Origin of the sequence: Microbacterium sp. NPDC059771, from assembly GCF_042732495.1 — a bacterium.
Taxonomy (GTDB): domain Bacteria; phylum Actinomycetota; class Actinomycetes; order Actinomycetales; family Microbacteriaceae; genus Microbacterium; species Microbacterium sufflavum.
On record NZ_JBHWHK010000001.1, the window covers coordinates 56,484 to 167,154 of the forward strand.

110 protein-coding genes and 1 tRNA gene (1 of these 111 running past the window's edge) are annotated in these 110,671 nt (G+C 70.7%); 38 read left to right on the forward strand and 73 right to left on the reverse strand.

The window, feature by feature from the left end; translation table 11 throughout:
* Positions 1-106 precede the first annotated feature (106 nt).
* From ACFV3I_RS00250 to ACFV3I_RS00260, 3 genes are all read left to right on the forward strand, one after another.
* Positions 107-238: a hypothetical protein gene (locus ACFV3I_RS00250; RefSeq protein ID WP_378822136.1), complete on the forward strand. Its 132-nt coding sequence runs from the start codon at positions 107-109 to the stop codon at positions 236-238.
* 173 nt (positions 239-411) lie between these two features.
* Complete coding sequence (locus ACFV3I_RS00255; protein WP_378822137.1) at positions 412-1,128, forward strand: hypothetical protein; 717 nt, start codon at positions 412-414, stop codon at positions 1,126-1,128.
* A gap of 311 nt (positions 1,129-1,439) precedes the next feature.
* Positions 1,440-1,670 (forward strand): hypothetical protein, encoded by a 231-nt coding sequence (locus ACFV3I_RS00260; RefSeq protein ID WP_247637919.1) that lies wholly within the window; start codon positions 1,440-1,442, stop codon positions 1,668-1,670.
* Positions 1,671-1,730: 60 nt separating this feature from the next.
* Here the strand turns inward: ACFV3I_RS00260 and ACFV3I_RS00265 are convergent, their stop codons facing one another.
* Genes ACFV3I_RS00265 through ACFV3I_RS00275 form a run of 3 tightly spaced genes read right to left on the reverse strand, consistent with a single transcriptional unit; the run spans position 1,731 to position 4,999 of the window.
* Positions 1,731-3,095 carry an extracellular solute-binding protein gene (locus tag ACFV3I_RS00265; RefSeq protein ID WP_378822138.1) on the reverse strand — a complete coding sequence of 455 codons (1,365 nt, stop codon included), beginning with the start codon at positions 3,093-3,095 and terminating at the stop codon, positions 1,731-1,733.
* 30 nt (positions 3,096-3,125) lie between these two features.
* Positions 3,126-4,079, reverse strand: a complete 954-nt coding sequence (locus tag ACFV3I_RS00270; RefSeq protein WP_136028698.1) for a carbohydrate ABC transporter permease — start codon at positions 4,077-4,079, stop codon at positions 3,126-3,128.
* Entirely contained in the window at positions 4,079-4,999 is a 921-nt protein-coding gene (locus tag ACFV3I_RS00275; RefSeq protein ID WP_136028699.1) for a carbohydrate ABC transporter permease, read from the reverse strand. The genes ACFV3I_RS00270 and ACFV3I_RS00275 overlap by 1 nt, the downstream gene beginning before the upstream one ends.
* Positions 5,000-5,293: 294 nt before the next feature.
* Here ACFV3I_RS00275 and ACFV3I_RS00280 point away from each other — a divergent pair, with 294 nt between their 5' ends.
* The 4 genes from ACFV3I_RS00280 to ACFV3I_RS00295 are packed head-to-tail and all read left to right on the forward strand — an operon-like array spanning position 5,294 to position 9,146.
* Positions 5,294-6,451 carry a GAF domain-containing SpoIIE family protein phosphatase gene (locus tag ACFV3I_RS00280; protein WP_206252375.1) on the forward strand — a complete coding sequence of 386 codons (1,158 nt, stop codon included), beginning with the start codon at positions 5,294-5,296 and terminating at the stop codon, positions 6,449-6,451.
* Positions 6,448-8,412: a glycosyltransferase family 2 protein gene (locus ACFV3I_RS00285; protein ID WP_378822139.1), complete on the forward strand. Its 1,965-nt coding sequence runs from the start codon at positions 6,448-6,450 to the stop codon at positions 8,410-8,412. The genes ACFV3I_RS00280 and ACFV3I_RS00285 overlap by 4 nt, the downstream gene beginning before the upstream one ends.
* Positions 8,396-8,728: an STAS domain-containing protein gene (locus ACFV3I_RS00290; protein ID WP_025102664.1), complete on the forward strand. Its 333-nt coding sequence runs from the start codon at positions 8,396-8,398 to the stop codon at positions 8,726-8,728. The genes ACFV3I_RS00285 and ACFV3I_RS00290 overlap by 17 nt, the downstream gene beginning before the upstream one ends.
* Positions 8,718-9,146 carry an ATP-binding protein gene (locus ACFV3I_RS00295; protein WP_136028702.1) on the forward strand — a complete coding sequence of 143 codons (429 nt, stop codon included), beginning with the start codon at positions 8,718-8,720 and terminating at the stop codon, positions 9,144-9,146. Before ACFV3I_RS00290 ends, ACFV3I_RS00295 begins: the two co-directional genes overlap by 11 nt.
* 4 nt (positions 9,147-9,150) lie before the next feature.
* Here ACFV3I_RS00295 and ACFV3I_RS00300 read toward each other — a convergent pair whose 3' ends face one another.
* From ACFV3I_RS00300 to ACFV3I_RS00325, 6 genes are all read right to left on the reverse strand, one after another.
* Entirely contained in the window at positions 9,151-9,591 is a 441-nt protein-coding gene (locus tag ACFV3I_RS00300) for a DoxX family protein (protein WP_206252367.1), read from the reverse strand.
* A gap of 111 nt (positions 9,592-9,702) precedes the next feature.
* Positions 9,703-10,116: a heat shock protein transcriptional repressor HspR gene (locus tag ACFV3I_RS00305; RefSeq protein WP_136028704.1), complete on the reverse strand. Its 414-nt coding sequence runs from the start codon at positions 10,114-10,116 to the stop codon at positions 9,703-9,705.
* Between the two features lie 34 nt (positions 10,117-10,150).
* A complete protein-coding gene (locus ACFV3I_RS00310) occupies positions 10,151-11,134 on the reverse strand; it encodes a DnaJ C-terminal domain-containing protein (RefSeq protein ID WP_136028705.1) in 984 nt (327 codons plus the stop codon).
* A 7-nt stretch (positions 11,135-11,141) separates the two neighbouring features.
* The gene (locus ACFV3I_RS00315; RefSeq protein WP_136028706.1) at positions 11,142-11,798 is read right to left on the reverse strand and encodes a nucleotide exchange factor GrpE; all 657 of its coding nucleotides are present in this window, start codon (positions 11,796-11,798) and stop codon (positions 11,142-11,144) included.
* 2 nt (positions 11,799-11,800) lie between these two features.
* Complete coding sequence (gene dnaK, locus ACFV3I_RS00320) at positions 11,801-13,666, reverse strand: molecular chaperone DnaK (protein WP_378822140.1); 1,866 nt, start codon at positions 13,664-13,666, stop codon at positions 11,801-11,803.
* 215 nt (positions 13,667-13,881) lie between these two features.
* The gene (locus ACFV3I_RS00325; protein ID WP_136044707.1) at positions 13,882-14,343 is read right to left on the reverse strand and encodes a DUF3817 domain-containing protein; all 462 of its coding nucleotides are present in this window, start codon (positions 14,341-14,343) and stop codon (positions 13,882-13,884) included.
* A gap of 106 nt (positions 14,344-14,449) precedes the next feature.
* Here ACFV3I_RS00325 and ACFV3I_RS00330 point away from each other — a divergent pair, with 106 nt between their 5' ends.
* On the forward strand, positions 14,450-15,367 hold the full coding sequence (locus ACFV3I_RS00330; RefSeq protein ID WP_378822141.1) for a helix-turn-helix domain-containing protein: 918 nt from the start codon (positions 14,450-14,452) through the stop codon (positions 15,365-15,367).
* A gap of 182 nt (positions 15,368-15,549) precedes the next feature.
* Here the strand turns inward: ACFV3I_RS00330 and ACFV3I_RS00335 are convergent, their stop codons facing one another.
* Positions 15,550-16,746 (reverse strand): MFS transporter, encoded by a 1,197-nt coding sequence (locus tag ACFV3I_RS00335; RefSeq protein WP_378822142.1) that lies wholly within the window; start codon positions 16,744-16,746, stop codon positions 15,550-15,552.
* Positions 16,747-16,997: 251 nt separating this feature from the next.
* Here ACFV3I_RS00335 and ACFV3I_RS00340 point away from each other — a divergent pair, with 251 nt between their 5' ends.
* Entirely contained in the window at positions 16,998-17,870 is an 873-nt protein-coding gene (locus ACFV3I_RS00340; protein WP_378822143.1) for a serine protein kinase RIO, read from the forward strand.
* Positions 17,871-17,879: 9 nt separating this feature from the next.
* Here the strand turns inward: ACFV3I_RS00340 and speB are convergent, their stop codons facing one another.
* The 4 genes from speB to ACFV3I_RS00360 are packed head-to-tail and all read right to left on the reverse strand — an operon-like array spanning position 17,880 to position 23,572.
* The gene (speB, locus tag ACFV3I_RS00345; RefSeq protein WP_136028715.1) at positions 17,880-18,827 is read right to left on the reverse strand and encodes an agmatinase; all 948 of its coding nucleotides are present in this window, start codon (positions 18,825-18,827) and stop codon (positions 17,880-17,882) included.
* 33 nt (positions 18,828-18,860) lie between these two features.
* Positions 18,861-20,477 (reverse strand): thiamine pyrophosphate-binding protein, encoded by a 1,617-nt coding sequence (locus ACFV3I_RS00350; RefSeq protein WP_378822144.1) that lies wholly within the window; start codon positions 20,475-20,477, stop codon positions 18,861-18,863.
* Between the two features lie 14 nt (positions 20,478-20,491).
* On the reverse strand, positions 20,492-22,180 hold the full coding sequence (locus ACFV3I_RS00355; RefSeq protein WP_136028717.1) for an amidohydrolase: 1,689 nt from the start codon (positions 22,178-22,180) through the stop codon (positions 20,492-20,494).
* Between the two features lie 48 nt (positions 22,181-22,228).
* Positions 22,229-23,572 (reverse strand): MFS transporter, encoded by a 1,344-nt coding sequence (locus tag ACFV3I_RS00360; RefSeq protein WP_136028718.1) that lies wholly within the window; start codon positions 23,570-23,572, stop codon positions 22,229-22,231.
* Between the two features lie 219 nt (positions 23,573-23,791).
* Here ACFV3I_RS00360 and ACFV3I_RS00365 point away from each other — a divergent pair, with 219 nt between their 5' ends.
* Positions 23,792-24,688, forward strand: coding sequence for an Lrp/AsnC family transcriptional regulator (locus tag ACFV3I_RS00365; RefSeq protein WP_136028719.1), 897 nt, complete (start codon positions 23,792-23,794; stop codon positions 24,686-24,688).
* A 54-nt stretch (positions 24,689-24,742) separates the two neighbouring features.
* On the opposite strand, the gene ACFV3I_RS00370 is transcribed toward ACFV3I_RS00365, so the two are convergent.
* On the reverse strand, positions 24,743-25,318 hold the full coding sequence (locus ACFV3I_RS00370) for an ATP-dependent endonuclease (RefSeq protein WP_136036427.1): 576 nt from the start codon (positions 25,316-25,318) through the stop codon (positions 24,743-24,745).
* A 108-nt stretch (positions 25,319-25,426) separates the two neighbouring features.
* On the opposite strand from ACFV3I_RS00370, the gene ACFV3I_RS00375 reads away from it, so the two are divergent.
* From ACFV3I_RS00375 to ACFV3I_RS00385, 3 genes are all read left to right on the forward strand, one after another.
* Positions 25,427-25,936: a DUF3253 domain-containing protein gene (locus tag ACFV3I_RS00375; RefSeq protein ID WP_378822145.1), complete on the forward strand. Its 510-nt coding sequence runs from the start codon at positions 25,427-25,429 to the stop codon at positions 25,934-25,936.
* An 87-nt stretch (positions 25,937-26,023) separates the two neighbouring features.
* Positions 26,024-27,430 carry an MFS transporter gene (locus ACFV3I_RS00380; RefSeq protein ID WP_136044335.1) on the forward strand — a complete coding sequence of 469 codons (1,407 nt, stop codon included), beginning with the start codon at positions 26,024-26,026 and terminating at the stop codon, positions 27,428-27,430.
* Between the two features lie 39 nt (positions 27,431-27,469).
* Positions 27,470-28,387 (forward strand): cation diffusion facilitator family transporter, encoded by a 918-nt coding sequence (locus tag ACFV3I_RS00385; RefSeq protein ID WP_136028733.1) that lies wholly within the window; start codon positions 27,470-27,472, stop codon positions 28,385-28,387.
* A gap of 96 nt (positions 28,388-28,483) precedes the next feature.
* On the opposite strand, the gene ACFV3I_RS00390 is transcribed toward ACFV3I_RS00385, so the two are convergent.
* Complete coding sequence (locus ACFV3I_RS00390) at positions 28,484-29,065, reverse strand: MarR family winged helix-turn-helix transcriptional regulator (RefSeq protein ID WP_378822146.1); 582 nt, start codon at positions 29,063-29,065, stop codon at positions 28,484-28,486.
* Positions 29,066-29,207: 142 nt separating this feature from the next.
* Between ACFV3I_RS00390 and ACFV3I_RS00395 the strand changes: the two genes are divergently transcribed.
* Complete coding sequence (locus ACFV3I_RS00395) at positions 29,208-29,879, forward strand: hypothetical protein (RefSeq protein ID WP_378822147.1); 672 nt, start codon at positions 29,208-29,210, stop codon at positions 29,877-29,879.
* Between the two features lie 58 nt (positions 29,880-29,937).
* On the opposite strand, the gene ACFV3I_RS00400 is transcribed toward ACFV3I_RS00395, so the two are convergent.
* On the reverse strand, positions 29,938-30,591 hold the full coding sequence (locus ACFV3I_RS00400; RefSeq protein ID WP_136036424.1) for a TetR family transcriptional regulator C-terminal domain-containing protein: 654 nt from the start codon (positions 30,589-30,591) through the stop codon (positions 29,938-29,940).
* A 73-nt stretch (positions 30,592-30,664) separates the two neighbouring features.
* Here ACFV3I_RS00400 and ACFV3I_RS00405 point away from each other — a divergent pair, with 73 nt between their 5' ends.
* Entirely contained in the window at positions 30,665-31,726 is a 1,062-nt protein-coding gene (locus ACFV3I_RS00405; RefSeq protein ID WP_378822148.1) for an alpha/beta fold hydrolase, read from the forward strand.
* Positions 31,727-31,819: 93 nt separating this feature from the next.
* On the opposite strand, the gene ACFV3I_RS00410 is transcribed toward ACFV3I_RS00405, so the two are convergent.
* The 3 genes from ACFV3I_RS00410 to ACFV3I_RS00420 are packed head-to-tail and all read right to left on the reverse strand — an operon-like array spanning position 31,820 to position 34,401.
* Positions 31,820-32,386: a hypothetical protein gene (locus tag ACFV3I_RS00410; RefSeq protein WP_247637933.1), complete on the reverse strand. Its 567-nt coding sequence runs from the start codon at positions 32,384-32,386 to the stop codon at positions 31,820-31,822.
* A gap of 1 nt (position 32,387) precedes the next feature.
* On the reverse strand, positions 32,388-32,993 hold the full coding sequence (gene dcd, locus ACFV3I_RS00415) for a dCTP deaminase (RefSeq protein ID WP_136028727.1): 606 nt from the start codon (positions 32,991-32,993) through the stop codon (positions 32,388-32,390).
* 55 nt (positions 32,994-33,048) lie between these two features.
* Positions 33,049-34,401 carry an MFS transporter gene (locus ACFV3I_RS00420; protein ID WP_247637934.1) on the reverse strand — a complete coding sequence of 451 codons (1,353 nt, stop codon included), beginning with the start codon at positions 34,399-34,401 and terminating at the stop codon, positions 33,049-33,051.
* Positions 34,402-34,486: 85 nt separating this feature from the next.
* On the opposite strand from ACFV3I_RS00420, the gene ACFV3I_RS00425 reads away from it, so the two are divergent.
* The 4 genes from ACFV3I_RS00425 to ACFV3I_RS00440 all read left to right on the forward strand — a co-directional run bounded on the left by ACFV3I_RS00425 (position 34,487) and on the right by ACFV3I_RS00440 (position 37,045).
* Positions 34,487-34,864 carry a helix-turn-helix domain-containing protein gene (locus ACFV3I_RS00425; RefSeq protein ID WP_136037273.1) on the forward strand — a complete coding sequence of 126 codons (378 nt, stop codon included), beginning with the start codon at positions 34,487-34,489 and terminating at the stop codon, positions 34,862-34,864.
* A gap of 72 nt (positions 34,865-34,936) precedes the next feature.
* Positions 34,937-35,010, forward strand: a tRNA-Gly gene (locus ACFV3I_RS00430).
* Between the two features lie 402 nt (positions 35,011-35,412).
* A complete protein-coding gene (locus ACFV3I_RS00435) occupies positions 35,413-36,606 on the forward strand; it encodes a M23 family metallopeptidase (RefSeq protein WP_378802971.1) in 1,194 nt (397 codons plus the stop codon).
* A gap of 46 nt (positions 36,607-36,652) precedes the next feature.
* On the forward strand, positions 36,653-37,045 hold the full coding sequence (locus ACFV3I_RS00440) for a hypothetical protein (RefSeq protein WP_136036557.1): 393 nt from the start codon (positions 36,653-36,655) through the stop codon (positions 37,043-37,045).
* A gap of 12 nt (positions 37,046-37,057) precedes the next feature.
* Here the strand turns inward: ACFV3I_RS00440 and ACFV3I_RS00445 are convergent, their stop codons facing one another.
* The 7 genes from ACFV3I_RS00445 to ACFV3I_RS00475 form a co-directional block, all read right to left on the reverse strand.
* The gene (locus ACFV3I_RS00445) at positions 37,058-37,687 is read right to left on the reverse strand and encodes a DUF1684 domain-containing protein (RefSeq protein WP_378802972.1); all 630 of its coding nucleotides are present in this window, start codon (positions 37,685-37,687) and stop codon (positions 37,058-37,060) included.
* Between the two features lie 33 nt (positions 37,688-37,720).
* A complete protein-coding gene (locus tag ACFV3I_RS00450) occupies positions 37,721-38,605 on the reverse strand; it encodes an AraC family transcriptional regulator (RefSeq protein ID WP_378802973.1) in 885 nt (294 codons plus the stop codon).
* Positions 38,606-38,650: 45 nt separating this feature from the next.
* Positions 38,651-39,817, reverse strand: coding sequence for a Gfo/Idh/MocA family protein (locus tag ACFV3I_RS00455; protein WP_247637938.1), 1,167 nt, complete (start codon positions 39,815-39,817; stop codon positions 38,651-38,653).
* Positions 39,814-40,650, reverse strand: a complete 837-nt coding sequence (locus ACFV3I_RS00460) for a carbohydrate ABC transporter permease (protein WP_136036554.1) — start codon at positions 40,648-40,650, stop codon at positions 39,814-39,816. Before ACFV3I_RS00460 ends, ACFV3I_RS00455 begins: the two co-directional genes overlap by 4 nt.
* Positions 40,650-41,537, reverse strand: coding sequence for a carbohydrate ABC transporter permease (locus ACFV3I_RS00465; RefSeq protein ID WP_136036553.1), 888 nt, complete (start codon positions 41,535-41,537; stop codon positions 40,650-40,652). Before ACFV3I_RS00465 ends, ACFV3I_RS00460 begins: the two co-directional genes overlap by 1 nt.
* Before the next feature lie 55 nt (positions 41,538-41,592).
* Positions 41,593-42,972 carry an ABC transporter substrate-binding protein gene (locus ACFV3I_RS00470; RefSeq protein ID WP_378802974.1) on the reverse strand — a complete coding sequence of 460 codons (1,380 nt, stop codon included), beginning with the start codon at positions 42,970-42,972 and terminating at the stop codon, positions 41,593-41,595.
* Between the two features lie 203 nt (positions 42,973-43,175).
* Positions 43,176-43,988, reverse strand: a complete 813-nt coding sequence (locus tag ACFV3I_RS00475; RefSeq protein WP_378822150.1) for an NAD(P)H-binding protein — start codon at positions 43,986-43,988, stop codon at positions 43,176-43,178.
* Positions 43,989-44,041: 53 nt separating this feature from the next.
* On the opposite strand from ACFV3I_RS00475, the gene ACFV3I_RS00480 reads away from it, so the two are divergent.
* The 3 genes from ACFV3I_RS00480 (at position 44,042) to ACFV3I_RS00490 (ending at position 47,556) form a co-directional block, all read left to right on the forward strand.
* Positions 44,042-45,079 (forward strand): FUSC family protein, encoded by a 1,038-nt coding sequence (locus ACFV3I_RS00480; protein WP_378802976.1) that lies wholly within the window; start codon positions 44,042-44,044, stop codon positions 45,077-45,079.
* 276 nt (positions 45,080-45,355) lie between these two features.
* A complete protein-coding gene (locus tag ACFV3I_RS00485) occupies positions 45,356-46,810 on the forward strand; it encodes an NAD-dependent succinate-semialdehyde dehydrogenase (protein ID WP_136028768.1) in 1,455 nt (484 codons plus the stop codon).
* Positions 46,807-47,556: a FadR/GntR family transcriptional regulator gene (locus ACFV3I_RS00490; RefSeq protein WP_378802977.1), complete on the forward strand. Its 750-nt coding sequence runs from the start codon at positions 46,807-46,809 to the stop codon at positions 47,554-47,556. Before ACFV3I_RS00485 ends, ACFV3I_RS00490 begins: the two co-directional genes overlap by 4 nt.
* Before the next feature lie 31 nt (positions 47,557-47,587).
* Here the strand turns inward: ACFV3I_RS00490 and ACFV3I_RS00495 are convergent, their stop codons facing one another.
* From ACFV3I_RS00495 to ACFV3I_RS00530, 8 genes are all read right to left on the reverse strand, one after another.
* A complete protein-coding gene (locus ACFV3I_RS00495) occupies positions 47,588-48,604 on the reverse strand; it encodes a DUF2804 domain-containing protein (RefSeq protein WP_378802978.1) in 1,017 nt (338 codons plus the stop codon).
* A 4-nt stretch (positions 48,605-48,608) separates the two neighbouring features.
* Positions 48,609-49,514, reverse strand: coding sequence for a carbohydrate ABC transporter permease (locus ACFV3I_RS00500; protein ID WP_205828201.1), 906 nt, complete (start codon positions 49,512-49,514; stop codon positions 48,609-48,611).
* Complete coding sequence (locus ACFV3I_RS00505; RefSeq protein WP_205828202.1) at positions 49,511-50,395, reverse strand: carbohydrate ABC transporter permease; 885 nt, start codon at positions 50,393-50,395, stop codon at positions 49,511-49,513. The genes ACFV3I_RS00500 and ACFV3I_RS00505 overlap by 4 nt, the downstream gene beginning before the upstream one ends.
* Before the next feature lie 40 nt (positions 50,396-50,435).
* Positions 50,436-51,809, reverse strand: a complete 1,374-nt coding sequence (locus ACFV3I_RS00510; protein ID WP_378822151.1) for an ABC transporter substrate-binding protein — start codon at positions 51,807-51,809, stop codon at positions 50,436-50,438.
* 98 nt (positions 51,810-51,907) lie between these two features.
* Positions 51,908-52,879 carry a sugar-binding transcriptional regulator gene (locus ACFV3I_RS00515; RefSeq protein WP_136028773.1) on the reverse strand — a complete coding sequence of 324 codons (972 nt, stop codon included), beginning with the start codon at positions 52,877-52,879 and terminating at the stop codon, positions 51,908-51,910.
* A gap of 8 nt (positions 52,880-52,887) precedes the next feature.
* Positions 52,888-54,060, reverse strand: a complete 1,173-nt coding sequence (locus ACFV3I_RS00520) for an acyl-CoA dehydrogenase family protein (RefSeq protein WP_378802980.1) — start codon at positions 54,058-54,060, stop codon at positions 52,888-52,890.
* Positions 54,057-55,229 carry a CaiB/BaiF CoA transferase family protein gene (locus ACFV3I_RS00525; protein ID WP_378802981.1) on the reverse strand — a complete coding sequence of 391 codons (1,173 nt, stop codon included), beginning with the start codon at positions 55,227-55,229 and terminating at the stop codon, positions 54,057-54,059. Before ACFV3I_RS00525 ends, ACFV3I_RS00520 begins: the two co-directional genes overlap by 4 nt.
* On the reverse strand, positions 55,226-55,693 hold the full coding sequence (locus ACFV3I_RS00530; RefSeq protein ID WP_378802982.1) for a MaoC family dehydratase: 468 nt from the start codon (positions 55,691-55,693) through the stop codon (positions 55,226-55,228). The genes ACFV3I_RS00525 and ACFV3I_RS00530 overlap by 4 nt, the downstream gene beginning before the upstream one ends.
* Before the next feature lie 118 nt (positions 55,694-55,811).
* On the opposite strand from ACFV3I_RS00530, the gene ACFV3I_RS00535 reads away from it, so the two are divergent.
* From ACFV3I_RS00535 to ACFV3I_RS00545, 3 genes are read left to right on the forward strand one after another with little or no spacing between them, the layout of a single operon-like run.
* Positions 55,812-57,011, forward strand: a complete 1,200-nt coding sequence (locus ACFV3I_RS00535) for an acyl-CoA dehydrogenase family protein (RefSeq protein WP_136028777.1) — start codon at positions 55,812-55,814, stop codon at positions 57,009-57,011.
* A 54-nt stretch (positions 57,012-57,065) separates the two neighbouring features.
* On the forward strand, positions 57,066-57,839 hold the full coding sequence (locus ACFV3I_RS00540) for an SDR family oxidoreductase (protein ID WP_136028778.1): 774 nt from the start codon (positions 57,066-57,068) through the stop codon (positions 57,837-57,839).
* Positions 57,836-59,020 (forward strand): thiolase family protein, encoded by a 1,185-nt coding sequence (locus ACFV3I_RS00545; protein WP_378802983.1) that lies wholly within the window; start codon positions 57,836-57,838, stop codon positions 59,018-59,020. Before ACFV3I_RS00540 ends, ACFV3I_RS00545 begins: the two co-directional genes overlap by 4 nt.
* An 11-nt stretch (positions 59,021-59,031) precedes the next feature.
* Here the strand turns inward: ACFV3I_RS00545 and ACFV3I_RS00550 are convergent, their stop codons facing one another.
* From ACFV3I_RS00550 to ACFV3I_RS00560, 3 genes are read right to left on the reverse strand one after another with little or no spacing between them, the layout of a single operon-like run.
* Positions 59,032-60,042: a DUF2804 domain-containing protein gene (locus ACFV3I_RS00550; RefSeq protein WP_378822152.1), complete on the reverse strand. Its 1,011-nt coding sequence runs from the start codon at positions 60,040-60,042 to the stop codon at positions 59,032-59,034.
* Positions 60,039-61,802 carry a glycoside hydrolase family 2 protein gene (locus ACFV3I_RS00555; RefSeq protein ID WP_240744489.1) on the reverse strand — a complete coding sequence of 588 codons (1,764 nt, stop codon included), beginning with the start codon at positions 61,800-61,802 and terminating at the stop codon, positions 60,039-60,041. The genes ACFV3I_RS00550 and ACFV3I_RS00555 overlap by 4 nt, the downstream gene beginning before the upstream one ends.
* A complete protein-coding gene (locus ACFV3I_RS00560; RefSeq protein ID WP_378822153.1) occupies positions 61,799-63,121 on the reverse strand; it encodes an MFS transporter in 1,323 nt (440 codons plus the stop codon). Before ACFV3I_RS00560 ends, ACFV3I_RS00555 begins: the two co-directional genes overlap by 4 nt.
* Before the next feature lie 112 nt (positions 63,122-63,233).
* Here ACFV3I_RS00560 and ACFV3I_RS00565 point away from each other — a divergent pair, with 112 nt between their 5' ends.
* Positions 63,234-64,226, forward strand: a complete 993-nt coding sequence (locus ACFV3I_RS00565) for a LacI family DNA-binding transcriptional regulator (protein ID WP_378822154.1) — start codon at positions 63,234-63,236, stop codon at positions 64,224-64,226.
* A gap of 52 nt (positions 64,227-64,278) precedes the next feature.
* Here the strand turns inward: ACFV3I_RS00565 and ACFV3I_RS00570 are convergent, their stop codons facing one another.
* Both ACFV3I_RS00570 and ACFV3I_RS00575 read right to left on the reverse strand, forming a co-directional pair.
* Positions 64,279-65,598 (reverse strand): hypothetical protein, encoded by a 1,320-nt coding sequence (locus tag ACFV3I_RS00570; RefSeq protein WP_136045031.1) that lies wholly within the window; start codon positions 65,596-65,598, stop codon positions 64,279-64,281.
* A gap of 203 nt (positions 65,599-65,801) precedes the next feature.
* Positions 65,802-66,452, reverse strand: coding sequence for an MIP/aquaporin family protein (locus ACFV3I_RS00575; protein ID WP_136037148.1), 651 nt, complete (start codon positions 66,450-66,452; stop codon positions 65,802-65,804).
* 255 nt (positions 66,453-66,707) lie between these two features.
* On the opposite strand from ACFV3I_RS00575, the gene ACFV3I_RS00580 reads away from it, so the two are divergent.
* A complete protein-coding gene (locus ACFV3I_RS00580) occupies positions 66,708-68,063 on the forward strand; it encodes an APC family permease (RefSeq protein ID WP_378822155.1) in 1,356 nt (451 codons plus the stop codon).
* Entirely contained in the window at positions 68,050-68,271 is a 222-nt protein-coding gene (locus ACFV3I_RS00585) for a multidrug transporter (protein ID WP_136029719.1), read from the forward strand. Before ACFV3I_RS00580 ends, ACFV3I_RS00585 begins: the two co-directional genes overlap by 14 nt.
* Positions 68,272-68,333: 62 nt before the next feature.
* On the opposite strand, the gene ACFV3I_RS00590 is transcribed toward ACFV3I_RS00585, so the two are convergent.
* The 8 genes from ACFV3I_RS00590 to ACFV3I_RS00625 all read right to left on the reverse strand — a co-directional run bounded on the left by ACFV3I_RS00590 (position 68,334) and on the right by ACFV3I_RS00625 (position 76,577).
* Positions 68,334-69,104, reverse strand: coding sequence for an SDR family NAD(P)-dependent oxidoreductase (locus ACFV3I_RS00590; RefSeq protein WP_136037150.1), 771 nt, complete (start codon positions 69,102-69,104; stop codon positions 68,334-68,336).
* Positions 69,101-69,715, reverse strand: coding sequence for a nucleoside/nucleotide kinase family protein (locus ACFV3I_RS00595; RefSeq protein ID WP_378822156.1), 615 nt, complete (start codon positions 69,713-69,715; stop codon positions 69,101-69,103). Before ACFV3I_RS00595 ends, ACFV3I_RS00590 begins: the two co-directional genes overlap by 4 nt.
* Before the next feature lie 76 nt (positions 69,716-69,791).
* On the reverse strand, positions 69,792-70,802 hold the full coding sequence (locus tag ACFV3I_RS00600; RefSeq protein ID WP_136029715.1) for a sugar ABC transporter substrate-binding protein: 1,011 nt from the start codon (positions 70,800-70,802) through the stop codon (positions 69,792-69,794).
* A 47-nt stretch (positions 70,803-70,849) separates the two neighbouring features.
* Positions 70,850-71,893 (reverse strand): ABC transporter permease, encoded by a 1,044-nt coding sequence (locus tag ACFV3I_RS00605; RefSeq protein ID WP_240744513.1) that lies wholly within the window; start codon positions 71,891-71,893, stop codon positions 70,850-70,852.
* Positions 71,890-73,389, reverse strand: coding sequence for a sugar ABC transporter ATP-binding protein (locus ACFV3I_RS00610; protein ID WP_136029713.1), 1,500 nt, complete (start codon positions 73,387-73,389; stop codon positions 71,890-71,892). The genes ACFV3I_RS00605 and ACFV3I_RS00610 overlap by 4 nt, the downstream gene beginning before the upstream one ends.
* Positions 73,386-74,441 (reverse strand): NAD(P)-dependent alcohol dehydrogenase, encoded by a 1,056-nt coding sequence (locus ACFV3I_RS00615; protein ID WP_378822157.1) that lies wholly within the window; start codon positions 74,439-74,441, stop codon positions 73,386-73,388. Before ACFV3I_RS00615 ends, ACFV3I_RS00610 begins: the two co-directional genes overlap by 4 nt.
* Positions 74,434-75,927 carry a xylulokinase gene (gene xylB, locus ACFV3I_RS00620; RefSeq protein ID WP_366628149.1) on the reverse strand — a complete coding sequence of 498 codons (1,494 nt, stop codon included), beginning with the start codon at positions 75,925-75,927 and terminating at the stop codon, positions 74,434-74,436. Before xylB ends, ACFV3I_RS00615 begins: the two co-directional genes overlap by 8 nt.
* Positions 75,924-76,577, reverse strand: coding sequence for an SIS domain-containing protein (locus tag ACFV3I_RS00625; RefSeq protein WP_378822158.1), 654 nt, complete (start codon positions 76,575-76,577; stop codon positions 75,924-75,926). The genes xylB and ACFV3I_RS00625 overlap by 4 nt, the downstream gene beginning before the upstream one ends.
* A 136-nt stretch (positions 76,578-76,713) precedes the next feature.
* Between ACFV3I_RS00625 and ACFV3I_RS00630 the strand changes: the two genes are divergently transcribed.
* Together ACFV3I_RS00630 and ACFV3I_RS00635 are read left to right on the forward strand one after the other, a co-directional pair.
* Positions 76,714-77,664, forward strand: a complete 951-nt coding sequence (locus ACFV3I_RS00630; RefSeq protein WP_168387142.1) for a sugar-binding transcriptional regulator — start codon at positions 76,714-76,716, stop codon at positions 77,662-77,664.
* Complete coding sequence (locus ACFV3I_RS00635) at positions 77,664-78,284, forward strand: hypothetical protein (RefSeq protein WP_378822159.1); 621 nt, start codon at positions 77,664-77,666, stop codon at positions 78,282-78,284. Before ACFV3I_RS00630 ends, ACFV3I_RS00635 begins: the two co-directional genes overlap by 1 nt.
* A 10-nt stretch (positions 78,285-78,294) precedes the next feature.
* Here ACFV3I_RS00635 and ACFV3I_RS00640 read toward each other — a convergent pair whose 3' ends face one another.
* From ACFV3I_RS00640 to ACFV3I_RS00650, 3 genes are read right to left on the reverse strand one after another with little or no spacing between them, the layout of a single operon-like run.
* Entirely contained in the window at positions 78,295-79,605 is a 1,311-nt protein-coding gene (locus ACFV3I_RS00640; protein WP_366628153.1) for an FGGY family carbohydrate kinase, read from the reverse strand.
* A gap of 20 nt (positions 79,606-79,625) precedes the next feature.
* The gene (gene corA / locus ACFV3I_RS00645) at positions 79,626-80,642 is read right to left on the reverse strand and encodes a magnesium/cobalt transporter CorA (protein ID WP_136044266.1); all 1,017 of its coding nucleotides are present in this window, start codon (positions 80,640-80,642) and stop codon (positions 79,626-79,628) included.
* Between the two features lie 26 nt (positions 80,643-80,668).
* A complete protein-coding gene (locus tag ACFV3I_RS00650; protein ID WP_136029698.1) occupies positions 80,669-81,952 on the reverse strand; it encodes a serine hydrolase in 1,284 nt (427 codons plus the stop codon).
* A 99-nt stretch (positions 81,953-82,051) separates the two neighbouring features.
* On the opposite strand from ACFV3I_RS00650, the gene ACFV3I_RS00655 reads away from it, so the two are divergent.
* Positions 82,052-82,366 carry a DUF2470 domain-containing protein gene (locus tag ACFV3I_RS00655; RefSeq protein ID WP_136044268.1) on the forward strand — a complete coding sequence of 105 codons (315 nt, stop codon included), beginning with the start codon at positions 82,052-82,054 and terminating at the stop codon, positions 82,364-82,366.
* 54 nt (positions 82,367-82,420) lie between these two features.
* Positions 82,421-83,068, forward strand: coding sequence for a heme oxygenase (biliverdin-producing) (locus tag ACFV3I_RS00660; protein WP_240744512.1), 648 nt, complete (start codon positions 82,421-82,423; stop codon positions 83,066-83,068).
* A gap of 56 nt (positions 83,069-83,124) precedes the next feature.
* Here the strand turns inward: ACFV3I_RS00660 and ACFV3I_RS00665 are convergent, their stop codons facing one another.
* Positions 83,125-84,510, reverse strand: a complete 1,386-nt coding sequence (locus ACFV3I_RS00665; RefSeq protein ID WP_136036976.1) for an ATP-dependent RecD-like DNA helicase — start codon at positions 84,508-84,510, stop codon at positions 83,125-83,127.
* A gap of 115 nt (positions 84,511-84,625) precedes the next feature.
* On the opposite strand from ACFV3I_RS00665, the gene ACFV3I_RS00670 reads away from it, so the two are divergent.
* Positions 84,626-85,699 carry a hypothetical protein gene (locus ACFV3I_RS00670; protein ID WP_136044270.1) on the forward strand — a complete coding sequence of 358 codons (1,074 nt, stop codon included), beginning with the start codon at positions 84,626-84,628 and terminating at the stop codon, positions 85,697-85,699.
* A gap of 9 nt (positions 85,700-85,708) precedes the next feature.
* On the opposite strand, the gene ACFV3I_RS00675 is transcribed toward ACFV3I_RS00670, so the two are convergent.
* The 10 genes from ACFV3I_RS00675 to ACFV3I_RS00720 all read right to left on the reverse strand — a co-directional run bounded on the left by ACFV3I_RS00675 (position 85,709) and on the right by ACFV3I_RS00720 (position 94,187).
* A complete protein-coding gene (locus ACFV3I_RS00675) occupies positions 85,709-87,733 on the reverse strand; it encodes a cytochrome c oxidase assembly protein (RefSeq protein WP_378822160.1) in 2,025 nt (674 codons plus the stop codon).
* An 82-nt stretch (positions 87,734-87,815) separates the two neighbouring features.
* Positions 87,816-88,103, reverse strand: coding sequence for an HU family DNA-binding protein (locus tag ACFV3I_RS00680; protein ID WP_017203554.1), 288 nt, complete (start codon positions 88,101-88,103; stop codon positions 87,816-87,818).
* 393 nt (positions 88,104-88,496) lie between these two features.
* Positions 88,497-88,802 carry a 30S ribosomal protein S14 gene (gene rpsN, locus ACFV3I_RS00685; RefSeq protein ID WP_017829734.1) on the reverse strand — a complete coding sequence of 102 codons (306 nt, stop codon included), beginning with the start codon at positions 88,800-88,802 and terminating at the stop codon, positions 88,497-88,499.
* Between the two features lie 3 nt (positions 88,803-88,805).
* Positions 88,806-88,976, reverse strand: a complete 171-nt coding sequence (gene rpmG, locus ACFV3I_RS00690) for a 50S ribosomal protein L33 (protein ID WP_378822161.1) — start codon at positions 88,974-88,976, stop codon at positions 88,806-88,808.
* Positions 88,976-89,212, reverse strand: coding sequence for a 50S ribosomal protein L28 (gene rpmB, locus ACFV3I_RS00695; protein WP_025102729.1), 237 nt, complete (start codon positions 89,210-89,212; stop codon positions 88,976-88,978). The genes rpmG and rpmB overlap by 1 nt, the downstream gene beginning before the upstream one ends.
* Before the next feature lie 140 nt (positions 89,213-89,352).
* Positions 89,353-90,060, reverse strand: a complete 708-nt coding sequence (locus ACFV3I_RS00700) for a DNA-3-methyladenine glycosylase (RefSeq protein WP_378823186.1) — start codon at positions 90,058-90,060, stop codon at positions 89,353-89,355.
* 16 nt (positions 90,061-90,076) lie between these two features.
* On the reverse strand, positions 90,077-91,945 hold the full coding sequence (locus ACFV3I_RS00705; RefSeq protein ID WP_378822162.1) for a hypothetical protein: 1,869 nt from the start codon (positions 91,943-91,945) through the stop codon (positions 90,077-90,079).
* Positions 91,935-92,741 (reverse strand): TIGR03943 family putative permease subunit, encoded by an 807-nt coding sequence (locus ACFV3I_RS00710; RefSeq protein WP_136032086.1) that lies wholly within the window; start codon positions 92,739-92,741, stop codon positions 91,935-91,937. Before ACFV3I_RS00710 ends, ACFV3I_RS00705 begins: the two co-directional genes overlap by 11 nt.
* Positions 92,734-93,774, reverse strand: coding sequence for a permease (locus tag ACFV3I_RS00715; RefSeq protein ID WP_136032084.1), 1,041 nt, complete (start codon positions 93,772-93,774; stop codon positions 92,734-92,736). Before ACFV3I_RS00715 ends, ACFV3I_RS00710 begins: the two co-directional genes overlap by 8 nt.
* Complete coding sequence (locus tag ACFV3I_RS00720) at positions 93,771-94,187, reverse strand: Fur family transcriptional regulator (RefSeq protein WP_136032082.1); 417 nt, start codon at positions 94,185-94,187, stop codon at positions 93,771-93,773. The genes ACFV3I_RS00715 and ACFV3I_RS00720 overlap by 4 nt, the downstream gene beginning before the upstream one ends.
* 187 nt (positions 94,188-94,374) lie before the next feature.
* Here ACFV3I_RS00720 and ACFV3I_RS00725 point away from each other — a divergent pair, with 187 nt between their 5' ends.
* Entirely contained in the window at positions 94,375-94,611 is a 237-nt protein-coding gene (locus ACFV3I_RS00725; protein ID WP_378822163.1) for a hypothetical protein, read from the forward strand.
* 58 nt (positions 94,612-94,669) lie between these two features.
* Here ACFV3I_RS00725 and ACFV3I_RS00730 read toward each other — a convergent pair whose 3' ends face one another.
* From ACFV3I_RS00730 to ACFV3I_RS00760, 7 genes are all read right to left on the reverse strand, one after another.
* The gene (locus tag ACFV3I_RS00730; protein ID WP_205828273.1) at positions 94,670-95,548 is read right to left on the reverse strand and encodes a metal ABC transporter permease; all 879 of its coding nucleotides are present in this window, start codon (positions 95,546-95,548) and stop codon (positions 94,670-94,672) included.
* A complete protein-coding gene (locus tag ACFV3I_RS00735; protein ID WP_136032075.1) occupies positions 95,545-96,378 on the reverse strand; it encodes a metal ABC transporter ATP-binding protein in 834 nt (277 codons plus the stop codon). Before ACFV3I_RS00735 ends, ACFV3I_RS00730 begins: the two co-directional genes overlap by 4 nt.
* Positions 96,375-97,385 carry a metal ABC transporter solute-binding protein, Zn/Mn family gene (locus ACFV3I_RS00740; protein ID WP_378802997.1) on the reverse strand — a complete coding sequence of 337 codons (1,011 nt, stop codon included), beginning with the start codon at positions 97,383-97,385 and terminating at the stop codon, positions 96,375-96,377. Before ACFV3I_RS00740 ends, ACFV3I_RS00735 begins: the two co-directional genes overlap by 4 nt.
* A 106-nt stretch (positions 97,386-97,491) precedes the next feature.
* A complete protein-coding gene (locus ACFV3I_RS00745) occupies positions 97,492-99,183 on the reverse strand; it encodes a glycoside hydrolase family 13 protein (protein WP_247637950.1) in 1,692 nt (563 codons plus the stop codon).
* A 39-nt stretch (positions 99,184-99,222) separates the two neighbouring features.
* On the reverse strand, positions 99,223-100,101 hold the full coding sequence (locus ACFV3I_RS00750; protein ID WP_136036820.1) for a carbohydrate ABC transporter permease: 879 nt from the start codon (positions 100,099-100,101) through the stop codon (positions 99,223-99,225).
* On the reverse strand, positions 100,101-101,039 hold the full coding sequence (locus tag ACFV3I_RS00755) for a carbohydrate ABC transporter permease (protein WP_205814395.1): 939 nt from the start codon (positions 101,037-101,039) through the stop codon (positions 100,101-100,103). The genes ACFV3I_RS00750 and ACFV3I_RS00755 overlap by 1 nt, the downstream gene beginning before the upstream one ends.
* On the reverse strand, positions 101,036-102,361 hold the full coding sequence (locus ACFV3I_RS00760) for an ABC transporter substrate-binding protein (RefSeq protein ID WP_372490555.1): 1,326 nt from the start codon (positions 102,359-102,361) through the stop codon (positions 101,036-101,038). The genes ACFV3I_RS00755 and ACFV3I_RS00760 overlap by 4 nt, the downstream gene beginning before the upstream one ends.
* A 100-nt stretch (positions 102,362-102,461) precedes the next feature.
* Between ACFV3I_RS00760 and ACFV3I_RS00765 the strand changes: the two genes are divergently transcribed.
* A complete protein-coding gene (locus ACFV3I_RS00765; protein WP_247637951.1) occupies positions 102,462-103,682 on the forward strand; it encodes an ROK family protein in 1,221 nt (406 codons plus the stop codon).
* A 16-nt stretch (positions 103,683-103,698) separates the two neighbouring features.
* On the opposite strand, the gene ACFV3I_RS00770 is transcribed toward ACFV3I_RS00765, so the two are convergent.
* Positions 103,699-104,784 carry a serine hydrolase gene (locus tag ACFV3I_RS00770; RefSeq protein WP_247637952.1) on the reverse strand — a complete coding sequence of 362 codons (1,086 nt, stop codon included), beginning with the start codon at positions 104,782-104,784 and terminating at the stop codon, positions 103,699-103,701.
* A 164-nt stretch (positions 104,785-104,948) separates the two neighbouring features.
* Between ACFV3I_RS00770 and ACFV3I_RS00775 the strand changes: the two genes are divergently transcribed.
* The 3 genes from ACFV3I_RS00775 to ACFV3I_RS00785 are packed head-to-tail and all read left to right on the forward strand — an operon-like array spanning position 104,949 to position 106,799.
* Complete coding sequence (locus ACFV3I_RS00775; RefSeq protein WP_247637953.1) at positions 104,949-105,965, forward strand: NADP-dependent oxidoreductase; 1,017 nt, start codon at positions 104,949-104,951, stop codon at positions 105,963-105,965.
* A gap of 9 nt (positions 105,966-105,974) precedes the next feature.
* The gene (locus tag ACFV3I_RS00780; RefSeq protein WP_247637954.1) at positions 105,975-106,304 is read left to right on the forward strand and encodes an NIPSNAP family protein; all 330 of its coding nucleotides are present in this window, start codon (positions 105,975-105,977) and stop codon (positions 106,302-106,304) included.
* Between the two features lie 30 nt (positions 106,305-106,334).
* Positions 106,335-106,799, forward strand: coding sequence for a MarR family winged helix-turn-helix transcriptional regulator (locus ACFV3I_RS00785; protein ID WP_247637955.1), 465 nt, complete (start codon positions 106,335-106,337; stop codon positions 106,797-106,799).
* Between the two features lie 453 nt (positions 106,800-107,252).
* Here ACFV3I_RS00785 and ACFV3I_RS00790 read toward each other — a convergent pair whose 3' ends face one another.
* The 3 genes from ACFV3I_RS00790 to ACFV3I_RS00800 all read right to left on the reverse strand — a co-directional run.
* Positions 107,253-108,491, reverse strand: coding sequence for a PASTA domain-containing protein (locus ACFV3I_RS00790; protein ID WP_247637956.1), 1,239 nt, complete (start codon positions 108,489-108,491; stop codon positions 107,253-107,255).
* A 75-nt stretch (positions 108,492-108,566) separates the two neighbouring features.
* A complete protein-coding gene (locus ACFV3I_RS00795; protein ID WP_247637957.1) occupies positions 108,567-109,466 on the reverse strand; it encodes a hypothetical protein in 900 nt (299 codons plus the stop codon).
* Positions 109,467-110,666: 1,200 nt separating this feature from the next.
* Positions 110,667-110,671 carry the 3' end of a dihydrolipoamide acetyltransferase family protein gene (locus ACFV3I_RS00800; RefSeq protein WP_136032052.1) on the reverse strand. The gene runs 1,348 nt beyond the window's last position, so 5 of the gene's 1,353 nt are visible here — the last part of the coding sequence; the start codon falls outside the window, past its right edge; it ends in the stop codon at positions 110,667-110,669.

A 110,671-nucleotide genomic window follows, 5' to 3' on the forward strand; every position in this document is an offset into this window, starting at 1 on the left:
ACTCGGATCGAGATCGTCGCCGACGACAGCGAACGGCCGGCCTTCGTCTCGGCACAGGAACTGGTCGAGGCATCGGATCAGATGCTCTCTCGACTACGCGCGGAAAGTGGAGGGACGGCACCCGGGCCTCCTCACCAACCGCCGCTACCGCGACCTGCTCTCGTTCGACCCGGAGTATCCGACGCGAGCGACAGAGGCGAACCACCGCGCCGCCGGCGGACAGGACTCCTCGTCGTGATGCCGCTCGATCCTGTCGCGCGAGTGCGGCCGGGCTGGCTCGGTGAGCGAGAGTACGAGGCGCCCACGGGCCGGGCGGGGCGGGCAGGTCGACTCGCGGTCGCCAGCGTGTTCACGCTGGCTCTCCCCGCTCTCGCTCTGGTCGGGCCGATGCCGCTGCACGCACCCCTTCCCGTGACCGTGCTGCTGCTCGGGAGCATGGTGCTGACCGTGTGGCTGTGGGTGCGACTGCCTTTCACCGGGGTGATTCCGACGGAGCGGTCCGTCGTTGTTCGGTCCTGGTTCTCACGACGAGAGTACGACCGGGCGAGCATTCTTCGGTTTCGTCACGTCGAGTACAGCGGACTGTTCTTCTACCTGGCGTGGCCGAGCGACACCGGGTGGTTGGCGAGCGGCATGGTCGAGGTAGAGCTTCGTAACGGAACCCGAATACCGTTGCGCGCGACCGTCTGCGGGATCGCTGATGCCCGGCGAATCGCGGAGGCCCTCAATCGATGGGTGGGAGCGGGTGTCGGCGACGGCCGCGGCCCCCGCCGCCGCCGGGATTATGGCGCGCGTGGAGAGTCACCCTCGACGAGGTCTCAGTCCTGGCCCTGGGCAGGGACGATGACGTCGACCGGTGGAGCGAGAACGCGGCAGATGGATGGTGACACGGTGGCGGAAAAGCACTCCATCGGCTCGTGGGTGATCGCGTTCTTCCGAGAGGGAGTTCAGACCGGGCTCTTCTTCTGGTACATCGTCGGGTCCCTTCTCGCCGTGTTCGTCGTTCCGGGGGATCGTGCCTCCGCGTTGATCGCTGTCTTCGTCGTCGGGCTGCTGATGGCTATCGTCGTTGTCAGCCGTCTCCGTCGACGGTTGAGGACGAAGAACGAGGATGCGGGAGATCGGTAAGAATCCATGCGCACGCTCGGGTGGTTCCTCTTCCTCACGATTCGCGGGGTTCTGCTGTGGATCCTCGTCCCCTTCGCAGCCCTCTCGTGGCTGTGCGTCCACTCGTGGCTTCAGAGAGCCACACTTTGGCAATCGATCTGCTGGTACGAGACGAACGTCAATCTCGTCATCGCTCGAGGACTCCTTCGCCCCTTCCTTGGTTCCGACGTCCGCAGCGGGAGATTCGCTCCCCTTTCGCAGATGGCCACGCTTCCTCCGCACAAGATCCATTTGCTACTCACGGCAACATAGGTGAAAGGACTCACCGTCGAATGATCCTCGGCGTTGTTATCGGGCTCGTGATCGTGACGGTCGGAGCCGCCCTCCTTCTGGCCAGGCACGCATTCTTGCGGTTCGCCCTGCGGTGGTTCCGACGGTTCTACGGTCAGCCCGTGGCCGACACGTTCGAGCATCGCGGAGAGAAGGGGATCATCGTTGGCGGCGCCGGATTCATCGTGTTCGGGATCGTGCAGATCGTCGTCACCGTTGTCGGGCACTCCTAGCGATCACCGACACAACCGTGGGTGGGGGCGAAGCCGCCCCCACCCACGCCCCTCCGGGGTTCAGCCCGCCGTGGCGTTCTCGTAGGCGCGCATCGCGGCGTCCTGCGCATCCTTCAACGCGTCCTCGGGAGACTTGTCGCCGAGCAGCGCCGCGGTGATGGCGTTGTTCAGCTCGTTCTGGATCTCCTGCCCCGCGGGCGACGAGCCGAACGACTTCCCGTAGTCGACCACGTCGTAGAACGTGGAGATCACCTGGTCGAAGCCCGCGTTGCCGCTCTCGGTCACGAACTTCTCGCGGATGGCCTGGTCGGCCGAGGGCGAGCCGGTGAACAGCCCGGTATTGATGCCGCCCTCCTCCCCGATGGTCTTCGCCCGCGCGTCGCCCGCCGCCATCCACGCGTCGTCCGAGGTGAGGTTCACCATCCACGCGCACGCTGCCGCGGGGTTCTTCGCCCCGACGGGGATCACGAACGCCGTGCCGGACGCGACCGAGAACGGCTCCCCGTCGCTGTTGAGGAACGGCACCGCCTCCAACTGGATCTGGTCGGCGTAGGGGCTGAGCACGTTGGGGTACCACTGGGCGTTCACCTGCGAGCCGACCTGCTGCGCCACGAACTGGTTCTGGTCGCCGAACGCGTCGAACGAGTCGGTGAAGCTCTTCACCGCCGCGAAGCCGCCCTGCGCGTCGGTGATCTGCTTGAGCATCTCGATGCCCGCGACGTTGCTCGGGTCGTCCAGGGTGGGGGCGCCGTCGGCGTCGTTGAGCTGACCGCCCATGCCGAGGATCCACAGCCCCGCCTGGCCGGTGGCGACCGGGTCGAAGCCGAGCCGCGACGGCACGCCGCCCGACTCCTGGTACATCTTCGCGATCGCTCCGAGCAGCACGTCGGGCTGCGAGGTGTCGATCTCCTCCGCGGTCACCCCGGCCTCGTCGAGCACGGCCTTGTTCAGCAGGATCGCCGGCGGCTGGTAGAACTGCGGCACCGCCCACACCGCATCCTCGTAGGTCACGTCGTCGACCACGAACGGGTACCAGTGGTCGCGCGGCGTCACGTCCTGCGCGGCGAAGCACTCGTCGAGCGGCATGATGAGGTCTTGCGCGGCGTAGGTCGTGACGTAACGGCGGTCCATCTGCACCACGTCGGGCACGTCACCGCTCGCGATGCGGGTGGTGAACTTCTGCGCGTCGAAGGCCGTCGCGTCGAGGTCGACCTTCACGTCGCTCAACTGCTCGGCCGCATAGTCCATGCGCGAGGTGCCGACGTCGTCGGCGTTCTCGAACCCCCACGCCTTCAGCGTGCCGCTCGGCTCCGCACCGAAGTCGGCGTCGGCGGCCTGGTCTCCCCCTCCTCCCCCGCCGCAGCCGGCGAGGACGAGGACGGATGCGGCGGTGACCGCGGTGATTCCCCACATGCGTGTGCGCATGACTGCTCCTTTTCGATCGGTGGTGCGTTGTCAGCCCTTGCGCCCCTGGGTGGCGACGCCCTCGATGAAGGAGCGCTGCCCGAAGGCGAAGAGGATGAGCATGGGCAGCGTCACCAGCAGCGACGCGACCATGACGTACTGGTAGTCGCCGTGGCCTCCCGCTGTGGGGCTGTACTTGGTCATGGCGTAGGCGATGCCGAGCGGGGCGGTGAACTGGTCGACCGACCCGGCGTTGAGGTAGATGAGCGCGGCCTGCAGGTTGTTCCAGCTGGCCTGGAACTCGAACAGGAACACGATCACGAACGACGGGATCGACAGCGGCATCGCGATCCGCCAGAACAGGCCCCACGCACTCGCCCCGTCGAGCCGCGCCGCCTCGAACAGCTCCCGCGGCAGCCCGAGGAAGAACTGCCGTTGCAGGAAGATGTAGAACGCCGACCCGAACAGGTTCATGCCCCACAGCGGCACCCACGTGCCCAGCAGCCCGGTCTCCTTCCAGATCAGGTAGATCGGGATCATGGTCACCGCGCCGGGCAACATCATGGTCGCGAGCACAAGGCCGAACAGCAGGCCGCGGCCGGGGAAGCGGAAGTACGCGAAGCCGAACGCCACGATCGAGCTGGAGATCGCCACGGTCCCCGCGGCCAGCAGGGCGATGGCGATGCTGTTGCCCATCCAGCTCAGCAGCGGCAGCTGGTTCCACACCTCGACGTAGTTCTCCGGCACGAACGTCTTCGGGATGAGGGCGTTGTCGAACACCTCGCCGCGCGGCTTGAGGCTCGCCGCGATCAGCCACACGAACGGGTAGAGAAACAGCAGCCCGAACAGCACGAGGATCACGTTCAGCACGATCCGGCCGGCGAGGCTCTTCGGCTGGTGGAGCCGGCGGCGCCAGCGCCCGCGCGTGGGGACCGTGGTGGTGAACGTTCCGGGGCTCTTCTCCCGCTCGACCTCGACGGGTTCCGGGCGCAGTGTCTGCGACATCAGCGGTCTCCCTCGTAGTAGACGAAGCGGTTGCCGACCTTCACCTGGATCAGGGTGATCAGCATGATGATCACGAACAGCAGCCACGCCATCGCCGCCGCGAATCCGAAGTTGAACTGCCGGAACGCCTGCTGGAACAGGTAGATGGCGTAGAACAGCGACGCCTCCGGCGAGGAGTTGCTCTGGTCGCGCCAGAACAGCAGGTACGCCTGGTCGAAGATCTGGAACGCGGCGATCGACAGCACGATCACGTTGAAGAACATCGCCCCGGAGATCATCGGCAGGGTGATCGAGAAGAACTTGCGGACGGGCCCCGCGCCGTCGAGCGACGCCACCTCATACAGCTCGACGGGCACGTTCTTCAGCGCCGCGAGGAAGATCACCATCGTCCCCGCGACCGTCCACAGCGTCATCATCACGATGCTCGGCTTCACCCACGCCGGGTCGACGAGCCACTGCGGCCCCTCGATGCCGAACAGCCGGAGGAACTGGTTCACCGCGCCGGAGTTGCCGTTGAGCAGCAGGAAGAACACCGCCGCCGTCGCGACCGCCGGGGTCATCTTCGGCAGGTAGTACAGCACCCGGAAGAACCCGGCGCCCCGGCCGACCCGGTTGAGCAGCATCGCCAGCACCAGCGCGAACACGATCTCCAGCGGCACGGCCATCACCACGTAGAAGAGGGTGTTCGCGAGCGAGACCCCCACCCGCGGGTCGTCGAACAGGTTGGCGTAGTTGTCGATGCCGATCGGGCGGGCGGTGTTCGTGGCCAGGTTGTAGCTGCTGAACGAGATGTAGAGGCTGTAGATCATCGCGCCGGCCGTGAACACCAGGAACCCGATGATCCAGGGCGAGATGAACAGGTACCCCGCGAGGGCCTCGCGGCGGTTGTAGCGATCGCGCGTGCGTGGCGTCCGTGCCATCCACCCGCTCCTTCCCTGCGATGATCCGGCGTGCGGGGGCACGCCGGAGAGACCGTGGTGCCCGGCTGCCGGGCACGCGCGATGCCGGATCGGGGCCGCCCGTGCTGCGCGACGGGGGGAGGTGCAGTCGGCGGTCCGAGCCTTGAATCGGACAGTAGGACCGGAGAAGCGTTTCGCCACGGGGCTTGCGCAGAACCGTTTCCTGTGGTTCACCTGGACGCGCCTTCGACGGCCGCACCACGCCACCGATATTCCGCCTAGGATGACCGGAAGTGACCGTAGGAGGGGCGGGCGATGTTCGACGAGCGACGGCGCCAGGCAGCGCTCGAGGAACTGGGGATCCTTGACACACCACCGGACGAGCGAGTGGACCGGGTGGCGCGACTGGCGAAAGAAATGTTCGGGGTACCGATGGTCAGCGTCTCGCTGATCGACCGGGACAGGCAATGGCGCAAGGCGCAGATCGGCCTCGGGGGGAACGAGGCCCCGCGCGAGGACTCGTTCTGCGACTACACCGTGTCGCAGGATCGAACGGTGGTGGTGGAAGACGCGAGCGCCACCGACCTGTTCGCCGAGAACCCGTTCGTCACGGGCGACCCGCACCTGCGGTTCTACGCCGGGCACCCGCTGCACGCCCCGGGCGGAGAGCCCATCGGCACCCTGTGCGTGCTCGACACCGAGCCGCACGTGCTCACCGACTCGCAGCAGGATCTGCTCCGCGACCTCGCGTTCTGGGTGCAGACCGAGCTCGCGCAGGACGCCGACATCGACCACGCCGCGGTCGTGCAGCAGGCGTTGCGGCCCCGCGTACTGCCCGAGGTCGAGGGCTACACGATCGCGGCCGGCGCGGCCCCGCGGGGCATGCTCGCCGGCGACTACTTCGACTTCTCGCGGCACGGCGACGCCCTGCGCGTGACCCTGGCCGATGCGATGGGCAAGGGCACCGGGCCCGCGCTCGTGGCGGCCACGGTGCGCGCATCGCTGCGCACGGCCCCGGAGCGTCCGCTCACCACGGCCGTCGCCGACGTCGACCGGCTCCTGGAGGACGACCTCGCCGACACCTCGATGTTCGTCACCGCGGTGGTCGCCGAGCTGCAGCCCTCGACCGGGGAGCTGCAGGTGATCGATGCGGGCCACAGTCTCGCGTTCGTGATCCGCGCCGACCGCTCCTGGACCCCGCTGCGCTCCACCAACCTGCCGCTGGGCATGGGCATGGGCGTCGCCGACCCGCGGGAGCCGCTCACGACGACGCTGGAGGCGGGCGACACCTTCATCTGCTGCAGCGACGGCCTGCTCGACGTGCTCGACGAGGACGACCCCTTCGCACACGTCGACCGCGTGCTCGCCGCACTCGGCCCCGACGGCGCGGTGCAGGAGGCGCTGCGGCTGGCGAACTCGGACGAGCGCGCCACCGACGACATCACCGTCGTGGTGGTGCGGAGGGACTCGTGACCGCCCGGTTCGCGACCATCCGCATCCTCGCGCTGCTGTCGGTGCTGCTCGGCGTCAACTACGTCGCCTGGCGCTGGCTGGAGTCGGTGAACTGGTCGGCGTGGTGGATCGCCGTGCCGCTCGTGATCGCCGAGACCTACAGCCTCATCGACACGTTCCTGTTCTGCCTGACGATGTGGCGCGCCAAGGAGCGCCCGGCCCCGGTGTCGCCGCCGCAGGGCACGGTCGACGTGTTCATCACCACGTACGACGAGCCGATCGAGCTCGTCATGACCACCGCGCGGGCGGCGAAGCGCATCGCCTACCCGCACACGACGTGGATCCTCGACGACGGGGCGCGCCCCGAGCTCGAAGCCGAGGCCCGCGCCGCCGGTGTCGCCTACCTCACCCGCTCGGAGGACTGGACGGGAAAGCCCCGGCACGCGAAGGCCGGCAACCTCAACAGCGCCCTGTTCCAGACCGACGGCGAGTTCCTGCTCATCCTCGACGCCGACCAGGTGCCCGACCCGCTGATCCTGCACCGCGCGCTCGGCTACTTCGCCGACGACCCCGAGGTTGCGCTCGTGCAGACGCCGCAGTGGTTCGTGAACGTCGACGAGGCCGACCCGCTCGGCAGTCAGGCACCGCTGTTCTACGGCCCCATCCAGCAGGGCAAGGACGGCTGGAACGCCGCGTTCTTCTGCGGCTCCAACGCCGTGCTGCGACGTGAGGCGCTCATGCAGCTCGGCATCGTCGGCTACGTGCGCGAGGTGACGGAGTCGGCCGCGAAGGCGCTCAAGACCTCCGAGACCCTGATCGCGAAGGAGGCGGAGGCCGCGACCGACCCCGCCCTGGCGACCGAGCTCGGGGCGCTGCGCATCGCGATCTCGCGCGGCCGGAAAGACCTCGCCGCCGGGGAATCGGTCGCCGAGGTGGCGGCACGCGTCGGCGACGCCGTCGACAACGCCTCCCGCATCCTGGTCGCGCACGACCTGGACGGCATCCGCGCCGACCTGGCCGAGATCGGCGCGCTGCCGATGCAGCACGACGCCGAGCTCGGACTCGTCGTGGTCGACGAGGCCGGGCTCGACGCCCTGGCGGCGTCGGACCTGTCGCCCATCACCGCGGTGGAGGCCGTGCGCGGACTGCTTGACACGCTGCGGCTCGACCGCGGCGACGAGGCGCAGCCGATCCTCCCGCTCGCCACGATCTCGGTCACGGAAGACATGGCGACCGCGATGCAGCTGCACGCCCTCGGCTGGCGCAGCGTCTACCACCACGAGATCCTGGCCCACGGGCTCGCCCCGGAAGACCTGCGCACCATGCTCACGCAGCGCCTGCGGTGGGCACAGGGCACGTTGCAGGTGATGCTGCGCGACAACCCGCTCGCCAAGCGCGGCCTCTCGGTCGGGCAGCGGCTGATGTACTTCGCCACGATGTGGAGCTACCTGTCGGGCTTCGCGGCGATCGTCTACCTCGCCGCGCCCGTGATCTACCTGGTGTTCGGGGTGCTCCCGGTGACCGCGTGGTCGGTGGACTTCTTCGCGCGGTTCCTGCCGTACTTCCTCATCAACCAGGCGCTGTTCCTCGTGGTCGCGAAGGGCGTGAAGACCTGGCGCGGCCAGCAGTATTCGCTCGCCCTGTTCCCGGTGTGGATCCGTGCCTGCTGGACGGCCTTCGCGAACGTCGTGCTCGGCCGGCCGCTGTCGTTCGCCGTCACCCGCAAGGACGGCCGTGACCCGCGCGGCGTGCCGTGGGGCGAGATCTGGCCGCAGCTCACCGCCATGATCGTGCTCGCCGTCGCGCTCGTGATCGGGGTGGTGCGGGTGTTCCTCGGAACGGCCGACGGCACGGGCACCCTCGTCAACACCGCCTGGGTGCTGTACGACCTCGTCGTGCTCAGCGTCATCATCCAGGCCGCCCGGTACCGCGGTCCCGCCGCGGCCATCCTCGAGAAGGAGTCGAATGAACGTCAGCACTGATACCAGGGACGGCTACGCCGTCGTCGCCATCACGGGGCGCCTCACCGCGTCTGGCGCACCCCTGCTGCGCAACGCCGTGAGCGACCTCGTCGCCGCGGGGCAGCCGCGCATCGCGATCGACCTCAGCGGCACCGAGTTCGTCGACTCCTCGGGCCTCGGCGCCCTCGTCGGCGGGCTCAAGAGCGCCCGCGTGGCCGGGGGCGACCTGCGGATCGCGGCCGTGCCGGAGGCCGTGCGCACGGTGCTCCACCTGACCAACCTGGATCGCGTGCTGCGCGACTACCCGACGCCGGAATCGGCGTTCGATGGCCGCTGAGGTCCGGGCGTTCCACGTCGACGGGCCCGCCGGGCTCGCCCTGGTCGACAGCGCGCTCGACGCGCTCGACCGGCTCTGGGCCGACGGTCCGGAGATCCCCGCCGAGGACCAGGTGCTGTTCGCGCTGGCCGTCAGCGAAGTGACCACCAACATCGCGCAGCACAACGAGCGCACCGACGTGGTGTTCAGCGTCGACGTGCGTGTCTCGGCGGACGAGCTGCGCGCCTACATCCGCGACACCGCGCCGCCCGCCCCGATCGACTGGGACACCGTGTCCATGCCGGGCGAGGACAGCGAGAGCGGGCGCGGCCTGGCGCTGTCGCAGGCCGCGCTCGACGAGTTCCGGCACGTGCCGGGCGACGCCGGAAACACGTGGGTGCTGGTGCGGCGGGTCGGCGTCGACCGGGGCGAGGGCTGAGCGGTCAGGCGAGCCAGGCGGGAGCTCGGCCCCGCAGCACGGCCCCGTCGATCGAGAAGCGCCCGGCACCGGTGAGCGCGAGGGCCAGAGCGGCCGCGCCCAGCACGGCCACGAACTCGTAGCCGCCCTCGCCCACCCAGAGACCGGCGGGCAGGTGCACGAGCACGAGCGCGACCAGCATGTCGATCGCGAGCACCACGCCGACCGGGCGGGTGAACAGCCCGAGCATCAGCAGGATGCCGCCGATCAGCTCGACGAAGGCGACCACGGGCGCGGCGATCTCCGCGAACGGCACACCCATGCCCGCGAAGCTGCCGATGGTTCCGGGGATCGTGTACTCGAAGATCTTCTGGGCGCCGTGGGCGGTGAAGATCGCACCGGTGACGACCCGGAGGATCAGGAGTCCCAGCGAGGGGGCGGGGCGGTGGGCAGTGGTGTTCGTCATGAGGAGTTCTTCCGTCGTGGCAGGACACCCGCGCGCGGCGCGGACCAGGGGGTTCCCTGCCCCCACGCTAGGAAGAGCGGCTTTCCATCCCCTGAACGTGTCGGGCGCAGGTCACGCCGAGCCGCGCGGGTGCCACAGCACCAGCTCGGTCGAGCGACGCAGCCGTCGTCCACCGGGCATCGGGACCACGCCGGACGAGCCGGCCGCGAACACCCGCACGCCCGGGCGGTTCTCCCGCTCGGCGCGCAGCGCGGCCTCGAGCGCGACGACGCGCCCGCGCAGCATCCGGTTCTCGTCCTCCAGGTCGAGGAGCTTGGCGATCGCGGGCAGGCTCATCCCCTCGGAGGAGAGCTGCGCGACCTCCCGCAGCTGCTCGATGTTCCGCGACGAATACCGCCGGGAGCCGCCCGGCGTGCGGCCGGGCACCACGAGCCCGATGCGGTCGTACTGGCGGAGGGTCTGCGGGTGCAGGCCCGACAGCTCGGCGGCCGCGGCGATCGCGAAGACGGGGGTGTCGGCGTCCATCACGCACTCCACCCCCGTCCCTCGGCGTTCGCACTCATCGGCGGGCCTTCGCCATCAACTCCGCCCGCGGGTTCTCCTGCGGCTCCAGCTGCTGGAACTTCTCCAGCGCCTCGCGCGCGGCGTCGTCGAGGTGCGTCGGCACCGCGACCTGGAGCTCGGCGAGCAGGTCGCCCGTGCCCTTGGAGGTCGCGACACCGCGGCCCTTGACGCGCAGCACGCGCCCGGACGGAGTGCCAGGGGCGACGCGCAGCTTGACCACGTCACCGCCGAGCGTCGGCACCTCGATGGTGGCACCGAGCGTGGCCTCGGTGAACGTGACCGGCACGACCACGCGGAGGTTGAGGCCGTCGCGCGTGAACACGGGGTGCGGTCGCACCGTGATCTGCACCACGATGTCACCGCTCTCTCCGCCGTCCGGCGACGGACGACCCCGGCCGCGCAGCCGGATCTTCTGCCCGTCGGCGACGCCCGCGGGGATCTTCACCTTGAACGGCTTGCCGTCCTCACCCTGCAGCGTGATGGTCTCACCCTGCACGGCGGTGGTGAAGTCGAGCGTGGTGCGGGCGGTCACGTCGGCGCCGCGCTGCGGTCCGCCGAAGCCGCGGAACCCGCCGCTCGGCTGACCGAACCGGCCGCCGCCGAAGCCGCTGCCCTGCCCCTGGTTGAACATCGCGAAGATGTCCTCGAAGTCGGCGCTCTGGCCTCGCCCCTGCTGTCCGAACCGGCTGAAGACGTCTTCGAACCCGCCCGCCCCGGAGCCGCTGGCCGTGAAGCGGGCGCCCGAGCCCATGGCGCGGATCTCGTCGTACTCCTTGCGCTGCTCGGGGTCGGAGAGCACCGAGTAGGCCTCGCTGATCTCCTTGAACTTGGCCTCGGCCTTCGCATCGCCCTGATTGGAGTCGGGGTGATACTTGCGCGCGAGCTTGCGGTACGTCTTCTTGAGGTCAGCGTCGCTGACGTCCTTCGTGACCCCGAGGGTCTTGTAGAAGTCCTTGTCGAACCAATCCTGGCTGGCCATCGATCACCTACTCCGCAGGGACGGCGACGACGACCTTCGCGGGACGCAGCTCGACGTCGCCCAGGCGGTACCCCACCTCGACGACCTCGAGCACCGTGGCCTTCTCGACGCCGGGGGTCGGCTGCTGGAAGATGGCCTCGTGGCGCTGCGGGTCGAATTCCTCGCCCTTGTCGCCGTAGGCCACGACTCCGAGACGCTCCACCACGGCGCGCACCTTGTCGGCGATCACGGCGAAGGGGGTGCCCTCCACCAGGTCGCCGTGCTGTTCGGCGCGGCCCAGGTCGTCGAGCACGGGGATGAGGCCCTTGGCGGCCTCGCCCTTGGCGCGCTCGATCTCGATCTGGCGCTGTTCCTCGGTGCGGCGGCGGTAGTTGGCGTACTCGGCCTGCAGGCGCTTGAGGTCGTTCAGCAGCGTCGACTCGAGGTCGGCGAGCACGGCGTCTTCCGCCGCGGCCTCGCCGGTCTGCGTCGCGCCCAGGATGTCGTCCACCGTCAGGTCGTCGGGGGCGCCGTCGACCGGCGTCTCGTCCGACCCCTCGGCGGCCTGCGCCTCGCGGGAGTCCGGGTTCTGCGGCGCGGGGCCGGACGCCTGAGCGTCCGACCCCTCGCTGCGACCTTCGGCGGACTCAGGATTCTGGTTCTCGTCGAAGTTCTTGTCGGTCATGGTTACTTCTTCTCGTCCTCGTCGTCGACGACCTCGGCGTCGATGACGTCTTCCTCGGAGGAGGGGGCGTCACCGGCCGGGGCCTCGCCGTCAGCCGAAGCGCCGGCGGCGGCATCCGCCTGCGAGGAGGCGTAGATCGCCTCGCCGAGCTTGGACTGCGACTGGTTGAGCTTCTCGAACGCGGTCTTCACGGCCTCGTCGTCGTCGCCGGCCAGGGCCGTCTTGAGGGCATCGACATCGCCCTTGACCTCGGTCTTGACGTCGTCGGGGAGCTTGTCCTCGTTCTCGGAGATCAGCTTCTCGATCGAGTACGCCAGGGTCTCGGCCTGGTTGCGGGTCTCGGCGGCCTCACGGCGCGCCTTGTCCTCGGCGGCGTGCTCCTCGGCCTCGCGCACCATGCGCTCGATGTCTTCCTTCGACAGCGACGAGCCGCCGGAGATGACGATCGACTTCTCGGTGCCGGTGCCCTTGTCCTTCGCGGACACGTGCACGATGCCGTTGGCGTCGATGTCGAACGTGACCTCGATCTGCGGGATGCCGCGCGGAGCCGGGGCGATACCGGTGAGCTCGAACGTGCCGAGCGGCTTGTTGTCGCGCGTGAAGTCGCGCTCGCCCTGGAAGACCTGGATCGCCACGGACGGCTGGTTGTCGTCGGCCGTGGTGAAGGTCTCGCTGCGCTTGGTCGGGATGGCCGTGTTGCGCTCGATGAGCTTGGTCATCATGCCGCCCTTGGTCTCGATGCCGAGGGAGAGCGGGGTGACGTCGATGAGCAGGACGTCCTTGCGCTCGCCCTTCAGCACACCGGCCTGCAGAGCCGCACCGACGGCCACGACCTCGTCGGGGTTCACGCCCTTGTTGGCCTCCTTGCCGGTCTCGCGCTTGACGAGCTCGGCGACGGCGGGCATGCGGGTCGATCCACCCACGAGCACGATGTGGTCGATGTCGGACACCTTGATGCCGGCCTCGCGGATCACGTCCTCGAACGGCTTCTTGGTGCGGTCGAGCAGGTCCTTCGTGAGGTCCTCGAACTTCGCGCGGGTGATGGTCTCGCTCAGCGACACCGGGCCGGACTCGGTCAGCGACAGGTACGGCAGGTTGATGCTGGTCGAGGTGGAGCTGGAGAGCTCCTTCTTGGCCTGCTCCGCGGCCTCCTTGAGGCGCTGCAGCGCGATCTTGTCGCCCGAGACGTCGACGCCCGTGGTCTCCTTGAACTGCTTGATCAGGTAGTCGACGAGGCGCTGGTCCCAGTCGTCTCCGCCGAGGCGGTTGTCACCGGCGGTGGCGCGCACCTGGATGGTGGAGAAGTCGTCGTCCTTGCCCACCTCAAGCAGGGAGACGTCGAAGGTTCCGCCACCGAGGTCGAAGACGAGGATGAGCTCGTCTTCCTTGCCCTTGTCGAGGCCGTAGGCGAGGGCCGCCGCGGTCGGCTCGTTGATGATGCGGAGCACGTTGAGGCCCGCGATCTCACCGGCCTCCTTGGTGGCCTGGCGCTCGGCGTCGTTGAAGTACGCGGGGACGGTGATGACCGCGTCGGTCACGGTGTCGCCCAGGTACGACTCGGCGTCGCGCTTGAGCTTCTGGAGGATGCGCGCGGAGATCTCCTGCGGCGTCCACTTCTTGCCGTCGACGTCGAAGGTCCAGTCGGTGCCCATGTGGCGCTTGACCGAGGCGATGGTCCGGTCGACGTTGGTGACGGCCTGGCGCTTCGCGGTCTCGCCGACGAGCACCTCCCCGTCCTTGGTGAAGGCCACGACCGAGGGGGTCGTGCGGAAGCCTTCGGCATTGGCGATGACCTTGGGTTCGCCGCCCTCGAGGACGCTGACGACGGAGTTGGTGGTTCCGAGGTCGATACCGACAGCACGTGCCATGTGTTCTCTCCTTTGTTGGGAAGTCTGTTGTGGTTCGGAAAACCTGCGGCGATCAGGGAAACCTGAGTCGCGATGGCTCAAGTGTACTCCCGGCCCGCGACCGTGTCAAACAAACTTGATATGGCTCGGCTCAACTTTGTATCGCCGGGGTCGACGGAGTGTCCGGACCCCCATGGGGCCGGAGGGAGAGGATCCGGAACCAGTCCGGATCCGGCTCACTTGCCGCCGGGAGGACCGATCAGCAGCAGGATCACGTAGAGCGCGACGATGCCCACGACCAGCAGCACCGCGAGCACCCACGGGCGGCGGAGGAACCAGCGCATCAGCCGGTCGTACCAGCGGCGGTCGCGGGGGTCGTCGGTGGGGTCGAGCCGCCAGTCGCCGCGCAGCCGACCGGAGCGGTGCAGCCAGATCTCCATCGGGATGGTGGCGTAGGGGATCACGGCGCTCGCCACCGCCAGTACGCCGACGCCCGGGTGCCAGCGCTGGTTGAGCGCCACCAGCACGGCCGTGGCGGCATAGGCGAGGAACACGAAGCCGTGGATGCCGCCGCCGACCGTGACCACGACCCCGGGGGCGCCGACCGCCCTGGCGATGATCGCGGCGATCAGGATCGTCCAGGTGATCGCCTCCGCGATCGCCAGGACACGGTACAGACGGCCAGGGGTGCGGAACACGGGACTCCTCGGGTGGGGTACCCCTCCAGAGTATCCGCGCCGTCCTCGGGCGCCGAATCGCGGCTCCCACCGGAATACCGGACGAGGGAGGGGCGTTGCCGAAGGCATGGTGACAGTGGACCCGGACGCGCTCTCGCACGTGCTCGACGCCGTGGAGCTGCGGGTCGGCGTGGCGCGGCGCATCCCGCTCGCCGCCGGAGGGCTGCTCCCGATCCCGGCCGGGCCCACGACGCTCGTCTACCTCGCATCCGGCAGCGTGCAGGGGCATCCGCCCCTCGGCGACGGCTGCCGCCTCGGCGTCGACCCCGACTCCCGCCGCCTCACCCTCGAGACCCGCGAGCGCCGCGACCACCTGGTCGCCGGTGACGCGTTCCTCACCCTCGGCCGCACTGCGTTCGTGCTGGAGGCCGACCGCGACACCACGCTCATGGTGGTCGACCTCGAGTTCGCCGACGCCACCTCACCGCTGCCCGCCCTCCTGCCGCCGTTCCTCACCGTCACCGGATTCGACGCGCTCGAGCCCGCGGCCGCCGCGCTCGCCGAGAACATGGGCGTCGTCGACCCCGCGGCCTCCCCCGCCCGGCAGGGCGACCCCGTGATCTGCCGCATGATGGCGAAGACCGTGCTGATGTCGGTCATCCGCGCCTGGGCCGCCAACGGCTGCGCACCCGCGGGCTGGCCCTCGCTGTCGAACGACCCGTTCCTCGACCGCGTGGTCGACGCCATCCACCAGGAGCCAGGACGCGACTGGACGGTCGAGCGCCTCGCGGCCATCGGCGCCATGTCGCGCTCCACCTTCGCCGAGCGGTTCCGCGTCGCGGTCGGCCGCTCCCCCGCCGACTACGTCACGGAGGTGCGCATCGACGCGGCCAAGCGCCTGCTCGACGCCGGGCGCTCCGTGTCGGACGTGTCGCGCGAGCTCGGCTACGCGTCCGACGAGGGCTTCAGCCGCGCGTTCCGCCGCCGCACGGGTATGACCCCGTCGTCCTGGCGTTCCGCCGCCCGCACTCCCGCCCTGGTCTGAGCGCCGACCCCGCCGCCGACGTCCCGGTGACCGATCGCGTCTCAGCCCGATCTCGATGGCGGGCCGCCCACGACTCCGCAGATCCGCGGCGATGCGACTGCTCGGGCTACGGGCAGGCGACACATCGCCGGGAAACCGCGGAGTTGTGAACCGCGCGGGAGGCGGCGCCGCCCTGTGGCCCGTCAGCCCCGCGTGCTCAGCCGGTTCGACAGGCCGAACAGCACCGCACCCGCGAGCAGCGACACCGCGCCGATCACGTAGGCGAGCTCCACGCTCAGCGTGTCGACGAGCAGCCCGCCCAGACCCGCGGCGAGGGTGATCGCCCCCTGGAACCCGACGACCACGAGGCTGCCGCCCGCCTCCAGGCGATCCGGCATGCGGTGCCCGACCCACGTGTTGATCACGATCAGCCACGACGAGAAGACGAAGCCCCAGACGAGCACGACCACGCCGACGCCGACGATCGACCCGGAGAAGAGGATCATCGAGATGACCGCGGCGGCGATCACGAGCGGCGCGAACACGGCGAAGAACGCGAACGACCGGTCGATCACCAGCCCGATCGAGATGTTGCCGAGGAGACCGCCGACGCCGAACAGCGCCAGCAGCACCACGATGGTCGAGGCGTCGACGTCGGGGATGCGCTCGAGCGCCAGCCGCACGTACGTGTAGGCGAGGAAGTGCCCGAGCACCACGAGGACATGCCCGACCATGCCCAGCCCGATACCGGGGCGGCGGACCGTGTCGACGAGCAGCCGCAGGCTCGACGCCCGCTCGGCCGGCACCGACGGCAGCGCCCAGCGCAGCGCGACCGCCAGCACCACCATCAGCACGCCGGCGAGCGCGAACACCATCCGCCAGTCGACGACCTCGCTGAGCATCACGCCGATCGGCACCCCGGCGACCGTGGCCAGCGACACCCCGGCCGAGGTGAACATGACCCCGCGGCCCAGGTGCTCCGGCCCCGCGAGCCGTGCGGCGACCGTGATCGACATGGTCCAGTAGGCGCTGATCGCCGCGCCCAGGAGGAACCGGGCGGCGAGCACGAGCAGCAGGTTCGGCGCGATCGCGACCACGAGGTTCGACACGGCCGCGGCGAGCGCCATCCACACCAGCAGCGACCGGCGGTCGAGGCGCGGGAAGATCAGCCCGATCGTGGGCGCGACGACGAGTCCCACCAGCGCCGTGACCGTGACCGTCTGCCCCGCCTGACCCGGGGTGACCCCGAGGCCGTCGGCCATCTCGGTGAGGACACCGTTGGGGAGGAACTCGGCGGTCACGAGCAGGAAGCCCATGATCATGAGCGCGATGAGTCCGCCGTAGCGGATGCGGTCGGCCCGGGTGGGCGCCGCGGTGGGGACGGGGGCAGTCGTGGTCATAGTTCCACCCTTCCGGCGCCCGTGCGTCCGCGCCCGACCGGTCGTCCGCCGCGTCCGACCGATCGTCCGACCCTGGACACGCGCCCGCGCACCCCCGTAGGCTCGTCGTCGCACCGGGAGTCGCCCGGGAAGCCCGAGCGGAAGGAGGCGATGAGATGAACACCGTCGTCGTCGCGCCCTTCGCCGACCACCTTCCCCTCGAGGCCGCCCGCTCCTGATCGCCGTGCGGCCTCCCTTCCCGGAGCCACACCGTGACCGATCCCTCCGCTTCCCCGGAAGCCGCGTCCTTCGACGCCTCCCCCTTCGATTCCCTCGAGACCTCCCTGTCCTTCGCCGACGTCGAACCCGGTGACGGGCAGCGCTGGACCACCTGGCCGTCCGCCACCCCGACCGAGCGCGGCCCCGAGCCGCGGCCCGCGTGGGTCGTGACCTCGGCGGGCGCGCTCGACACCGAGCTCGGCATCCTCAAGACGGGCAAGGAGGCCGACGTGTTCCTGCTCGAACGCGCCGTTCCCGACGACCCCGCGCAGCGCACCCTGCTGGCGGCGAAGCGCTACCGCGGCGAGGAGAACCGGAGCTTCCACCGCTCCGCCGTGTACACGGAGGGCCGCAGCACCCGGAACACCCGCGACACCAGGGCCCTGGCCCGCAAGTCGGAGCACGGGCGCGCGGTGGCTGCGGCGCAGTGGTCGTTCGCGGAGTTCGAGGCGCTGTGCCGCCTGTGGCAGCTCGGCGCCCCGGTGCCCTACCCCGTGCAGGTGAGCGGGACCGAGGTGCTGATGGAGTTCCTCGGCGATGACGACGGCACCGCAGCCCCGCGGCTCGCGCAGGTGCGCGCCGACCGCGACACCCTGCAGGAGCACTACGCGCAGGTGGTCGAGCTCATGCGGGTGTTCGCCGCGGCGGGTTTCGCGCACGGCGACCTGTCCGCGTACAACCTGCTCGTGCACCAGGGGCGGGTGCGGGTGATCGACCTGCCGCAGATCGTGGACGTGATCGCGAACCCGCAGGGGCTCGACCTGCTGCACCGCGACTGCGTGAACGTGTGCGACTGGTTCGCGCGGCGCCGCGTGGAGTGCGACGCCGAGGAGCTGTTCGCCGACCTGCTCGCGGCGCTGTACTGAGCCGTCGTGTCAGGAGGCCAGGCGGGCGGCCAGCAGCGTCACGAGCTCGTACACCACGTGGCTCGCGGCGATCCCGGTCATCTGCGCGTGGTCGTAGGCGGGCGACACCTCCACGACGTCGGCGCCCACGATGTCGCGGTCGCGCAGCGCGCGGAGGATGCGCAGCAGCTCGCGGCTCGTGAGTCCTCCCGCCTCGGGGGTCCCGGTGCCGGGGGCGTGCGCGGGGTCGAGCACGTCGATGTCGATCGACACGTACAGCGGCTTGTCGCCGATGCGCGTGAGGATCCTGTCGATCGCGGCTTCGACGCCGTGCTCCTCGATGTACTCGCTCGACACGATCGAGAACCCCAGGCGCTCGTCGTCCTCCAGGTCCTGCTTGGAGTAGAGGGGGCCGCGCGTGCCCACGTGGCAGCTGGCGGTGAGGTCGATCAGCCCCTCCTCGCTCGCGCGGCGGAAGGGCGTGCCGTGCGTGATGGGCGCACCGAAGTAGGTGTCCCACGTGTCGAGGTGCGCGTCGAAGTGCAGCACCGCGACCGGCCCGTGCTTCGCGGCCACGGCGCGCAGCAGCGGCAGGGCCACGGTGTGGTCGCCGCCGATCGTCACGATGCGCTGCACCTGCTCGCCGAGCGCCGTCGCCGCGCGCTCGACCTCGGTCACGGCCTCGGTGAGGTCGAAGGGGTTCACGGGGATGTCGCCCGCGTCGACGACCTGCGCGAGCTGGAAGGGCGACACGTCCTGCGCCGGGTTGTACGGGCGCAGCAGACGCGACGACTCCCGCACGTGCGACGGACCGAACCGCGTGCCGGGGCGGTAGCTCACACCGGAGTCGAACGGGATGCCCACCACGGCGATGTCGGCGCGCGGCACGTCTTCGATGCGGGGCAGGCGGGCGAAGGTGGCGATGCCGGAGTACCGCGGGTTCACGGAGGCGTCGACGGGGCCGATGGTGTCGGTCATTTCTCGTTCCTGTTCGTTCGGGGTGTCGAGGGCTCAGAGGGCGTGCTGCGGCAGGTGCACGAGCTGCACGCCGCCCGCGGCGATGGCGGCGCGGATGCTCGGGGCGATGTCGTCGCGTCTCTCGACGCGACGCCCGGTCGCGCCGAACGCGGTGGCGAGCGCGGCCCAGTCGGGCTGCACCAGATCCACGCCGATCGGGGCCATGCCGCGGTCGACCTCGTTCTGGCGGATCTCGGCGTAGCCGCCGTTGTCGACGCACACGACCGTGAGGTCGAGGCGCTGCTCGACCGCGGTGACGAGCTCGTTCACGCAGAACATGAGCGCGCCGTCGCCGATCACCGTGACCACGGGGCGCTCGGTCTGCGCGACCGCGGCGCCGATCGCGGCCGGCAGCCCGTAGCCGAGCGTGGCATAGGTGGGCGTGTAGAGCAGGGAGTGCGGATGCTCCTGTCGCAGCACGCTGCCCAGCGCCGTGTACACGATCTGCGACGAGTCGCCCGCCACGATCGCGTCGTCGGGCAGTGCCGCGGCGATCACCTCCGCGAGCGCCACCGTCTCGGGGGCCGTGGCGCGGGACTCGTCCTCGATCGCGGCCCGTTCGGCCGACAGGTCGCGCGGCGTCGGGGCCGTGTCGGGCAGCAGCGGCAGCAGGGCATCGGTCACCGCGGCCGCGTCACCCGTGATCCCGACGGTCGCGGTGAGGTTCTTGTCGCGCTGCGCCGGGGAGATGTCGATGCGGATCACAGCGCCGCGGGCCTCGAGGCGCGGGGCCCACAGCTCCGCCTCCCCGAGCTTCGAGCCGACCACGAGCAGCACGTCCGCGGCCTCGGCGACGGCTCGCGCGGCGGCGAGGCGCAGGTTCGAGCCGAGCGACAGCGGGTGGCCCTCGTCGAGCACGCCCTTGCCGTTCAGGGTGGTGAGCACGGGGGCGCCCAGGCGCTCGGCGATCGCGGTCACCTGATGCACCGCGTCCACGGCTCCCCCGCCGGCGACGATCACCGGGGTGCGCGCGGCCGACAGCAGTCGCCCGGCCTCGGCGAGCGCGACCGGGTCACCGGCCACGCGCTCGGGCATCGGACGGGGCGCCCGGGCGGCGGCGGGCACGTCGGCCGGGGCCTCCAGCACGTCGAGCGGGATCTCGATGTGCACGGGGCGCGGGCGACCGGTGCGGAAGAGGTGGAAGGCGTCGTGCACGGCCTCCACTCCCTCGGCCGCCGTGGTCACCCGGCGCGACCACTCCGCGATCGCGCCGACCATGGCCGTGGCGTCCTTCGTCTCGTGCAGGGTGCCCACGTCGGCGAACTCCGCGCCGAGCGGCACCCCGGGCGACAGCACGATCAGCGGACGCGACTCGCAGAACGCGGTGCCGATCGCGCTCAGGGCGTTCTGCAGCCCGGGGCCCGACGTGGTGATCACGACGCCGGGGAGCCCGGTCTGCTGCGCCCAGCCGTCGGCGCCGTAGCCGGAGCCCTGCTCGTGCCGGTTGGTGACGGCGCGGATGCCGAGGTCGGCCAGGGGGCGGTACAGCTCCAGGTTGTGGGTGCCGGGGATGCCGAACACCGCCGTCACCCCGTAGCCGCGGATGGTCTCCAGCACCGCGCGGCCCGCCGTGTCGGCGTACGGGGCGGTGGGGTTCGCGTCGGCGCTCATGCTCGTATCCTCGTTCAGACGGCGGCCGTGGTGCGGGCGGCGACGTGGCGGCGCACGCCGTCGACCCAGGTCTCGCGCACCTCGATGGCCGCGATCTCCTCGGCGGGCACGGCCAGCGGGTCGTCCGAGAGCACCGCGAAGTCGGCGAGCTTGCCCACTTCCAGCGAGCCCAGGTCATCTTCCCGCCCGATCGACACGGCCCCCTCGATCGTGTGGGCGCGCAGAGCGGCGAGCGCGGAGATGCGCAGGTCGTCGGGCCCGAGTCGGTGGCCGCGGCGGGTGACGCGGGTGACCGCCGTCTGGATGGCCTCCAGCGGGATCGGCTCGGCGACCGGGGCGTCGGAGGAGATCGTCATGGGCACGCCCGCCCGCTCGAACTCGCCGAGCGGGTTGAACCGCTCGCCCGGGGTGCCGATGGCCTCCTCCACGCCCTCGCCCCAGTTGAAGTAGTGCTGGGTCTGGTTGACGGGACGGATGCCCGCGGTCGCCATGCGCGCGATCTGCTCGGGCGTGGGCAGGCCGCAGTGCTCGATGCGGTGCCGGGCGTCCGCATCTGGACGTTCGGCGAGCGCGGCCTCGATCGCCGACACGACCATCTCGATCGCCGTGGGCGACTGCGCGTGCGTCGCCGTCTGGAGCCCCGCGGCGTGCGCCTTGCGGATCAGCTCGGCGTAGTCGGCGGGCTCGTGGTACAGCTGGCCCGTGCGGCACGGGTCGCCCACGTAGCCGTCGGGGAAGTACGCGGTCCAGCCGCCGAGGGTGCCGTCGGCGTAGAACTTGATGCCGGCGAAGCTCAGGTGCGCGTTGCCGAACTGTCCGACGAGCCCCATCTCAAGCGCCTCGTCGAGCAGATGCGACAGCAGGTACATCGACACGCGCAGCTCCAGCCGCCCGGCCTCCGCGAGCCGCAGGTACATGTCGAACTCGCGGCGCGTGACCTGGCAGTCGCCGATCGAGGTGACACCGCCCGCAAGGAACCGCTGCGTCGCGGCGTCGAGCTGCCGCAGGTGCTCCTCCGGCTCATCGGCCAGGTGGAAGTTCGGGCCGTGGTGGCCGATCTTCACCCCGTGCACGCCCGTCAGGATGTTGCACGCCGCGTCGGACAGCTCCCCGGTGAGCTCGCCGTCGGCGTCGCGGAAGAACTCGCCGCCGTCCGGGTTCGGGGTGTCGCGGTCCACGCCGTTGATGTCGAGCGTGTACGAGTTCACGACGCCGCCGTGACCCGAGGCGTTCATGAGGTACACCTCCCGGTCGGACGCGACCTCGTCGAGCTCGAACCGGGTGGGGTGGCGCTTCTCGGCGAGGTTGCGCTGCTCGTAGCCGTAGCCGCGCACCGGGCGACCGGCGGGGAGCCCGGCCGCCGCGGCCTTCAGCAGGGCGACGATCTCGGGGATGCTGCCCGCCTTCTCCGGCCCGCAGTCCACCCACGTCATCATCTGCCCGAACATGAGCGGGTGCGCGTGCGCGTCGACGAACCCGGGCACCACGACCGCGTCGCCGAGCTCGACGCGCTCCGGGGTCAGCCCGGCCCTGGCCGCCACGTCCTCGCACTCCGCGACCGTGCCGAGGGCGACGATGCGCCCCCGGTCGGTGAGCATCGCGGTCGCGGTGGTGTCCGCCGCGTCCGCGGTGTGGATGGCGCGGGCGGTGACGAGGGCGGGGGCGGCCTGGGCCGAGCGGTCGAAGGGGGTGAGCTTGCGCATGAGGAGCCTGTTCGCGGTGGGGTCGTGCGGGTGGGGAGGCGGAGCCGATCAGGGCAGGCGGTTCGCCGTGGTGTCGGTCCGGGCGGTGAACGAGGCCGTGACCGGTGCCTCGTCGGAGTGCTGCGGCGCGAGGCGCGTGCAGATCCCGGCGATCACGGCCATGCCGACGAACATCGCGATCACCGACCAGACGCTGCCGGTCCAGGCGATCAGCTGCGTCGCGAACCAGGGCGAGAAGCCGGCCCAGATCGCGGCGCCCACGCCGTAGGAGAGGGCGATCGAGGTGTACCGCGCCTGCGGGCGGAACATCTGCGCGAGGATCGCGGCGATCGGGGCGTAGGTCGCGCTCATCGCGATGCGCACCAGCGAGGCGAGCAGGAAGATGAGCGGCTCGACCCGTCCCGGCATCACCAGCAGGAACGGCGCGAACGTCAGCACCGAGGTGATCAGGCCGATGTACATCACGTTCTTGCGGCCCCACTTGTCGCCGAGCCAGGCGACCGGCAGAGTGACCACGAACTCCACGAACGAGGCGATCGTCATGGCGTCGAGGATCACCTGCTCGCTGATCGCGATGGGCTCGCCGGTCGCGTAGGCGGTGGCGAAGGTCGTGGCCAGGTAGTAGCCGCCCGTGGAGATGGGCAGGATGCCGATGCCGAGCAGGATCGGCTTCCAGTTGACGCGCAGCGCGAAGGCGAGGGGCATGGACTGCTTGCGGCCCTCGATCTTCTCCTCGAAGACCGGCGACTCCTCCACGCGGTAGCGGACCCACAGGCCGACGGCGATCAGCACGATCGACAGCAGGAACGGGATGCGCCAGCCGCCGTCGATGATGAACGTGTCGCCGCCGCGGGCCATGATCGCGAAGATGCCCGAGGCGAGCAGCGCACCGGCGGGGTTGCCGAGCTGGGTGAAGCCGCCGTAGAACGTCTTCGACTTCTCCGGGGCGTGCTCGACGCTCATGAGCACGGCGCCACCCCACTCGCCACCGACCGCGAGGCCCTGGATGGCGCGCAGCAGGATCAGGAGGATCGGCGCGAGGATGCCGATGTTCTCGTAGGTGGGGAGGCAGCCGACGAGGACGGTCGCGGCGCCCATCAGCAGCAGTGTGATGACGAGCGAGACCCGGCGGCCGAGCTTGTCGCCGATGTGGCCGAAGACGATGCCGCCGAGGGGACGGACGAGGAAGGCGACCGCGAACGTCGCGAACGCCGCGGCGGTCTCGGCGAGGGGGTCGTCGCTCGGGAAGAACAGCGGGCCGAAGACGAGGGCGGCGGCCGTGGCGTAGACGTAGAAGTCGTACCACTCGATCGTGGTGCCGACGAAGGCGGCGATGCCGGCGCGGCGTGCGCGGCTGTGGACGCCGCTTCGGGGGGTGGGGGTGGTGGTCATGGACCCGCTCCTTCGCGGATGGTGTCGGATAGCGATCGATGCTAGGGACGCGACGACCCGGCGGCAAGGGCAGAACTCCAGCGAGAAAGGGGATTCACTGGACTTCTGGTCTCTTGGGCGCGCAAAGCGGGCCTTCCCGCCGGTCGCACACGGGGTTACGCTGAGGTTCTGCGCGCGTCGTCGTGCAGACCGGGGAAACTGACGGATCGGGACGCAGCCATGGATTTCGACGCCGAACTCATCCGCGCGCTCCAGGAGGACGGGCGCGCGAGCATCCGCGCCCTGGCCGAGCGGCTCGGGCAGTCCAGGGCCGCGGTGGCCGCACGACTGCGCACGCTGCTGGCCGACCGCACCGTGCGCGTGGTCGCCGCGGTGGACCCGGTCTTCCTCGGCCAGCACGTCCTGGCGCACGTGTCGATCCGCACCGACGGCGCCGTCGAGGTCGTGGCCGAGCACCTGCGCGACATGAGCGAGACCGTGCTCGTGTCGGCCGTCGGCGGCGCGCACGACATCGTGACCGAGGTGCGCGTCGGGTCGATGTCGGAACTGCACGACCTGCTCGCCCGCATCCGCGGCAGCGCGGGCGTGCTCGACATCAACACCATCATCTACTCGACCGTGATCAAGGGGTTCTTCGTGTCGGAGTACCACGGCGGGGTCACGCTCGACGCGATCGACGAAGCCCTCGTGGAGCACCTGCAGGCCGATGGCCGCATGAGCTTCCGCGCGCTCGGCGAAGAGGTGCGCCTCTCCCCCAGCGCCGTCGCGACCCGGGTGCAGCGGCTCATCGACGCGGGCGTCATCAAGATCAGCGCGGTCGAGGCACGCGGCCTCGCGCACCGGCAGCTGTCGATGGGCGTGGGCATGACCCTCGGCGACGACGACGAGGCCGTGATCGAGGAGCTGCGACGCGGTCGCGGTGTCGACTTCGCCGCCCGCACGCTCGGCCGCTTCGACGCGGTCGCGACACTCGTTGAGCCCTCGGCCGGCGCCCTGTACGCGAGCCTGGAGCGCCTGCGCGCGCTGCCCGGAGTGACCCGGATCGAGGCCTGGCTCCACCTCGCGGTGCTCAAGGAGGACTACGCCCGCACGCTCCGCCCGCTCCGCACGGAGTGAGCGCGAAGTCGCCCGGGTCGGGGGTCACGCGGCATGCACCGCGTCGAGCGCGGGTCAGGCGGCGGGGCGGACCGCGTCGAGCAGGGCCGACAGCGCGGGCGGCATCCGGTCGAGCGGGAGCAGGCCGACGATGTCCGCGGCGAACCGCGCCTTGCGGCCCGCGGCCGTCCCGGCGAAGCGATGCAGCTGATCCTCCACGACCCTGCCCCGCTGCGCCGGCTGCCCCTGGAACACGCGGAACCGCCCGAGCTCGCCCCGCGCCGCCAGCGCCTGCTCCACCAGCGGAACCCCGGCGGCACGGATCACCTCGTCTTCGAGGTCGCGCTCACAGCCGAAGAACCCCGCATCGGCGGGCACGCCCGTGGCGTCGATCGCGCCGTCGTCGCGCAGGACCCGGGTCACGTACGCGCCCTCCGCCGCGTCGTAGAGGCCGAGCACCCGCACGGCAGGCTCGACCGCGCGGAGGGCCGCGAGCCGGGAACGGAGGTTCGTGATGCCGTCGAGGTCGACCAGGTCGAGGTCGTCGAGCGTCTCGCCGAGGCGCTGCGCCGCGGCGAGGAACGCGAGCCGGTCGCTCGCCCCCTCGAACAGCACGACCGTGCCGCCCCCTCGCCCCGCACTCGCCGCCATCCCTCGACCCTACGCACCCGGTGTCCGTCGCGCTTCGACCGCACCCGACGCGGAGGGCCGCGCGTCAAGGGTCTGCCGTTGGAGGGCCCGCCGCGGCACACTGCCGACATGGAGCACCCCGACGAGCCGGACACAGCCACGGCACCGGAGCGCACGCCCGATGGCCACCACATCGTCGTGAACGGACGCCGGTGGCGGGCGACCGACCCGGCGATCCCCGACAAGCTGCGCCAGGAGCTGGTCGACGAGCTGATGGCCGCGCGGCGCGCCGTCAAGGCGGCGGAGCCCGAGGCGCGGCGCCGCGTGCACGATGCGAAGACCGCCCTCGGCGAACGCGGCGCCCCGTGGTGGGAGCAGCCGACGCCCGAGGAGTCCGCGGAGCGCATCGCGGCCGCCATCCGCACTCTCACCCGCAAGAGGGAGGGGTCGTCGATCTGCCCGAGCGACGTCGCCAGAGCCGTCGGCGGGGAGGCCTGGCGCAACCGGATGGACGAGGTGCGCCGCGTGACCGCCGCGCTCGCCGACCGGGACGAGGTCGTGGTGACCCAGAAGGGCGAGCCGGTCGACATCGCCTCCGCGCGCGGCCCGGTGCGCATCCGCCGCGGCCCCGCCCTCTGACCCGGGCGGAGTGGGTCGAGGCGGGGTGCCGCGCGGGACACGGCGCGCCGTCACCGGGCGTTCACCGGGCCCCGCCAGACTGCGAGCATGAGCGAACCCGAATCCCGCAGCGGCGCACCGGAGCCCGCAGCGACCGCGAACAGCGGAGCCGTCGCCGTGGTCGGCCTCGACCTGCGCGGCGAGACCCCCGCCCCGAAGAAGCAGGTGTACTCGTGGGCCCTGTGGGACTGGGCGACCCAGCCGTTCAACACGGTGATCCTCACGTTCGTGTTCACGGCGCTCTACCTCGTTAGCCCCTCGTTCCTGCCGCCCGAGGTCGCCGCGCTCGACGAGAACGACCCGGTACGGATCGCCGCGGAGGCCGACCTCGCGTCCGGCCTCGGTCTCGGCCTCACGGTCGCCGCCTTCGGCATCCTCCTGCTCGCCCCGGTGCTCGGTCAGCGGGCGGATGCCGCCGGACGCCAGAAGCTGTGGCTGGGCATCGGCACGGGCGCACTGATCCTCTGCATGTTCGGGCTGTGGTTCGTCGAGCCGGTCCCCGCCCTGTTCTGGGTGGGCGTGGCGCTGATCTCCGCCGGGTCGGTGTTCGGCGAGATCGCAGCGGTCAACTCCAACGCCATGCTGATCGGCATCGCGAACCCCAAGAACGTCGGACGCATCTCGGGCCTCGGCTGGGGCTTCGGGTACCTCGGCGGCATCATCGCGCTCGTGATCGTGGTGGTGCTCGACACCTTCGACTGGTTCGGGATGCCGACCGACAACGGACTCGCGTACCGCCTGATCGCGGTCGGCTGCGCGGTCTGGGCGATCGTGTTCGCCATCCCGATCTTCCTCAACGTGCCGGAACCGTCGCTCGGCCGCCCGGAGCGGAAGGTCGGCTTCTTCCGGTCGTACGTGCTGCTGGTGCAGGACGTCGTGGGGCTGTACCGCGACCCGGAGACCCGCTCGACCTTCTGGTACCTGCTCGCCAGCGCGGTGTTCCGCGACGGCCTGGGCGGGGTGTTCGCGTTCGGCGCGATCATCGGCACGGCCGTGTTCCGGTTCGGCACGCAGGACATCATCGTGTTCGGCATCGCGGCGAACCTCGTCGCGGGGGTGTCGACGATCCTGGCCGGACGACTCGACGACCGCCTCGGCCCGAAGCGCATCATCCTCGGCTCGATCGCGGCCATGATCGTCGCGGGGCTCGCGGTCTTCCTGCTGCGCGACGCCGGCGCGATCGTGTTCTGGGTGGGCGGACTCATCCTGTGCGCGTTCGTCGGACCGGCGCAGGCCGCCGCGCGGTCCTTCCTGGCCCGCGTCACCCCGGCCGGCCGCGAGGGCGAGATCTTCGGCCTGTACGCGACGACGGGACGGGCGGCGAGCTGGATGGCCTCCGCCGCCTGGACCGTGCTGATCGCCCTGACCGCGCAGACGGCGTTCGGCATCCTCGGCATCGTGATCGTGCTGATCGCCGGGTTCCTCCTGCTGCTGCCGGTGAAGGCTCCGCGCTAGGACGCGACCGCCCCGCGGGGCAGGAGTAGCGTGACCGGGGTGACCGTGCTGCTCGCCTTCCTCGCCAACGTGCTCGTCGCGATCGCGAAGACGGTGGCCGCGGTCATCACCTCGTCCGCGTCGATGGTCGCCGAGGCCGCGCACTCCTGGGCGGACGCGGGCAACGAGGTGTTCCTGCTGATCGCCGACCGGCGCGGCGCGAAGACCAAAGACGCGCGGCATCCGCTCGGCTACGGCCGCAACGCCTTCGTGTGGTCGCTGATCGCCGCGTTCGGCATCTTCACCGCGGGCTCGATCGTGTCGATCATGCACGGCATCCAGGAGCTGTCCGACACCGGGCCGGTGGAGAGCCCGGTCGTCGCCTACGTCGTCCTCGGTATCGCGTTCGTGCTCGAGGGGGCCTCATTCACGCAGGCGATGATCCGCTCCCGCCGCCTGGCGCGCGAGCGCGGCAGCTCCACATGGGACTTCGTGCTGGAGACGAGCGACACGACCCTCCGCGCCGTGTTCTTCGAGGACTCAGCGGCCCTCGTCGGCCTGGTCCTCGCGGGCGGCTCGATCCTGCTGCACCAGCTCACCGGCGTGGCCGCCTGGGACGCGATCGGCTCGATCCTGGTGGGCGTGCTGCTCGGGGTGGTCGCGGTGATCCTGATCGGACGCAACATCGCATTCCTCGTCGGCACGAGCGTCTCCCCCACCCTGCGCTCGCGGGTCGGCACGGCTCTGCTGGGGCTGGACGACATCGAACGGGTGACCTACCTGCACATCGAGTACGTGGGGCCGAACCGGCTGTTCCTCGTGGCCGAGGTCGACCTGTCGGGCGACGCGCGCGAGCACGACGTGGCGCGTCGGCTGCGCGAGGTGGAGCGGCGGATCGAGGCGCACGACGCGATCGAGGCGGTCGTGCTGTCCCTCTCGGTGGACGACGAGCCCTCGCTCGACTTCGCGCGCGCCTGAGTCGCGGAGCGAGACCCGCGGAGCGAGACCCGCGGAGCGAGGTCGGAGGCGCGAGGCCGGCGGAGCGAGACCGGCGGAGCAGGAATCGTCGCGGCGTCAGCGCGGCCAGTTGTCGGCGAGCTTGGTGAGCAGACGCGCGAGTTCGGTGCGCTCGTCGTCGGTGAAGGGCACGAGCGCCTGGGTGAGCAGCTCCCTCCTCTCCCCGCGCAGACCACGCGCGAGCCGGCGGCCCTCGTCGGTCAGCGCGATCCGGGTGCGGCGCGCGTCGTCCGGGTCGGCCTCACGACGCACGAAGCCGCCCTGCACGCCCTGCTGCACGAGGCGCGACGCGCGGGGCTGATCCACGCCGATCGCCTGGCCGAGCGCGCTCACGCTCAGCGGTTCGGGCGCCGAGGCCAGCGCCTCGAGCATCCGCATGCGGGCGGGGCCGCCGAGGCGTCCGGAGGGGTCGGCCATCCACGGCGGCATCCCGGGGTGCCCGCGGTGATGGCCGAAGTGCTCGTGGGCACCGTCGGCGTGCGGGCCGTCGTGACCTCCGCCGGGCCAGCCGTGGGGTCCGCCGCGTCCGCGCGGTCCGTGCTCGCGCTGACCGGGCCGACGCCCGCGGAGACGAGACAGCGCCTGGGCGATCGCCTCGGCGGGGTCGTGCGGTTCGGAGTCGCGGGAACGGGTGGCCATACCTCGATTTTACATGCGACTTGACATGCTTTAGATCTGCATGTCACACTACATGTACATGCCGGATCACATGGATATGTCACCTGACATCCACCGGCCACCACCGCGGCCCACCAGCCGCCCCTGAACAGAGGACAACCCCATGAACACCACCACAGACACCACAGAGACTCCGCAGCCGCCGCGCCCCTTCGGCTACTGGCTCAAGGCCGTCGACCGCCTCATGGCGGCCGAGTTCGCCGCCGCGTTCGACGACGAGGGCATCACCCGGCGCGACTGGCGCCTGCTCAACGTCGTCGACGGCTCGGTCGAGCGCGAACGCCCGCTCCGTGCGCACAAGCTGCGCCGCCTGATCGACCGCGGGTGGGTCGTCACCGACGGCGAGGGCTGGTCCCTCACCGACGACGGCCGCGCCGCGAAGGAGCGCCTCGGCGCCCTGGTCGACGACATCCGCGCCAAGGTCGTCGACGCCGTCCCCACGGACGACCTCGCCACGACGCTCGCATCGCTCGAGGCCATCGCCCGCGCGTTCGGGTGGGAGGAGGGCACGCCCCTCCCCCGCACGCACCGCGGCCCGCGGGGCCACCGGCACGGTCACGGTTTCCGCGCCCCGTTCGGCCACCACGGCTTCGGTCGCCACGGCTTCTACGGGCACGACGACGGCTACGACGTCCGCCACGGCCACGGCCACAGCCACGACGGCCACGCGATGCCGGAGGGGCCGTGCGGTCACGGCCACCCGGGTGAGCGCCGCGCACGTCACGCGTTCGAGCGCGGCTACGATGCCGGGTTCCGCCGCGGTCGCGCCGCCTGACCGCCGCACCACAGGGCGCCTTCCCGTCTGGGAAGGCGCCCTGTCGCGCGCCGGGGCTCTACATCTCGAGGTCGAGGAGCGCCACGGCGTCGTCGGGGGCGCCGACAGCACGGAGGCGTCCGCGCATCGCCGCCGCGGCGAGGGCATAGGGCCGTTCGTCGTCGAGGAGCAGCGAGCGCGAGTTGGCTTCCTCGTTCAGCGCGACGAGTTCGAACGCCAGCACGTCCACGTCGTCGACCGCGATCTCTCCGACCGCGATGGCGTGACGCAGCTGGGCCTCGATGTATCCGTGCCAGTCGGTCAGGGCCGCGCGCACGGCGTCGGTCACCGGCCCGGTCTTGGAGTCGACGTCGGCGGACGTCGCGGCGAAGAAGCAGCCTCCGGTGAACACGCGGTCCTTCGAATAGAGCAGCGAGTGGCGCAGCAGCGCCGCGAGGCGTCGCACGCCGCGGGGCTCGGCACGGGCGGGCTCGACGATCCGTGCGAGGAAGATCTCCCTGGCGGCTTCGATCGTGGCGAGCTGCAACCCCTCTTTGCTGCGGAAGAGCGTGGCGATGCTGCTCTTGCTCGATCCGGACGCCGCAGCGAGCCGACCGATCGTCAGGCCGTCGAGACCCTCGACCGACGCCAGGTTCGTGGCGCTGTGGAGCACGACGCGGCGGGAGGCATCACCCCGTACCCGTCGGCCGTCCAGGATCGGGCTCTCGGACATCCCCCTAGTATACGAACGATCGTTCGCCTAGTATACGTATGATCGTTCGTATTGTTCCGGCGAAGGAGTCACGATGCCGTCCCTGCCCGTTCTGCTCGCCCGCACCGTCCCCCTGCTCGCCCGCGTCTCGCCACGGCTGGCGGGCGCCGTGGCGCTCCGCCTGTTCTTCACCACCGGGCCCCGCATGCGCGTGCGCCCCGCCGATGCGCCGACCCACAGCGACGCCCGCCGCGGCACCGTCACGGTGCGCGGCATCGAGGTCACCACGTACGAGTGGGGTCGCGGGCCGCGCACCGTGCTGCTCCTGCACGGCTGGCGCGGCCGGGCGTCGCAGTTCGCGCCGCTCGTGCGCGAGCTGGTGGCCGAGGGGTTCCGCGTGCTCGCCTTCGACGGGCCGGCACACGGATCGTCCGGCGGCCGCGCGACCGACGTGCGCGACTGGGTGACGGTCGCCGAGCGACTGCAGGCCGAGCACGGCCCGTTCGAGGCGCTGATCGGTCACTCCTTCGGCGCGCTGGGCGCCCTCACCGCCGCCCGCACGACCGTGCCGGTGCCCGCGGTGGCCGTGCTCGCCGGTGCCGCGGCGCCCGAGGCCTTCCTCGCCCAGTTCGCCAGCGACCTGCGCCTCGACGAGCCCACCGCGCAGAACCTCCGCGAGCGGTTCCACCGCCGCCTCGCGATCGACGAGGCCACGGCGGCCGAGCGCTTCGACGCCGGACGCCACCCGTTGCCCGACGGCACCGCGCTGCTCGTGGTGCACGACCGCGGCGACCGCCGCCTGCCCGACCGTGACGCCCTGTGCCTGCACGCCGCGCACCCCGGCCGCTCGCGGATGCTGCGCACGGTGGGCCTCGGTCACACGAAGGTGCTCTCGGCCGACCCCACCCTCGACGCGGTCGTGGCTCTCCTCACGGGCGGGCTGCCCGCGGTCGACGCCCTCGGCACCGCCACGGCAGCGACGCCGCCGACGCGGTCGCACGTGGCCGATGACGCAGAACCCGCGCACGCCCCGGGCCCCACGGCGCAGTCCACGCACGCCGCACATCCCACCCCCGGGTCAGCTCACGCCGCACACCCGACCTCCGAGCCGTCGCACGCCGCACACTCGACCGCGGAGTCCGCCGCCCGCGCCTGAGTCCAGGCCCTCGACCGACACCGCGGGCGACCGCACGCAGACCGGGACACCGATCCGATGGCGCCGGAGTGCGGCGAGCCCGAAGATCCGGCGTCAGACCCGCAGCGGAGTCAGCGCGGCCGCCGCGTCGGCGAGGGTCGGGAACCCGGCATTCACCAGGACCACGAGCGCGACCACGGCGGCGACGAGCAGCAGGAACAGGAACACGAAGATGAGGCCGGCGAGCACGCGGTAGCTGCCGCCCTCCGGCACCTCCGGAGCGAGCGACGGCTGCGACCAGTCGTCGGCCGCCGCAGCGGGCGGCTCCCCCTCGAGGATCGCGGGCGTCGGGCGCTCGCGCTCCGAGCGGCGCGTGGGCGGCGGAGGCGGCGGGAGCACGGCGTTCGCGGGCGGGATGTCGGCGGGCGGCGGGTCGAGCAGGCCGTCCGGGATCGGGGTCTCCGGCGGGGCCGGGGGGATCACGTCGTCGGCCGGGCGGATCGCCGCGGACTCCGTCGGGACGGCCGCACCGGCGGCACCCGGGTCATCCGGGGCCACCGGCTCGTCCGGGGCCGCGGGCTCATGAGGCAGCAGGGGCTCGGGCGGCACCGGGCCGTCCGCGGCCACAGGTCCACCCGGGGTTCCGGGCTCCTCCGGGGTCCGCCCGTCGCCGTCGCTCATGTCAGCCTCCGATCGCTCCCACATCGGTCACGCCCACGTCGGTGCGGTGGAAGTTCTGGAACGACCGCGACGCGGTGGGCCCGCGCTGCCCCTGGTACCGGTTGCCGTAGGGGCCGGAGCCGTAGGGGTTCTCGGCGGGCGAGGTGAGCCGGAAGAAGCACAGCTGCCCGATCTTCATCCCCGGCCACAGCTTGATCGGCAGGGTCGCGACGTTCGCCAGCTCCAGCGTCACATGACCCGTGAACCCGGGGTCGATGAACCCGGCCGTGGAGTGCGTGATCAGGCCGAGGCGCCCGAGCGAGGACTTGCCCTCGAGACGCGCGGCGATGTCGTCCGGCAGCGTCACCTGCTCGAACGTCGCCCCGAGCGCGAACTCGCCGGGGTGGAGGATGAACGGCTCGTCGGGATCGACCTCGATGAGCCGGGTGAGCTCGGGCTGATCCACCGACGGATCGATGAAGGGGTACTTGTGGTTGTCGAAGAGGCGGAAGTAGCGGTCCAGGCGCACGTCGATGCTGGACGGCTGGATCATCTCCGGCTCGTGCGGAGCCAGGCCGACACGGCCCGACGCGAGTTCTGCCCTGATGTCGCGATCGCTGAGAAGCACGGCCTCAGCCTAGTCACCGCACGGGTCGCGCCTCACGCGACCTGCGGCATCCGCGTCACAGGGCCGGGGCACTGCGACGCGAGAGCAACGGGAGCAGCGCGGCCGCCGTCACGGTCACCGCCGCCGCGACCACCGCCACCGGGAAGCCGCCCGTCACGAGCACGGCCGCGATCGTGCCGAACACCGCGATGCCGAGTCCGCCGCCCAGGGCGAAGCCCACCTCCTGCACCGCCCCGACCTGTCCCGCCTGATCCTCGGTCGTCACCTCGAACAGCGTCGCGGCGGCGAGGGTCCCCGCGATGCCGAACCCGAGCCCGACCAGCACGAGGGGCAGCGCCACGATGCCGGGGTCGAACGCGAGCCACACGAGCCCGAGCGCCTGCAGCAGCAGCACCAGCACGGTGAGTGCGTTCGCCGACAGCCAGCGCAGCGCGAGCGGCGCCAGCACCCCGCCGATCGCGATCGCCGCGGCCTGCGGCAGCAGCGCGATGCCCGCCTCGGCGGCACTCTGTCCCCGCGCATCCTGCAGGTGCAGGCTCACCAGGAGCACCGACGCCGACGACGCCCCGCTGCTGACGATGATGCGCACGATCGCCGGGCTGAATCCCGGCACCCGGAACAGCGCCAGGTCGAGCAGCGGGAGGGGCAGCCGACGCTGCCGCCGCACGAAGAACACGAGGCTGGCGACCGACACGACCGCGGCCACCGCGGCCGACACGGGAGCGGCCAGCACCTCGTGCAGCGCGAAAACGAGGGCGCCGAGCGCGACGATCGACGACAGGATGCTCGGCACGTCCCACGACGGCGGCTGCGTGCTGCGCGAGTCCGGCACGAGCCACAGGGCGAGCAGGGCGGCGGCCACCGCGAGCGGCACACTGCCCAGCAGCAACCATCGCCAGCCGGGCCCCTCCGCGAGGAGCCCGCCGAGCACGGGTCCGAGGGCGCTGCCCGTGCCGAAGGTGGCAGTCCAGAGCCCGTACGCGAGCACGCGCTCCCTCGCCTGGAAGGTCGCACCGATCGTGGCCACGACACCCGCGACCACGAAGGCCTCCGCAACGCCGAGCAGAGCCCGGATCACGATGAGCAGCAGGCCACTGGTGGCGACGCCGCCGATGCCGTTGAGCACCGCGAATCCGACGAGCCCGATCACGACGATGGTCTTGCGCCCGAACGCGTCGCCGATCCGCGCCGCCAGGATCAGCGTCGCCGCGAGCGACAGCGCGTAGACGTCGACGAGCCAGAGACCCTCGGTGTCAGTCAGCGCGAGGTCGTCGCGGATCGCGGGCAGCGCCGTGGACACGCTGCTGATGGCGAGGGCGCCGATGAGCACGCCGAGCAGGAGCGGCACCATCGCCATCCAGAGCCGGAGAGAGGAGCGGACGGGGACGACGACGGGGCTGGTGGTCACGGACTCAGTCTGTAAAGTACAGGCAAAGGCCACAAGTACCGACATTGTCGTTACGTACTTACCGTTTGGATACTGTGGAGGCACGATGCGCGAGAAGACGGCCAGGATCGTCCGCGAGTGGACCGAGACCTGCGACGCGGAGGTTTCGATCGCCGTGCTCGGCGGCGCGTGGAAGCCGAGCATCCTGTCGCTGCTCGCCGAGCACGGCGTGCTGCGCTTCGGTGAGCTCGGGCGCCTGCTGCAGGACCCCACGTCGCGCGTGCTCACCCGGCAGCTGCGCGAGCTGGAGGCGGACGGCCTGATCACCCGCACGGTCTACCGCGAGGTCCCGCCCAAGGTGGAGTACCGGCTGAGCGAGCTGGGTGCGACCGCGACCCCGCTCGTCGACGCGCTCACGCGGTGGGGCACGATGTACGCGGGGCAGCAGCGCGACACCCCCGCGACGGCGGACGCCACGGCCTGACGCCGCGGTTCACGCTTTGGCCATCGCCCCGGAGACGGGTAGGCTTGCCCTCACCTGCTCTCGGGCGGGTTCGGGGCTGTAGTTCAATGGTAGAACTTCTGCTTCCCAAGCAGACAGCGCGGGTTCGATTCCCGTCAGCCCCTCCACCACCCTTCGCACGATCGGCACCGGCACGGTGTCGCCCTCCGGTGCGATCTCGTCGATGCCACTCTGATGCTCCGCGACGACTCCGCCCTCGTCCACGGGCCCAGGCGGCGCAACGACATCGGGAGCCTGCGCAGCAGGAATTCCGGCACGGAGGATTTGACGCCTCCCCGAACGGCAACGTAGGTTACGGGACGGTAACGGTCCTCCCGAAGGGGCCGTGACCCGAGATCATCTGCTCGCGGAAGGACCCCGTCACGACTGCTCTGCCCTCCGGACGTTCGCTCGAGAACGCCCCGCTCGACCCCGCAGCATCCGCGATCGACCCCCGGCCCCTGCTGCGCCGCGACCGACGTCGCACGTCCGCTCCGACCCCGCCGGAGGAGCCGACCCCCGCGGCGACCGTGACGCCGACCCCGTCCCCGCCCGCCACTCGGGCCGCCATCCGCTCCCGGGCCCTCCGTCCCGAGCCGCAGGGTGCACCGACCGTTGCCACCGCCGCCGCGCGGACCGTTGCTGCCGCAGACCCCACCCGCGCCGCAGCAGCGACTCCGGTCGCCGCCGGAGCAGAGCCGACCCTCGCCGCAGCCGACGCGCCCGCCTCCCCCGCAGAGACTTCCGTCGCCAGCGAGCCGACCACCGCCGCCGAGCCGACCGCTACCACCGAGCCTGCCATCGCCGCCGAGCCGACCGCCGCCGCCGCCGCCGCCGCCGAGCCTGACACGACCGCCGAGCCTGACACGGCCGCCGAGCCTGACACCACCGCCGAGCCTGACACCACCGCCGAGCCGACCACCCCCGCACCGACCGGATCCCGCACCGCCCGCACCCCACGGATCCCGCGGGTCTCGCGGCGTCCGCGGCGGACGGACCGCCCGCGGGGCCGGGGCGCATCGAAGATCAAGGCGCTCGGTGCCGTCCTCGCCGTCGGCGTCATGGTCACCGGGGCCGCCCTTCCGGTGCTCGCCCCCGGGGGCGACCACGCCGTGGCGACCGTCGCCGGTGCGGCAGCGCTGAAGGACGCCGCCCAGTCGTACACGGCCACCGATGCCATCCGCGCCACCATCTCCGCGCGCGGCTCCTTCGCGGCGACCACGCCGGAGGAGATCAAGGAGACCCACGCCCGCGCGGCCGCAGCCGCCATCGCCGCGGGCATGCCGCTCAGCAGCGCGATGGACATCCCGATCGCCGACCGGGTCGTGATGCCGATGGCCGATGGCTCGTACTCGTTCACCGATGGCTTCGGGGCCGCCCGACCGGGCCGGTCGCATCTGGGTCAGGACTTCGCCGCCGGCATCGGCACCCCCATCAACGCCGCCATGAAGGGCTGCGTCTCGCGCTCCACGGAGAGCTATCAGGGCTACGGCGTCACGATCCAGGTCGAGAGCATCGTGAACGGCCAGGCGGTCAGCACCGTGTACTCGCACATGAAGAACGGCACGCGCGCCGTCGAGGTCGGTGACTGCGTCGAGGCCGGCCAGTACCTCGGCGACGTCGGCTCGACCGGCTACGTGTTCGGCTCGTGCCTGCACTTCGAGGTGCACATCAACACGGTCGCGATCGACCCGCTGCCGTGGCTCAGGGACAACGTGAGCTGACCGCGGCGCGCACGCTCCCGCGGTCCGGCGTCCCTACGATGGGATCATGCCGCCCGTCGACACCCTCGCCCTCGTCGGCGAGGTGCTGTCCTGGATCGGGCTCGGCGTGGGGGTGCCGCTGCTGCTGATCGCCCTGCTCATGCGGCTGGCCGAGGGCCCGTGGCTCCCGGTCGACATCGCGATCATCGAGCGCGACGGCGCCACGATCGCCCGGTGGTTCGCGGGCGGCGACTTCCACGAGCGACCACTGCGCCACGGCGAATCCTCGACCGCGGACGACGGCTTCACCACGGGCGTCGTCAGCAGCCACAACCCCGCCAGGGCACGGGTGGGCGAACCGCCGCACGCCCGGCGCGTCGTGCGCACGCTCGGGATCGTGTTCACCGCGGTCGGGGTGCTCGGGCTGATCGGCTCGTTCGTGCCGCTGTTCCTCGGCTGACGCGGGCGCGGTCTATGCCCCGTCGTACCGCTCCCCCACCGGAACGGCCACGGGCAGCACGTTCCCCGGAGGTGCGAGCGGGCAGGCCCACGCCGGGTCGTACGCGCACGAGGGGTTGTACGCGAAGTTGAAGTCGAGCACGATCGTGCCGCGCGCGGCATCCCCGCCCAGGTCGGCACCCTTGATCGTGTCGAGCAGGTAGCGCCCACCGCCGTACGTGCCGCCCGGATGCCCGGCTGATGCATCGCGCACAGGCACGAACAGCCCGCCGCCGTACGAGCGCAGCCGCCACACGTCGAGGGTTCCGGCGTCGGGGACCTCGACCACACCGACGCGCTCGAACGGCACCAGGCCGTCGGTACCCGTCGCGAACTCGAACGCCGCCGGCTCCGCCTCCAGGATCGGCAGTGCGAACCGCCACTGCGGGTCGTACGGCGCGATCGGCAGCCCCTCGAACAGCACCCGATCCTCCGGCAGCAGCGGGGTGGCCAGGTGGTGCAGCATGAGCTCATCGCGTTCGATGCGCCACAGCTCGTGCGCCTCCTCCGGGGAGTCCGCGCGGCGCACGGCCTCGTACAGGGCGAACACCCGCCGCCGCCAGTCGACCACGTCCACCGCCGCACGGGCGCTCGAGCTCGTCATCACCCCAGGCTAGTTCGCCTCGCGCGGGCGGGATCAGGTCTGCGCGGTCAGGCGGCGATACTCGGTCGGGGTGACCCGCAGCACCTCGCGGAAACTGCGGGAGAAGTAGTTGGCGTCGGGCAGGCCGACGTCTTCCGCGACGCGCGCGATGGGGTCGTCGCCGAACGCGAGCCGCCGCGCGGCGATCGAGATGCGCGCCTCGCGCAGGAACGCGACGATCGTCTTCCCCGTCTGCTCCTTGAACGTGCGGCGCAGCGTGGACTCGCTCATGTGGGCCAGCGCGCACAGGGTCGCGACGTCGGGCGTGCGGCGCACGTCCAGCAGCAGGTGGTCGACCACGCGGGCGATGCGCGGATCCCTGGCGCGGACGGGCGCCCGCACCCCGCGGCGACGCGACGGGGGCGCGACCGTCACGCCCCGGTCGGCCATCAGCTCCGCCGTGGTGCCGAGCACGACGGCCAGGTGACCCGAGGCGAGCAGCGCCCGGCCCGCGGACGCCCCCTCCCACGCGTCGATCACGGCGTCGAAGTTCGCGCGCACGACGGGGTGCGCCCCCGCGTCCGACACCGCCGGCACCGCGATGCCGACCGCGACGCTGCCCTGCGCGTCGAGCGAGGCGGAGAACCGGATCGAGCCGAACGCGAAGTCCGACGACGTGGCACGGCAGCTCAGCACGGCACCCTCGTGGATGAACACCAGGTCACCGGCGGACACGCTGTGCCGCGCCCCGTCGAACGCGATCTCCCCCGTGCCGGAGTGGACCAGCCGCAGGATCGAGTACGGCAGCTCCGACGGCGGGAACGTCCAGGGAGCGGGGAAACGGAACGCCTCGGCGTGCAGCACGCTGAGCCGGATCGCTCCCACCGTCACCCTTTCCGCGGCAGCCGCTCCGAGCGACGACCAGGCCGACTCCGTCACGCCGCCGACCCCACCTCGATGTCGCGATCGTATCGGGCCGGCAGGTCACGCGTGCGCACGGGCGCCCTCCAGGATCTCGGCGATGCGCACCTTGCGGTCCTGGGCGAGCGACAGCGTGAGGGCGTCGGCGGTGGCGATCGACGACCGCGCCGCGGAGCCGTCGGTGAGCGCGGCGAACTCGGGCTCCGGTGCGGCACCGGTGAGCAGCCCGTGGAAGTATGCGGTCTCCTCCTCGACGATGCCGCTCAACCACAGCGGCGGCGTGGTCTCCGGGTTGCCGTACATGATGCCGCCGTCGGTCGAGCTGGAGGCGTAGATCGCCGTGCGCTGTGCGTCCTCCTCCTCGCTGCGGTGCAGCAGGAAGCGCTCCTCCCGGCCGGAGTGCCGCACCGTCACACCCGTGTCGGTCATGTCGATGCGGGCGGCGCCGAGCGTGCCCTGCACCAGCAGGTAGTGCTCGGGCCAGCGGAACGCGGAGCCGTACTCCAGCGTGGCGAACGCGCCGCCGGGGAACTCGAGCGTGATGAGGAGCAGATCGTCCTCGTCGCCGAACTGCTCGCCGCGGTGCGCCACGTTGCCGCCCACCATGGTCGCCGTCTCGGGGACGCCCAGGAGGAACTGCACCACGTCGAGCTCGTGGATGTGGTGGTAGAGGTGTCCGCCCGACAGCTCGCGCCGCTTCTTCCACGAGATGGACGGCTGCGGCTCCTCCCACCCGTTGCGCGCGGCGCGGCAGTACACGATGTCCCCCAGCACCCCGTCGGCGACGAGCCGCTTGACCCGGCGCACGCCGTTCATGAAGTTCATCACGTGGCCCGACATGAGCAGCACGCCGGCCGCGTCCGCCGCGTCGACCATCGCCGAGCAGTCCTCGAACGACAGCGCCATCGGCTTCTCGCAGAAGATCGGCTTGCCGGCCTCCGCCGCCGCGACCACGGCCTCGCGGTGCGCCCAGTTCGGCGACGCGACGATCACCGCGTCCACGTCGTCGCTGCGGCACAGCTCCTCGATGCTCGCGGTGGCGACCGCGCCGAACGCCCGCACGGCCCCGGCGGCGTTCTCCGGGTCGAAGACGCGGGTGATCGAGGCGCCCGGGAGGCGGTCGAAGCCACGGCCGAGCGCGAGCCCGAAGTAGCCGGAGCCGACCAGGCCGTAGCGCACCTCCTCGCGGGGCTCGGGGCGGGCGGTGGACGATGCGACGGATGTGTTCATTTGACGGACCCCTCCGAGAGCCCGGCGGCGATGTGGCGTTGGATGACGAGGAAGAAGACGACGGACGGCACGACCACGACCACGGACGCCGCGAGCATGGCGCCCCAGTCGAGCACCTCGGAGCCGCTGAGGGAGTACAGGGCGACCGTGATGGGCATGCGGTCGCTGCTGTTGATGAACAGCAGCGCGAACAGGAACTCGTTGAACGAGTTGATGAACGTGTAGATCGCGGTGGCGACGATGCCGGGCGCGACGATGGGCGTGGCGATGGTCGCGAACACGCGGAACCTTCCGGCACCGTCGACCTGCGCGGCCTCCTCGATCTCGACCGGGACGGTCTGGTAGAACGCGGTCAGCATCCACACCGCGTACGGGATCGAGAAGGAGAGGTAGGCGAGCACGAGCCCGGCATACGTGTTGATCAGGCCGAGCGAGATCATGATCAGCGTGTACGGCACCGCCAGCAGGATCGGCGGGAACATGTAGGTGCTGATGAGGATCTGCGTGAGCTTCTGCCCGACGCGCGGGAAGAAGCGCACGATGCCGTAGGCGCACGTCGAGCTCACCGCGATCGTGACGACGGTGGTCGACAGGGCGATGAACAGGCTGTTGCCGAGGTTGTTCAGGATGCCCAGGTCGAACAGCACGCGGGTGTAGTGGTCGATCGTGAACGAGTCGGGCCAGAAGCCGATCGGGTCGGTGGCCAGCTCCCCCGAGCTCTTGAAGCTCGATGTGATGATCCACACGAGCGGGAACACCGACACGACCGCGAGCACGGTGAGGAACAGATAGGCGGGGGCGGCGGACAGGCGCCGCAGGGTTCTCGTCGACATCAGGCGTCCTTCCGGTCCCAGCGGTTGAGCAGTCGGAAGGCCAGGCCTCCGAGGAGCAGCAGGAACACGAGCAGCAGCACGGTGATGGCGGAGGCGACGCCGAGCTGCTGCAGCCCCCAGCCGGTGCGGTACGCGAAGATCGGCAGGGTCTCGGTGAGCCCGGCGGGGCCGCCGCCGGTGAGCAGGAACAGCAGCTCGAAGTTGTTGAACACCCAGATGCTGCGGAGGATCACGAGCAGTCCGACCACCTTCTTCACGTGCGGGAGGGTGATGAACGCGAACCGCTGCCAGGCGTTCGCGCCGTCGACGGTGGCGGCCTCGAACTGCTCCGCCGGCACGGTCTTGAGCGCCGCGAGGATGTTCACCATGAACAGGGGCGCCCCGAACCAGATGTTGATGGCGAGCACGGTCAGCATCACCGCGTCGGGGTTGGACAGGAAGCTCACGTTCTGCGCGGTGAGGCCGAGCCGCGTGAGCAGGTTGGGCAGGAAGCCGTACACGTCGTTGAGGATCCAGCGCCAGCCGAACGCGATCACGATGGCCGGGAACGCCCACGGGATGATCAGCAGCGTGCGGAACAGGCCGGTGAGGTGGCGGATGCGGTTGAGGGCGATCGCGGCGACGAACCCCACGAGGAGTTGCCCGGCGATCGACGCGACGGTCCACAGCAACGACACCCGGAAGGCGTTCCAGAACTGCTCGCTCTGCAGCACGGCGACGAAGTTGTCGATGCCGACGAAGTCGACGGCGGGGCGCAGCAGGTGGCGGTTGGTGAAGCTGTAGACGACGCTCGACACCACCGGGTAGAAGAGCAGCAGGACGACGATCAGCAGCGACGGCGCGACGAACAGCACGCCGGTGAGATGGACGGTGCGGCGGGAGCGCATGATCACGGAGGACCCGGGGTCCGGTCGCGCGGGGCGACCGGACCCGGGGCGGGGCTCAGAACGAAACACCGGACGAGACGAACAGCTGGTTGAGCTGATCCTCCGCCGCCTTCGCCGCGGTCTCGACGTCGGTGCCGTTGAGGACGATGTCCTGCAGCATCTTCTCGATGACGGCCTGGCTGGTGAGGATGCCGGACTGCACGAGCGGACCCGTCTCCATGCCGATGGCGGTCCCGGCCGGCACGGCCTCGCTGATCACGGCGACGCTGTCGGCGTGCCGCTGCAGGGTCTCGTCGTCGAGGTAGCCCTCGTTCTCCGCGATGTCCTGCAGGGACGGCAGCATGCCGCCCGGCACCGAGTGGAGGAAGTCGATGTAGTCCTCGTCGCGGTAGAGGAACTCCAGGAACGCCTTCGCCTCCTCCTGCACGTCGCTCTTCTCCCAGACGACGGTGGCGATGTTGGAGGTCTCTCCGCCGTACACCTCGTCACCGGCCTTCAGGCGCGGCAGGGGGGCGGCCTTGATCACCGACTCCAGCTGCGGCGAGGTGCCGACGACGCCGGAGATCTGGAACCCGGAGTTGAAGTCGAAGGCGGTCTTGCCCTGGTAGAACAGCGTCGCCTGGTCGAGCACGTTGTAGTTGACGCTGCCCTCCGGCGAGGTCTTCTCGTACATGTCGACCCAGTACTCGATGCCGTCGATGGCCGCGTCGGAGGTGAGGTTGGCGCGGCCGTCCTCGTTCAGCAGGCTCTCGCCCGCCGACTGCAGGTAGAAGTTGAGGAAGCGCGTGCCCATCAGGTCGTTCGTGCCCATCGGGACCGCGAGCCCGTACTGGTCGGGACCGGTGGTGAGCGCGACGGCCGCCTCCTTCAGCTCGTCCCAGGTCTCCGGGACGTCGAGGCCGGCCGCTTCGAGCAGGTCGGCGCGGTACCACATGACCTGGGCGTGCGAGTAGATCGGCAGCGAGTAGGAGACACCGTCGAGGGTGCCTTCGCCGAGCGCCGCCTCGGTGAACCGGTCGCGCCCGATCGCGTCGATCACGTCGTCGACCGGGGCGAGAGCGCCCACGTCGATCATCTGCACGACCTGGTTGGGCTGGGCGGTCGACAGGTCGGGCACCTGCCCGGCGGCGAGGCCGGTGGTCCACTTGGTCTGGAACTCGCCCCAGCTGAAGGTCTCGATGGTGATGTCGACGTCGGGGTGCTCGGCCTCGAACTCCTCGGCCATCCGCTCCATGTACTCGGCGCGCGGGCCCTGCGTGAAGCTGTGCCAGAAGACCACGTCGCCGCTGAGCTCGCCGTCTCCTGCTGATGTATCGGAGTCGGGGCTCGTGCCGGCGCAGGAGGCGAGAGTCATGACGCTCACCGCGGTGGCCGCGGCGAGGGTCATGGTGCGCAGGCGGGCGCGCGTTCCCTTATCGGGGTAGGGGAAAGCCATGAGGAACTCCTTTGTTGCTGGTGCATAGCTCGGACACTCCGACGCTAGATATCAGACGTCAGACAAGTCAATCCGAGCGCACGGAGATCGCTCGATCACGGCGGGTGGTGACCGTTCTGTGCTAGCACCAGACGGTCACCCTGGCGCGTCCTGGGGTCGGCCTCCCGGCCGGTCCACACCCCAGAGCCCCGATGTGGCGGGGGTCAGGCGCCGCGCTCGAGCATGTCGGCGTAGCCGTCCTCGAACGACGGGTAGTCCAGGTGGCCGAGCAGCGAACGAAGCAGAGCGCCGTCGTAGACGAAGCCGCTCACGCTGCCGCCGTCGTCGGGCGGCACCGGCAGCCCGAGGCGCGCGGCGAGGAACGCCACGACGTCGCCCAGCGGGGCGGGAGCCGCGTCCACCGCGTGCACGAGCGACGGCGGCTCGGGCATCCGCAGCAGCAGGTCGAGCGTGCGCACGAGGTCGGTCTCGTGGATGCGGTTCGTGCGGCGCCGGGGGTTCACGGGTGCCTGCTCACGCACGCGGCGCACCAGGAAGTCGCGCCCCGGACCGTAGATGCCCGCGGGCCGCACGACCACGGCGCCGAAGAGGTCGACCGCAGCGCGCTCACCCTCCCGCAGCCCGCGACCGCGGTCGGTGACCAACTCCGGGGCATCGCGCTCGGTGAGCGGGGTCGGGCTGCCCGCACCGTCGAACACCCCGGTGGACGAGACGAAGACCGTGCGGGCGGGCCGGGAGGGCAGGGCCGCGGCGAGGTGCGCGAGCACGGACGGGTACGCGGAGGCGCCCGTGCCCGGCGGCAGCGTGACCACCACGGCATCGACCGCGGGCAGGGGCTCGGGCAGCGGGGCGGCGAGATCACCCACGACGCCGGTCACCCCCTGGGGCAGGGGCCCGTCGCTGCGGCGGAGGGCGACGACCTCTCCCCCGTCCGCCACCAGCCGCGGGGCGAGCCGCGCGCCGAGCTTGCCGAAACCGACGAGCAGCGTGCGGTGAGGAGGCGGGGCGGCGGTCACCCGTCCAGCCTCCCACGGCGCGGGGGCCGCGGGCGCGGACGTAGGCTGGATCGGTGGCGGAATCGCAGGGGCGGGTGTGGACGGGGGTCCTGCGCGTCGGCCCGCACCGCGGCGACCACCGCGTCGCGATCCGAGCCGCCGTGAGCGTCGCCGTCCCGCTGCTCGTGCTCTGGGCGCTCGGCCGGCTCGACCTCAGCATCTACGCGAGCTTCGGCGCCTTCGCCGCGCTCTACGGCCGCCACGACGGGTTCCGCGACCGCATCCGCATGCAGGCCAGCGCGGGCGGGGTGCTGCTCGCGGCGATGCTGATCGGCACGGCGCTGTCGGTCCTGGCCGCCCCGACGGTCGTCAGCGTGGTCGTGGTCGCGCTCGTCGCCGCCGCCGTCACCCTGCTGGCGTACACGATGCAGTGGCACCCACCAGGGCCGCTGTTCACGGTGTTCGCGACCGGGGCGTGCGCGACCATCCCCGCCACCGCCGGCTCGTTCGGCTCCGTGCTGCTGGTGGGCGGGGCGAGCGTGCTGTTCGGCCTGGCTCTCACCGCGCTCGTCGCCGTCGCCACGCGGACCACGGGAGAGGGAGCGCCGAAGGTGCGCCCCACCGTGGGTCCCGTCGCGGTCGAGATGGCGGTCTCGGTCGCCGTCGCCATCGTGGGCGCCGGGATCGCGGGGCTTCTGCTCGGCGGCACGCACTGGTACTGGGCGGCGGTCGGTGCGGTCGCGGCCGTGAGCGGCGCACAGCTCAACGCCCGGATCATCCGCGGCATCCAGCGCCTGGTCGGCACACTGCTCGGGGTGCTCGTCGCCGCCGGGGTGCTGGCGCTCGACCTTCCGCCGATCGCCGTGATCGCCCTGGTCGTGGTGCTGCAGGGAGTCGCGGAGCTGTTCATCGGCCGCAACTACGGCATCGCGATGGTGTTCGTCACCCCGCTCGCGCTGCTGATGGTGCACCTCGCGGCCCCGACCCCGGTCGACGCGCTGTTGACCGACCGCGTGCTCGAGACCCTCATCGGCGTTGCGGTCGGCACCGTGGTCGCCGTGGTGTCCGCCGCGCTGCGCCGCCGCCTCACCCGCGACGCGGCCTCCGGCTGACCACGCACACCCGGCCTCGGCGGCACGACGGTGGTACAAAGAGGAAGACGTCCGGCCGGATGCGAACGGGAAAGGTCAGTAAACCGCTCACGAGGACATCGGGGAATCGCCTCCACAGCGCTCTCGATGACCCCGGCCGGACGCCACTGCAAGTTTAGGAATCGGCCCGTGTTGCGCAGAGGCTCCGCGCACGACTTGCACACACGTGCAGGGAGCCGGCCACCGGTTCTCCGTGTCCCTGTGGCTGAATGGGAAGGTAGGCCGAAGGAGAGTCCGATGAGCACCATCCGATCCGAGTCGATCCTGATCGACGGCACCTGGCGCGCCGCTTCCGACGGCGGCACGCTCACGGTGGAGAACCCCGCCGATCTGTCGATCGTCGCGACGGCCCCCATGGTGACGGCCGACGACCTCGACGCGGCCCTCGCGGCGGCGGACCGTACGCGCGAAGCGTGGGCGGACACCCCGGCCTGGGAGCGTTCGGCGCTGTTGCGCACCGCCGCCCGCACCATCGTCGACCGCGTGGACGACATCGCCGCGCTCCTGACGGCCGAACAGGGGAAACCGCTGCGCGAGTCGCGCGCGGAAGTGCTCTCCGCAGCGGAGCAGTTCGAGTGGTACGCCGACGAAGCGCGGCGCATCTACGGCCGGACCGTGGACGGCACGTCCGCCGCCATCCGCATCGAGGTACGCAAGGAGGCGATCGGCCCCGTGGCGGCCTTCACCCCCTGGAACTTCCCGGTGATGCTCGCCGCACGCAAGCTCGCTCCGGCGCTGGCGGCCGGGTGCCCGATCATCCTGAAGCCCGCCGAAGAGGCGCCCTCCGCCTGTCTCGCGATGGTGCGGGCCGTGCAGGACGCGGGCTTCCCCGCCGGAGTCATCGCCGCGGTCACCGGCGATCCGGCGACCATCAGCGCGCACCTGATCGCCTCGCCGATCATCCGCAAGGTCTCGCTCACCGGGTCCGTGCGCGTCGGTCAGCACCTGATGACCCTCGCTGCCCAGAACATGGCCGCCGTCTCCCTCGAACTCGGCGGCCACGGTCCGGTCGTCGTCTGCGACGACGTCGATGTGCCCGCCGTCGCCCGCCTCTGCGCGCAGACCAAGTTCCGCAACGCCGGCCAGGTGTGCATCTCCCCCACCCGCTTCCTGGTGGCGCGGAGCATCCACGACGAGTTCGTCGATGCGTTCACGGCTGCCACGCGGGAGCTCGCCCTCGGCGACGGCACGCACGAGCGCACCGACGTCGGGCCGCTGTGCAGTGGTCGACGTCACGACGACTTCGCGGCCCTGATCGACGATGCGCTCGCTCGCGGCGCTGTCGCCGAGACGGGCGGGCGCTCGGCCCCGGAGCTGGGCGGACACTTCTACGAGCCCACCGTGCTCCGCGACGTTCCGCAGGACGCCCGGGTCCGCACCGAGGAGCCGTTCGGGCCGGTCGCCGTGGTCATCGCCTACGACGACCTCGACGAGGCGGTGCGCGTGGCGAACTCCACCGACTATGGGCTGGCCGGCTACATCTTCACGACGCGGCTCGACCGCGCCCGGCTGCTCAGCGAGCGGGTGCGGGCCGGGATGCTCGGCATCAACAGCTTCCTCGTCAGCACGGCCGTCGCGCCGTTCTCCGGGGTGGGGCTCAGCGGGCTCGGCGCCGAGAACGGCACGGAAGGCATCGAGCACTACCTGCACCCGAAGACGGTCGTGACGGGCTTCCCGGCGGAGCTGTCATGACGGTGGCACGCGGAGCGTCCTCCGCGGACCATCACCTCCCGCGTACGACCGTCCCGAAGGCCAGCAGCATCCTCGCGAACGAACTGCGCACGTCGATCGTGCGCGGAAAGCTCACCGCCGGCACGCCTTTCCCGTCCGAGGCCGAGATCATCGAGACGTCCGGCCTGAGCCGCGCGACCGTGCGGGAGGCGCTGCGGCTGCTCGAAGCCGAGGGCCTCATCGTGTCGCGCCGCGGACCCGGAGGCGGGCTGCGCGTCGGCCAGCTCGACCTGCAGTCGACCGTGCGCACCATCGCCGTACACCTCGCGATGAGCGAGGCGACGCTCGGCGACGCGTTCGCGTTCCGCCGCCTGATCGAACGGGAGTGCGCGCGACTCGCCGCGGCCAACGCCACGGACGCGCAACGCGAGAGGCTGCGCGAAGCGGTGGCGGAGCAACCGCATCCGCTCTCCGAGGTCATCGACTTCCACGACCTCATCGCCGAATGCACCGGCAACGAGTTCTTCCGCGTCGCGCAGAAGATCGTGGTCTCGATCGCGGGCTGGCACACGCCGGACGAGGGTCTGGACGACCACGACCTCGTGTTCGCGAAGGCGGCGCACACCAAGGTGGTGCAGCGCATCCTCGCCCGCGACGGGGAGGGCGCCGCGCGCGCGATGGACCGCCACCTCGAGGCGTTCGAGCGCATCGTCGAAGAGCGCGGCAACCTCGACAAGCCGGTGATCCGCGCGTCCTCCTGGACCTGACCGTTCCAATACGACTCCTCGCCGCGAGGTGTCACCAGCGGCGCTGGACCTCCTCCGCCCACCCGAACACGTTCTCGACACGGTAGACGCTTCCCGACGAGAGCCGGATCTCCCCGTCCCAGCGGCCGAAGCACTGATCCTCGCGGCTGAGGAACAGCAGCTTCTTCGTGAGCGAGTGACGGTGGTGCGCCGGCGTGAAGACGAGGTCGACCTGCGGGCCGCGGAAGGTCCACGGCTTCAGGAAGTCCTCCGTGTCGTACGTCCACTCGACGTCGTGGCTGAGCTTCTCGATCACGCCGTCCACGCGCAGCGCGTTCTCGGTCGACGGCGAGCCGTTCGTCCACTTCGCACCGAGCTGGATGCCGATCTCATGGCCGTCGGTGTACCCGGCACCGCTCCCCCAGTTCCACAGCACCTTCGCCGGCCACTTCCCGCGACCGTGATCGAGCGCCGCCCACGCCTCGGACGGGTTGACCGTGCGTCGCACGCCGTCGACCTCGACCCAGCCGCTCGCGCGCAGACAGTTGTCCTTGCGGGTGTACTGGAATCGGCGCGAGGTCCACGGCACGACCACGCCCATGGACTCGTGCCCCTTCTCCTCGAGCACCTGGATCCGGGCGGTGACGCGGGTGCCGCGCACCTCGAGGAGGGTCCCTTCGGCAGTGGGGGTGATGGCGACGGCGGTGCTGGCGGTGCGCCTCCCCATCGGGGTGTCCCCGCTCGTCTCGGGGAGGTCCGCCCGGCCGGGGAACCACACGGCCTCGCCGTCGACGACCTCGGCGCCCGACGCGAGGTCGAGGGCGTAGATCGCGAGCCCGGCACGGTAGTCGGCGTGCGAGAAGCTGAACGCGAAGACGAGTTCGGGCGTCGAGATCGCCCAGTACTCGAACCGCTTCCGGCGGCCCCACCACCGCAGATTGGCACGCAGATGCGGGTACCGCGACCACCCGACCGCCGCCGGGTTCAGCCGACCGCCCGGCAGGCACAGGTCGACCCTCCTGGTCAGCTCGCGTTCGGACTTGGGCACGTCTCGCTGGAACACCGTCACCGTCTCAGCCCTTCGTCGCGCCGTCGGCGAGACCCTTGATCAGGTACTTCTGCAGGAGCAGCGTGAAGATCACGACCGGGACGACGGTCACCGTCCCCGCCGCGGTGAGCAGGCCCCACATGCCCCCGCTCTCGGTATCCACGGCCATGCCCTGGATCGCGACCGGGATCGTCGAGGCGTTCCGGTTGGTGAGCACCAGAGCGAACAGCAGCTCCTCGTACGCCATCATCACGCTGAAGATGAGCGATGACACGAGCGCAGGGGTCAGGATCGGCAGGATGATGCGGAAGTACGCGCCGAGTCGGGAGGTGCCGTCGATCATCGCCGACTCCTCCAGCTCCTTCGGGATGGCGAGGAAGAACGAGCGCATGAGCCACATGACGTACGGGATGAGGAACGTCGAGTAGGCCAGGATGAGCGTCAGGTGCTGGTCGGTCATCCCCAGGTTCCGCGCGACGAGGAACAGCGGAACGGCCAGGGCGATCGGCGGCACTCCGCGGGTGGCGAGGATCAGGGCGCCGATCATCCCGCCGCCGGCGAGCTTCATCCGGGCGATGCCGTATCCGGCCATGGAGCCGACGAACACCGCGAGCAGCCCGGCGCCGAGCGACACGATCACCGTGTTCAGCATCCGCCGCGGGATGTCGTAGTTGGCGAGGTTGAGGTAGTTGTCCAGCGTCGGCTCGGTGAAGAGGGTCGGCGGCGTGGTGAAGATATCGCGCGGAAGCTTGAACGACGTGAGGATCATCCAGATCACCGGCAGCAGGAAGAGCAGGCAGATGACGATGCCGGCGATGATGCGAATGCGGTGGCCCAGGCGGCGTCGCGACCGGCGTGCGGGTGTCGGCCGCACGGCGCCGATCGCGGTCGCCGTGTCGAGCGGGGCGGGGGTGAGGGTCGACGAGCTCAAAACTTCTCCTCCAGCTTGCGGGTCCCTCGGAGGAACACGAACATCAGGATCATGGTGATCACCAGCACGATCACGGCCATGGCCGCGGACTCGCCGAAGTGCAGCGAGCGGAACGCCTGCTCGTAGATGTAGAGGTTCACCACGTTGGTCGCCTGGCCGGGGCCGCCGCGGGTGGCCACGAGCGCGATGTCGAACATCTTCATCGCTCCGAGCCAGCGCACGACGAAGGTCGCGGCGATGATCGGCGCCAGCAGCGGGAGCGACACGTGCCACAGCTTGTGCCACCAGTTCGCGCCGTCGACCGAGGCGGCCTCCAGCACGTCGTTCGGGAGCGTGAGCAGCGCGGCCGACGCCACCAGGATGATGAACGGCGTCCAGCGCCAGGTGTCGATGATGATGACCGTGGCCATCGCCATCGTCGGGTCACCCAGCCAGTCCACCGCCGGCAGACCGAACAGGCCGCCGATCCAGTTGAAGACGCCCCAAAGCGGGTCGAGCAGCATCTTCCACACGCCGCCCGCGACGACCGGTGCGACGGCGAGCGGCACGAGGAAGAGGGCGCGAATGAGGCCGCGCCCTCTCCACTCGGCGTTGACGAGGAAGGCGATGCCGAAGCCCAGGATCATCTGGATGGGAAGAGCGAACACCAGATAGATCCCCGTCACGACGAGGGAGTTGTGGAACTTCTCGTCCGTGAACGCCTCGACGTAGTGCTCCCACCCGACCCACTCGCGGGGAGTGAAGGTGGCGAGATCGAGCTCCGAGAAGCTGATCTGCAGCGTGTAGAGGATGGGGTAGCCGAGCAGGGCAGCCATCAGGATCACGGCGGGCAGGACGAACGTCCACCTGTTCGCGAGATCGATGAGACCGTACCGGCTCATACGTCGTCGGGCGCTTGTCATCACCAGTCGTCTTCCCGTCTTACTCGAGGAGATCGTCGATGCCGTCGTTCATCCGCTTCACGGCGTCTTTCGCCGTGATGTTGCCGGGGATGAACTCGCCGGTCTCCGTTGCCAGGACTTGCTGCACGGCGTCGGACTCGACGATGTGCGGGCGCCACATCTGTTCGGCCTCGATCGCGGGCCACGCCACCTCGAGGGCCTCGTAGACGGGCGACAGCCACTCCTGCTCCGGCGTGGTCTCCAGGGTGCTGGCACGCGCCGGGAAGACGCCGAGCGTGTTGGTCTGCCACTGCTCACCCTTCTTCGAGGTCAGCCACTGCACGAAGGTCCAGGCGGCCTCCGGGACGTCGGTCTTGGAGTTGACGCCCATCGACCACACCCCGCGGTGCGCGCCGGGGCCCTCGCTGCCCGCGGGCAGGGTCTGGATGCCGACCTGCTCGGGTGTGAGCGTGGTCGTGGCCGGGTCGACCGCCGAACCGCGGTAGACCGAGCCCCAGGTGAACAGGGTCGCCAGGCGCCCCTGTCGGAACGCCTCGAGCGGCTCGTTGAACTGCCAGCTCACCGCCCCGGGAGGGGCGACGTCGAGCAGCTGGCGGTGGATGTCCATGGCCTCGACGGCGTCGTCGCCGAGCACGGCCTCCGTGTTGTCCTCGTTCAGGATCTGGCCGCCGTTGGAGTTCATGATCGTCTGCCAGATGGTCGGCGTGAGCCCATCGCGCACGAAGTACGTGCCGACGGCCCAGGCGTCGTCGGTGCCGTCGCCGTCGGTGTCCTGCACCAGGTCGGGCGCCTGATCCAGGTACTCGTCCCAGGTCAGGTCCGGGGTCGGGAGCGGAACGCCGGCCGACTCGTAGAGGCTCTTGTTGTAGAGCATCATGAGGATGTTCGACCGCGCGGGTACCGCGTACTGCTTGCCGTCGAACTCGCCGGCCGCCAGGGCCGCCGGGTAGAAGTCGTCCCAGTCGTAGTCGTCGGCGGTCCACTGCTCCAGCTCGTCGCCGCGCAGGTCCATGAGCCCGCCCGTCGAGGCGAGCTGCGGCGTCCAGTTGTCGTCCGCCATCACGATGTCGTACGTGGCATCGGTGTTGGTCAGTTCGAGCATCGTCTTGGCCAGCTGATCGTTGTACGGCACACCGTCGATCGTGACGTCGATGTTCGGGTAGTCCTTGGCGAACTCGGGGATCAGGTTGTCCTGCCACTGGCTGGCGTAGGCGTCGTTGACGAGGATCTTGAGATCGATCCGCTCGTCATCGGTACCGAGCCCACCACCGTCGGCGGAAGGCTCCTCCCCCGAGCCACCGGCGGCGCAGCCGGCGAGGAGGACCGTGGTGATGATCATCGCCCCGCCGGCCAGGGTGATCGGGCGGCGCGAACGCAGCCTGCGTCGTTGCATCATTGCATTCTCTTTCTCTCGGGTTCCGCCTTCGGGGGGCGGCACCTGTGGGGTGTGGTCACAGGCCTGGTCATGCTCGCGGCGGCCGCTTCCGACCGTCAAGCGCCCTGCACATATGTGCTGGCGACCTCTCTGGCGGAGTGCTCGTCGATGATCAGATCGGTCACGAGGCCGGCGGCCAGCGCGCCGCGCAGAGCGGGGATGCGGCTGGGGTCGCTGACCACGCACACGCGACGGGGGGCGCGACGGAGGGTGTCGAGGTCGGGGCCGCTCGAGCGCTCGTTGAGGCGGATGCCCGCGTGCGTGCCGTCGCCGCGGAGGAACACGGTCGCGACGTCCCCGACGACCTCGGCGGCCTCGAGCTCCTCGCGGTCGGCGTCACTCAGGTAGCCGTTGCGGTACACGTGACCGGGGATCGTGGAGTGCGGGTCGCCGACGCCGAACACGGCGATGTCGATCCGCTGCTGCAGAGCGAGGATCCGTGCCACGCTCCGCTCGCGCCAGAGGACGGTCTTCGTCAGCGGGTCGTCGAAGAACGCCGGTACGGGGAGGGGTTCGACGTGCGCGTTGAACGCCTCGGCGAAGCGCTGGAGAATGTCGCCGACGTACCCGAGCCCGAAATTCTCGCCGTAGGCGGCGCCGTTCAACTGCACGACGGTCACGTCGGTGAGCGGGCGGTCGACGAGGTGATGGCTGACGGCCGCCATGGTGTTCCCCCAGGCGACCCCGATAGTCGACGACGACTCCACCATCGCCGACAGGATGCGTCCGGCGTGGCGGGCGACCTGGGCGCTGCGTTCGCGCACGCTCATCCCGGTCGATGCGGGGATGATGTAGGCGGTGACGCCGTCGTGCAGGCGGATCTCGTGCTGGAGCCGGGAGATGCCGTCGGTCGGGTGCTTGATGCGGATGTCGACCAGCCCGGTGTCCCTGGCGTAGGACAGCAGTCGCGACACCGAGGACCGGCTCATGTGGAGCGAGTCCGCGATGGCCTTCATCTTCAGGTCGCGCAGGTAGTAGAGCTGGGCGGCGCGCAGCGCCAGCTTGGTGCGATCGGCGATCTCGACCATGGCCCCTCCTAGAAGGCGGAGACGCCCGTGAGCGCCCGCCCGATCGAGAGGGCGTGGATGTCGTCGGTGCCCTCGTACGTGCGCACGGCCTCGAGGTTGGCCATGTGCCGCATCACGGGGTAGTCGGCCGTGACGCCGTCCCCGCCGAGGAGCTCGCGTGCCGACCGGGCGATCGCGATCGCCGAGCGCACGTTGCCGAGCTTCGCGATGCTGACCTGTGCGGGCTGCATCCGCCCCTCCGACTTCAGCGACGCCAGGTGCAGCGCGGTGAGCATTCCGCCCTGGTAGGCCAGCATCATCTCGGCCAGTCGCGCCTGCACGAGCTGCTTGCCGGCGAGCACCCCGCCGAACGAGGTCCGTCGGCCGGCGTAGTCGACGCTGAGGGCGAGGCACTCCCGTGCGATGCCGAGGACGCCCCACGCGATTCCGAACCGCGCCTCGTTGAGGCAGGTCAGCGGCGCGCCGAGTCCTGTCGCCCGCTCGAGGATCGCGTCGCCCGGCAGTCGGACCTCGTCCAGGGTCACGTCGCACTGGATCGAGGCGCGCATGGCGTGCTTGTGCAGGATCGGTGTCGCGGTGAAGCCGGGAGCGTCAGTGGGGACCACGAATCCGCGCACCCCGTCCGACGTGCGGGCCCACACGATCGCGATGTCGGCGACGGTGGCCAGGCCGATCCAGCGCTTCGCCCCCGAGAGCACCCACCCGTCGCCGTCGCGCTCGGCGACGGTCGTCATCGCTCCGGGGTCGCTCCCGCCCTGCGGCTCGGTCAGCGCGAAGCATCCGAGCAGGCGGCCGGCGGCCATCTCCGGGAGCAGGGACGCGCGCTGCCGGTCGGAGCCGAACCGCGCGATCGCCGTCATCGTGAGGGAGCCCTGGACGGAGACGAGTGTCCGCCATCCACTGTCGGCCGCCTCGATCGCCGCGCACGCCAGGCCGTAGGCGGTGGGGCTCGCTCCGGCGCACCCCGGTGCCTCCAGGTGCATGCCGAACAGCCCGGCGTCCGCGAAGGCGGGCACGATCTCGGCGCGGAACCGCGCCTCCTCGAAGTCCGCGTCGATCGTCGGCAGGACGACGTCTGCGGCGACGGCGGCCGCGCGCGAACCCCAGGCGCGGTCCTCGGGGCTCAGACGCTCCTCGAGGCCGAGCAGTGTGTCGACGGCCGCGTAGGCGGATGGGTTCATGGGGTCTTCTCCCTCGTGACGGCGGACAGCCGCTCCCGCAGCTCGCTTCCCCCTTCGTCGAGTGACGGAGGGGCCAGCGGGTAGTCCACGGGTGTGTGCGAGAACGTGAGCGGGTTGCGCACGATCGGCAGGGCGTCTCCCGCGAGGCCCACGGGTTCGAGTCCGATCCGCTCGGCGAAGCGGATGCCGTCTTCGATCGTCTGGATCGGCGCGCTGGGCACACCGACCCCGGTCAGCAGGTCGAACCACTCGGCGGCACCGCGGTCGGCAAGCGCGGCCACGATCTCGGGGCGCAGTGCGTCGCGGTGGGCGTTGCGCAGCTGGGGTGCGGCGAAGCGCGGGTCGGTCGCCAGGTCGTCGCGCCCGATCACGGCGCACAGGCGCTCGAACTGCGCGTCGTTGCCCACGGCGATCACGAGCGGCAGGTCAGCGGTCGGAAACGGCTCGTACGGGTAGAGGCTGGGGTGCTGGTTGCCCATGCGGCGGGGCACGTGGCCCGCCGCGGCGTACGCCTGGGTCTGGTTCACCATCGACGACAGCGCCGCCGACAGGAGGTTCGTCTCCACGAGCTGCCCGAGTCCCGTTCGCTCGCGATGCCGCAGCGCCGCGAGGATGCCGACGGCCGTGTGGAGTCCGGTCAGCACGTCGAACAGTGCGAAACCACCTCGGAACGGCTCGCCGTGCTGCGCGCCAGTGGTGTCCATGAACCCGCTCAGCGCCTGGACCATGAGGTCGTAGCCGGCGAGGTGCGCCCCGGCCCCGGTGCCGAATCCGGTGATCGAGGCGTAGACGAGGTCGGGTCGATCGACGGCGAGCGTCGCGTAGTCGAGCCCGAAGCGCCGCAACCCGCCGGCCTTGAAGTTCTCGACGACCACGTCGGCCTGGGCGATGACGTCCCGGGCGATCGCGAGGTCGCCGTCGTCGGCGAGATCGAGTACGAGGGAGCGCTTGTTGCGGTTCGCCGACTGGTAGTAGGTGGCGACACCCTCGTGCACCGGCGGCGCGAACCGGCGGGTGTCGTCGCCGTCCGGGCTCTCGATCTTCACGACGGTCGCGCCCATGTCGGCGAGGAGCATGGTGCAGTAGGGGCCGGCGAGGATGCGAGAGAGGTCTGCGACGACGATGCCCTGCAGCGGCCCGGGGCGTTCGTCGGCGAGGGGGTTCGTCATCGCGCACCGCCGAGGACGAGGTGGGTGATGGCGCGGGCGACGCAGGCGGGACGGTCGCCATCGTCGTCGATCTCCACGGTGTGCGTGGTGTGCACGCGGACCGCGCCGTCGAGGGCGGTCACGGCGTCGAGCACGATCCTGTCGCGCACGCGACTGCCGGCCGCGACCGGCGCCGGGAAGCGCACGCGCTCGTATCCGTAGTTGACCCGACCGACCGCCCCGGAGAAGGTGTAGGCCTGTGCGGCGAGCGCGGGAAGCAGGGACAGCGTCAGGAGGCCGTGGGCGACCGTGCGTCCGAACGGTCCTCGCGCCGCACGCGCCGGGTCTGTGTGCAGCCACTGCTCGTCGCCGGTCGCGCTGGCAAAGCGCTGGATGCGGTCCTGGTCGATGGTGGTCCACGCGCTGACGCCGAGCTCCGTGCCGACGAGACCCGGGAGGGCCGTCACGTCGTAGGTGGTGGTCATGCGCATCCTCGTCGAAGTCGTCAGGTCCGCGCACATTTGTCCGGATGGGAATCGTGCGGCGTATTTAGTGTAAGGATTACACCGAACTACTGAAAAGGCAAGCTCGAAGGAACCACCGATGACCCTCCTGACCACCGCTCCCCCCGAAACCGACTTCCTCCGCCTGTACGACCGGCTCGATACGGACGAGCGCGCGATCGTGGCTCGTGTGCGGGATTTCGTGCGCGAGCGCGTGCTCCCCACGATCAACGAGCACTGGGAGCGGGCCGAGTTCCCCGCCGACCTCATCCCCGGCATCGCCGAGCTCGGCGTGATCGGCACCACCATCCGGGGGTACGGCTGCCCAGGGCTCAGTCCGCTCGCGGCGGGTCTCGTCGCGCTCGAGATGTCACGCGGTGACGGAAGCATCAACACCTTCCTCGGTGTGCAGTCGGGACTGAGCATGGGCACGATCGACCTGCTCGGCTCCGAGGAGCAGAAGCAGCGGTGGCTGCCCGCGATGGCGCGCCTGGAGAAGATCGGGGCCTTCGCCCTCACCGAGCCAGGACACGGCTCCGACTCCGTCGCGCTCGAGACGAGCGCGACGAGGGACGGCGACAGCTTCGTGCTCACCGGAGCCAAGCGCTGGATCGGCAACGGCCACAGCGCCGACGTCGTCGTGCTGTGGGCGCGGGACACCGCGGACGGCCAGGTCAAGGCGTTCGTCATCGAGAAGGGCGCGGACGGACGGCACCCGGCCGGGTATCGCGCCGAGGTGATCACCGGCAAGATCGGCAAGCGGGCGATCCTGCAGCCCGACATCACCCTCGATGCGGTCCGCGTGCCCGCCGCGAACCTCCTCGCCGGCTCCACCTCGTTCCGCGACGCCGGAGCGGTCCTCGCCCGCACCCGCTCCGGGGCATCGTGGGAGGCGACGGGACATGCGATGGCGGCGTACGACATCGCCGTCGACTACGCGCGGTCCCGGGTGCAGTTCGGCAAGCCGCTGGCCGCCCACCAGATCATCCAGCAGCGACTGGCCAAGATGCTCGCCGAGGTCACGGCCATGCAGCTCATGTGCTTCCGCCTCGCCGAGCTGTCCGCGGAGTCCGCTCTGACCGGGCCGATGGCGTCGATCGCCAAGATGTTCACCGCGGATCGCGGGCGCTGGGTGTGCTCCGAGGCCCGCGACATCCTCGGCGGAAACGGACTGCTGCTGGAGAACCACGTCGCCCGCCATCTGACAGACATGGAGGTCGTCTACACCTACGAGGGCACCGACACCGTGCAGTCGCTGCTCATCGGACGCGAGATCACGGGCATCTCCGCCTTCCGCTGACGCGCGACCGCCCCCATCCCCCACAACAGAACGACGACAGGAAGCAGGTTCCGCATGCGGTTCATCGGACGTACGGCGATCGTGACGGGAGGCGCCAGAGGCATCGGTCACGCCACCGCTCTTCGGCTCGCGCGGGAGGGGGCGCGCGTGGGCGTGCTCGATCTCGTGCACAGCGACGCCCTCCACGCGGCCGCCGCCATCTCCGACGACGGGGCGACGAGGGACTCCGGCGGGAGCGCCGTGGCCCTCGCCGCGGACATGACCGACGCCGAGCTCGTCGCCCGTGCGGTCGACGGGTTCGTCGATGCCGAGGGACGCCTGGACGTGTTCGTCAACAACGCGGGTGCCACGCGCGACGACCTGCTGTTCCGGATGTCGGTCGACGATTGGGACTTCGTCCTCCGCACGAACCTCACGACGGCCTTTCTCGGCCTCCGCGCCGCGCAGCGGAAGATGGTCCCCGCGCGCGCGGGAGCCATCGTGAACCTGTCGAGCCGGTCGGCCCTGGGCAACCGGGGACAGGCGAACTACTCCGCAGCGAAGGCGGGGATCCAGGGGCTCACCGCGACCGCGGCGATCGAGCTCGGCCCGCTGGGCATCCGCGTGAATGCGGTCGCGCCCGGCTACATCGCGACGCCGATGACGGCGCGAACCGCCGAACGGGTGGGGATGGACGCGGCTGCTCATCAGGAGCAGGCCGCATCCGTGACCCCGCTGCGCCGAGTGGGGCGCCCCGACGACGTCGCCGCCGTGGTGGCCTTCCTCGCGAGCGACGACGCCGCCTATGTCTCCGGCCAGACCGTGTACGTCAACGGTGGTGCGCGATGACCGCCGTCTACATCGTCGATGGCGTCCGCACGCCGGTCGGCCGCTACGGGGGGAGCCTGTCATCCGTGCGCCCCGACGATCTCGCCGCCCTGACGGTGGGCGCGGTGGTCGAGCGGTCCGGCGTGGACCCCTCCGCGATCGACGAGGTGGTGCTGGGAGCGGCGAACCAGTCCGGCGAGGACAACCGCAATGTGGCGCGGATGGCCGTCCTGCTCGCTGGCCTCCCCGTCTCCCTCCCCGCCTTCACGGTCAACCGGCTCTGCGCGTCGGGGATGACGGCGATCACCACCGCGCATGCCCTGATCGCTTCCGGGGCGGCCGAGGTGATGGTCGCCGGAGGGGTCGAGTCGATGTCGCGGGCGCCGTGGGTCCAGGCGAAGCCGCACCGGGCGTTCGCCGGCCCGGGTGCGCAGTTCGACACGTCGATCGGTTGGCGGTTCGTGAATCCGCACCTCGAACGCGACGACGACGACATCACCCTGAGCATGCCCGAGACGGCGGAGCTCGTCGCCGAGCGCTTCGGGATCGGACGCGAACGGGCCGATGACTTCGCCCTGGAAAGCCACCGTCGGGCGATCGCAGCGGTCGACGCCGGGCGGTTCGACGGGGAGATCGTCGCCGTCGACACCGCGACCGGCCCCGTCATGGCCGATGAAGGACCGCGGCGGGACACCGACGCCGCCGCCCTCGCGCGCCTGCGCCCCGTGGTCGCCGGTGGACGGATCGTGACGGCCGGCAACGCCAGCACCCTGAACGACGGGGCATCGGCCGTACTGCTCGCGAGCGAGGCCGCGGTGCGGACGCACGGATTGACCCCGCGGGCTCGGATCGTCGCGCACGCCGCGTCGGCCCTCCACCCGTCGATCATGGGGATGGGCCCGGTCGATGCGGCGACCGCGGCACTGCGCCGAGCAGGCTGGCGCTCGGAGGATCTGGGCGCGATGGAGCTGAACGAGGCGTTCGCCGCACAGGCGCTCGCCTGCCGCGACCGACTCGAGTGGGACCCGGCCCTCGTGAACGCGTGGGGCGGCGCGATCGCTCTCGGGCATCCGCTCGGCTCGTCGGGAGCCCGGATTGTGGTCACGCTGCTGTCGCGGATGGTGGCGGACGACGTCCGCCGAGGCGCCGCGGCCATGTGTGTGGGCGTCGGTCAGGGCACGGCGCTGCTCCTCGAACGCTGAGCGGAGCAGCCTCACCACCGGTTCCGCACGTCCTCGGCCCACCCTTCGATCCCGTCGACGACCACGCGCTCCCCGCGGTCGTCGAGCACCCACCCCGACCAGACCCCGAACAGCTGATCGGTGCGGCTCGAGATGAGCAGCGCGCGGGTCCGGGAGCGCTTCGCGTACGACGGGGTGAAGGTCAGGTCGGCGTTCTCGCCCCCGATGCGCCAGGGCCGTCGATCGGAGGTGCGGTCGTACTCCCACACGAGCTCCTCGCTGATCTTGGACAGGTGCCCGTCGACCACCACCGCGTTCTCGGTGGCCCCGGAGCCGTCGGTCCACTGGGAGCCGAGCTGCAGGCCGACGACCCGGCCGTCCACCGTGCCGCTCCCGGCCGCCCAGTTCCAGCTGACGTCGTACGGCCATCGTCCGCGCCCGTGGTCGAGCACCGCCCACGCGTTCTCGGCGATCGCGTGGGTCGCCCCATCCACCGTGAGGGACCCGTGCGCTGGTCGGGCGACGTCCTTCACCGTGTACTGGAAGCGCCGGATGCCCTTCGCGGAGTGCCAGGGAACCACGACGCCGAGCGACTCATGCCCGTCCGGCCGGGAGGCCGTGATGTCGAACTCGACACCGGGTGCTGTGCCGCGCAGGCGCGTCCCCGCCGCGCCCAGGTCGTCGATGTCGAGCGACAGTCTTCTCGTGCGGGCGCGTGCAGGCCCTTCGCCATGCGACGGTGGCAGTGTCGCGCTCCGGGCGCCGGGTACGACCACCGTCATGTCGGACGACACGCCCGTCGTCCGGTCGAGCACCCAGATCGAATGCAGCGACAGGTAGTCGATGCAGGACACGGTCAGGGCGAGGATGTGCTGCGGAGTCATCACGTTCCAGTACTCCCAGCGCTTGTTCCGGCCCCAGGCGCGCCTGCCGAGTGCGGACGTGTCGTGCAGCGGGGTGCGCGACCATCCGAGGGCGGCGGGGTGGAAGCGGCCGTCCGGGGTCGTCAGGGCGACACGCTCGGTGATCTCGCGCTCGATCATTCGGGGCTCCGTTCTCGAGTCGCGGCGTCGAAGACGCGCCGGAACTCGGTGTTGAGGGCGCGCACGGTCGCGGCGTCCGGTTTCAGCGATGTGCGATCGGCCGTCAGGAGGCCGTTCGATTCGTCCTCCACGTCGGCGAGCTGGGTGTACACGGTGGCCGACAGCCCCCGCGGGATCGCCGGGAGCACTTCGCGCCGGTGCAGTCGTTCGTACGCGCGGGTGAGGTCTTCCCGAGAGCTCAGGCGTCGGTAGCCGAACTCACGTGCGGGGTAGCGGTGGCCGGGGAGCCTCAGGCTGTACCCCCCGAACTCGGACACGACGAGGGCACGGCCGTCGCGACCCCACCACCGCGCCGGCCGGATCGGCTGAAAGTAGACGTGCAGGCTGCGCAGGTCGCCCGAGCGCTGATCGTGCCACCCGCTCGCGTGGTCGATCACCCGGTCGGGGTCACGGCGCCGCAGGTGCTCGACGACCCGGGCGGCGTCGAACTGCCCCCAGCCCTCGTTGAACGGCACCCAGGTGACCACGGAGGGCGAGTTGCGCAGCAGGTCCACCATCTCGTCGAGCTCGTCGAGGAACTCCTCCCGCCCCGCGGCCTCGGCGCGTCCGAAGATCCGGTGCCATCGATCGGCGAGGCGGATGTGCGGGGAGGCTACCGGGGCGGTGATCACCCAGGGGCGGTAGGTCGACCCGCCGTTGACCGCGTCCTGCCAGACCAGCATGCCGAGCCGGTCGCAGTGGTGATACCAGCGGAGCGACTCCACCTTGATGTGCTTGCGGAGCATCGTGAAGCCGAGCTCCTTCATCGCGACGATGTCGGCCACGAGGGCGTCATCGTCGGGCGCGGTGTACAGGTCGTCTCCCCAGTACCCCTGGTCGAGCACGCCGATGTGCGGGTACGGCTCGCCGTTGAGGCGCAGCCGCGGCATCCCCCTGGCGTCACGGTCGACGTCGACGCTGCGCACCCCGACGTAGCTCGCCACCCGGTCGTCGCCGACGGCGATGTCGAGGTCGTACAGGAACGGATCCTCCGGACTCCACAGCCGCGGTCGAGGGAGGCGAAGGGGCAGTGCGGTGCCGGCGACCCCCTCCGCGGACGCGACGACCGTCTCTCCGGCGCGCACGGCCACGGTCACCGGAGCTCCGGGCGCCGACGCCTCGACCGTCACCTCCAGCGTCGCTGTCGCCATCCCGACCCGCACGTCCGGAGTCCTCAGCCGCAACCCCGTCACGTACGTCGGTGGGACCTCCTCCATCCAGACCGTCTGCCAGATGCCGGACTGCGCGGTGTACCAGATGCCTCCGCGCTTCAGGCGCTGCTTGCCGACGGAGTGGTGCGAGCCGTCGCTCACATCACGCACCTCGACCTCGATCTCGTGGTCGTCGTCGGCGCGCAGGGCCTCGGTGACATCGACCGCGAACGGCAGGTAGCCGCCCACGTGCGTCGTGACCTCGACGCCGTCGATCCGCACCCGGCACGACTGGTCGACCGCCCCGAAGTGGAGGATCGTGCGGTAGCCGGGCCTCGCGGCGTGGGTGAAGCGGCGTCGGTACCAGAGCGACTCGTGCGACTGAAGCTGGCGGCCGACTCCCGAGCGCGGGGTCTCCGGCGAGAACGGCACGAGGATGCGGCGATCCCACCGTGTCGGCGCCGCGCCCGCATCGGTGAAGGCGCACTCCCACCAGCCGTTGAGGATCCGGTGGCCGTCGCGCCGGAGCTGCGGCCGCGGATACGCGGCGAGCGGGGCGTCCGAGGTCACCGGGGCGTCCTCTCGCGCCGCGTCCGCCAGGCGACCAGGGCGGGGACGAGGGCCAGGATCGCGGCGGCCGCGAGGAACATCGCGGGCCCCGGCACGGGCCGCTCGACGCCGAGGTCGAGGTAGGTGCGCCCGTCGCCGACGATCACCCAGGCGCCGATGAACGGTCCGACGATCATCGGGATCATCGTGCCCGTCACCATCCGGAGACCTTGGACCATCCCGGCCTGCCCGTCGGGGGTCTCGTCTCGAGCCGTGGCAGAGGCCGAGGCGGTCGCCAGCATCATCCCGCCGAGCGCGAGCACCGCCGCCACGATCACGGTCACCGTGTCCCGCGCGAAGAACATCAGGAGGAGCCCGACCGCGAAGAGCAGCGTCGCTGGCAGGAGCAGGCGGCGCTTGCCGAGCCGATCCATGAGCATCCCGCCGACCACGCTGATGGTCGCGGCCGCCAGCAGGGACACTCCGAGGATCAGCGCGTAGGACTCCACGCGCAGCCCGTACTGCAGGTAGATGATGACGTAGGGCAGGAACACCTGCGCCGCCGTGCCGATCACAGCGAGCATGGCGAGCGACAGGTAGAGCGGCGCGTGCGCGCGGACCGTCGAGGGGTGGAATCCGCGCAGTAGCCGCACGGCCACGGGTGCGACATCGAGGGTCGCGGCGGGTGCCGCATCGCGCAGGAGCATCCAGGCGAGGAGCCCCGAGACCGCCGTCACTCCCCCGACGACGGCGAAGAAGGTCCGCCACTCGCCAGCGCGAGTGAGTCCGTCGAGAGCACCGAACACGACCAGCATGGCGAGGAGGGGCAGGGCTGCGAGCACGGCGTCCGCGCGTCCGCGGGTGCGGGGCGTGGTGACATCCGTGACCCAGGCACCGAAGGCCGCATTGTTGGCTCCGGAGCCGGTCATGCTCATGACGCAGTCGAGGGCGATGATCCCGACCACGGCGAGGAGCACGAAGGGCGCGGCGACGGCGCCTTCCGAGGGTGAGAGCAGACCGAAGGCCGCGGTGCAGGCCCCCCAGGCGACGTATCCGACGGCGACGAAGAGGCGACGACGACCCGTGCGATCCGACCACGCTCCGATCAGAAGGGTGGCGACGGTCGCGGCCACGGCGCTCAGCGCGACCATCATCGCGATCACGGTCGGGTCCTGGGTGATGCGCTCGTACACGAAGACGTTGAGATACATGTTCTCCACCGTCCACGCGACCTGGCCGACCAGGCCGACGACCACGAGGGCGGTCCAGACGCGGACGCCGAGGCGCTGGGGGCGCGGGCTCGACGGGCGCGGGGCGGAGAGGGGTCGGGGTGACGTCATCGTCAGTCCTCTCGAAGCAGGAGTTGGTATTGCCACGTGGCAATACGGTGCCACGATAGCGGTTTCCGTGGTCGGCGTGCGACTTGCTACTGTCGGCGGCGGAGGAGGTGCCGTGGTCACTCAAATGGACGTCGCCCGCCGCGCGGGCGTGGCGAGGCGAACCGTCTCGAACGTCGTCACCGGGTTCCCGTACGTCAGCGACGACGTGCGCGCGCGTGTGCAGCAAGCGATCGCGGAGCTCGGATACGTGCCCAATCGCGCCGCGCAGCAGCTGCGGACCGGACACAGCGGCGTGGTGGCGCTTGTCGTCCCGGAGATGGGGGTCGGCTACTTCGGGGAACTCTGCACGCTCATCGTCGAGGAGGCGGCGGCGCACGGCATCGGCACCGTCGTGGCGCAGACGCACGGCATCCGCGAGCGCGAAATGGCCGAGATCGAACGCCTCATCGCGCTCCAACCCGACGGGCTGATCGTGAGCCCGCTCGAACTCACTTCCGCCGACATCGGGAGCATCGGCGGCCGCGTGGGCCTCGCGTTGATCGGAGAGCACTTCGCCGGCTCGGGCGTCGGCTCGATCGCGGTGGACAACATCGCCGCCTCCGAGGCCGTGGTCGGCCACCTCATCCACTCGGGATGCGCGAGGATCGCCTACGTCGGCGTCGCCGGCCCCGCACCGCGATTCCACGAGCTGCGCAGGACCGGGTACACCGCCGCCCTGCGCACCGCGGGACTCCCCGCGGTGCGCGAGGCCCACGCCGCCGACTTCACGGCGCGGGACGGGTACGACGCCGGGCGGGCTCTCGCCGATCGCATCGCCGGGGGCGAGGAGATCGATGCCGTCTTCTGCGTGACCGACGAGGTCGCCATCGGCGTGCTCCGCGCGCTGCACGACGCCGGGCTGCGGGTGCCGGCCGACATCGCGCTCGCCGGATTCGACGACATCACTGAAGGCCAGTACTCCATTCCTCGTCTGACGACCATCGCGCCCGACAAGCGCGGCATCGCGCAGCGAGCGGTCGCTCTCGTGCGCGGCGAGAACGCCCGTACCGACCCCGTCGACTTCCGCCTCGCGGAGCGGGAGAGCACCCAGCGCGCGTCCGCCTGACACACAGAAGCGCCGCACCCCGAGGGGATGCGGCGCTCCGGTGTCGGTGCCGTCAGGTGCCGGGGTAGGCCCGCAGGCGAGCGGACCCGTCGGGGGTGATCGTCACCGAGCCGCCCGAGCACGGCGGATTGGACTTGCCCACCACGTACGGCACGAGCAGGCCATCGAGCCTCAGCGGTGCATACACGGCGTCGCTGTTCTCCTGATCGAGACACTGGGCTGTGGAATCGTTCCAGTTCCAGTACTCGACCCACGACGCCTGGGGTGAGATGAGCGCACCCTGCTGCGGCACGAACAAGTTGCCGATCGAGAAGCTCGTGCCGTCGGCCGTGTCGGTCACCGTCGAGTTCCACCAGCCGGGGCGTCCGGGGATCTCCGCGACGCGGAAGACATACGTCCGACCGGTGGTCCACGGACGGAACACCCGGACGGATCGGCCGGGCGCACCGTCGGTGTCGCCGGCCATCACCCCGTGCAGGCTCGGATTGACCTCGGCGTCGGTCGCCCCCCAGAGGGAGAACAGCCACTGCCTTCCGTTCGTGTTCCCGTAGGTCTGCACGCCGGTGTAGCCGCCCGACGTTCCAGAGATCCCGAACTGGTGGCTCCAGAAGATGTTCGCGGTCATCGTCGGCATCACCCGCAGCAGCGTGCTGAACTCGGCGACTCGGCCCGCGGCCGTCGCGCGGGGGTACGCGTAGAGCCCGGGCACTCCGGTTCCGTTCGTGTCGGCCTTCGGGTCCGGGGGCACGTCCACGATCCGGAAGGGCGATGAGAGCGCCCGGTGATGCGCGGCACCGGCGCTGAACGAGCTGGCCGACATCAGGTCGGCCACGAGCACCGTCTGCGCGTTCCATCCCGTCGGGACGGCGGCGTTGCTCACCCCCGCCACCGAGAACGTCAGGTCCGCCGGCGCTGCGAGGTCGCGCGCGAGGCGGTAGACCGCGTACGCGAACTTCCGCGAGCCGGTGTTCGGGTTGTAGTTCTCCGTGTAGTACTCGTCGGGGTCTCGCACCCAGAGGCCGTCCGAGGTGCTCGCTCCGACGGCCGGACCGCGGAAGAAGGCGAAGCCCGACGGGAAGATCCCGGCGTCCGCGCCGATGAACAGGCGGGATCCCGCAGGAAGCGAGACCCCGGGCGCCAGCTGCAGACGGAAGCGCGCCTCCAGCAGGTAGTTCTCCGGCCATGTCGGATCGCCGGTGTCGCGATCGCTCCCCGCCGGAGGCGAGTCGAAGCCGACGAACGACACGGTCACTCCATCCGGGACGGAGTCCGCGGCCGCGGAGACCGGTGCGGCGGTGGAGGCGAGCGCCGCCATGGCCACCCAGGCCGCGCTCTTGGCGAAAGTCCGTCTGCTGATTCCTTCGGTTCCCATGCGAGGGTCCCCCTATCTCGGGTCGATCTTCGCCGGTCGCGTTCGACCGGCCCCCGCTCGGCCTCCGCAGGATGCCACGGCGTCAGAGAGCCCACCTGATCGCTCGCTGATTATTCTCCGGACGGTCGCCCCCCTGACCCCTGACCCCTGACACACAGAAGCGCCGCACCCCCGAGGGGATGCGGCGCTCCGGTGTCACGGTGTCACTCGGCGGCGGCGATCTTCTTCGCGTCGTCGGTGTTGAGCACGCGGAACAGCACCGCGGCGATGATCGCGCCGACGGCCGGGGCCACGATGTAGAGCCACAGCGAGCTCCACGCGAAGTGGCCGCTGACCGAGAGGCCGAGGGCCACGGCGGGGTTGAAGCCGCCGCCCGAGATGGAGCCGACGGTCGCGGCGCCGATGAACACGGTGGCGCCGATCGCGAGGCCGTAGAACGAGTTGCCCGCGGTGTCCTTCGACGTGGCCGAGTTCAGCACGACCCACACGAGGATGAGCGTGAACAGCGCCTCGACCAGGAACGCCGGGCCGACCTCGATCACCATGGCCTTGTCGCCCGCGGGCCAGACGGCGAGCGCGGCGAGGGCGGCGAGCGCGCCACCCACGAACTGGGCGATCAGGTAGGCGATGAAGTCGGCGACGCTCAGGCCGCCGCGGAGGAAGACGCCGAGCGAGACGGCGGGGTTCAGGTGAGCGCCGGAGATGTGGCCCGTGGAGTACACGAGCACCATCAGTGTGAAGCCGATCGCGAGCGGCGTCAGCGGGCTGCCGCTGTTGATGGCCGCGATGATCGCGAGGACGAAGAGGAAGGTGGCGATCGCTTCGGCGATGGCCTTCCGCGGTGTACCGGTCATGAGTGTGCCCTTTTCTGTGGAACCGAAGGCGGCCACCCCGTCCGCTCGGCAATTCGTAGCCGACGACCCGCCTTGCGGCACTGAGGATAGCGGCCGCGGTGGGCCGGGAGGCGGAGCCGCGCGGTCTTTTCTGGGAAAACGCTGGACGGGGCGCTGTCGCACCGGAGGACGGTGCAAGGCCGAAGGCTTCGCGCATGTTCCGCGCCTCTGTCAAGCCCGTCGCCCGTGGCCGTCCGCTCCCCCTAGCGTGCGAGCATGACCTCCCAGACTGCGCCCGCGACCGAGGCGCCCACCAAGCTGCGGCGCGCCATCACCGGCCCTCTGCTCTACGCCTTCATTCTCGGCGACGTGCTGGGCGCGGGCATCTACGCGCTCATGGGCGTGCTGTCGGGCAAGGTCGGCGGCCTGCTGTGGGCACCCCTGGTGCTGGCGCTGCTGCTCGCGCTGCTCACGGCGGGCTCCTACGCCGAGCTCGTCACGAAGTACCCGCGCGCGGGCGGCGCCGCGGTGTTCGCGGAGCGTGCCTTCCACAGCCCGCTGGTGTCGTTCCTGGTGGGCTTCAGCATGCTCGCGGCCGGGGTGACCAGTGCCGCCGGGCTCGCGATCGCCTTCGCCGGCGACTACCTCAGCACCTTCGTCGACCTGCCGACCATCCCCGTCGCGATCGCCTTCCTCGCACTCGTCGGCCTGCTGAACGCCCGGGGGATCCGCGAGTCGATGGGCGCGAACCTCGTGATGACCGCGATCGAGCTCAGCGGTCTGGTGATCGTGATCGTCGTCGTCGCGATCTTCGTGGGCGGCGGCGGTGGCGACGTGTCGCGCGCGATGGCCGCGCCCGAGGGGTCGAACGTGGCGATCGCCGTGCTCTCCGGAGCCGTGATCGCGTACTACTCGTTCGTCGGGTTCGAGACCTCGGCGAACATGATCGAAGAGGTGAAGGACCCGCGCCGCACGTACCCGCGGGCGCTCTTCGCCGCCCTGATCACCGCCGGCGTCGTGTACGTGCTCGTGGGGCTCGCGAGCGCGATCGCCCTCCCGTCGTCCGAACTGCAGGAGTCCAGCGGCCCGCTGCTCGCCGTGGTGGAGGCCACCGGGGTGAACGTGCCGTCGTGGCTGTTCAGCCTCATCGCCCTCATCGCCGTGGCCAACGGCGCCCTGTTGACCATGATCATGGTCAGCCGCCTCACGTACGGCATGGCCGAGCAGAACCTGTTGCCGTCCGTGCTCGGACGCGTGCTGCCGAAGCGGAAGACCCCGTGGGTCGCGATCCTCACCACGACCCTCGTCGCGATGGGCCTCACGCTCGTCGGCGACCTGGCCACTCTGGCCGAGACCGTGGTGCTGCTGCTGCTCGTCGTGTTCCTCAGCGTGAACGTGTCGGTGCTGGTGCTGCGGCGCGACCGCGTGGAGCACGACCACTTCCGCGTGTGGACCTTCGTGCCGGTGCTGGGCGTCGGGTCGTGCATCCTGCTGCTCACCCAGCAGCGTGCGCAGGTGTGGCTGTTCGGCGCGATCCTGCTCGCGGTGGGCGGGGTGCTGTACGCCGTGGCACGCTGGACGCGTTCCCGTTCGACGACCGACGACCAGAAGGAGCATCATGAGCACGCCTGACCACGACCGCACCGGCGACGACCGCGAGAGCTTCGAGGAGAACCGGCACGACCAGCTCACCTCGGCTCCCGACGCGACCGAGGCCGACGCCGCCCCCCGCATCGACGTGAGCGAGCACGACGGCACCACGCGCGTCGACATCCGCGACGACGCCGAAGTGCGCCCGGGCCCCGGCCCCGGCATGCCCGAGGCCGACGGCGAGGACTGACCCCGAACGTACGAACGCCCGCTCTCCTCCCCCGGGAGCGGGCGTTCGCGTGTGCGCCGCGATCAGAACAGCGTGTAGCCGCCGTCGACCACGAGCACGGTGCCCGACATGAAGCTCGCCGCGTCGGAGGCGAGGAACACGACGGACGGGCTGACCTCACTCGGCGTGGCGTAGCGCTGCTGAGCCGAGTCCTCGATCCAGAAGCGGCGGAAGCGCGGCTCGTCCACCGGCGACATGTCGGTCTTGATGTATCCGGGCGCGACGGCGTTGACCCGCACGCCGGACGGGGCCCACTCCGCCGCGAGCGACTTGGTGAGGTGGTGCACCGCGGCCTTGGAGGCGTTGTACGCCGGCTGGAACTGCGGACGGTTCACGATCTGCGCCGAGATCGAGCCCACGTTCACGATCGACCCGGAGCCGCGGGCGACCATGTGCGCGCCGACGGTCTGCGACATCCGCCACAGGGCCGTGAGGTTCGTGTCGATCACGTGCGACCACTCGTCGTCGGTCACCTCGAGCGCCGGACGGTGGATGCACGCCCCGGCGTTGTTGATGAGGATGTCGAGGCGTCCGCCCGCGGCGTCGATGGCCTCGGCGGCGATGCGGTCGACCGACGCACGGTCGGTCAGGTCGCCCAGCACCACCCAGGCCCGGCGCCCCACGGCCTCGATCTCCGCCGCGGTTTCGCGTGCCGCCGCTTCGTCGCGGCCGTGCACGACCACGTCGGCTCCGGCCTCGGCGAGCGCGCGGGCGAACTCCCGTCCGAGGCCGCGCGTGGCGCCCGTGACGAGGGCGGTGCGGTCGGTGAGGGCGAATGTGTCCATGACGCTCATGCGTCGTCTCCTTCGGTCGGGGTGAGGATCGCGTCGGCCCGGTGGCGGGTCGCGCGGATGAGGTCGGCGTTGGGGCCGTCGACGTGGGTCGCCCAGGCGACGGCGTCGTCGTGGGAGCGGCCGTGGGCCTCGTGACGGGCGACGAGGCGGCGCACGCGCAGTCCGTCGGGCACGTCGAGGTACCAGACCTCGTCGAGCAGCGGGCGCACGCGCTCCCAGCCGCCCGCGTCGTGCAGCAGGTAGTTGCCCTCGACCACGATCACGCGGTCGGAGGCGGAGAGCGGGAGGGCGCCGGCGACCGCGGCGTCGAGGTCGCGGTCGAAGCGCGGGGCGAGCACGGCCTCGCCCGCGCGGAGTCGGGTGAGCAGGGCGGCGAAGCCGTGCGCGTCGAAGGTCTCCGGGGCGCCCTTGCGGTCGCGCAGTCCGAGACGGTCGAGGTGCTCGTTGGCGAGGTGGAACCCGTCCATCGGCAGCACCGGCTGCCCCAGGGCGGCGGCGAGCGTGGACTTGCCGGCGCCGGGCGGCCCGACGACGCCGAGCAGGAACGGACGTGCGTCGCGGGAGAGCTCGCGCACCCGGACGGGAGCGTCGGCGGCGGTCAGTGCGCGCATCGGGGTCTTTCGGGAAGGGGACGGGCGGGGGCACGGGCCGGGGGAACGGGCGGTCGCCCGCTCCCCCGACGCGGTGTCACTGGTCCAGCAGACCGGCCTCCTTGTACAGGTCGATGTACTCCTGCACGTTGTCCTTCGTGATCAGCGGGTTGCCGATGTCGACGTTGACCTCGTCCTCGGCGCCCGTGAGCAGGTCGTGCACGGCCTTGAGGTTCAGCTGCGCCAGCTCGCGGGCGTTCTGCAGCGAGGTCGCCGTCATGGTCCCCGCCTCGATGAGCAGCGTGGCCTCGGGGGTGCCGTCCACGCCGAACGCGAGGATGCCGTCGAAGCCGCTCTTGCCCTTCACGGCCTCGAGCGCACCCGACGCCATGTTGTCGTTCATCGAGATGATCGCGTCGATCTGCGGGTTCGCGAGCGACCAGTCCTCCATGAGGGTCATGGCCTCGTCCTTGTTCCAGTTCGCGATGTCCTCCGCGACGATGTTCACGTCGGTGCGCTTCTCGAAGAACTCCTTCTGCCACGCGTCACGGCGGGCCGTGCTGTGGAAGTTGCCCGCCGGGCCGTTCAGCACCACGACGTTGGCGCCGTCGGGGATCTGCTCGACCGCGAGCTCGGCGACCACGGCGCCCTGCTTGTACGGGTCGGCGTCGACCGAGTTGCCGCCGCTCAGGCCCTCGACGCGCGGGTTCGTGGTGATGGTCACGATGCCCGCGTCGATGGACTGCTGGATGTACGGCAGCTGCGCGTCGGCGTTGTTCGCCTGGATGATGATCGCGTCGAACCGGTTGGCGATCGCGTTCTCGATCATCTTGTTCTCGATCTCGTCGTCGGCCTGGCCGTCGAACACCTCGAGAGTGATGTCGTCGTAGTTGCCGGCTTCCTGCTTCATCTCGTTCGCGAGCCACGCGGCGAACGAGTCGGCCTGGGCGCGGGCGATGTACGCGACGCGGTACTCGTCCTTGTCCTCGGAGGCGCCTCCGCCGCCGTTCCCGGCCGGGTTCCCGGTGGTGACGGCGCAGCCGGCGAGGCTGATCGCCGCGGCGGCAGCGGCGCCGAGCGCGATGATCCTGCGGGTAAGACTCTTCATTGTCTTCTCCTGTTTTCTGTGGGTGGGTGAAGCGATGGACGGAGGGGTCAGGACGAGGTCCTGCCGCCTCCCGGATCGGATGCGGACGAGGAGGCTCCGACGGGGAAGGGGTCGCCCTTCGCGTCGGACTTGAGGATGGTGGTCTTCGCCTTGCCGCGCTTGCTGAAGACGTCGTAGGCGACGGCGACGACGATGATGGCGCCCATCACGATCTGCTGGATGTACGAGCCGATCCCGATGAGGTTCATGATGTTGCCGAGGATGCCGACGATCAGCGCGCCCGCGAGGGTGCCCATGACCGTGCCGACGCCGCCCGAGAAGCTGGTGCCGCCGATGATCGGGGCGGTGATGGCCTGCAGCTCGTAGCCGACGCCCGCGTTGGGGAGCCCGGCGTTGACGCGCGACATGAAGATCACGCCCGCGATGCCGACCAGGGCGCCGTTGACGAGGAACGCCTGGTACTTCACCCGCTCGACCGAGATGCCGGCAGCGCGAGCCGCCTCCTCGTTGCCGCCGACCGCGTAGACGGAGCGGCCGTAGCGCGTCTGGTTCATCAGGTACCAGATCACGATGGTGACGCCGATGAGCACCAGCACCGGGATGGGCAGCCAGCCGAGGTTGCCCTGGCCGATGAGGATGAAGTCGCCCAGCTGCAGCACGTTCTGCCCCTGCGTGAGTTCGAGCACCGCGCCGCGCGCCATCAGCATCATGCCGAGGGTCACGATGAACGCGGGGGTCTTCAGCGTCGCCACGAGGAACGCGTTGACGAGGTTGCAGAGCATGCCGATGAGGATGCCGGCGAGGATCGCGAGCAGCAGGTTGCCCGTCGACTTGTAGACCAGCACCGACACGACGCCCGCGAACGCCATGACGGCACCGGCCGACAGGTCGATCATGCCGCCGATGATGAGCGTCATCGCGCCGAACGCGAGGATCGTGATCACGGCGACCTGGCGGAGCACGTTGAAGATGTTGTCGGAGCTCAGGAAGTTCGGGCTCAGGAAGCTCGCCGCGACGATCACCACCAGCAGGATGATGTAGATCGAGAAGCGGTTCACCTCGAGTCTCTTCAGGTTCTGGAGCATTGTCATGCCACCTCGATTTCATTCATGGCGTAGGTGAGGATGGTTTCCTGCGAGAACTGATCGGGCGTCAGCTCCGCGGTGAGGCGTCCGGCCGACATCACGTAGATGCGGTCGCACATCCCGATGAGCTCGGGCAGCTCGGAGGAGATCATGAGGATGCCGCGGCCCTGGCGGGCGAGCTCGGTCATGATCTTGTAAATCTCGAACTTCGCGCCGACGTCGATGCCGCGGGTGGGCTCGTCGAGCAGCAGCACCTTCGGGTCGGCGATCAGCCAGCGGGCGAGGAGCACCTTCTGCTGGTTGCCGCCGCTGAGGTTCGCGATGCGCGTCTGCAGGCTGGGCGCCTTGACGTTCATCTTCTGGAAGTACTCGGTGACGAGCTTCTCCTCCTCGCGGCGCCGCGCGAAGCCCCCGCGGATGACCTTGCGCAGGCTCGCCAGCGTGGCGTTCTTCATGATGCTCAGCTGCGGGACGATGCCGACCAGGCGGCGGTCCTCCGAGAGCATCGCGACGCCGGCCTTGATCGCGTGGGTGGGGTTCTTGATCTTCACGGTCTTCGTGTCGACCTCGATCTCGCCCGCGTCGAGCTTGTCGAGCCCGAACACCGCACGGATGACCTCGCTGCGTCCGGCGCCGATGAGCCCCGCGAGCCCGACGATCTCGCCCGCGCGGATGTGCAGGTCGATGTCCTCGAACATGTGCGCGGCGGAGAGCCCGGTGGCGCGGAACACGGTGTCGCCGATCTCGACCCGCTCCTTGGGGTAGGACTGGTGGTCGAGGTCGCGGCCCACCATCTGCGCGATCACCTGACTGGAGGTGATGTCCGCGGCGGGCTGTGAGCTGACGACGGTGCCGTCGCGCAGCACGCTGATGTCGTCGGCGAGCTCGAAGACCTCGTCCATCTTGTGCGAGATGTAGATGATGGACTTGCCCTGGGCGCGCAGGTCGCGGATCTTCGCGAACAGCGACTCGACCTCCTTGTGCGCGATGGCCGAGGTCGGCTCGTCCATGATCAGCACGTCGGCGCTGTGGTAGACCGCGCGCAGGATCTCCAGGGTCTGGATCTCCGACACGGTGAGGGTGCCCAGGCGTCGGTTGATCGAGAAGTCCAGGCCCTCCTCGGCGAGGATGCGGCGGGCCTCGCTGCGGATGAACCGCCAGTCGACCTTGCCGTACTTCATCGGCAGCCGGCCGAGGAAGAAGCTCTCCGCGATCGTCATGCCCGGCACGTAGTTGAGCTCCTGCGAGATCATCGCGATGCCGCGGGCGCGGGCGTCGATGGGGTTCTTGATCCGCACCTCCTCGCCGCGCACCCGGATCGTCCCGGCGTCGGGCTGGTAGATGCCGTTGATGATCTTCATGAGCGTCGACTTGCCGGCGCCGTTCTCGCCGCACAGGGCGTGCACGGTGCCGGGGCGCACGTCGAAGGAGACGTCGTCGAGGGCCTTCACCCCGGGGAACGACTTCGACACCCCCTCGACCGACAGCAGCGTCTCGCTCATGACGCCGCCTTGACCGACGGCTCGTCCACGCGCCGGGTGCGGGGCAGGACGATGCGCTTGAGCGAGTCGATCGACCCCTCGCCCGACAGCGCCTCCTCGACCTGCTCGATGCCGTACACGTGGGTGACGAGCGAGTCGAGCTCGACCTGGCCGGACTCGAGCAGGGCGCGGGCGATGGGCCAGGTGCCGGTGTAGCGGAAGATGCCGGTGACGTTGAGCTCGCGCATCGCGACCTCGGGCACCGAGAGCGGGAACTCGTCGGCGCTGCCCACCAGCACCACGGTGCCGCCCGCGCGGGTGGATCGGATGCCGTTGACGATCGCGGGGGTGGCGCCCGAGGCGTCGATGAAGACGTTCGCCGCCAGCTCGACGGTGGACTCCGCGGCGGGGTCGACCACGCGGGCGCCGTAGGAGGCGGCGAGCTCGCGGCGGGCCGGGTTGATGTCGGCGACCACGACGTCGACCGCGCCGAACGCCTTCGCGACCTGCGCGGCGATGATGCCGATGGGGCCGCCGCCGGCGATCAGCACGGTGTCGCCCACCTTGATGCCGCCCTTCTGCGCGGCGGCGATGCCCACCGACAGCGGCTCCATGAGCGCGGCGGCGTTGTCGCTGATGGCGTCGGGCACCTCGTAGGCGAAGTCGTCCTGGATCAGCACGTAGTCGCAGAAGGCACCGTCGATCGGCGGGGTGGCGTAGAACTCCATCTGCGGGCAGAGGTTGTAGTCGCCGGCGCGGCAGAAGTCGCACCGGCGGCACGGGCGCTGCGGCTCGATGGCGACGCGCTGCCCGACGCGGGCGGGGTCGACGTCGGCGCCGACCGCGACGATCCGGCCGCTCACCTCGTGGCCGAGGATCAGCGGGCTCTCGACGACGTAGGGTCCGATGCGTCCGTGCTCGTAGTAGTGCACGTCGGATCCGCAGACGCCGACGCTCGCGACCTCCACGAGCACCTCGTCTGCGGCGGGCGCGGGGACGGGGCGCTCCTCGAGCACCAGGTCCTTCACCCCCCGCAGCACGCTGGCGGTCATCGTGGACGGGATCTCAGACATGAGTGTCCTCTCTCTCGGGGGAAAGCGGGTGGGCCGCGGCTGGCTCGGCCTGCAGGTCGGCGAGGTGCAGGTAGCGGTCCCACACGTCGCTGCGGTCGGCGGCGGGCTCGGTCACCGAGGTGGTGGCGGGGCGCCAGGCCGCGGTCACGGCGGCGACCGTCTCGCCGCGGTGCACGGCGGCGGCCTGGATCGCGGCGCCGCGCGCGGTGCCCTCCGGCGCGTCGACGGTGTGCACGGGCCGCTGCGTGAGGTCGGCGATCACCTGCCGGTACGCGAGCGAGCGGGCGCCGCCGCCGATCGCGATGGTGAGGCCCGTGGTGGGGATGCCGAGCGCCGCGAGGGCCCGCTCCCCGCGGACGAGTCCGAGCGCGACGCCCTCGAACGCGGCGAGGGCGAGCTGCTCGCGTCCGGTCGCGGTGGTGAGTCCGGCGAGCATGCCCCGGGCGGACGGGAGCCGGGGCGAGCGCTCCCCGTCGAGGTAGGCGGCCAGCACGGGTCGTTCCGGGTCGAGCGGGGCGGCGAGGGCGAGGTCGGTGAGCTCGCGGTGGTCGACGCCGAGCAGCCGCGCGATCGTGTCGGTCACCTTGGTGGCGTTGAGCGTGCAGACGAGCGGCAGGTAGCCGCCGGTCACGTTGGCGACACCGTCGACGGCCCCGGTCACGTCGGCGACCGGGTCGGGCGTGGTCGCGAACACGACGCCCGAGGTGCCGAGGCTGTACGCCACGTCGCCCTCGCCGAGGCCGATGCCCTGGGCGGCGAGGTGCTGGTCGCCGCCACCCGCGCTGACCTGCGCGTCGCGGTCGATGCCGAGCGCGTCGGCCGCGGCGGGGAGGATGCGCCCGGCGGCCTCGTCGGGTCCGAGCACCTCGGGCAGCAGCGGCGCCCAGTCGCGCTCGCCCACCGCCTCGTCGAGGATGTCGGTGCGCCAGCGTCCCGTCGCGGCGGAGTAGTAGCCGGTGCCCGAGGCGTCGGAGCGGTCGGTCACGCGGCGCCCGGTGAGGCGGTACGTCAGCCAGTCGTGCGGCACGGAGAGGTGACGCGCGCGGGCGAGGGTCTCCGGCTCGGTCTCGGCCAGCAGCGCGAGCTTCGACACGGTGATGGCCGCCGACGGCACGATCCCGATCTGCTGCGCCCACCAGGCGGCGGGGTGACGCGCGAGCAGCGCCGCGGCCTGCGGGGCGGAGGTGGTGTCGTTCCACAGTCGCGCGGGGCGCAGGACGCGTCCGTCGGCATCCGACACGACGAGGCCGTGGCACTGCGCACCGACGCCGACCGCGACGATCCGCACGTCGGCGCCGCGGCGGGCCTCGGCCATCGCGGCGACCAGGGCCGCCCACCACGCCTCGGGGTCCTGCTCGCTGACGGGCGGGTGGGTCACGGGGTGGGGGGCGCGCCCGGTGGCGACGAGCGCCCCGGTGGCGGCGTCGCGCAGCTCGACCGTGCACGACTGGGTGGAGCTGTCGACTCCGGCGACCACGTCGATCATCGCGCGACCTCCTCGAACGGGGGGACGGCGAGGCGGGACGGGTCGGCGGGGAGGTCTTCGAGGCGTCCGACGGCGCCCGCGGGGTGCGTGGTCATGAACTCCGCCCACGTGTAGCCGCGACCGCGCATGAGCACCTCGGCGAGCGCGTCGCCCCACGCGGACTGCGCGATCGTGATGCCGGTGGCCACGATGCCGCCGATGTCGGCCGAGGGGTGCACGGCCACGGCGACGCTGTGGTCGGCGAGCCGCGCGAGGGGGGTGTCGTGGCTGCGGGTGAGGGCGATCACGCGGGCGCCGCGGCCGCGGGCGATGCGGGCGAGCTGCACGACCTCGTCGGAGGCGCCGCCGTTGGAGATCAGCAGCACGAGGTCGTCGGCGGTGATGGCGCCGGAGGCCCCGTGCAGCCCGTCCATCGGGGAGAACGGCAGCGACGGCGTGCCGGTGACGGACAGGATGTGCGCCATGCGCCGGGCGACCGTGCCGGAGGTGCCCGAGCCGCCGATGAACAGCTTGCCCGTGGCGGACAGGATCATCGAGGCCGCGGTGACCAGGGTGCCGTCGATCGTGTCGATCAGTGCGCGCACCGCCTCGGCCTCGGCCTGGAGCCGCCCGCGCGCTACCGCCAGGATGTCGTCATCGACGTTCAACACGTTCTCCCTCGATCGCGCCTCGCACATGCTGCGCTCATCTGTGATGCTTGGATGTACGTTTGAGCATAGGAACCGTCGCGAGCCGGAGGAAAGGCAGCCGTCACATATGTCACAGTTTCGTGATTTCAACGCTCAAATGAGCGATGCGACGAAGAGCGTGGATCAGGACCGCGCCCTCATGGCGGCCGTCGCCCGGGCGCACTACCTGGAGGACCGCTCTCGCGTCGACATCTCCGACGCCCTCGGGATCTCGCGCTTCAAGGTCGCCCGCCTGCTCAGCCGCGCCAAGGAGGAGGGCATCGTCACGATCGAGATCCACGACTGGGGTCTCCCCGATGTGGAGCTGAGCCAGCGCCTGCAGGACAAGCTCGGCCTGGAGCGCTGCCTCGTCGTGCGCTCACACGGAGACGACGATGACGTGCGCCGCCAGATCGGCGCCGCCGCCGCCCGCGCGCTCAGCGAGACGCTGCAGGAGGACGAGGTGCTCGGCGTCACCTGGGGCCGCACGCTCACCGCCACCGCGAGCCAGTTCGCGCACCTGCCGCGCCTGTCGATCGTGCAGCTCACCGGTGTCGTGGCGGGCGACCTCGCCTCCTCCCCGATCGAGGTGGTGCGACAGACCTCGCGTCGCGCGGGAGGCGCGGTGTACCCGATCTTCTCGCCGCTCATCGTGGACGACCGCGAGACCGCGATGAGCCTGCGCCGGCACCCCGACATCCGCTCGGCGATCGACCTGTTCCCCTCCGTCACCACGGCGCTGCTGTCGGTCGGAGCATGGGACCCGCCCGTGTCGCAGGTGCGCGACGTGCTGCCCATCGACGACCTCGCCAACGCGCTCAGCAAGGGGTGCGTCGCCGACATCGCCGGCATCCTCATCCGCAGCGACGGGACCCCCGTCGACACGGAGTTCCAGGACCGCTGCATCAACATCTCGTACGAGCAGCTCCAGAAGGTGCCGCGCGTGGTCGCCGTCGCGGGAGGAGCCGCGAAGGCCGACGCGATCCGCACCGTGTCGCGGGTGGGACTGATCAGCGAACTGTTCACCGACCACGCCCTCGCCCAGGCCGTGCTGGCGGACGACGAGTGATGCGGATCGCCGGGTCGCTGTGGTCCGTGGCCCCGGACGACCGCCTCGACACCGCACTGCGACTGCGCGACGCGGGCCTGGGCCGGCTGCACTGGGACACCACCGACGGGCGGTTCGCCGCGGCCGGGGGCTTCACTCCGGACGACGCCGCCGCGCTGGCCGCGCAGACGGGCATGACGGCCGAGGCGCACGTGATGGCGCACAGCTCCGCGCGCGAGGTCAACGCGTGGGCCGACTTCTGCGACCTCGTGATCGTGCACGTCGAGAGCGACGACTGGAAGGATGCGGTCGCGCGGATCGAACGCCGGGGCGTGCGCGCCGGGCTCGCCGTCTCCCCGCAGACGCCCGCGACGGTCGTGCCGCTCGACCTGCCCGTGCTGTGCATGTCGATCGTGCCGGGGCAGGCCGGGAGCACGTTCGACGAGCGGGTGCTGGCGAAGCTCTCGGCCCTCCGCGATGCCGCACCCGGACGACCCCTCGGCGTGGACGGCGGCGTGCGCCGTGAGCACGCGGAGGCCCTGGCCGCGGCCGGCGCCGACTGGGCCGTGGTGGGCACCGACCTCGTGTTCGACGGCACCGCGGCGTGGTCCGACCTGCTGCGGCCCGCCGCCGACGTCTGAGCCGGGCGGGTCAGGCCGCGGGCGGCAGCTCGTGCCCCAGCGTGCGGGCGGCCTGACGCGCCATGCCCCACGCGACGAACTCACCCGCGGGCGGTGCCGTCATCGGGATGTCGAGGATGAGCGGCGCGATCTCCCTGACCGCCGCCGACCGGGCGCCCCCGCCGATCAGGATGCCCCGCGCCGTCGGCACCCCGAGCGCGCGGATCGCGTCGAGGCCGTAGCGCAGGCCGCCCAGCACGCCCTCGAACGCGGAACGCGCCAGGTTCTCGCGCGTGGTGGCCGCGAGGGTCATGCCGAACAGGGTGCCCGTGGCGTCGGGCAGGTTCGGCGTGCGCTCCCCCTCGAAGTACGGCTCCAGCACCAGTCCCCCGGCACCCGGGTCGGCGGCGAGCGCGAGCCGCCCGAGCTCCTCGTGGTCCACCGCGAGCAGCGTGGCCAGCGTGTCGAGCACGCGTGCCGCGTTCACGGTCGCGACGAGAGGCAGGTGGCCCCCGGCCGCGTCGGCGAAGCCCGCGACCATGCCCGACGGGTCGATCGTGCGGTGGGCACTCGTGGCGAACACCGTGCCGCTCGTGCCGATCGACACCACCACGTCGCCCACGGCCGCGCCGAGCCCCAGCGCCGCACCGGCGTTGTCGCCCGACCCCGGGCCGACGCGGCGCCCGTCCGCATCGGTCACGGCCGCGTCGTGCGCGAGCACGCGGGGCAGGATCGCGTCGCGGCCGAGCGCGGCGCCGAACAGCTCGCGGTCGTAGCCCGCGTCGGTCCAGTAGCCGGTGCCCGAGGCCTCGGAGCGGTCGGTGACCAGCTCGTCGAGGGCGGCTCCGCGCGGCGCGTCCGGTCCGAAGCCGCGCAACCGCCAGGTGAGCCAGTCGTGGGGCAGGGCGACCGCTCGCACCTGCGCGGCGTGCTCCGGCTCGTGCTCGCGCAGCCACCGCACCTTGGTGAGCGTGAACGACGGCACGGGCACCAGGCCCGTGCGCTCGGCGAGGGCGGCGGCGCCGTGCTCCGCGATCAGGGCGGCCGCCGCGTCTGCCGAGCGCAGGTCGTTCCACAGCAGGGCCGGTCGCACGACCCGTCCCCGGCCGTCGAGCGCGACCATGCCGTGCTGCTGTCCGCTGATCGCCCAGGCCCGCACGTCGTCGAACCCGCCCGCCGCGGCGATCGCGGCCTGCAGCGCCCGCCACCACTCCTCCGGGTCGACCTCGGTGCCCGGCGGGTGCGGCGCACGCCCCTCGCGGATCACCCGACCGGAGAGGGCGTCGGCGATGACGACCTTGCAGGACTGGGTCGAGGAGTCGATTCCCGCCACGAGTTCCATCCTGCGATCATCCCACGGCGTCAGAGCCATCCCTTGTTCTTGAACGCCGCGTAGAGTCCGAGGCCCATCGCGACCATGAGCGCGAGCGCCATCGGATAACCGAGCAGCCAGTGCAGCTCGGGCATGTGGTCGAAGTTCATGCCGTAGATCGTGCCGACCAGGGTCGGGGCGAACAGGATCGCCGCCCAGCCGGAGATCTTCTTCACCTCTTCGTTCTGCCGGATGCTGAGCTCGGTCATGCGCCGCATCTCCTCGTTCTGGCGGCGCGCGACGATGGTCGACTCGACCGTGAGCGCGTTGTCGAGCACGGTGCGGAACGTGGTCGCCCTGTCGCTCACGCGCAGGGTGTGGTCGAGCACGTCGCGCAGGTACCGCTGCAGCTCCTCGCTCACCCTGTCCTTGTCGGAACCGCGCAGGAGCGCCTCGAGCATGCCGACGAGCGGCTGGGTGGCGCGCTGGAAGTCGATCACCTCGCGGCCCAGGTCGTAGATGCGCTGCGTGGCGTCCACATCCTCCTCGAAGAGCTGGCTCTCGATCTCGTCGATGTCGTTCTCGAGGCCGGCGAGCACGGGGGCGTACTCGTCGACCACCTCGTCGAGGATCGCGTACAGCACGGCCTCCGGCCCGTGGGAGAGCAGCGCGGGGTCGGCCTCGAGGCGGCGGCGCACCCGCGCCAGATCCGGAGCCTCCGCGTGGCGGATGGTCACCACGAAGTCCGGCCCGACGAGCACGTGCACCTCGCCGAACTCGACCTCCTCCAGGTCGTCGAGGTAGCGGGCGGGTCGCAGCACCATGAACAGCACGTCACCGTAGCGCTCGAGCTTGGAGCGCTGGTGGCCGGACAGCGCGTCCTCCACCACGAGCTCGTGGAGGGCGAACTCGTCGGCCACGGCGCGGATTTCCTCCGGACTCGGCCGGTACAGCCCGATCCAGCTCATGCCGCGTCGCTCGCGCATGCGCTCGAACGTCTCGCTGAGGGTCCGCGGGTTCTCCGTGCGGACGCCGTCCACGTAGATCGCGTTGTCGACGATCGCCACGACGACCCCTTCCGATCAGCCGGTGCTCACTCCTCCGCGGGCGCGACGCACGGGAGCGCGGCGTCCGTGGTGGCCTGGTGGTACTGCTCCGCGGTGAACGGCAGCCCGAAGTCGGGGGCGGTCTGCCCGGACGCGGCGGGGGCCTTCGACGCGATGGCCGCGAGCTCCCACGACAGCTGTTGGGCGAACAGCGCCCCGGCGGTGGAGTCGTTCAGCACCACGGCGACGGTGAACCCGGTGGCCGGGTCGGAGTAGGCGGCGGTCGCATAGCCGGGGGTCCAGCCGTGCTGGCCGACCATCGAGCCGACGAGGTAGGCACCGCCGGTGGCCTGGAACCACGACGCGGCCGTGTCGGACACGGGCAGCGGCGAGCCGAAGCGCGCGGGCTCCTCCTTCGTGCGCAGCGCCTGCGCGGCCTCCGCCTGGGCGTAGCGGCCGAGGTCGGTGATGGTCGACACGACGCCGGAGTCGGTGAAGCCGGAGCTCGACGAGAGGGTGGTGATGTCGACCGGGGCCGCGCAGTTGAAGCCGCCCTCGACAGCCGACATGTAGTGGCCGTTCATGGCGGGCTCGGGCACCGGCGGGGCGGCCTGCGGCGTGGGCAGCTCGGTCTGGGTGAGGCCGAGGGGCTCGGTGACGTACTCCGCGATGAGCTCGCGCGCGGTCATGCCGGTGGCGCGCTCGAGCGCGAGGCCGAGCAGCAGGTAGCCCGCGTCGGAGTCGCGGAAGGTCGTGTGCGGGGCCACCCTGGCGCGGCCGAGGCCGTAGCCGGCGAGCTCGAGCGGAGCCCACACGCGCTCGGGGGTGTTGATCCAGGCGGCCTTGGCGGTCTCCTCGGACGACCCGGCGCCGCTCGTGCCGTTGCAGAGGTCGAGCAGGGTCACGTCGGTCATGTCCGCGACGCCGGAGACGTAGGTGGGCACCTTCGCGTCGAGCTCCACGGTGCCCTCGTCGGCGAGCGCGTACAGCACGTCGCACGTCATGAGGCGCGTGACGTCGGCGATGCGGAACGACATGTCCGTCGTCAGCTCGGCTCCGCCCTCCTTGTCCTGCGTGCCGGCCGCCGCGACCCAGCTGCCGCTCCACGGCACCCAGACGCCGACGATGGCTCCGGACGCACCCGACGCGGTGAGCGCGTTGTCGACCGCGGTCTGCATCGCCGCGACGGTGTCGTCGGGCAGGGAGGCGTCGACCTGGTCGGGCGGCGTGTAGCTGAAGGAGTCCTCGGACGAACAACCGGTGAGGACGAGGCCGAGCACGACGGCCGTGGCCGCTGCGGCGCGCCACCGGCGCGACGAGAGAAGCTGCATGTGAAGGAACCCCCGAGGACGTATCTCCCGAGTCTAGAGCGAGGATGCTGGAAGTCCGCCTCGCGGGACCGCGCCGATCGCGGCCCGTAGGGTGTGAGGGTGCCCCACGACTTCGCTCCCGACGTGATCGCCGCCGTGCTCCGCCACATGAACGGCGACCACACCGACGACAACCTGCTGATCGCCCGCGCCTTCGCCGAGCCCGCCGACCAGGAGCCGACGGCGTCCGTCATGACCGGCTTCGACGGCGAGGCCGGCGTGTGGGAGGTCACCCGCGGCGGCTCCACCTCGACGCTGCGCGTGCCGTGGCCCGGCGGCCCGATCACGGAGCGCCCCGAGGTGCGGCGCGAGGTCGTGGCGCTGTACGACGCGGCGTGCGCGCGCCTGGGCGTCGAGCCGCGGCCGCACGACTGACTCCGCACCGACTCGGACTTCCGTCCAAGGTTAGGCTGCCCTTACACTGGGGCCATGCCCGAGATCCTCTCCTTCTCCGCCGCCCTCCGCGAGCGCTCCTCCGGGTCGCACTCGCGCAGCGAGACGGCCGGCTTCATGTCCGACCTGCTCAAGGGCGAGGGTTCCCGCGAGGACTACATCGCGCTCGTCGCGCAGCACTACTTCATCTACGAGGCCCTCGAGAGCGCGGGCGACCGCATGCGCACCGACCCCGTCGCCTCCGTGTTCCTCAGCGACAAGCTCACCCGCCTCCCCGCGCTCGAGGCCGACCTCGAGTTCCTGCTCGGCGCGGACTGGCGCGACCGGATCACGCCGCTGCCCACCACGCAGCGCTACGTGGAGCGCATCCGCCAGGTGGGCGCGACCTGGGCCGGGGGCTTCGTCGCCCACCACTACACGCGCTACCTCGGCGACCTCTCCGGCGGCATCTTCATCGGCCGCGTCATGTCCCGCCGCTTCGGCTTCGAGACCAACGGCGTCGGCTTCTACCTGTTCGACGACATCGCCGACCCGTCCGCCTTCAAGGACGTGTACCGCGAACAGCTCGACGCCGCCCCGTGGGACGAGGCGGAGCGCGAGCGCGTGATCGACGAGGTGCTGCTCGCCTACCGGTTCAACACGGAGCTGTTCGAAGACCTCGACCGCGCCCGCGCCGCCGCCTGAGCGCCCTCACCGGGCCCTGAGCGAGCGCCCGCGAGACGAAGGGCGTCCACCGCGGTTCAGCCCGTGGGAAGCTCCGGCGTCGACGCCGCCAGCCACGCGTCGCGCATGAAGCGCCGTACGTCCTCGTCGACCCGGATGTCGCTCGGCCGCAACGGTCGCGACAGGTACAGCCCGTCGAGCGAGGTCAGACGGCTCAGCGCCACATAGGTCTGTCCCGGCGCGAACGCCCCGGAGCCGAGGTCGATGATCGCGCGGTCATAGGTCTTGCCCTGCGACTTGTGGATGGTCACGGCCCACGCGAGCCGCAGCGGGAACTGCGTGAACTCCGCCACCACGTCGCGCGACAGCTTCTTCGTGTTCGGGTCGTAGGCGTAGCGGAACCGTTCCCACACGGCCGGCTCGACCTCCACCTCCTCGCCGTCGATCTCCACCCGCACGGCCCCGCCGAGAATGCGGGTGACGGTGCCGATGGTGCCGTTGACCCAGCGCGGCGGCTCGCCCGACATGGCGGTGTCGTTGCGGAGAAACATCACCTGCGCGCCGACCTTGAGCTTGAGCTCCGACTCGGCAGGCAGGGCGGCCTCGCCGCGTCCGAAGTCGCCGTTGATCTCGGCGCGCGCGGTCTGCTCCTTGCCGGGGAGGGCGGCGAGGTGACGGCCGTTGATGCCGTTCACGATGTCGTTGCGCGTCGCGAGGGTGATCATCGGCACCTCGCCCGGCTCGGGGTCGGGCGGCGTGCGGGCACCCTGCGCGTTCAGCACCCCGGCGATCTCCGCGGTCACCCGGCCGTAGCGCACGGCGTTGAGCATCGCCTTGAACCCGTCGTCGGACTGCCGGTGGATCTGCACCAGCTCCCGCACGTGCAGCTCGGCCCTGGTGTCGACCTGGAACAGGCCCTCCTGGTCGGAGAGCCCGGAGCCGCCCGCCCACACCTTCGCGTCGAAGAACCAGAAGGAGCGGTAGTGGTCCTTCACGTAGCGGGCCTCGTCGCCGCGCGGCGGGACCGGCGCGAGCTGGTACGGGTCGCCGAACATCACCACCTGCACACCGCCGAACGGTTCGCCCCTGCGTCCGCGGGCCTGCCGCAGCGAGCGGTCGATCGCGTCCATGAGGTCGGCGTTGACCATCGAGATCTCATCGATCACGAGGGTCTCGATCGCGTTCAGGATGCGCCGGGTGGCATCGTTCTGGTCGATGTCCGCGTCGCCGATCAGCCCGATCGGGAGCCGGAACAGCGAGTGGATCGTCTGCCCCTCGACGTTCAGCGCGGCGACGCCGGTGGGCGCGCAGATCGCGATCTGCTTCTTCGTGTTCCAGGCGAAGTGCTGCAGGAGCGTCGACTTGCCGGTGCCGGCGCGGCCGGTGATGAACACGTGCTCCCCGGTGTCCTCGATGAGGCGGAACAGCTCCTGCTGCTCCTCGGACAGGGCGGGAAGGGACACGGTTCTCTCAGGGCTGCAGGGGCGGACGGGGGCGCCCACCCATGCTACGTCGCGCCGGGAGTCGCGGGGCGCCGACGCTCGGCGTCCCCCCAGGACTCCCTCCTAGACTGACGCCATGGAGCGGGCCGGGAGGAGCACGCCCCGGCGTGCGCGCCTGGGCGTGGATCTGACCATGCTCGCCGTCGTCGGCGTGATGCTGTTCGCCGCGATCGGGGCGGGCGGCGCGACCCTCTACCAGCAGTTCTACGGCCCCTCGGCGTTCGTGGTCCGCTACCTCGACCTGCTCGCATCCGGCCGCGCGGCCGATGCGCTCCGGGTGCCCGGTGTCGCCATCGACCGCGAGACGCTCGAGAAGGCCGGCATCGACCCCCGCGCCTCGGAGGCGATGCTGCGGCGCTCCGCGCTCGGCCCCCTCACCGACATCGAGGTGAAGTCCGAACGGCCCTCCGGCGACGGCACTGCCGTCACCGTCGGCTATACGGCCGGTGGCCATCACGGCACCACGACCTTCCAGGTGCAGCAGGACGGCTGGGCCGGCGTCACCCCCGACTGGCGGTTCACGACGAGCCCTCTCGCGGTGGTCCAGCTCACCGTGCGCGGCTCCGACCGCTTCGCCGTGAACGGGTTCGAGGTCGATCGTCGGCAGGTGTCCGTCGCGGGGGCCGAGGCCCAGCCGCTCGACCCCCTGCCGCTGCTCGTCTTCACCCCCGGCGTCTACTCCGTCACGGTCGACACCGCGATCTCGACGTCGTCCGGCCACGGGGTGCTCGCCGACAAGCCGCTCGCCGTCACGCCGCTCGACGTGCAGACCGAGCCGACTCCCGAGTTCGTGTCGGTGGTGCAGCAGCGCGTCGAGGAGTTCCTCACGCAGTGCACGACCCAGGAGGTGCTGCAGCCCACCGCGTGCCCGTTCGGCCTGCGCGTGACGAACCGCATCTCCGCACCGCCCACCTGGTCGATCACGAGTCAGCCCCAGATCGCGGTCGTCCCCGCCGAGGACGGTCAGTGGCAGATCCCGCCGGCCGATGCGGTGGCCCACGTCGAGGTCGAGATCCAGTCGCTGTTCGACGGCTCGGTCGAGCCGGTGTCGGAAGACGTGCCGTTCCGCGTGAACGGCACCATCGCGATCCTCCCCGACGGCTCCGCGTCGATCAGGGTCGGCTCCCCCGACGAGCCCGCCGAGGACTGACGCCGGGGATCAGCGCCGGTCGCGCTGGGCCTGGCGCTCCGCCGCGCGCTGGTCCCGCGCCGCGAGCTCGGCGAGGCGCGCGTTGTACTCCTCCAGCTCGGCGTCGCCCGTGCGGTCGGCATGCCGGTCGCGACGCTTCTGCAGCTTGGTGTCGCTGCGGCTCCACTGGATCGCGACCGTGATGGCGAGGATCAGCGTCGGGATCTCTCCGATCGACCAGGCGATGCCGCCGCCCACGTACTGATCGGTCATGGGATCGGCGCCCCAGTCGCGGCCCATCGCGCCGAACCAGTCGGCGACCATCAGCCCCTCCTGCATCATGATCGCCATGCCGAAGAACGCGTGCATGGCCATCACGGCGATGAGGGTGATGAGCCGGCCGGGGTACGGCAGCCGGTACGGCACGGGGTCGGCACCGATCAGGCTCATCACGAACAGGTAGCCCGAGATCAGGAAGTGGATGACCATCCACTCGTGCCCGAGGTGCTCGTACATCGACCAGCGCACCAGGTCGGTGAAGTAGAACGCCCACAGCGACACGATGAAGATCGCGGCCGCGACGAACGGGTGGGTCACCACGCGCGCGAACGGCGAGTGCACGGCCCACATGATCCACTCGCGGCCGCCGCGGGTGCCGTCGTCGCGCTTGTGGATCGCGCGCAACGCCAGGGTGATGGGTGCACCCGAGACGAGCAGCAGCGGGATCGCCATCGAGAGCATCATGTGCCCGAGCATGTGCACGCTGAACAGGTACTCCTGATACGCGTTGATGGGCCCGCCCGTCACCCACACCAGCATCAGCATGCCGAGCACCCAGAAGACGGTGCGGTGGATCGGCCAGCGGTCGCCGCGCAGGCGCAGCCGCCGCACGCCCGCGAGGTAGAGGAAGAGCCCGAACCCGGCAGCCACCAGCCACAGCACGTCGATGTCCCACGCCGTGAACCACCGCGCCAGGGTGAGCTCGGGGGGAAGCAGGGAGCCGGTGAGGATCTGCGCCGGGGTCTGCGCGAAAGCGGCGGTCTCGCCCGTGGGCGGAGGGGTGCGCGCGAGGGCCGCCGCGGCGCCCGAGGCGAGCCCCATCAGCGCGACCTCGCCCAGCACCAGCAGCCAGAACCAGCGGTTGGCGCGGTCACCGTCGAGCTTCGGGATGAGTCGGGCGCGGTACCAGGCGCCGAGCAGGCCCATGCCGATCAGCAGCACGGCCTTCGCGATCACGATCGTGCCGTATGGCGTCGACCACACCGCCTCCCAGGACCCCACCGCGACGATCGACCGGGTGAAGCCGGAGAGCGCCACGACCGCGAAGGCCGCGATGGCGAGCGAGGAGTAGCGCGACACCAGGCGGGCGCGGTCGATGCCGGGCTCTCCGCGCAGCAGCACCAGCAGCAGCAGGCCGCCCAGCCACACCGCGGCCCCGATGGTGTGCAGCAGGATCGAGTTGACCGCCATGTTGTGGCCGTCGAGGTCGCCCGCATGGCCCTGGGTCGCCAGCGGCAGGAACGACACCGCGGCGAGCAGGGCCGTGATCAGGGTGGGCGTCCAGGACCGCCAGGCGAACGCGAGCACCGTGATCACGGCGCCGAGGATCGTGGTGATGAGCCACGACTGTCCGAGCGGCAGCTCCAGCAGGAACCGTCCGAGCTGTGCACCGAACTCCCGCTCGATGCTGAGCTTCGGGTTGAACGCCGCCATGAAGGCGAGGAAGCCGGCGAGACCGGCCGAGACCGTGAACACCGCGGCACCGATCGACGCGATGTTCAGTGCCCTGTCGAACGACCGCTCGCCCGCGCGGAGTGCGAACAGAGCGAGCACGAGCGACCCGAGCATGAGCGCGCCCGAGAGGTTCATCACGAGCTTGGCGATCGGTGTGCCCCACAGCACCACGGGCCCCGGGTCCTGCAGCAGGGGCGGCTTGGCGCCGCCGCCGATGAGCAGCGCCCACACGAGGGCGACGAGACCCGCCGCCAGCAGGATGACGACGCCGGCGACGCGATACGCCGACGTCGTGCTCGGCGTCTCGGTGCGGGAACTCACCCCTCCAGCCTAGGCGCGCTGGACGGGGGGAAAGCACGAAGGCCGCTCCCGGATCGGGAGCGGCCTTCGAACGGGTGCGGTCTTACTTGACGGCAGCCTTGAGCTTGGAGCCGGCGGTCACCTTGACGCGCTTGCCAGCGGGGATCTTGATCTCGGCGCCGGTCTGCGGGTTGCGGCCCGTGCGAGCAGCGGTGTCGACCTGCTCGAAGGAGATCCAGCCCGGGATCGAGACCTTGCTGCCCTTGGCGACAGCGTCGGAGACCGTGGCGAACAGCGAGTCGAGGACACCGGAGACGGTGGCCTGGCTCTGGCCGGTGGCGGAAGCGATGCTCGCGACGAGCTCGGTCTTGGTGATGGACTTGTCAGCCATGTCATCCTCCAGCGACGAAGGACCGTCGCATCGTTGTGGGTGCGAGAGGCGGGTGCCTCCCGTTGGTCGAGTGACCGCCTTGAATGTACCAACCACCACCCGGATTTCCGCGTCATTTCGCGGGTTTTGACCAATTACCCGGCGTGTCGCGCCACTTTGGTCACACGTGTCACAGAATTCGGGAGGCTCATGCCCTCGCGCGGGACGGCGCCGACGATCACGGGATCGGCGTCCGCGAGCGCCACCCACCCCTGCCGGTCTGCCCGATCTCGCGGCACTCTCGCGATCGCCGGAGCGCGTCGGCGCTCACCCGGGCCGCGAGACGACGGAGACGCAGGGGCACGCGAAAGGGGCGAGGATCCGAAGATCCTCGCCCCTGTCGACGGCGGTGACTTACCAGCTCGACTTGGTCACGCCGGGCAGCTCGCCACGGTGTGCCATGTCACGGAAGCGGACACGCGAGATGCCGAACTTCGTGAGGACACCGCGGGGGCGGCCGTCGATGACGTCGCGCGAACGCACGCGAGCCGGCGACGCGTTGCGCGGCAGCTTCTGCAGGCCGACGCGAGCGGCCTCGCGGGCCTCGTCGGTGGCGTTCGGGTCGACCAGGGTCTTCTTCAGCTCGGCACGACGCTCGGCGTAGCGCTCGACGATGACCTTGCGCTGCTCGTTGCGCGCGATCTTGCTCTTCTTAGCCATGGATCAACGCTCCTCTCGGAATTCGACGTGCTGACGGATGACCGGGTCGTACTTCTTCAGCGCGAGGCGGTCGGGGGTGTTGCGGCGGTTCTTCTTGGTCACGTACGTGTAGCCCGTACCCGCCGTGGAACGCAGCTTGATGATCGGACGGACGTCCTGAGCCTTCTTGGCCATTAGAGCTTCACACCCTTCGCCTGGAGGTCCTTCACGACGTTCTCGATGCCGCGCGCGTCGATCACCTTGATGCCCTTGGCGGACACGTTGAGCGTGATCTTACGACCGAGCGAGGGCACGAAATAGGTCTTCTTCTGCACGTTCGGGTCGAAGCGGCGCTTCGTCCGGCGGTGCGAGTGCGAGACGTTGTGACCGAAGCCGGGAACAGCTCCGGTCACCTGGCACACTGCTGCCATGATGATGACTCCTTCATTACCGTGAGGCCGGACGGCCCCACCCAAGATCCCTTGTCTGCACGCAACCTCGACCCGCCGATCTCTCGGCCGCGGAAGGGGAAGCATGCGAACTACGCACAGGAGCGTGCGCAGACAAAGAGTCAGTCTAGCACGGGCATGGTCGCCCCCAGTGCCGCGGCCTCGGCGGCACCGCGCCCCCACCGGAACGCCGACACGGTCGGCTCGTCCGGGATCCAGAACCGCCACGGGAAGGCGTCCGTCCCCGCGACCCCCGCGACCCCGACCCTCGGCCCCTGCGACACATCCGCGACCGGCGCGCCGAGCCACAGCTCCGCGCGGGCGCCGTTGTGCTCCGCGCCCGTGACCGCGTCGATCCCGTCGTGCAGCGCGTGGCGCAGGCCGACCGCCTGGCCCAGTCGCCCCGGCCCCCTGGCGAGGTCGCGTCGGGCCGTTCGCCCCAGCGGGAGCGGGGCACCGCGGCGGACGGCCGCAGCGTCCTCACCGGCCACCACCTCTCCGGCGCGCAGCAGCACGCCGTCGCCCTGCCCCTCCGGACCGCACGCCACGTTCACGCACGAGTGGATCCCGTGGCTCAGGTAGACGTACAGGTGGCCCGGCTCGCCCCACATCGTGGCGTTGCGGGCGGTGCGACCCATGCGCGCGTGCGAGCCGGGGTCGACGCGGTCGCCCGTGCCCTGGCCGTGATAGGCCTCGACCTCGGTGACGCGCACGCGGACCTCCACCGGCACACCGCCCTCAATCACCACGGTGCGCAGTTCCGCGCCGAGCAGGGTGGGCGCCACCTCGACGGCGGAGCGCATCACGTCGTCGCGGGTCACGCGTCGCAGCGGAACGGCCGACACGTCAGAACCGCGGCGCCGTCTGGCACCAGGAGGCGTCGAAGCCGGTGAGGGCCACGAGCTCCTTCCCGGAGTCCATGTCGATCAGGTGGGTCTCCAGCCGCCCCGGAAGCGGCAGCAGCATGCCGTCGTAGGGGTTGTTCGCCATGTCGGGGGCGACCACGACGGCCGCGTACTGCCCGCTCGGCGACGCGCACGCCTGGAGGATGGCGTCGCTCGACCCCACCTCGACCAGGGGTTCTGCGACCCCGTCGTCGTCCACGCGGACCACCGCCTGCCCGATCGGCAGTCCCGAGTCGTCGCGCGACACCACGTGCCGCAGCGTGCCACCGGGGAACGGCGTGATCGTCGTGGCCGTGCCGTAGTCGGGCGTCGAGGCCGCGAGCGGCTGCTCCGAGCCGTCGGTGAGGTTCAGCTCGACCACGGTGCCGTCGAGTCGCTCCACGATCGCGGTGTAGGTGCCGCGCGAGATGCCCTGAATGGTGGTGGCGAGCCCGAGGGACTGCACCCCCGTGTCGGCGGAACGGTCGACGAGGGCGAGCGCGCCGTCGAAGTCGATGAAGAGCACGGCGGCGCTGTCCGGCACGAACTGCCACACGAAGACGCTCGCCTCCTCGCCCGCGACCTCGATGATCTGCGGCTCGTCGTCGCCGCTCAGCGACTGGGTCACGAGCACGCTCGCGCGGCCCTCGCTGTCGCCGAGCTCGCGGTCGGAGTAGCTGTAGCCGACGAGGTTGCCGCGCTCGGAGACCTGGATCTCTCGGACATAGCCGTCGCCGGGCAGCGTCAGCTCGCGCTGGTCCTCACCGTCGCGGTCCATCACCAGCAGGTGCGAGCCGTCGTCCTCCTCGACCGAGGCCACGAGGCGCGTGGAGGTGGCGCGGAAGTCGTTGATCCGCGGATGCGAGAACACCGGCACCGCCTTCTCGCCGCTGAGGTCGGTGCGGAAGATCGTGTCGTCGCCGTCGACGTCGCGCCGCAGCAGGAACATCGTCGAAGCGGGCGTGGTGAAGCTCGTCGTGAGCTCGGCGGACGGACCACCGCTCGCACCGACGGCATCGGACACCGTCACGGTGTACGTCGTGTCGTCGTCGAGCGGCACCGTGAAGCGCACACCGATCCCGCGGCCGGCCGCGTCGACCGTGAACGGCACCGCCGGCTCGACCGACACCTGGTCCGCCTCGATCGCGGCGAGGGGCTGGTTCGCGGTGAGGATCAGGCGACTGCCGGACGATTCGATCGCCTGGGCCGCGTCGACCTGCACCTCTGAGATGCGCGGACCCTGCAGCAGGCTCACGACGCCGAAGCCGGTGCCGACCAGCACCAGCACACCCAGCACGGCACCGATCGTCAGCAGGAACCGGCGTGACATCCGCGGCCCGGCCGCCGCACCGGCGCGGTCGCTCGCCGCGGGCGGGCCATCGGCGGGACGCCAGCCCGGCGCGGCACCCTCTGACGACTCGGCCGCGGGCGGCGTCGGGGTCGCGGGCGGCGCGGCGGCGGCGGACACGGGTTCGGGGGCGAGCGGCACCGCGGGCACAGACGATCCGGCGGACGGGATCGCGGAGGCGGACGCGGAGGATCCCGTCGACGGGACCGCGGCGGGCGCATCCGGCTCGACGGAAGGAGCGGCGGGCGCCTCAGGCACGGCGGGGGAAGTCGCGGGCACCACCGAAGACGGCTCCGTCGACGCGGGCGACGCGGGCGCATCCGGCTCGGCGGAAGGGGCCTCGGGGGCGGGGGCGGGGCCCTCCCCCTCGACCAGGGAGACCGACTCGGCTGCCGCACGCTCCGCCGCCTCCCGCGCGGCGCGCAGTTCGGCGCGCGTGCGCGGGACGGCGGGCGTCTCGCGGCGCTCGTCGTCAGTACTCATAGGGGTCCTTCGGCTCGTCGATCGCGACGACGTCCGTCGGCTCGATGCGCAGCGTGCCGTCGGCGTCGGCGCGCACCGTGCCCGTCACCTCGACCCACTGCCCCGTCTCATACTCACCGGGGTCGACGTCGGTCGGCAGGGCCGCGGTCTGCGCGTCGATCACGCAGTGCGTGATGACGAGCCGGGTGAGGTTCACGCCGTCGCCCTTCCCCGCCGGGGTGACGAAGCCGGTGAGCGTGACCGGGGCCCCGTCGTACGCCGCGGTGTTCGTGGCCCCAGCGAAGACACTGGCCCAGTCGCCGATGCCGAACGTCGAGGTGTCCGCGACGCCGAGGGCCACGGTGTCCGCCCCGGCGAACAGCGTGGCCTGCTCCCCCGCACGCGACATCGCGAGCTCGACCGACAGCGAGGCGGGCGGCAGCACGAGCGCTGCGGCCACGACCCCGGTGGCGACCACACCGCCCGCGACCGCGCCGACTCCGGCCAGGGTCCGCCGGGGAGTCACGGTCGTGCGCGACGCCTCGTCGTCCGCGTGCTCGGGCTCCGCGGTGGCGTCGCCGTGGTCGTGGCCGTGGTCGTCCTCGGCCCCGAGCGGCAGGGTGCACGACCACACCGCCCCGGCGAGCGTGACCACGGCGGCCGCACTCGCGAACCAGACCGACTCGGGGCTGATGTAGAGCGTCAGGCGCCCGGTGACCGCGAGCCCGAGCGTCACGACCGCGACCGCGGAGGCCAGTCCGACGCCCAGCCATCGAGTCGCGACGGCTCGAGCGCGCGGTGTCTGCTGCTCAGACAAAGACGTTCACCCCGATCCCGATCGCGAAGGCCGCGGCCAGCACGACCGCGGTGATCCCGACGAGCGTGCGCGCCGTGAAGGTCGTACGCATGAGTGCCAGCATCTTGATGTCGACGAGCGGTCCGACCAGCAGGAACGCCACGATCGCCCCGCTCGAGAAGGTGGACGCGAACGACAGCGCGAAGAACGCGTCGACGTTGGAGCAGATGGCGACCACGATCGCGAGCAGCATCATCGCCACGATCGACAGCACCGGGTTCGACCCGATCGCCAGCAGCACGTCGCGCGGGATCAGCACCTGCACGGCTCCCGCGAGCGCTGAGCCGATCACGAGCGCCGGCATCACCGCCCGCAGCTCGACCAGGAACTGCGTGAGGCTGCGGCGGATCGGGGTGCCCGGCTCGTGCGTCACGCGCTCGCACGTGTCGACGAAGCGCTGGGTGAGCAGCGAGTCCGGCGACGGGTGCAGGCTGTAGATCCAGCCGATCAGGTTCGCGATCAGGTAGCCGCCGACCAGGCGCGCGACGAGGATGCCGCCGTCCCAACCGAAGGCCGCGTGCGTGGTGAGGATGACGATCGGGTTGACGATGGGCGCGGCGATCAGGAAGGTGAGGGCCTCCGCCGGGGCGAGGCCGCGCATCATCAGACCGCGCGCGAAGGGGACGTTGCCGCACTCGCACACCGGGATGAGCATCCCGAGGAGGGACAGCACCGCGCGCCGGGCCCACGCGCGGCGTGGCAGCCAGCGGTGGATGACGTCGGCGGGCAGCCACACCTGCACGACGATCGACAGCAGCACGCCGAGGATCACGAACGGCAGTGCTTCGATCAGCACGCTGAGCGCCAGGGTGAGGCCGTCCTGCGCCCTGGTCGGCAGCGATGCCGGGTACAGCGACGGGAGCAGCAGGTCGATCAGGAACAGCGCCGCCACGATCGCGGCGCCGAGACCGAGGCCGATCCAGGGCGACCGCGGCGGTGTCGCGTGTCGGTGCGTGTGGCCCGGACGGGAGGCCGTTCGTGCCGGGGAACTCACGCTGTCGCTGTCCTGCCGGCCTCGCGCTTGTTGGCGCACGGGGTGCACAGCCCGAAGATGTCGACGACGTGCGCGGCGTCGGTGAACCCGTGCAGAGCGGCGGTGCGGTGCGCCCACTGCTCGACGTCCTTCGCCTCGATCTCGACCGTGAGCCCGCACGACCGGCAGATCAGGTGGTGGTGGTGCCCCTGCGTGGAGCAGGCACGGTACAGCGCCTCGCCCTCGGGGCTCTGCAGCGAGTCGGCGTCACCGGAGGCGGCGAGCCCTGCCAGTGCGCGGTAGACCGTGGCGAGGCCGATGCCGGTGTTGTCGTCGCGGAGGGAGGCGTGCAGGCTCTGTGCGCTGACGAAACCGCGGGCGTCGGCGAGTGCTTCGCGCACGCGTTCGCGCTGCCAGGTGTTCCGCTGAGCCATGCCTTCGATTCTAGGCCGGAGGGGGTTGGCGAGGGCTGGGAGCGGACGGGGGCGGGACCGGAGTCACTCTCCGGATCGGATCGCGACACGTGCCGCGCGCGCATATTGGGATGATTGCCTACGTGTGACAGCGGATAGCGGTCATACGCGTACTCTAGAAGAGTAGTCCAAGACGGAGAAGCCGACGATGGAGAAGAGGAGCGCTCACTCGACACCCTCCGCCTCGCGCCCCTCGGGACGCATGATCGCTGGGTGGGCGTTCGTCGCCATCGGCACCTGGATGGCGTTCAGTGGGGCGGTCACCACCGCCGACGAAGGAGTGCGCATGATGATGCTGATCGCGGGATCTTTCCTCGCCGGTGGCCTCGTGTTCGACGTCACACGGTGGCTCGTGCGCCGCAACCGGCCCCCGTCCGACGAGTGACTCCAGCCCCGGGCCGTCGTCCGTCAGGGCGGCGGCCCGGCACCATTCGCCGGCAAGGTCAGGCGGAGACGCGACGGACGCGCGACCGGGTCTTCTGCACGATCCAGCAGACGACGTAGATCGTGAACGACAGCGTCGTGATGTACGGACTCACCGGGAGGGTGCCGGCGAGGGCGAGCAGGATGCCGCCGACCGCCGAGACGAAGCCGAACAGCGCGGCCAGCAGCGGCACCGCGACCGGACCCGCCGTGACCCGCATGGCCGCGGCGGCCGGTGTCACCAGAAGCGCCATCACCAGCAGAGCTCCGATGATGTGCACGCTCACCGCGACGATCAGGCCCAGCAGCACCATGAACAGCAGGCTCACCGCGCGGGTCGGCACCCCGCGGGCCGCCGCCGACTCCGGGTCGAGCGAATCGAACCGCAGCGGGTTCCACATCACCAGCAGCCCGAGCAGCACGACGAGGCTGATGCCGATGAGCCACCCCAGGTCAGGGCTCGACACCGACACGATCTGACCGGTGAGGAGGCTGAAGCGGTTGGCGCTGCGTCCGTCGTACAGCGACAGGAAGAGGATGCCGAGGCCGAGGCCGAACGGCATGAGCACACCGACGATCGAGTTGCGGTCACGCGCCTTCGCACCGAGCACGCCGATGAGGATCGCCGCGACCAGTGCCCCGCCGAGTGAGCCGAACACCACGCTGCCGCCGAAGAGCAACGCGGCCGCGGCACCGGCGAAGGAGAGCTCGCTGACCCCGTGGACCGCGAAGGCGAGGTCGCGCTGCATCACGAACACGCCGATCAGGCCACCGACGATACCGAGCACCGCACCGGCAATGATCGAGTTCGCGAGCAGGGCGACGAGCTCGCCGTAGTCCTGGAAGGAGAAGATGTCGTCCCACCCGACGGCAGGGACGAGGAGGGCGGCGGCGGTCATGCGGTCCCTCCGTGGTCGTGGTCGTCGTGCAGGTGGTGGGGCTCGGCGTCGGGGACACCCACGACCACGAGCCGGTCGCCCGCTCGGAGCACGAACACGGGTGTGCCGTACAGGTCGCTGAGCACGCGCGTCTGCAGCACCTCGTCCGGGGTGCCGAGCAGGAAGCGCCCGCCGGCGATGTAGAGGATGCGGTCGACCCGGCCGAGGATCGGGTTGATGTCGTGCGTCACGAACAGCACCGCCGCACCGCGCTCGCGCCGCTGGCGGTCGATGATGTCGGTGACGCCCACCTGGTTCGCGAGGTCGAGGTTCGACAGCGGCTCGTCGCACAGCAGCAGGGCCGGTTCGTCGGCGAGCGCCTGTCCCACGCGGAGCCGCTGCTGCTCTCCGCCCGACAGCAACCCCACCCGACGGTCGGCGTAGTGCACGGCGCCGACCGCGTCGAGCAGTGCATCGACCTTCGCGCGGTCGCCGCGGTGCGGGAACGGGAGGCCGAACCGGCTGCCCTGCACGCCGAGCGCCACGAGATCCCTGGCACGCATGCTGGTGTCGGGAGCGATCGCGCGCTGCTGCGGGATGTAGCCGATGCGGGCGCTGCCGCGGTGCACGGGCTCACCTGCCACGCGGATCGTGCCGCGGGAGAGGGGCTGGAGGCCGAGGATGCTGCGCAGGAGTGTCGTCTTGCCCGACCCGGAGGGTCCGAGCACGGCGATGAACTCCCCCGGCTGCACCGTGAGATCGAGGCCCGACCAGAGCTCGCGGTCTCCGCGGTGCAGTGCCCCGTCGGCGATCTCGAGCACGGGCGCCGCGCGGTCGACCGCGCCGCTCACGACTGGACGGCGGCGGCGAGGCTCTGGATCGCGTCACGCATCCACTCAGAGTACGACGATCCGTCCTCCAGCAGCTCCGTGAAGGCGACCACCGGTACTCGGGCGTCGTCCGCGGCCTTCTCGACCCGCTCGGTCTCGGCACCGCCCGTCTGGGCGTTGGTCAGCAGGGCGGTCACCTGTCCGGACGCGATCACATCGAGCGACTCGAGCAGTACCGCCGGCGCGACGTCGCTGCCCTCCTCGACCGACTCGGCGAAGCCCTCGGGCGTCACGTCGGTGAGACCGGCGGCCGCGGCGAGGTAGCCGGGCAGCGGCTCGGTCAGGAACACCGTCTTGCCCTCGGCGGAGGCCTTGAGCGTCTCGAGGTCGGACTCGAAGCCCTCGAGCTCGGCGACCAGCTCGTCGGCGTTGGTCGCGAACGTGTCCGCGCCGTCGGGGTCGAGCGCCGTCAGCTCGTCGGCGATGGCCTCGACCACGTGGATCATCGTGTGCGGGTCGAACCACACGTGCTCGTTGAAGCCCTCGATGTGGTCGTGGCCATCGTGGTCGTGAGCCTCCTCGCCCTCGGCATGCTCGTGGTCGTGCGACTCGGCGGCGGCGTCGTCGTCGGCGTGGGCGTCCTCCTCATGGCCCTCGTTGCCGGGGAAGTCGTGGGAGTACTCGACGGCGGTGACGACGTGCGGGTCCTGGGCGTCCTGCAGCAGGCTGTCGATGAAGGCGTCGTAGCCGCCGCCGTTCTCGACGACGAGGTCGGCTTTCTGGAGCGTGAGCCGGTCGCGGGCGCTGGCCTCGTAGGAGTGCGGGTCCTGGGAGGCGGAGGTGATGATCGACTCGACGTCGACGCGGTCGCCGCCGATCTGCGCGGCGATGTCGCCGTAGACGTTGGTGCTCGCCACGACGGTGATCGTTCCGTCGTCGCCTTGTCCCGACGCGGCGGGGCTGGAGCATCCGGCCAGCGAGAGGGCGGCGACGGAGGCGAGGGCGAGAGCGAGCGCGGGCTTCTTCATGATGCCAGCGTAAACGCTAATGAGAACCATTATCAAATCGAACGCTCCGCGGACGGGAAAGGCGGAGAGCGTGCGACCACGCCCTCCGCCTTTCGTCACCCCCGACTCACCCCACGAGCCCCCGCGGCGCGATCCATGCGGTCGCCTCCGCGGGCAGCGCGGAGCCGTCCAGCGCCACGGTCGACAGCACCGCGTCCTCCGCGGCCGCTCCGAGCTCGAAGGGCTCCGTGCCGAAGTTCGTCACGACCTCCCAGCCGTTCGGACGACGGAACCGCAGCACGTCCGCACGACCCGTCTCCCTCCACTCCAGGCTCTCGCCGGTCTGCAGCAACCGCCGCAGCCGCAGAGCCTCGCGGTAGAGGTTGAGCGTGGAACCGGGGTCGGCATCCTCCACCTCGACCGCAGCCGCGGCGAACCACGCGGGCTGAGGCAGATGCGCGCCGCCCTCGCCGAACCCGTACGAGCTGCCCGACGCCGTCCACGGCAGGGGCACACGGCACCCGTCGCGACCGAGACCATCGAAGTCGGCCCCGCGGAAGAACCCGGGGTCCTGCCGCTGCTCCGGCGCGATGTCGGCCACCTCGTGCAGCCCGAGCTCCTCGCCCTGATACAGGTACGCGCTGCCGGGCAGGCCGAGCAGCAGCAGGGTCGCGGCGTGCGCCCGGCGCAGTCCGCCCTCGCGGTCGAGTCCGTCCTCCGGGCCGCCGGCACGCACCCACTCCGTGCCCTGCTTCACCGCGCGACCGCGCAGCGGAGGAAGGCCGTACCGCGTGGCGTGGCGGGTCACGTCATGGTTGGACAGCACCCAGGTGGTCGACGACCCTGCCGCGTGCGCCTGGGCGAGGTTGTCGGCGATGATGCGCTGGAAGTCGCCCGCATCGAAGTCGGCCACGAGCAGATCGAAGTTGAACGCCTGGCCCAGCCCCTCCGCGGAGGCGTACTTCGCCCGGCGCTCCGGCGTCTCCACCCACGCCTCGGCGACGGCGGTGCGCGGCGGGTCGTACTCGTTGAACACCCGACGCCACTCGGCGTAGATCTCGTGCACGTCGTCGCGGTCGATCATCGGGTGGGTGCCCGAGGAGCGGTCCATCGCGTCGAGCTGGGCGCGCGACGGCAGCGGCTCGGTGAGGTCCTTCGTGAGCATGTGGGCGACGTCGATGCGGAACCCGTCGACGCCGCGGTCCGACCAGAAGCGCAGTGTCGTCAGGAAGTCCGCGCGCACCTCGGGGTGGTCCCAGTTGAGGTCGGGCTGCTCGACCGCGAAGTTGTGCAGGTACCACTGACCGTCGGCTACGCGCTCCCAGGCGCTGCCACCGAAGATCGAGATCCAGTCGGTGGGCGGCTCCGCACCGTCGGGCCCCGTGCCCTCCCGGAAGATGTAGCGCTCCCGCGCGGCCGACCCACGCCCCGCGGCGAGCGCCTCCTGGAACCACGCATGCTGGTCGGAGGTGTGGTTGGGGACGATGTCGACCACGACGCGGATGCCGCGCGCGTGCAGCGCCTCCACCATCGCGTCGAAGTCGGCCAGCGTGCCCAGGCGCGGGTCGACGTTGCGGTAGTCGGCCACGTCGTAGCCGCCGTCGGCGAGTTCGGACGGGTAGAAGGGACTCAGCCACACCGCGTCGATGCCGAGCTCGGCGAGGTAGTCGGCACGGGAGACGATGCCGGGGAGGTCGCCCAGTCCGTCGCCGTCGGCGTCGGCGAAGCTGCGAGGGTAGATCTGGTAGACGGCGGCCTGGCGCCACCAGGTCGCGGTCTTGTCGTCTTCGCGGGTCTCGGTGAGCAGCGAATCGGTCATGAGGGGTTGGAACTCCTTGCTTTCTTGCGGTGGTCGGTGTCAGCCCTTGACGGCACCCTGCGTGACGCCCTCCATCACCCAGCGCTGAGTGAAGAGGTAGGCGACGATCGCGGGGGCCATCGCCATGAGGTACGAGGCGAAGGCGACGTTGTAGTTGTTGCTGAACTGGTTCTGGAAGAGGTTCTGCCGCACCGGCAGCGTCTGCAGTGCCGGGTCGGAGATGATGAGCGACGGCATCATGAAGTCGTTCCAGGCGTAGAGGAACGCGAAGATGCCGACGGTCGCGCTCATGGGCGCGAGCAGCGGGAAGATCAGCCGCCAGAAGGTCTGCCACGTGGTCGCCCCGTCGATGCGGGCGCTCTCCTCCAGCTCGATCGGGATCGACCGCAGGAACGCCGTGAACAGCAGCACGCTGAAGCTCAGCTGGAACATCGTGGCGAGGATGATCACGCCGAACGGGTTGTCGAGTCCGACGCGTCCGGTGAGCTGGATCTGCGGCAGCGCCACGACCGGGAAGGGGATGAACATCGCCGCGAGCAGGTAGAAGAAGGAGTACCGGAACAGCCGGCGGTCCCAGTTGCGCACGATCGCGTACGAGGCGAAGGCCGCGAGCACGATCGTGGCGACGACCGTTCCCGCCGTGACGAGCAGGGAGATGCCGGCACCGACGGGGAACTTCGTGAGGTTCCAGGCCTGCACGAATCCGTCGAAGCTGAACGGCGCGGGGAACGAGAACGCGTTGCCGTCGACGGCCTGACCGGTGGTCTTGAACGCCATCGAGATCGTGACGTACAGCGGGATGAGGACCGTCGCGGTGCAGAGGATCAGGATGATGGTGCCCGACCAGTTGACGCGCTCCATCTTCTCGCGCTTCTTCCGGCCGCCGGCCGGGGCCGTGGTGAGGGTCTGCGTGGTCATCAGAACGTGTTCCTTCCGCGGGTCAGCGAGAGCTGGAAGACCGAGATGAGCACGGCCACGATGAAGAAGATCGTGGCGTTGGCCATCTGGTAGGCGTAGTCGCCGCCGTTGAAGCCCGCGATGATCGTCATGGCCACGCTGCGGGTGGCGGTGCCCGGTCCGCCGTTCGTGAGGCCGACGATGATGTCGTAGGCGTTGAGGAAGCCCTTGAACCCGAGGATCACGTTGATCACGACATACCCGGCGACGAGCGGGATGGTGATGCGGGTGAGCTGCTGCGTGCGGCTGGCCCCGTCGATGCTGGCCGCCTCGTACACCTCGCCCGGCACCGACAGCAGACCGGCGATGTAGATGAGCAGCGTGCCGGGCACGGCCTGCCACGCGGTGACGATGACGATCGCGACCCACGCGAGGTCGGGGTTGGCGAGCAGGCTGGTCTGCAGCCACTCGATCCCCGTCGCGGCCCCCGCCGCGGGCAGCGAGTTGGAGAACAGGAAGTTGAAGACGTAGGCGATGATGATGCCCGAGATCACCATCGGGATCACGAAGATCGTCCGCAGCCCGGTCTTGAAGCGGATGCGGGAGGTGAGCCCGACCGCGAGGAGGAACGCGATCACGTTCACCACGATCACGGTCGCGATGGAGAAGCCGAACGTGAACAGGTAGCTCTGCAGGATCGCGGGATCGCTGAACAGGGCGATGTAGTTGGTGAGGCCGTTGAAGCTCCATTCACCGATGCCGATCGAGTCGGTGAAGCTGAAGAAGATGCCGATCACGCCGGGGACGGTGATCGCGAGCGTGAAGATCACCAGGGTCGGCAGCAGGAAGAGGTAGTAGATCGGCTCGACGCGGCGGGTGTGCCGGCGGAGCTTCCGCTCGCCGCCCGTCACGATCGCGGTGGTGCTGGCACCGGTGTCGGTGGCGGTGGTGGTGGTCATGGCGCGGACTCCTCTGTCTCGGCCGATGCGGAATCCTGCGAGGTCGGGATGGGAGCGCGGAAGGCGATACGGGCCCAGTCGGCGTCCATCGTGCGGAGGATCGACGACGGCGCGGCGCCGAGCACCATGGCCTGCGCATAGTTGAAGATCGGCAGGGTCTTCGGAACGAGCACGGACGGGCCCTGGTAGATCTTGCCGTCGTCGTAGTACGGGATCATGCCCTCGATGCGCGGGTCGTCCGGCGCTGCCGCGTCGGTCGTCGGGGTGAATCCGAGCTGCGAGGCGTTGTACTCCTCGATGTTCTCGGGGAGGTAGAGGTACTCGAGGAAGTCGCGGGCGGCCTCCTGGTGCCGGGACTCCACGGGGATCATCGCCGCGAGGTCCATGTTCACCCGCACCGCGAGGTCGTCGGGATCGTCGGTCATGGGCAGCGGGAAGGTGCCCAGGGGCAGATCGGGAGCGGTCTTCGCGATCTCGCTGAACGCCCACGGCCCCTGCAGGTACATCGCCGCCTCGCCCTTCGCGAAGGCGAGGTTGCCGTCGCCGTAGCCGCGACTCGCGGCGTCGTCATTGGTGTAGTCGTTCGCGAGCTGCATCATCTTGTCCATCGGCTCGGCGAAGTCCTTCTGGAACGACACCTCGGAGTCGGGACCGACGTCGGTGCCCTCGGCGGCGAGGGCGTCGAAGAATTCGAGCACGTCGAGGGAACCGCCGACCGCGTAGTCGTACCAGCCCTGCGCCACGGTCCAGTCGTCTTTGAAGGTGCCGTAGAAGGGGTCGATGCCCGCCTCGCGCAGCTGGTCGCACACGGCGATCAGCTCGTCCCAGGTCTGCGGCACCTCGAGCCCCTGCTCGTCGAAGATCTGCGTGTTGTAGATGACGGAGGCGGCCATGACCGAGTACGGCAGGGCACTCGTTCGGCCCTCGCACGAGCCGTACTGGTCCATCAGCGGCTGCAGGTCGTCGCGGATGCCCGCCGCAGTCTCGGTGTCGGAGAGGTCGGTGAGCGCGCAGCGCTGCACGAACCGGGCGACCTCGTAGTTGTAGTTCGCGAGCATGATGTCCGGCGGGTTGCCACGGACGAAGCTGGCAGAGACGACGTCGACGCCCGAGGTGTCGATCTCGACGCGGACGTCGTTCTGGGAGGCGTTGTAGTCCGCGACCAGGTCGGTCATGAACGGGATGGCCTCGCGCTTGCTGAAGGTGAAGCGGATGGTCTCCGGCCCGTCCCCTGCCGCGCAGCTCGTGAGCGCGACACCGGCGAGAACCAGGCCGAGCGCTCCGGCGATCCCGCGCAGCGGGCGTGTTCGTCGTGCAGACACCGTTGTCCTTCCGTCGGTAGATCTGCGGACTAAATCTAGTGAGCGAATCTAGTCCGTCAGGAGGTACTGTCTCATCTGGGCGACAGAAAGGTCAAGGGGAGTGGCGGAGGTCTCGGCGGGATTGGGCACCGGGCGCGCGAGCGTCGGCGCCGTCCTCGACTTCGCCTGGACCGCCAGCGAGTTCACCGCCACCGAGGCCATGGCCGGCACCTCCCTCACCCGCTCGACCGCGATCGACGCGATCGACACCCTCGTGGGCGCCGAGGTGCTGCGCGAGCTGCCCAACGCCAGGGCCACGGGCGACTACCGCGCCGGACGCCCCGCCCGACGGTTCGCCCTCTCCCCCGACCTCGGCGTGGTGATCGGCGTCGACGCGGGCGACACCCACCTCGCGGTCACGGTCGCCGACCCGCTCGACCGCACGCTCGTGCATCACCGCACCGAGCTCGACCCGACCCAGAGCGCCGAGGCCCGCCGGGCCACGATCGTCGAGCGGATGCAGGCCGCCCGCAGCGAGGCCGGGGTCGACGCGGACCACGTGCTCGCGGTGTGCGTCGGCGTCGCCGCCCCGGTCGACCGCGACGGCATCTCCCCGCCGCACCCCCAGGGTTTCTGGGAGCGCACCAACCCCGGCCTCGCCGCGGCCCTGCACGACTGGGCACCCGTGGTCGAGGTGAAGAACGACGCCCAGCTCGCCGCGATCGCCGAGGGCACGCTCGGCGCCGCGCAGGACTGCCGCGACTACGTGGCCCTGCTCGCCAGCGAACGCTTCGGCGGCGGAGTCGTCGTCGACGGGCACGTGCTGCACGGGGCCCACGGCGGCGTGGGCGAGGGCGTGGTGTTCGACCACATCGTCGGCGTCGGCTCGGCGTTCGGGCTCCGCTATGCCCTGCAGGACCAGGCACGCGCCGCCGTCGAGTCGGGAGAGGCCGCGACCGACGGCTCCCTCGGACGGCTCGTGGCGGACGGCCCCGTGGAGCCACGGCTCGTGCTCACCCTCGCCGCCTCCGGCGACCCCGACGCGCTGCGGGTCGCCGAGCGGGTGGGCGCCACGGTCGCCCGTGTGGTCGGCGTGCTCGGCAGCATGTACGACCCCGCCCGCGTGATCGTGTGCGGCGCGGTGGCCGAGAGCGTGGAGCCGGTGCTCGCCGCCGCCCGCCGCATCCTCCCCGCGGAACTGCACCTGCCGGCGCCCGAGATCCTCGCGTCGTCGCTCGGTGCAGAGGTCGTGTCGGTGGGCGCCGTCGCGACCGCCCGCCGCGCCGCCCGGGAGCACGCCGTGCCGCTGCTCGCGGCCCGGCGCCTGCGCACGACCGCCTAGAGCGCGACCGCCCAGGTCACGGGGTGCGGGGCGACGCCGCCGTCGCCTCCGGCGGCTCGGGAGTGTGCGCCTCGGCGGTCTCGTCCGCGCGCGACTCGACCGCCGACGCCTCGGCGGCCAGGTAGCGGGCGGCAAAGGAGTCGATGCGGCGAGGGGTGGCCGTGAGCGCGACGACCGCCCGGCCGGTGCCCGGCTGCACCGTGAACTGAGCCTGCGACCCCCAGGTGCCCCCGGTGTGCTCGATCACGGGCGCCGGACCCGAGCCCACCAGGAACCAGCAGAGCCCGAGCTGCAGGTCGTCCTTGAGGCGGTGGTGCGGGGTGACGGCCAGGCGCAGTCCCTCGGCGACCTCCGCGGGCGCCGGGCCGAGCAACGCGTCCGCCAGCCGCTGCAGGTCGTCGAGCGTGGAGGCGTACATGCCCGCGGCCGGCATCGCGTCCTTCAGGTAGGGCAGCCCGACGCCCTTGCCGTTCGTGGGCCGCTCCACCACATCCGGACCCGCGGTCGGCCGATCGAGTCCGGTCCTGGTCATGCCGAGCGGATCGAGGAGCCGCTCGCGCATCAGCTCCGCGAACGGCACCCCGGTCACGGCGGCGAGTGCGTCGCCCAGGAGCCCGACGCCCATGCTGGAGTAGCGGAAGCGGCCGTCTCGACGCGCGCGTCCGGCGCTGGCCGACAGCAGCTCGCGGTAGTGGTCGTCGTCCACACCGCGCCACGGGTCCTTGACGCTGAACCCCAGCGCGGTGGCGAGTTCGCGTCGCGCGAGCCGCCGCGGCGTGTTCGGCAGTCCGGAGCGATGGGTCGCCAGGTCGAGCAGCGTGGGCGCGGCCCCTCGCCACGGAAGGGGCTCACCGCGCGCGTCGTCGATCGGCTGCTCCGCGTCCACGTCGCCGGCGGCGAGGAGCACGCCGAACAGGGAGCCCGTGAGCGCCTTGCTCACCGAGCCGATCTCGAAGCGCGCGCGTGTCGCCTCCACCGGATAGGCCACCTGCGTCCACTCCCCGGAGCTCCCGCGGAGGGCTGCCGCGACGGAAGCCTCAGCCGAGCCGGCGAGCGTCGCCAGCTCCGTCGCCGGGTCTGCGAACCCCTCGCTGCGCTGCATCGATCATCCCCTGCCGTGTGGTCGTGCGCTGTGCTTCCACCGTAGGGAGGGCCTGCGGGCACGCACATCCACCGGCAGGCGGACCCGCACGAAGGGTCGGCGTTAGTGCTTGATCGGCTAAAGCACTTGTGATGTAGTTGAGTCACTCAAGTAAAGGAGCACCCATGCCCGCATCGCCGACCGTTCCCCCGCGCATGAACGCGATCGTGCTCGACCAGTTCGGAGACGAGGACGAACTCCGGTCGCGCGAGATCGCCGTCCCCGAGATGGGCCCGAGCGACGTGCTCCTCCGTGTGCACGTCGCCGCCGTGGCCTCGTGGGACGCGCTCGAGCGCCGCGGCGATTACGACGGAGTCTTCGGCATCCCGTCGCGCTTTCCCTACGTGCTCGGGTGGGACGCGGCGGGGACCGTGGCGGCGGTCGGCAGCGAGGTCACGCGCTTCGCGGTCGGCGATCGGGTCTATGCGGCATCCACCCCGGTGCCGCGCGGGGGCTTCTACGCAGAGTACGGCGTCGTCGACGAAGAGCACGTCGCGCACGTACCCGCGCGTCTATCCCTCGAGCAGGCGGGCGTGGTGGCGTGGGACGCCCTCACCGCGCAGAGCGGCCTCGATGCACTCGACCTCGACCGCGGACAGACGCTCCTGGTGTTCGGCGCCAGCGGCGGCATGGGGCACATGGCGGTGCAGCTGGCACGCCAGCGTGGCCTGCGTGTGCTCGCGGCGTCGTCCGGCGCGGATGGTGTCGCCCTCTCGCGCGAGCAGGGTGCCGACGCGGTCGTCGACGGTCGCGCGGAGGACGTGCTGGTCGCGGCGAAGGAGTTCGCCCCGGACGGCATCGACGGCGCCCTGGTCACGGCGGGCGGCCCCATGGCGGAGCGCGCCCTGCAGGCCCTCGCGCCGTCGGGGCGGGTGGCGTGGCCGCACGGGGTCCATCCGCTGCCCGTCACCGCGCCTGCCGTGCCGATCCTCTCGTTCGACGGCGACCGCTCGCGAGCCGCGCTCGACCGCCTCAACGCCGTCATCGAGTCGGGGTCGTTCACGCCCCACGTCGCCCGGCGATTCCCGCTGTCGCAGGTGCGGGATGCCCACCGCGCGCTCCGCGATCACTACGTCGGCAAACTGGCGCTGATCATCCGCGACCACGGGCTCCTCCCGCCGGCGGTCGCGGGTCGGCCGTAAGGTGTGTCCGTGATCACCTGCGTCGTGACGTACACGGTCGACCCCGCCCGCATCGAGGCATTCGAGAGGTTCGCCCGCGCGTGGATGGATCTCGTGACTCGCCACGGCGGCATCCACCACGGGTACTTCCTGCCGTCGGAGGGGAAGAGCGACGAGGCGCTGGCGCTGTTCACGTTCCCCTCGCTCGCAGCCTACGAGGTCTACCGCGAGCGCTTCGGCGTCGATCCGGAGTTCATCGCCGCAGACCGGATCCGCGACGAGAGCGGCTGCGTCCTCCGCTACGAGCGCACCTTCATGCGCCCACTGCTGCCCGCGGAGGCTCCCGAGCTTCGCGATTGATTGATCACCTCAAGCGTTTAGGATCGGGGCATGGCAGTCACCCACCGCGTCGCGACCGCGACCACGGAGGCAGAAGAGGTTCTCCTCGACCTGGTGAACGCGTACGAGCAGGCGTTCGACCGCGCCGCCGAATCCGTCGGACTCAGCGCTGCCCAGGCTTGCGTCCTCGGGCGGCTCTCCCGATCCCGGTCGATGGGCGGGCTCGCGGTCGAGCTCGAGTGCGACGCATCGAACATCACGCAGATCGTCCGTCGCCTCGACGGCGCGGGCCTCACCTACCGAGAGGCCGCCGCCGAGGACAAGCGCGTCCGGATGGTGGCCCGCACCCCGAAGGGCGACGCTCTCGACCGCGACTTCGGGCGTGCCTTCTCGTTCGCACGGGAGGCGCTCGCGCGACTGTCCGACGAGGAGCAGGGCCTCCTCACCGCGCTCCTGCGCAAAGCGCTCCCGCCGGCGGGAGACCCGAGGCCTGACTCAGTTATGAGTCGGCCCTAATCCTGATCCAGATCCGTCGCATTTGCGCCAGGCGCAAACTGAGCTCGTCAGGAATACCATGTCGGCGGGATCGTCAAACTAAGTGATCCGATGCGACGCCTGCTCGCTTCGGGGCACTGGAGTCCACCGCTTAGGTATCCGGAATCACTACCGGGATGAGACTCAGGGTCACGATCTGCGCCGCGATGGCTGCCCAGGCGGAGATCGCATCATCCTCTGCCTCGTCAGTAAGCGCCCCTCAGCCCCTGCGGCTCAACGAAGCCGCCGAACACGAACCGGCCAGCGACGCTCTCGGAGAAGAGCCGGGCACTCCCCTCACGTGAGAATCAACCGGCCTCGCCGATAACATCAGCTCAGCTAGCTCGAACAGGACAGTAGAATCGGGGATCGACGCGGTAACGTCGTCCGGCGCCGCAACTGAAGACCATTCGCCGATCAGAGCAGCGCCTCAGACTAGCCGCAACTGACGACCGCGTAGCGGCCGGTTGACGTCGCCGTCTTTACGAGTTGGCCATTGACGTAGATGTTGCAGGTGATGCTGTCGCCGTCCATGATCTGCGCGTTGAAGTTTCGGTACCCTGAGGCCGTCGGCCAAGACATCCGCCACGGAAGTGGGGTGTCACCCGCCTGGCTGATACTAAAGCTATTCGGCGGAACCCAGGTGACTGTGCCGCGACTCCCGTTCGAAATAACTTCGTACACGGTGGACGGTGGCTCGAGTGTGATGGTCACAGTGCTGCCTGGTTCGACGACGGTGCCCGCGGCAGGGTCTTGACCCGCAACCGCCTGCGAGCTGGACTTCGAGCCAGTCACGGTCAGCTTGGCGTTCGAGAGTTTAGTGGTCGCGGCGAGGTCCGGCATCCCGACGACGCTCGGTATCTGCACCCCCCAGGACAGTGTGACCGTACTGGCCACGGGAAGCTTGCCGTCAATGATCTCCGGTTCGGTCGCCGTCACGACCCAGGAGGGGTCGTACGGGTCGCCAGGGTCAGAGGTCACCACCGCCAGGAACCCGGCGGCCGTGAGCGTGTCCATCGCTCCCTGCAGGTTAGTACCGATAACCGCGGGGGCGTCGACGCGGGGGCGCTCGAGTGTGACCTTAACGTTTGATCCGGCGGTCGAGGTTCCGCGCTCGGCTTGGGTGAGGACCGTCCAGTCCTCGTGTCCGTCGACGACGGTGTCGGAGATGTCAGACGGGAGCACCTCGAGTGCGACTTCGGCGCCTGCGTCGACCGCATCGCCATAGGTCATCCCTTCCATGTCCGGGATCGACACTTCGGAAGGAACCACCTCAAGTGTTATGACCTGGTCCGCATGAACACGCTCGTCACCGGCTGGGATTTGAGAAGTCACCACGCAGAACGTCGGCCCGCGGTCGTCGTCTTCGCAGAACGAAGAGTCCGAGTGGAAGACGCTCCGGAGCGCGACGCCATCAAGCGCCGCCGTCGCGTCCGCGAGGCTTTGCTGTTCGACGACGGGGACCGACACCCGGGTGACTTGGTCGACGATGATTAACGCGACGAGCCCGAGCGCGACCACTCCTACGACGATAACTCCGCCGATAAGGATCGAGCGCTTACGGATCCGGGAACGAATGCGGCGCAAGAGCGTGCCGCGTTCAGTGGCTTGTGCTTCCGGATCGTCACTGGGTACCTGCTTGTCGGGTCCTGCTCCCGAAGACTCATCCACCACCGTTGCTCCTTAGGTCCAGGGGTAGCTGGGGCGGGAGTGCCGGCATGTGCGACCCGGCCCTCCCCTGCTCGCGCGTCATTTAATCGTGACGAAGACGGTGTCGGCGAACATGCCGGGGTTGATGGCGAGGACGCCGTCAGCAGGGGTGGGCACCTGGATGGCGTTGTTGCCCGTCGCGGAAGCACCCGTGTAGAGGGTGGACATGGTGTCGAGGGCGTCGGGGGCGACGACGAGCTTGTCGAACGGATTCACCGTCACGCCCGCGGCGGTGACGTACTCCATACCGACAAACGTCGGCATCCCGCCTTCGGGGTCGTCGCCGATGAACGTGACCGTGTAGTTGATGAGGATGTACTCGGTACCCGCGTCGGGCGCCTCGTTGAACATGTTCTCGTTCACGATTTGATCCGTCGCACCAAGCGTGACGGAGTTCACGATGACGGTCCATTCGTCGGAGGAGAACGGGACACCCAGCGGAAGCGGGTTCTCGCGAGTGCCAGCCTCGGCCGGCTTCTCTTCCTCAGCCGCCGCGGCACCCGTCTCCTCCGTGACGGTGGTCGGTGCACCGACCTGGACATCGGATCCGCCGAATGCGTCCGTGAAGGCCGTCGCGACGACGACGGTGAAGACGATGACGCCGACGATGGTACCCACGATGGACACGATGATGGCAGTGACACCCTGCCACTTCACCTTGCCCTTCAGGAACAGGGACACGATCCCCAAAATGAAACCGATGGGAAGGAGCACCCAACCGACGATGAGAGCGCCCGGGATGCAGGCGAAGACGAAGCCGACGGCCGACACAATCAGAGCAATCAGCGCCAGGACGTTGCGCTGATTGACGGGGGCCGGCGGGTAGGCAACGCCTGGTGCGGGCTGTACGTATGCTGGCGCATCGTGCCGGGCCTGGCCGTGCGTGGGGGCGACTGGTGCGGGCTGCGGGTCGGGGGCCGGGGGCGGGACGTTGGTCATGATTCTCCTATGGCTGTGTTCTCGCGGGGGCGCGCGCGAATGGCGCGGGACCGCGGCCGCCGTGAAACCCCCAAAGCCCAGTCGGGCACCTTCAACGTAGCGGCGGACTCAGACGTTTCACAGTGAATTGATATAACGATATGGGTGCAGCGGCCAGCGTGCCCTGCCTGCTGATGCGGCCCTACACGTGGGGGCCTGGCTGTCGGGATACAACTCCGCCTTCAATCCCTGCCTGACTTCATCGAGAAGCTCAAAGAGGTTGCCCGCGGCGTGCACGAAGTTCTCTGCTATTGCGCGCGAAGGGAGCGTCAGTACATCCGAGACCAAGATGCTCCTTCTGCAGGTTATGCAAGTGGAGAGCAATTCTCCTCACCTCAGTGGTCACCACGCCCCGTTCGCTCAGGGCCTCGACGACCGCGGCGACGTTGCGTGAGTGGTTGTCGCTGAACCCGAGCATTCGTCGATGTCCAGGGTGGTTTCTTCTAGTCGGTCCCAGGCGTTGGTCATTGCGATGACATTCGGATCGACACGCCCTGAGCGCGGCAGCCATACAGTGTTTCGAGGCTCGCATGTCTCGCGCGGGGGCCCCTTGCCGTCCGCAGAAGCGACGGCACTGACAGACGCGTCCGCGAGCTCGCGTGCTTCGTACTCGAGTTCCGCGCTGGCGCCGGAGCCCGTCGCCTTCCGAAGGCGCTCCAACATCAGTTATGGGTCAGCCTTTGTCCTGATCCAGATTCGTCATATCTGAGCCAGGCAAACACTGGAGTCGCTGAGAACCCCGTTCGGCCGGGAGCGTCAAACTATGTGATCCGGTGTAGCCCGCGCCGAAGACATGGGCCTAGCGTCCAGATCGTCGATCCTGCCAGCAGGCACATCGGACAGACTAAGGAACCACCGCACGGACAACAACGGGCGGGTCGTCCGGTACTGGAGTTGCCCATCGCGTCACATGAGCGATGCCAAGTGGGATAAGTCCCACGTGGGCTATAACGAACGCGTCTCTGAACACAGTTACCGCTCCCCGGCGAGTACGTGAGGTCGCATGCGTGGCAATGACGTGCTCCCGCAACTCCTTGCGGGCGGCGTGCTTCGATGCACTGTACTTCCACGCATCGACCTGGCTCACCTTCTTCGAAGCGACCGCCACTCCAGCGAACGCGAGCACCGCAAAGATCTCGATGACAAGGCCGACGAACCACATCAGT

What these genes read in the sequence shown, in the direction of transcription:
- ACFV3I_RS00260 (WP_247637919.1), top strand. Translation starts at nt 1,440, where the DNA reads ATGATCCTCGGCGTTGTTATCGGGCTCGTGATCGTGACGGTCGGAGCC.
- ACFV3I_RS00265 (WP_378822138.1), bottom strand. Translation starts at nt 3,095, where the DNA reads ATGCGCACACGCATGTGGGGAATCACCGCGGTCACCGCCGCATCCGTC.
- ACFV3I_RS00270 (WP_136028698.1), bottom strand. Translation starts at nt 4,079, where the DNA reads ATGTCGCAGACACTGCGCCCGGAACCCGTCGAGGTCGAGCGGGAGAAG.
- ACFV3I_RS00275 (WP_136028699.1), bottom strand. Translation starts at nt 4,999, where the DNA reads ATGGCACGGACGCCACGCACGCGCGATCGCTACAACCGCCGCGAGGCC.
- ACFV3I_RS00280 (WP_206252375.1), top strand. Translation starts at nt 5,294, where the DNA reads ATGTTCGACGAGCGACGGCGCCAGGCAGCGCTCGAGGAACTGGGGATC.
- ACFV3I_RS00290 (WP_025102664.1), top strand. Translation starts at nt 8,396, where the DNA reads ATGAACGTCAGCACTGATACCAGGGACGGCTACGCCGTCGTCGCCATC.
- ACFV3I_RS00295 (WP_136028702.1), top strand. Translation starts at nt 8,718, where the DNA reads ATGGCCGCTGAGGTCCGGGCGTTCCACGTCGACGGGCCCGCCGGGCTC.
- ACFV3I_RS00300 (WP_206252367.1), bottom strand. Translation starts at nt 9,591, where the DNA reads ATGACGAACACCACTGCCCACCGCCCCGCCCCCTCGCTGGGACTCCTG.
- ACFV3I_RS00305 (WP_136028704.1), bottom strand. Translation starts at nt 10,116, where the DNA reads ATGGACGCCGACACCCCCGTCTTCGCGATCGCCGCGGCCGCCGAGCTG.
- ACFV3I_RS00310 (WP_136028705.1), bottom strand. Translation starts at nt 11,134, where the DNA reads ATGGCCAGCCAGGATTGGTTCGACAAGGACTTCTACAAGACCCTCGGG.
- ACFV3I_RS00315 (WP_136028706.1), bottom strand. Translation starts at nt 11,798, where the DNA reads ATGACCGACAAGAACTTCGACGAGAACCAGAATCCTGAGTCCGCCGAA.
- dnaK (WP_378822140.1), bottom strand. Translation starts at nt 13,666, where the DNA reads ATGGCACGTGCTGTCGGTATCGACCTCGGAACCACCAACTCCGTCGTC.
- ACFV3I_RS00330 (WP_378822141.1), top strand. Translation starts at nt 14,450, where the DNA reads ATGGTGACAGTGGACCCGGACGCGCTCTCGCACGTGCTCGACGCCGTG.
- ACFV3I_RS00335 (WP_378822142.1), bottom strand. Translation starts at nt 16,746, where the DNA reads ATGACCACGACTGCCCCCGTCCCCACCGCGGCGCCCACCCGGGCCGAC.
- speB (WP_136028715.1), bottom strand. Translation starts at nt 18,827, where the DNA reads ATGACCGACACCATCGGCCCCGTCGACGCCTCCGTGAACCCGCGGTAC.
- ACFV3I_RS00350 (WP_378822144.1), bottom strand. Translation starts at nt 20,477, where the DNA reads ATGAGCGCCGACGCGAACCCCACCGCCCCGTACGCCGACACGGCGGGC.
- ACFV3I_RS00355 (WP_136028717.1), bottom strand. Translation starts at nt 22,180, where the DNA reads ATGCGCAAGCTCACCCCCTTCGACCGCTCGGCCCAGGCCGCCCCCGCC.
- ACFV3I_RS00360 (WP_136028718.1), bottom strand. Translation starts at nt 23,572, where the DNA reads ATGACCACCACCCCCACCCCCCGAAGCGGCGTCCACAGCCGCGCACGC.
- ACFV3I_RS00365 (WP_136028719.1), top strand. Translation starts at nt 23,792, where the DNA reads ATGGATTTCGACGCCGAACTCATCCGCGCGCTCCAGGAGGACGGGCGC.
- ACFV3I_RS00370 (WP_136036427.1), bottom strand. Translation starts at nt 25,318, where the DNA reads ATGGCGGCGAGTGCGGGGCGAGGGGGCGGCACGGTCGTGCTGTTCGAG.
- ACFV3I_RS00375 (WP_378822145.1), top strand. Translation starts at nt 25,427, where the DNA reads ATGGAGCACCCCGACGAGCCGGACACAGCCACGGCACCGGAGCGCACG.
- ACFV3I_RS00380 (WP_136044335.1), top strand. Translation starts at nt 26,024, where the DNA reads ATGAGCGAACCCGAATCCCGCAGCGGCGCACCGGAGCCCGCAGCGACC.
- ACFV3I_RS00390 (WP_378822146.1), bottom strand. Translation starts at nt 29,065, where the DNA reads ATGGCCACCCGTTCCCGCGACTCCGAACCGCACGACCCCGCCGAGGCG.
- ACFV3I_RS00395 (WP_378822147.1), top strand. Translation starts at nt 29,208, where the DNA reads ATGAACACCACCACAGACACCACAGAGACTCCGCAGCCGCCGCGCCCC.
- ACFV3I_RS00400 (WP_136036424.1), bottom strand. Translation starts at nt 30,591, where the DNA reads ATGTCCGAGAGCCCGATCCTGGACGGCCGACGGGTACGGGGTGATGCC.
- ACFV3I_RS00405 (WP_378822148.1), top strand. Translation starts at nt 30,665, where the DNA reads ATGCCGTCCCTGCCCGTTCTGCTCGCCCGCACCGTCCCCCTGCTCGCC.
- ACFV3I_RS00410 (WP_247637933.1), bottom strand. Translation starts at nt 32,386, where the DNA reads ATGAGCGACGGCGACGGGCGGACCCCGGAGGAGCCCGGAACCCCGGGT.
- ACFV3I_RS00425 (WP_136037273.1), top strand. Translation starts at nt 34,487, where the DNA reads ATGCGCGAGAAGACGGCCAGGATCGTCCGCGAGTGGACCGAGACCTGC.
- ACFV3I_RS00440 (WP_136036557.1), top strand. Translation starts at nt 36,653, where the DNA reads ATGCCGCCCGTCGACACCCTCGCCCTCGTCGGCGAGGTGCTGTCCTGG.
- ACFV3I_RS00445 (WP_378802972.1), bottom strand. Translation starts at nt 37,687, where the DNA reads ATGACGAGCTCGAGCGCCCGTGCGGCGGTGGACGTGGTCGACTGGCGG.
- ACFV3I_RS00455 (WP_247637938.1), bottom strand. Translation starts at nt 39,817, where the DNA reads ATGAACACATCCGTCGCATCGTCCACCGCCCGCCCCGAGCCCCGCGAG.
- ACFV3I_RS00460 (WP_136036554.1), bottom strand. Translation starts at nt 40,650, where the DNA reads ATGTCGACGAGAACCCTGCGGCGCCTGTCCGCCGCCCCCGCCTATCTG.
- ACFV3I_RS00465 (WP_136036553.1), bottom strand. Translation starts at nt 41,537, where the DNA reads ATGCGCTCCCGCCGCACCGTCCATCTCACCGGCGTGCTGTTCGTCGCG.
- ACFV3I_RS00470 (WP_378802974.1), bottom strand. Translation starts at nt 42,972, where the DNA reads ATGGCTTTCCCCTACCCCGATAAGGGAACGCGCGCCCGCCTGCGCACC.
- ACFV3I_RS00485 (WP_136028768.1), top strand. Translation starts at nt 45,356, where the DNA reads ATGAGCACCATCCGATCCGAGTCGATCCTGATCGACGGCACCTGGCGC.
- ACFV3I_RS00490 (WP_378802977.1), top strand. Translation starts at nt 46,807, where the DNA reads ATGACGGTGGCACGCGGAGCGTCCTCCGCGGACCATCACCTCCCGCGT.
- ACFV3I_RS00505 (WP_205828202.1), bottom strand. Translation starts at nt 50,395, where the DNA reads ATGAGCCGGTACGGTCTCATCGATCTCGCGAACAGGTGGACGTTCGTC.
- ACFV3I_RS00510 (WP_378822151.1), bottom strand. Translation starts at nt 51,809, where the DNA reads ATGCAACGACGCAGGCTGCGTTCGCGCCGCCCGATCACCCTGGCCGGC.
- ACFV3I_RS00515 (WP_136028773.1), bottom strand. Translation starts at nt 52,879, where the DNA reads ATGGTCGAGATCGCCGATCGCACCAAGCTGGCGCTGCGCGCCGCCCAG.
- ACFV3I_RS00520 (WP_378802980.1), bottom strand. Translation starts at nt 54,060, where the DNA reads ATGAACCCATCCGCCTACGCGGCCGTCGACACACTGCTCGGCCTCGAG.
- ACFV3I_RS00525 (WP_378802981.1), bottom strand. Translation starts at nt 55,229, where the DNA reads ATGACGAACCCCCTCGCCGACGAACGCCCCGGGCCGCTGCAGGGCATC.
- ACFV3I_RS00530 (WP_378802982.1), bottom strand. Translation starts at nt 55,693, where the DNA reads ATGACCACCACCTACGACGTGACGGCCCTCCCGGGTCTCGTCGGCACG.
- ACFV3I_RS00535 (WP_136028777.1), top strand. Translation starts at nt 55,812, where the DNA reads ATGACCCTCCTGACCACCGCTCCCCCCGAAACCGACTTCCTCCGCCTG.
- ACFV3I_RS00540 (WP_136028778.1), top strand. Translation starts at nt 57,066, where the DNA reads ATGCGGTTCATCGGACGTACGGCGATCGTGACGGGAGGCGCCAGAGGC.
- ACFV3I_RS00545 (WP_378802983.1), top strand. Translation starts at nt 57,836, where the DNA reads ATGACCGCCGTCTACATCGTCGATGGCGTCCGCACGCCGGTCGGCCGC.
- ACFV3I_RS00550 (WP_378822152.1), bottom strand. Translation starts at nt 60,042, where the DNA reads ATGATCGAGCGCGAGATCACCGAGCGTGTCGCCCTGACGACCCCGGAC.
- ACFV3I_RS00560 (WP_378822153.1), bottom strand. Translation starts at nt 63,121, where the DNA reads ATGACGTCACCCCGACCCCTCTCCGCCCCGCGCCCGTCGAGCCCGCGC.
- ACFV3I_RS00570 (WP_136045031.1), bottom strand. Translation starts at nt 65,598, where the DNA reads ATGGGAACCGAAGGAATCAGCAGACGGACTTTCGCCAAGAGCGCGGCC.
- ACFV3I_RS00575 (WP_136037148.1), bottom strand. Translation starts at nt 66,452, where the DNA reads ATGACCGGTACACCGCGGAAGGCCATCGCCGAAGCGATCGCCACCTTC.
- ACFV3I_RS00580 (WP_378822155.1), top strand. Translation starts at nt 66,708, where the DNA reads ATGACCTCCCAGACTGCGCCCGCGACCGAGGCGCCCACCAAGCTGCGG.
- ACFV3I_RS00585 (WP_136029719.1), top strand. Translation starts at nt 68,050, where the DNA reads ATGAGCACGCCTGACCACGACCGCACCGGCGACGACCGCGAGAGCTTC.
- ACFV3I_RS00590 (WP_136037150.1), bottom strand. Translation starts at nt 69,104, where the DNA reads ATGAGCGTCATGGACACATTCGCCCTCACCGACCGCACCGCCCTCGTC.
- ACFV3I_RS00595 (WP_378822156.1), bottom strand. Translation starts at nt 69,715, where the DNA reads ATGCGCGCACTGACCGCCGCCGACGCTCCCGTCCGGGTGCGCGAGCTC.
- ACFV3I_RS00600 (WP_136029715.1), bottom strand. Translation starts at nt 70,802, where the DNA reads ATGAAGAGTCTTACCCGCAGGATCATCGCGCTCGGCGCCGCTGCCGCC.
- ACFV3I_RS00605 (WP_240744513.1), bottom strand. Translation starts at nt 71,893, where the DNA reads ATGACAATGCTCCAGAACCTGAAGAGACTCGAGGTGAACCGCTTCTCG.
- ACFV3I_RS00610 (WP_136029713.1), bottom strand. Translation starts at nt 73,389, where the DNA reads ATGAGCGAGACGCTGCTGTCGGTCGAGGGGGTGTCGAAGTCGTTCCCC.
- ACFV3I_RS00615 (WP_378822157.1), bottom strand. Translation starts at nt 74,441, where the DNA reads ATGTCTGAGATCCCGTCCACGATGACCGCCAGCGTGCTGCGGGGGGTG.
- xylB (WP_366628149.1), bottom strand. Translation starts at nt 75,927, where the DNA reads ATGATCGACGTGGTCGCCGGAGTCGACAGCTCCACCCAGTCGTGCACG.
- ACFV3I_RS00630 (WP_168387142.1), top strand. Translation starts at nt 76,714, where the DNA reads ATGAGCGATGCGACGAAGAGCGTGGATCAGGACCGCGCCCTCATGGCG.
- ACFV3I_RS00635 (WP_378822159.1), top strand. Translation starts at nt 77,664, where the DNA reads ATGCGGATCGCCGGGTCGCTGTGGTCCGTGGCCCCGGACGACCGCCTC.
- ACFV3I_RS00640 (WP_366628153.1), bottom strand. Translation starts at nt 79,605, where the DNA reads ATGGAACTCGTGGCGGGAATCGACTCCTCGACCCAGTCCTGCAAGGTC.
- ACFV3I_RS00650 (WP_136029698.1), bottom strand. Translation starts at nt 81,952, where the DNA reads ATGCAGCTTCTCTCGTCGCGCCGGTGGCGCGCCGCAGCGGCCACGGCC.
- ACFV3I_RS00660 (WP_240744512.1), top strand. Translation starts at nt 82,421, where the DNA reads ATGCCCGAGATCCTCTCCTTCTCCGCCGCCCTCCGCGAGCGCTCCTCC.
- ACFV3I_RS00670 (WP_136044270.1), top strand. Translation starts at nt 84,626, where the DNA reads ATGGAGCGGGCCGGGAGGAGCACGCCCCGGCGTGCGCGCCTGGGCGTG.
- ACFV3I_RS00680 (WP_017203554.1), bottom strand. Translation starts at nt 88,103, where the DNA reads ATGGCTGACAAGTCCATCACCAAGACCGAGCTCGTCGCGAGCATCGCT.
- rpsN (WP_017829734.1), bottom strand. Translation starts at nt 88,802, where the DNA reads ATGGCTAAGAAGAGCAAGATCGCGCGCAACGAGCAGCGCAAGGTCATC.
- rpmG (WP_378822161.1), bottom strand. Translation starts at nt 88,976, where the DNA reads ATGGCCAAGAAGGCTCAGGACGTCCGTCCGATCATCAAGCTGCGTTCC.
- rpmB (WP_025102729.1), bottom strand. Translation starts at nt 89,212, where the DNA reads ATGGCAGCAGTGTGCCAGGTGACCGGAGCTGTTCCCGGCTTCGGTCAC.
- ACFV3I_RS00705 (WP_378822162.1), bottom strand. Translation starts at nt 91,945, where the DNA reads ATGAGTACTGACGACGAGCGCCGCGAGACGCCCGCCGTCCCGCGCACG.
- ACFV3I_RS00720 (WP_136032082.1), bottom strand. Translation starts at nt 94,187, where the DNA reads ATGGCTCAGCGGAACACCTGGCAGCGCGAACGCGTGCGCGAAGCACTC.
- ACFV3I_RS00725 (WP_378822163.1), top strand. Translation starts at nt 94,375, where the DNA reads ATGGAGAAGAGGAGCGCTCACTCGACACCCTCCGCCTCGCGCCCCTCG.
- ACFV3I_RS00730 (WP_205828273.1), bottom strand. Translation starts at nt 95,548, where the DNA reads ATGACCGCCGCCGCCCTCCTCGTCCCTGCCGTCGGGTGGGACGACATC.
- ACFV3I_RS00740 (WP_378802997.1), bottom strand. Translation starts at nt 97,385, where the DNA reads ATGAAGAAGCCCGCGCTCGCTCTCGCCCTCGCCTCCGTCGCCGCCCTC.
- ACFV3I_RS00745 (WP_247637950.1), bottom strand. Translation starts at nt 99,183, where the DNA reads ATGACCGATTCGCTGCTCACCGAGACCCGCGAAGACGACAAGACCGCG.
- ACFV3I_RS00750 (WP_136036820.1), bottom strand. Translation starts at nt 100,101, where the DNA reads ATGACCACGCAGACCCTCACCACGGCCCCGGCCGGCGGCCGGAAGAAG.
- ACFV3I_RS00755 (WP_205814395.1), bottom strand. Translation starts at nt 101,039, where the DNA reads ATGACCACCACCACCGCCACCGACACCGGTGCCAGCACCACCGCGATC.
- ACFV3I_RS00770 (WP_247637952.1), bottom strand. Translation starts at nt 104,784, where the DNA reads ATGCAGCGCAGCGAGGGGTTCGCAGACCCGGCGACGGAGCTGGCGACG.
- ACFV3I_RS00775 (WP_247637953.1), top strand. Translation starts at nt 104,949, where the DNA reads ATGCCCGCATCGCCGACCGTTCCCCCGCGCATGAACGCGATCGTGCTC.
- ACFV3I_RS00785 (WP_247637955.1), top strand. Translation starts at nt 106,335, where the DNA reads ATGGCAGTCACCCACCGCGTCGCGACCGCGACCACGGAGGCAGAAGAG.
- ACFV3I_RS00795 (WP_247637957.1), bottom strand. Translation starts at nt 109,466, where the DNA reads ATGACCAACGTCCCGCCCCCGGCCCCCGACCCGCAGCCCGCACCAGTC.